The 113,133-nt window shown below is 70.4% G+C and carries 97 protein-coding genes, 1 tRNA gene and 2 pseudogenes (2 of these 100 cut by a window edge); 49 read left to right on the top strand and 51 right to left on the bottom strand.

Features of this window, described 5'->3' with window-relative positions:
- On the bottom strand, positions 1-1,064 hold the 5' portion of the coding sequence (locus ACSNOA_RS15085; RefSeq protein WP_436658885.1) for a Re/Si-specific NAD(P)(+) transhydrogenase subunit alpha. Its footprint begins 112 nt before the window's first position; only the first 1,064 of its 1,176 coding nucleotides appear in the window; its start codon is at positions 1,062-1,064; its stop codon lies beyond the left edge, outside the window.
- A 149-nt stretch (positions 1,065-1,213) separates the two neighbouring features.
- On the bottom strand, positions 1,214-2,029 hold the full coding sequence (locus ACSNOA_RS15080; protein ID WP_436658883.1) for an SDR family NAD(P)-dependent oxidoreductase: 816 nt from the start codon (positions 2,027-2,029) through the stop codon (positions 1,214-1,216).
- Between the two features lie 470 nt (positions 2,030-2,499).
- Here ACSNOA_RS15080 and ACSNOA_RS15075 point away from each other — a divergent pair, with 470 nt between their 5' ends.
- The 5 genes from ACSNOA_RS15075 (at position 2,500) to ACSNOA_RS15055 (ending at position 8,372) form a co-directional block, all read left to right on the top strand.
- Positions 2,500-3,546 (top strand): LacI family DNA-binding transcriptional regulator, encoded by a 1,047-nt coding sequence (locus ACSNOA_RS15075; protein WP_436658881.1) that lies wholly within the window; start codon positions 2,500-2,502, stop codon positions 3,544-3,546.
- Positions 3,547-3,626: 80 nt separating this feature from the next.
- On the top strand, positions 3,627-4,934 hold the full coding sequence (locus ACSNOA_RS15070) for an ABC transporter substrate-binding protein (RefSeq protein WP_436658879.1): 1,308 nt from the start codon (positions 3,627-3,629) through the stop codon (positions 4,932-4,934).
- A gap of 157 nt (positions 4,935-5,091) precedes the next feature.
- The gene (locus ACSNOA_RS15065) at positions 5,092-5,919 is read left to right on the top strand and encodes a carbohydrate ABC transporter permease (protein WP_436658877.1); all 828 of its coding nucleotides are present in this window, start codon (positions 5,092-5,094) and stop codon (positions 5,917-5,919) included.
- Positions 5,912-6,775: a carbohydrate ABC transporter permease gene (locus ACSNOA_RS15060; RefSeq protein WP_436658875.1), complete on the top strand. Its 864-nt coding sequence runs from the start codon at positions 5,912-5,914 to the stop codon at positions 6,773-6,775. The genes ACSNOA_RS15065 and ACSNOA_RS15060 overlap by 8 nt, the downstream gene beginning before the upstream one ends.
- A 22-nt stretch (positions 6,776-6,797) precedes the next feature.
- Positions 6,798-8,372 (top strand): FAD-dependent oxidoreductase, encoded by a 1,575-nt coding sequence (locus ACSNOA_RS15055; protein ID WP_436658873.1) that lies wholly within the window; start codon positions 6,798-6,800, stop codon positions 8,370-8,372.
- Positions 8,373-8,620: 248 nt separating this feature from the next.
- Here the strand turns inward: ACSNOA_RS15055 and ACSNOA_RS15050 are convergent, their stop codons facing one another.
- From ACSNOA_RS15050 to ACSNOA_RS15020, 7 genes are all read right to left on the bottom strand, one after another.
- The gene (locus ACSNOA_RS15050; protein ID WP_436658871.1) at positions 8,621-9,340 is read right to left on the bottom strand and encodes a GntR family transcriptional regulator; all 720 of its coding nucleotides are present in this window, start codon (positions 9,338-9,340) and stop codon (positions 8,621-8,623) included.
- Entirely contained in the window at positions 9,337-10,347 is a 1,011-nt protein-coding gene (locus tag ACSNOA_RS15045) for a proline racemase family protein (RefSeq protein ID WP_436658869.1), read from the bottom strand. The genes ACSNOA_RS15050 and ACSNOA_RS15045 overlap by 4 nt, the downstream gene beginning before the upstream one ends.
- Positions 10,348-10,351: 4 nt before the next feature.
- Positions 10,352-11,080, bottom strand: coding sequence for an ABC transporter ATP-binding protein (locus tag ACSNOA_RS15040; protein ID WP_436658867.1), 729 nt, complete (start codon positions 11,078-11,080; stop codon positions 10,352-10,354).
- The gene (locus tag ACSNOA_RS15035; protein ID WP_436658865.1) at positions 11,073-11,891 is read right to left on the bottom strand and encodes an ABC transporter ATP-binding protein; all 819 of its coding nucleotides are present in this window, start codon (positions 11,889-11,891) and stop codon (positions 11,073-11,075) included. Before ACSNOA_RS15035 ends, ACSNOA_RS15040 begins: the two co-directional genes overlap by 8 nt.
- A complete protein-coding gene (locus ACSNOA_RS15030) occupies positions 11,888-12,925 on the bottom strand; it encodes a branched-chain amino acid ABC transporter permease (RefSeq protein WP_436658863.1) in 1,038 nt (345 codons plus the stop codon). Before ACSNOA_RS15030 ends, ACSNOA_RS15035 begins: the two co-directional genes overlap by 4 nt.
- Positions 12,925-13,818: a branched-chain amino acid ABC transporter permease gene (locus ACSNOA_RS15025; RefSeq protein WP_436658861.1), complete on the bottom strand. Its 894-nt coding sequence runs from the start codon at positions 13,816-13,818 to the stop codon at positions 12,925-12,927. Before ACSNOA_RS15025 ends, ACSNOA_RS15030 begins: the two co-directional genes overlap by 1 nt.
- Positions 13,819-13,882: 64 nt before the next feature.
- Entirely contained in the window at positions 13,883-15,055 is a 1,173-nt protein-coding gene (locus ACSNOA_RS15020; RefSeq protein WP_436658859.1) for a branched-chain amino acid ABC transporter substrate-binding protein, read from the bottom strand.
- A 205-nt stretch (positions 15,056-15,260) separates the two neighbouring features.
- Between ACSNOA_RS15020 and ACSNOA_RS15015 the strand changes: the two genes are divergently transcribed.
- The 4 genes from ACSNOA_RS15015 to ACSNOA_RS15000 are packed head-to-tail and all read left to right on the top strand — an operon-like array spanning position 15,261 to position 18,058.
- Entirely contained in the window at positions 15,261-15,392 is a 132-nt protein-coding gene (locus ACSNOA_RS15015) for a hypothetical protein (RefSeq protein WP_436658857.1), read from the top strand.
- The gene (locus ACSNOA_RS15010; protein ID WP_436658855.1) at positions 15,392-16,678 is read left to right on the top strand and encodes an aconitase X; all 1,287 of its coding nucleotides are present in this window, start codon (positions 15,392-15,394) and stop codon (positions 16,676-16,678) included. Before ACSNOA_RS15015 ends, ACSNOA_RS15010 begins: the two co-directional genes overlap by 1 nt.
- Before the next feature lie 4 nt (positions 16,679-16,682).
- A complete protein-coding gene (locus ACSNOA_RS15005; protein WP_436658852.1) occupies positions 16,683-17,111 on the top strand; it encodes an aconitase X swivel domain-containing protein in 429 nt (142 codons plus the stop codon).
- Positions 17,108-18,058, top strand: coding sequence for an ornithine cyclodeaminase family protein (locus tag ACSNOA_RS15000; protein ID WP_436658850.1), 951 nt, complete (start codon positions 17,108-17,110; stop codon positions 18,056-18,058). The genes ACSNOA_RS15005 and ACSNOA_RS15000 overlap by 4 nt, the downstream gene beginning before the upstream one ends.
- Positions 18,059-18,083: 25 nt before the next feature.
- Here ACSNOA_RS15000 and ACSNOA_RS14995 read toward each other — a convergent pair whose 3' ends face one another.
- On the bottom strand, positions 18,084-18,959 hold the full coding sequence (locus ACSNOA_RS14995) for a S1 family peptidase (protein WP_436658848.1): 876 nt from the start codon (positions 18,957-18,959) through the stop codon (positions 18,084-18,086).
- Between the two features lie 291 nt (positions 18,960-19,250).
- On the opposite strand from ACSNOA_RS14995, the gene ACSNOA_RS14990 reads away from it, so the two are divergent.
- On the top strand, positions 19,251-20,675 hold the full coding sequence (locus tag ACSNOA_RS14990) for a M1 family metallopeptidase (protein WP_436658846.1): 1,425 nt from the start codon (positions 19,251-19,253) through the stop codon (positions 20,673-20,675).
- A 147-nt stretch (positions 20,676-20,822) separates the two neighbouring features.
- Positions 20,823-21,881, top strand: a complete 1,059-nt coding sequence (locus ACSNOA_RS14985) for a hypothetical protein (protein ID WP_436658844.1) — start codon at positions 20,823-20,825, stop codon at positions 21,879-21,881.
- Positions 21,882-21,987: 106 nt separating this feature from the next.
- Here ACSNOA_RS14985 and ACSNOA_RS14980 read toward each other — a convergent pair whose 3' ends face one another.
- A complete protein-coding gene (locus tag ACSNOA_RS14980; protein ID WP_436658842.1) occupies positions 21,988-24,804 on the bottom strand; it encodes a BTAD domain-containing putative transcriptional regulator in 2,817 nt (938 codons plus the stop codon).
- Positions 24,805-25,072: 268 nt separating this feature from the next.
- On the opposite strand from ACSNOA_RS14980, the gene ACSNOA_RS14975 reads away from it, so the two are divergent.
- The 5 genes from ACSNOA_RS14975 to ACSNOA_RS14955 all read left to right on the top strand — a co-directional run bounded on the left by ACSNOA_RS14975 (position 25,073) and on the right by ACSNOA_RS14955 (position 28,793).
- Positions 25,073-25,252, top strand: a complete 180-nt coding sequence (locus ACSNOA_RS14975; protein ID WP_436658840.1) for a hypothetical protein — start codon at positions 25,073-25,075, stop codon at positions 25,250-25,252.
- Positions 25,253-25,338: 86 nt separating this feature from the next.
- Positions 25,339-25,863 (top strand): TlpA family protein disulfide reductase, encoded by a 525-nt coding sequence (locus tag ACSNOA_RS14970; protein WP_436658838.1) that lies wholly within the window; start codon positions 25,339-25,341, stop codon positions 25,861-25,863.
- Positions 25,860-27,698, top strand: coding sequence for an ABC transporter ATP-binding protein (locus ACSNOA_RS14965; RefSeq protein ID WP_436658836.1), 1,839 nt, complete (start codon positions 25,860-25,862; stop codon positions 27,696-27,698). The genes ACSNOA_RS14970 and ACSNOA_RS14965 overlap by 4 nt, the downstream gene beginning before the upstream one ends.
- On the top strand, positions 27,695-28,246 hold the full coding sequence (locus tag ACSNOA_RS14960; RefSeq protein WP_436658834.1) for a S26 family signal peptidase: 552 nt from the start codon (positions 27,695-27,697) through the stop codon (positions 28,244-28,246). The genes ACSNOA_RS14965 and ACSNOA_RS14960 overlap by 4 nt, the downstream gene beginning before the upstream one ends.
- Complete coding sequence (locus tag ACSNOA_RS14955; protein WP_436658832.1) at positions 28,230-28,793, top strand: MauE/DoxX family redox-associated membrane protein; 564 nt, start codon at positions 28,230-28,232, stop codon at positions 28,791-28,793. The genes ACSNOA_RS14960 and ACSNOA_RS14955 overlap by 17 nt, the downstream gene beginning before the upstream one ends.
- Before the next feature lie 1,191 nt (positions 28,794-29,984).
- Here ACSNOA_RS14955 and ACSNOA_RS14950 read toward each other — a convergent pair.
- The gene (locus ACSNOA_RS14950; protein WP_436658830.1) at positions 29,985-30,980 is read right to left on the bottom strand and encodes an aldo/keto reductase; all 996 of its coding nucleotides are present in this window, start codon (positions 30,978-30,980) and stop codon (positions 29,985-29,987) included.
- Complete coding sequence (locus ACSNOA_RS14945; protein ID WP_436658828.1) at positions 30,977-31,408, bottom strand: VOC family protein; 432 nt, start codon at positions 31,406-31,408, stop codon at positions 30,977-30,979. Before ACSNOA_RS14945 ends, ACSNOA_RS14950 begins: the two co-directional genes overlap by 4 nt.
- 66 nt (positions 31,409-31,474) lie before the next feature.
- Here ACSNOA_RS14945 and ACSNOA_RS14940 point away from each other — a divergent pair, with 66 nt between their 5' ends.
- A complete protein-coding gene (locus tag ACSNOA_RS14940) occupies positions 31,475-32,089 on the top strand; it encodes a TetR/AcrR family transcriptional regulator (RefSeq protein WP_436658826.1) in 615 nt (204 codons plus the stop codon).
- A 139-nt stretch (positions 32,090-32,228) separates the two neighbouring features.
- Positions 32,229-32,807, top strand: coding sequence for a DUF3592 domain-containing protein (locus tag ACSNOA_RS14935; protein ID WP_436658824.1), 579 nt, complete (start codon positions 32,229-32,231; stop codon positions 32,805-32,807).
- A 301-nt stretch (positions 32,808-33,108) separates the two neighbouring features.
- Here the strand turns inward: ACSNOA_RS14935 and ACSNOA_RS14930 are convergent.
- The 4 genes from ACSNOA_RS14930 to ACSNOA_RS14915 form a co-directional block, all read right to left on the bottom strand.
- Positions 33,109-33,175 (bottom strand) — tRNA-Ala (locus tag ACSNOA_RS14930).
- A gap of 1,989 nt (positions 33,176-35,164) precedes the next feature.
- Positions 35,165-36,712 carry a PKD domain-containing protein gene (locus ACSNOA_RS14925; protein ID WP_436658822.1) on the bottom strand — a complete coding sequence of 516 codons (1,548 nt, stop codon included), beginning with the start codon at positions 36,710-36,712 and terminating at the stop codon, positions 35,165-35,167.
- Positions 36,713-37,811: 1,099 nt separating this feature from the next.
- On the bottom strand, positions 37,812-38,411 hold the full coding sequence (locus ACSNOA_RS14920; RefSeq protein ID WP_436658820.1) for an SMI1/KNR4 family protein: 600 nt from the start codon (positions 38,409-38,411) through the stop codon (positions 37,812-37,814).
- A gap of 171 nt (positions 38,412-38,582) precedes the next feature.
- Entirely contained in the window at positions 38,583-39,359 is a 777-nt protein-coding gene (locus ACSNOA_RS14915; protein ID WP_436658818.1) for a hypothetical protein, read from the bottom strand.
- Between the two features lie 767 nt (positions 39,360-40,126).
- Between ACSNOA_RS14915 and ACSNOA_RS14910 the strand changes: the two genes are divergently transcribed.
- Positions 40,127-40,285, top strand: coding sequence for a zinc-binding dehydrogenase (locus ACSNOA_RS14910; protein ID WP_436662303.1), 159 nt, complete (start codon positions 40,127-40,129; stop codon positions 40,283-40,285).
- 733 nt (positions 40,286-41,018) lie between these two features.
- On the top strand, positions 41,019-43,124 hold the full coding sequence (locus ACSNOA_RS14905; RefSeq protein WP_436658816.1) for a HelD family protein: 2,106 nt from the start codon (positions 41,019-41,021) through the stop codon (positions 43,122-43,124).
- A 30-nt stretch (positions 43,125-43,154) separates the two neighbouring features.
- Here ACSNOA_RS14905 and ACSNOA_RS14900 read toward each other — a convergent pair whose 3' ends face one another.
- On the bottom strand, positions 43,155-43,760 hold the full coding sequence (locus ACSNOA_RS14900) for a TetR/AcrR family transcriptional regulator (protein WP_436658814.1): 606 nt from the start codon (positions 43,758-43,760) through the stop codon (positions 43,155-43,157).
- Between the two features lie 140 nt (positions 43,761-43,900).
- Here ACSNOA_RS14900 and ACSNOA_RS14895 point away from each other — a divergent pair, with 140 nt between their 5' ends.
- From ACSNOA_RS14895 to ACSNOA_RS14885, 3 genes are all read left to right on the top strand, one after another.
- Entirely contained in the window at positions 43,901-44,683 is a 783-nt protein-coding gene (locus ACSNOA_RS14895; protein ID WP_436658812.1) for an alpha/beta hydrolase family protein, read from the top strand.
- Positions 44,680-45,912 carry a YbfB/YjiJ family MFS transporter gene (locus ACSNOA_RS14890; RefSeq protein ID WP_436658810.1) on the top strand — a complete coding sequence of 411 codons (1,233 nt, stop codon included), beginning with the start codon at positions 44,680-44,682 and terminating at the stop codon, positions 45,910-45,912. The genes ACSNOA_RS14895 and ACSNOA_RS14890 overlap by 4 nt, the downstream gene beginning before the upstream one ends.
- Positions 45,913-46,083: 171 nt before the next feature.
- Positions 46,084-47,049, top strand: a complete 966-nt coding sequence (locus ACSNOA_RS14885) for a helix-turn-helix domain-containing protein (protein WP_436658808.1) — start codon at positions 46,084-46,086, stop codon at positions 47,047-47,049.
- Between the two features lie 99 nt (positions 47,050-47,148).
- On the opposite strand, the gene ACSNOA_RS14880 is transcribed toward ACSNOA_RS14885, so the two are convergent.
- Together ACSNOA_RS14880 and ACSNOA_RS14875 are read right to left on the bottom strand one after the other, a co-directional pair.
- Positions 47,149-51,009, bottom strand: coding sequence for a S8 family serine peptidase (locus ACSNOA_RS14880; RefSeq protein ID WP_436658806.1), 3,861 nt, complete (start codon positions 51,007-51,009; stop codon positions 47,149-47,151).
- 160 nt (positions 51,010-51,169) lie between these two features.
- Positions 51,170-52,213, bottom strand: coding sequence for a CHRD domain-containing protein (locus ACSNOA_RS14875; protein ID WP_436658804.1), 1,044 nt, complete (start codon positions 52,211-52,213; stop codon positions 51,170-51,172).
- Positions 52,214-52,387: 174 nt separating this feature from the next.
- On the opposite strand from ACSNOA_RS14875, the gene ACSNOA_RS14870 reads away from it, so the two are divergent.
- Complete coding sequence (locus tag ACSNOA_RS14870; protein WP_436658802.1) at positions 52,388-52,873, top strand: COG4315 family predicted lipoprotein; 486 nt, start codon at positions 52,388-52,390, stop codon at positions 52,871-52,873.
- A 62-nt stretch (positions 52,874-52,935) separates the two neighbouring features.
- On the opposite strand, the gene ACSNOA_RS14865 is transcribed toward ACSNOA_RS14870, so the two are convergent.
- Both ACSNOA_RS14865 and ACSNOA_RS14860 read right to left on the bottom strand, forming a co-directional pair.
- The gene (locus ACSNOA_RS14865; protein WP_436658800.1) at positions 52,936-54,768 is read right to left on the bottom strand and encodes a CocE/NonD family hydrolase; all 1,833 of its coding nucleotides are present in this window, start codon (positions 54,766-54,768) and stop codon (positions 52,936-52,938) included.
- 114 nt (positions 54,769-54,882) lie between these two features.
- Positions 54,883-55,275 carry a hypothetical protein gene (locus ACSNOA_RS14860; RefSeq protein WP_436658798.1) on the bottom strand — a complete coding sequence of 131 codons (393 nt, stop codon included), beginning with the start codon at positions 55,273-55,275 and terminating at the stop codon, positions 54,883-54,885.
- 87 nt (positions 55,276-55,362) lie between these two features.
- On the opposite strand from ACSNOA_RS14860, the gene sigJ reads away from it, so the two are divergent.
- A complete protein-coding gene (gene sigJ / locus ACSNOA_RS14855; RefSeq protein ID WP_436658796.1) occupies positions 55,363-56,280 on the top strand; it encodes an RNA polymerase sigma factor SigJ in 918 nt (305 codons plus the stop codon).
- 217 nt (positions 56,281-56,497) lie between these two features.
- Here sigJ and ACSNOA_RS14850 read toward each other — a convergent pair whose 3' ends face one another.
- A complete protein-coding gene (locus tag ACSNOA_RS14850; RefSeq protein ID WP_436658794.1) occupies positions 56,498-56,992 on the bottom strand; it encodes an N-acetyltransferase family protein in 495 nt (164 codons plus the stop codon).
- 141 nt (positions 56,993-57,133) lie between these two features.
- Between ACSNOA_RS14850 and ACSNOA_RS14845 the strand changes: the two genes are divergently transcribed.
- Both ACSNOA_RS14845 and ACSNOA_RS14840 read left to right on the top strand, forming a co-directional pair.
- A complete protein-coding gene (locus ACSNOA_RS14845) occupies positions 57,134-57,676 on the top strand; it encodes a GNAT family N-acetyltransferase (protein WP_436658792.1) in 543 nt (180 codons plus the stop codon).
- Positions 57,677-57,782: 106 nt separating this feature from the next.
- On the top strand, positions 57,783-58,676 hold the full coding sequence (locus tag ACSNOA_RS14840; RefSeq protein WP_436658790.1) for an AraC family transcriptional regulator: 894 nt from the start codon (positions 57,783-57,785) through the stop codon (positions 58,674-58,676).
- Positions 58,677-58,793: 117 nt separating this feature from the next.
- Here the strand turns inward: ACSNOA_RS14840 and ACSNOA_RS14835 are convergent, their stop codons facing one another.
- From ACSNOA_RS14835 to ACSNOA_RS14820, 4 genes are read right to left on the bottom strand one after another with little or no spacing between them, the layout of a single operon-like run.
- The gene (locus tag ACSNOA_RS14835) at positions 58,794-59,669 is read right to left on the bottom strand and encodes a carbohydrate ABC transporter permease (protein ID WP_436658788.1); all 876 of its coding nucleotides are present in this window, start codon (positions 59,667-59,669) and stop codon (positions 58,794-58,796) included.
- Positions 59,662-60,594, bottom strand: coding sequence for a carbohydrate ABC transporter permease (locus ACSNOA_RS14830; protein WP_436658786.1), 933 nt, complete (start codon positions 60,592-60,594; stop codon positions 59,662-59,664). The genes ACSNOA_RS14835 and ACSNOA_RS14830 overlap by 8 nt, the downstream gene beginning before the upstream one ends.
- Complete coding sequence (locus ACSNOA_RS14825; protein WP_436658784.1) at positions 60,591-61,844, bottom strand: ABC transporter substrate-binding protein; 1,254 nt, start codon at positions 61,842-61,844, stop codon at positions 60,591-60,593. Before ACSNOA_RS14825 ends, ACSNOA_RS14830 begins: the two co-directional genes overlap by 4 nt.
- 27 nt (positions 61,845-61,871) lie before the next feature.
- Positions 61,872-64,361: a glycoside hydrolase family 97 catalytic domain-containing protein gene (locus tag ACSNOA_RS14820; RefSeq protein ID WP_436658782.1), complete on the bottom strand. Its 2,490-nt coding sequence runs from the start codon at positions 64,359-64,361 to the stop codon at positions 61,872-61,874.
- Between the two features lie 422 nt (positions 64,362-64,783).
- On the opposite strand from ACSNOA_RS14820, the gene ACSNOA_RS14815 reads away from it, so the two are divergent.
- Entirely contained in the window at positions 64,784-66,583 is a 1,800-nt protein-coding gene (locus tag ACSNOA_RS14815; protein ID WP_436658780.1) for a glycoside hydrolase family 15 protein, read from the top strand.
- Positions 66,584-66,608: 25 nt separating this feature from the next.
- Here the strand turns inward: ACSNOA_RS14815 and ACSNOA_RS14810 are convergent, their stop codons facing one another.
- Complete coding sequence (locus ACSNOA_RS14810; RefSeq protein ID WP_436658778.1) at positions 66,609-67,460, bottom strand: alpha/beta fold hydrolase; 852 nt, start codon at positions 67,458-67,460, stop codon at positions 66,609-66,611.
- Between the two features lie 149 nt (positions 67,461-67,609).
- Between ACSNOA_RS14810 and ACSNOA_RS14805 the strand changes: the two genes are divergently transcribed.
- From ACSNOA_RS14805 to ACSNOA_RS14785, 5 genes are all read left to right on the top strand, one after another.
- A complete protein-coding gene (locus tag ACSNOA_RS14805) occupies positions 67,610-68,329 on the top strand; it encodes a GntR family transcriptional regulator (RefSeq protein WP_436658776.1) in 720 nt (239 codons plus the stop codon).
- Positions 68,326-69,345 (top strand): ADP-ribosylglycohydrolase family protein, encoded by a 1,020-nt coding sequence (locus ACSNOA_RS14800; protein ID WP_436658774.1) that lies wholly within the window; start codon positions 68,326-68,328, stop codon positions 69,343-69,345. Before ACSNOA_RS14805 ends, ACSNOA_RS14800 begins: the two co-directional genes overlap by 4 nt.
- A 31-nt stretch (positions 69,346-69,376) precedes the next feature.
- Positions 69,377-70,900 (top strand): purine-cytosine permease family protein, encoded by a 1,524-nt coding sequence (locus ACSNOA_RS14795; RefSeq protein WP_436658772.1) that lies wholly within the window; start codon positions 69,377-69,379, stop codon positions 70,898-70,900.
- The gene (locus ACSNOA_RS14790) at positions 70,897-71,835 is read left to right on the top strand and encodes a PfkB family carbohydrate kinase (RefSeq protein WP_436658770.1); all 939 of its coding nucleotides are present in this window, start codon (positions 70,897-70,899) and stop codon (positions 71,833-71,835) included. The genes ACSNOA_RS14795 and ACSNOA_RS14790 overlap by 4 nt, the downstream gene beginning before the upstream one ends.
- A 244-nt stretch (positions 71,836-72,079) precedes the next feature.
- Positions 72,080-72,880 (top strand): alpha/beta hydrolase, encoded by an 801-nt coding sequence (locus tag ACSNOA_RS14785; protein ID WP_436658768.1) that lies wholly within the window; start codon positions 72,080-72,082, stop codon positions 72,878-72,880.
- A gap of 148 nt (positions 72,881-73,028) precedes the next feature.
- Here the strand turns inward: ACSNOA_RS14785 and rph are convergent, their stop codons facing one another.
- Positions 73,029-75,623: a rifamycin-inactivating phosphotransferase gene (rph, locus tag ACSNOA_RS14780; protein WP_436658766.1), complete on the bottom strand. Its 2,595-nt coding sequence runs from the start codon at positions 75,621-75,623 to the stop codon at positions 73,029-73,031.
- Between the two features lie 532 nt (positions 75,624-76,155).
- Between rph and ACSNOA_RS14775 the strand changes: the two genes are divergently transcribed.
- Both ACSNOA_RS14775 and ACSNOA_RS14770 read left to right on the top strand, forming a co-directional pair.
- Positions 76,156-76,536: a YciI family protein gene (locus ACSNOA_RS14775; RefSeq protein ID WP_436658764.1), complete on the top strand. Its 381-nt coding sequence runs from the start codon at positions 76,156-76,158 to the stop codon at positions 76,534-76,536.
- A 79-nt stretch (positions 76,537-76,615) separates the two neighbouring features.
- The gene (locus tag ACSNOA_RS14770; protein WP_436658762.1) at positions 76,616-77,860 is read left to right on the top strand and encodes an RNA polymerase sigma factor; all 1,245 of its coding nucleotides are present in this window, start codon (positions 76,616-76,618) and stop codon (positions 77,858-77,860) included.
- 39 nt (positions 77,861-77,899) lie between these two features.
- On the opposite strand, the gene ACSNOA_RS14765 is transcribed toward ACSNOA_RS14770, so the two are convergent.
- Positions 77,900-78,397, bottom strand: a complete 498-nt coding sequence (locus tag ACSNOA_RS14765) for a DinB family protein (protein ID WP_436658760.1) — start codon at positions 78,395-78,397, stop codon at positions 77,900-77,902.
- Between the two features lie 70 nt (positions 78,398-78,467).
- Between ACSNOA_RS14765 and ACSNOA_RS14760 the strand changes: the two genes are divergently transcribed.
- Both ACSNOA_RS14760 and ACSNOA_RS14755 read left to right on the top strand, forming a co-directional pair.
- Positions 78,468-79,001 (top strand): PadR family transcriptional regulator, encoded by a 534-nt coding sequence (locus ACSNOA_RS14760; protein WP_436658758.1) that lies wholly within the window; start codon positions 78,468-78,470, stop codon positions 78,999-79,001.
- Positions 78,985-79,620, top strand: coding sequence for a GyrI-like domain-containing protein (locus ACSNOA_RS14755; protein WP_436658756.1), 636 nt, complete (start codon positions 78,985-78,987; stop codon positions 79,618-79,620). The genes ACSNOA_RS14760 and ACSNOA_RS14755 overlap by 17 nt, the downstream gene beginning before the upstream one ends.
- Positions 79,621-79,665: 45 nt before the next feature.
- Here ACSNOA_RS14755 and ACSNOA_RS14750 read toward each other — a convergent pair whose 3' ends face one another.
- Together ACSNOA_RS14750 and ACSNOA_RS14745 are read right to left on the bottom strand one after the other, a co-directional pair.
- A complete protein-coding gene (locus tag ACSNOA_RS14750) occupies positions 79,666-81,054 on the bottom strand; it encodes an alkaline phosphatase PhoX (protein ID WP_436658754.1) in 1,389 nt (462 codons plus the stop codon).
- 126 nt (positions 81,055-81,180) lie between these two features.
- Positions 81,181-82,089, bottom strand: a complete 909-nt coding sequence (locus ACSNOA_RS14745; protein ID WP_436658752.1) for a LysR family transcriptional regulator — start codon at positions 82,087-82,089, stop codon at positions 81,181-81,183.
- A 72-nt stretch (positions 82,090-82,161) separates the two neighbouring features.
- On the opposite strand from ACSNOA_RS14745, the gene ACSNOA_RS14740 reads away from it, so the two are divergent.
- Both ACSNOA_RS14740 and ACSNOA_RS14735 read left to right on the top strand, forming a co-directional pair.
- Positions 82,162-82,551, top strand: coding sequence for a RidA family protein (locus ACSNOA_RS14740; RefSeq protein ID WP_436658750.1), 390 nt, complete (start codon positions 82,162-82,164; stop codon positions 82,549-82,551).
- 61 nt (positions 82,552-82,612) lie between these two features.
- Complete coding sequence (locus ACSNOA_RS14735; protein ID WP_436658748.1) at positions 82,613-83,707, top strand: mandelate racemase/muconate lactonizing enzyme family protein; 1,095 nt, start codon at positions 82,613-82,615, stop codon at positions 83,705-83,707.
- Positions 83,708-83,738: 31 nt separating this feature from the next.
- Here ACSNOA_RS14735 and ACSNOA_RS14730 read toward each other — a convergent pair whose 3' ends face one another.
- Both ACSNOA_RS14730 and ACSNOA_RS14725 read right to left on the bottom strand, forming a co-directional pair.
- Complete coding sequence (locus ACSNOA_RS14730) at positions 83,739-84,776, bottom strand: S66 peptidase family protein (protein ID WP_436658746.1); 1,038 nt, start codon at positions 84,774-84,776, stop codon at positions 83,739-83,741.
- Positions 84,777-84,816: 40 nt separating this feature from the next.
- Positions 84,817-85,437 carry a YdeI/OmpD-associated family protein gene (locus tag ACSNOA_RS14725; protein WP_436658744.1) on the bottom strand — a complete coding sequence of 207 codons (621 nt, stop codon included), beginning with the start codon at positions 85,435-85,437 and terminating at the stop codon, positions 84,817-84,819.
- A gap of 290 nt (positions 85,438-85,727) precedes the next feature.
- Between ACSNOA_RS14725 and ACSNOA_RS14720 the strand changes: the two genes are divergently transcribed.
- Entirely contained in the window at positions 85,728-87,617 is a 1,890-nt protein-coding gene (locus ACSNOA_RS14720; protein WP_436658742.1) for a Na+/H+ antiporter NhaA, read from the top strand.
- Positions 87,618-87,755: 138 nt separating this feature from the next.
- A complete protein-coding gene (locus ACSNOA_RS14715) occupies positions 87,756-87,914 on the top strand; it encodes a hypothetical protein (protein ID WP_436658740.1) in 159 nt (52 codons plus the stop codon).
- 217 nt (positions 87,915-88,131) lie between these two features.
- Here ACSNOA_RS14715 and ACSNOA_RS14710 read toward each other — a convergent pair whose 3' ends face one another.
- The 4 genes from ACSNOA_RS14710 to ACSNOA_RS14695 all read right to left on the bottom strand — a co-directional run bounded on the left by ACSNOA_RS14710 (position 88,132) and on the right by ACSNOA_RS14695 (position 91,918).
- Positions 88,132-89,427: a hypothetical protein gene (locus ACSNOA_RS14710; protein WP_436658738.1), complete on the bottom strand. Its 1,296-nt coding sequence runs from the start codon at positions 89,425-89,427 to the stop codon at positions 88,132-88,134.
- Complete coding sequence (locus tag ACSNOA_RS14705; RefSeq protein WP_436658736.1) at positions 89,424-89,948, bottom strand: SigE family RNA polymerase sigma factor; 525 nt, start codon at positions 89,946-89,948, stop codon at positions 89,424-89,426. The genes ACSNOA_RS14710 and ACSNOA_RS14705 overlap by 4 nt, the downstream gene beginning before the upstream one ends.
- A 181-nt stretch (positions 89,949-90,129) precedes the next feature.
- The gene (locus tag ACSNOA_RS14700) at positions 90,130-91,401 is read right to left on the bottom strand and encodes a WD40/YVTN/BNR-like repeat-containing protein (protein WP_436658734.1); all 1,272 of its coding nucleotides are present in this window, start codon (positions 91,399-91,401) and stop codon (positions 90,130-90,132) included.
- Positions 91,394-91,918 (bottom strand): sigma-70 family RNA polymerase sigma factor, encoded by a 525-nt coding sequence (locus ACSNOA_RS14695; RefSeq protein ID WP_436658732.1) that lies wholly within the window; start codon positions 91,916-91,918, stop codon positions 91,394-91,396. The genes ACSNOA_RS14700 and ACSNOA_RS14695 overlap by 8 nt, the downstream gene beginning before the upstream one ends.
- 234 nt (positions 91,919-92,152) lie before the next feature.
- On the opposite strand from ACSNOA_RS14695, the gene ACSNOA_RS14690 reads away from it, so the two are divergent.
- Both ACSNOA_RS14690 and ACSNOA_RS14685 read left to right on the top strand, forming a co-directional pair.
- Positions 92,153-92,869, top strand: coding sequence for a hypothetical protein (locus ACSNOA_RS14690; protein WP_436658730.1), 717 nt, complete (start codon positions 92,153-92,155; stop codon positions 92,867-92,869).
- Between the two features lie 135 nt (positions 92,870-93,004).
- Positions 93,005-93,475, top strand: a complete 471-nt coding sequence (locus ACSNOA_RS14685) for a GNAT family N-acetyltransferase (protein WP_436658728.1) — start codon at positions 93,005-93,007, stop codon at positions 93,473-93,475.
- Between the two features lie 111 nt (positions 93,476-93,586).
- Here the strand turns inward: ACSNOA_RS14685 and ACSNOA_RS14680 are convergent, their stop codons facing one another.
- Together ACSNOA_RS14680 and ACSNOA_RS14675 are read right to left on the bottom strand one after the other, a co-directional pair.
- Positions 93,587-94,603 (bottom strand): acetamidase/formamidase family protein, encoded by a 1,017-nt coding sequence (locus ACSNOA_RS14680; protein ID WP_436658726.1) that lies wholly within the window; start codon positions 94,601-94,603, stop codon positions 93,587-93,589.
- Complete coding sequence (locus ACSNOA_RS14675; protein ID WP_436658724.1) at positions 94,600-96,039, bottom strand: APC family permease; 1,440 nt, start codon at positions 96,037-96,039, stop codon at positions 94,600-94,602. The genes ACSNOA_RS14680 and ACSNOA_RS14675 overlap by 4 nt, the downstream gene beginning before the upstream one ends.
- A gap of 227 nt (positions 96,040-96,266) precedes the next feature.
- Between ACSNOA_RS14675 and ACSNOA_RS14670 the strand changes: the two genes are divergently transcribed.
- Entirely contained in the window at positions 96,267-96,554 is a 288-nt protein-coding gene (locus ACSNOA_RS14670) for a GNAT family N-acetyltransferase (RefSeq protein ID WP_436662301.1), read from the top strand.
- Between the two features lie 24 nt (positions 96,555-96,578).
- Here the strand turns inward: ACSNOA_RS14670 and ACSNOA_RS14665 are convergent, their stop codons facing one another.
- Positions 96,579-97,508, bottom strand: coding sequence for an SDR family NAD(P)-dependent oxidoreductase (locus ACSNOA_RS14665; protein WP_436658722.1), 930 nt, complete (start codon positions 97,506-97,508; stop codon positions 96,579-96,581).
- 259 nt (positions 97,509-97,767) lie between these two features.
- On the bottom strand, positions 97,768-99,420 hold the full coding sequence (locus ACSNOA_RS14660; RefSeq protein ID WP_436658720.1) for a hypothetical protein: 1,653 nt from the start codon (positions 99,418-99,420) through the stop codon (positions 97,768-97,770).
- Between the two features lie 276 nt (positions 99,421-99,696).
- Here ACSNOA_RS14660 and ACSNOA_RS14655 point away from each other — a divergent pair.
- Positions 99,697-100,859 (top strand): annotated as a pseudogene (locus ACSNOA_RS14655) (low temperature requirement protein A).
- A gap of 18 nt (positions 100,860-100,877) precedes the next feature.
- Here the strand turns inward: ACSNOA_RS14655 and ACSNOA_RS14650 are convergent.
- Genes ACSNOA_RS14650 through ACSNOA_RS14640 form a run of 3 tightly spaced genes read right to left on the bottom strand, consistent with a single transcriptional unit; the run spans position 100,878 to position 103,614 of the window.
- The gene (locus ACSNOA_RS14650; protein WP_436658718.1) at positions 100,878-101,699 is read right to left on the bottom strand and encodes an ABC transporter ATP-binding protein; all 822 of its coding nucleotides are present in this window, start codon (positions 101,697-101,699) and stop codon (positions 100,878-100,880) included.
- A 5-nt stretch (positions 101,700-101,704) separates the two neighbouring features.
- The gene (locus tag ACSNOA_RS14645) at positions 101,705-102,724 is read right to left on the bottom strand and encodes an ABC transporter substrate-binding protein (protein ID WP_436658716.1); all 1,020 of its coding nucleotides are present in this window, start codon (positions 102,722-102,724) and stop codon (positions 101,705-101,707) included.
- Positions 102,725-102,735: 11 nt separating this feature from the next.
- Positions 102,736-103,614: an ABC transporter permease gene (locus ACSNOA_RS14640; protein WP_436658714.1), complete on the bottom strand. Its 879-nt coding sequence runs from the start codon at positions 103,612-103,614 to the stop codon at positions 102,736-102,738.
- Positions 103,615-103,803: 189 nt separating this feature from the next.
- On the opposite strand from ACSNOA_RS14640, the gene ACSNOA_RS14635 reads away from it, so the two are divergent.
- Positions 103,804-104,835, top strand: a complete 1,032-nt coding sequence (locus ACSNOA_RS14635) for a LacI family DNA-binding transcriptional regulator (protein ID WP_436658712.1) — start codon at positions 103,804-103,806, stop codon at positions 104,833-104,835.
- Positions 104,836-104,847: 12 nt separating this feature from the next.
- Entirely contained in the window at positions 104,848-106,014 is a 1,167-nt protein-coding gene (locus ACSNOA_RS14630) for a mandelate racemase/muconate lactonizing enzyme family protein (protein ID WP_436658710.1), read from the top strand.
- An 81-nt stretch (positions 106,015-106,095) separates the two neighbouring features.
- On the opposite strand, the gene ACSNOA_RS14625 is transcribed toward ACSNOA_RS14630, so the two are convergent.
- The 3 genes from ACSNOA_RS14625 to ACSNOA_RS14615 form a co-directional block, all read right to left on the bottom strand.
- Positions 106,096-107,208 carry a ScyD/ScyE family protein gene (locus tag ACSNOA_RS14625; protein ID WP_436658708.1) on the bottom strand — a complete coding sequence of 371 codons (1,113 nt, stop codon included), beginning with the start codon at positions 107,206-107,208 and terminating at the stop codon, positions 106,096-106,098.
- A gap of 420 nt (positions 107,209-107,628) precedes the next feature.
- The gene (locus ACSNOA_RS14620; protein WP_436658706.1) at positions 107,629-107,925 is read right to left on the bottom strand and encodes a MoaD/ThiS family protein; all 297 of its coding nucleotides are present in this window, start codon (positions 107,923-107,925) and stop codon (positions 107,629-107,631) included.
- Positions 107,922-109,037 carry a WD40/YVTN/BNR-like repeat-containing protein gene (locus ACSNOA_RS14615; protein WP_436658703.1) on the bottom strand — a complete coding sequence of 372 codons (1,116 nt, stop codon included), beginning with the start codon at positions 109,035-109,037 and terminating at the stop codon, positions 107,922-107,924. The genes ACSNOA_RS14620 and ACSNOA_RS14615 overlap by 4 nt, the downstream gene beginning before the upstream one ends.
- A gap of 202 nt (positions 109,038-109,239) precedes the next feature.
- Between ACSNOA_RS14615 and ACSNOA_RS14610 the strand changes: the two genes are divergently transcribed.
- Positions 109,240-109,416, top strand: a complete 177-nt coding sequence (locus tag ACSNOA_RS14610; protein ID WP_436658701.1) for a hypothetical protein — start codon at positions 109,240-109,242, stop codon at positions 109,414-109,416.
- Positions 109,417-109,591: 175 nt separating this feature from the next.
- Positions 109,592-110,464, top strand: a pseudogene (locus tag ACSNOA_RS14605) (LysR family transcriptional regulator); the annotation flags it as partial.
- A 23-nt stretch (positions 110,465-110,487) separates the two neighbouring features.
- Here the strand turns inward: ACSNOA_RS14605 and ACSNOA_RS14600 are convergent.
- The 3 genes in view from ACSNOA_RS14600 to ACSNOA_RS14590 are tightly spaced (at most 35 nt apart) and all read right to left on the bottom strand, a layout consistent with a single transcriptional unit that may run on beyond the window.
- The gene (locus ACSNOA_RS14600; protein WP_436658699.1) at positions 110,488-111,249 is read right to left on the bottom strand and encodes a serine hydrolase; all 762 of its coding nucleotides are present in this window, start codon (positions 111,247-111,249) and stop codon (positions 110,488-110,490) included.
- 35 nt (positions 111,250-111,284) lie between these two features.
- Positions 111,285-112,934, bottom strand: a complete 1,650-nt coding sequence (locus ACSNOA_RS14595) for an N-acyl-D-amino-acid deacylase family protein (RefSeq protein ID WP_436658697.1) — start codon at positions 112,932-112,934, stop codon at positions 111,285-111,287.
- Positions 112,934-113,133 carry the 3' end of an amino acid ABC transporter ATP-binding protein gene (locus ACSNOA_RS14590; protein ID WP_436658695.1) on the bottom strand. The gene runs 565 nt beyond the window's last position, so the window shows 200 of its 765 coding nt (coding positions 566-765); its start codon lies off the right edge, out of view — the gene reads right to left on this strand; its stop codon occupies positions 112,934-112,936. Before ACSNOA_RS14590 ends, ACSNOA_RS14595 begins: the two co-directional genes overlap by 1 nt.

Here is a 113,133-nt window from a genome sequence, read left to right as displayed (position 1 = left end):
CGCAGGCCACCGTCACCGATGAGGTGGCGGGTGAAGTTGGCGATGTTCCGCGCGTACAGGCGGCTCGCGTGGGCCGCCGCGCCCGAGGGGAGGTTGGTGGGCGCCAGCACCGTCACCCCCGACACGTCGATGGTCTCGTCGGCAACGGAGACGGCGCAGTTGCCGCCCTGCGCCGCCGCGGCGTCGACGACGACCGAGCCCGGCCGCATCGCGCGAACCATGTCCTCGGTGAGGAGAATCGGGGCGGGCTTGCCCGGTACCTGCGCGGTGGCGATCACGATGTCGCTGCCGGCGACGGCAGCCGCGAGCACCTCGCGCTGGCGCGCGTAGAACTCTTCCGCCTGTGCCTGCGCATAACCGCCGGTCGTCTCGGAGGCCGAGGTGTCGAGCGGAAGGTCGACGAACTGTCCCCCGACACTCTCCACCTGTTCCCTGGCGGCGGGACGGATGTCGTAGGCGTGGACGACGGCACCGAGTCGGCGGGCGGTGGCGATCGCCTGCAGCCCGGCCACGCCCGCGCCGAGCACCAGGACTCGTGCGGGAGGGAGGCTTCCCGCGGCGGTCGTCATCATGGGCAGGATGCGGTTGGCGTGAGCGGCGGCGACGAGCGTCGCACGGTATCCCGCGATCGCGGACTGCGAGGAGAGCACGTCCATGGCCTGCGCGCGGGTGATGCGTGGCAGGAGGTCGAGGGAGAAGGCGGTGACGCCGCGTTCGGCGAGCCGACCGACCGGGTCGGGGTGGCTGAGCGGGTTGGCGAGGCCGATCAGGGTGGTACCCGGCCGCAGCAGCGTCAGGTCCGGCGACTCGCGGACTTCCTCGCCGCCACCGCCGGAACCGACGAGGCGTACCTGGAGGACGATGTCCGCGGCGAAGGCGAGCGGTCTTGCGACGGTACGGGCACCTGCTTTCACGTACTCCTCGTCCGGGTGCCCGGCCGCCACACCGGCACCATGTTCGATCACGATTTCGTGTCCTCGGTCGACGAGCAGCCGAACTTCGTCCGGGGTGAGAGCCACTCGCGTTTCTCCTGCGGTGGCTTCCCGGGGGACGCCGATGCGCATTGGTTCGTCCTTTACGTATGGAACGGGGAATCGTGCCGAGATTCGAGCCGGCCGGGTGTGGCGCAGGCTCGCCTGTCGGCGCTTGGATTCCGCGGCGGTGGCGGTGGCGGTGCGGCGGGGTCCCCCGCCGCACCGCGTTGCGGTCGGGATTATTCGAGGCCGAGAGCCATGAATCCGCCGTCGACGGGGAGTGTGGCGCCGGTGATGTAGCTGGCCTTCGGCGAGGCGAGGAAGACGACGGCTTCGGCGATTTCCTTCGCGGCGGCCAGCCGGCCGAGCGGGACCCGCGCGCCGAGCGCCTCGAAGGTTTCGTCGCCCATCATTTCCACGACGTTGTCGGTCCTCGTGTGGCCGGGCGCCACCGCGTTGACCCGGACGCCGCTGCGACCGAACTCGACCGCCCAGGTACGGGTCAGGGAGTCGACCGCGGCCTTGGTGGCGCCGTAGACGGACGTCCCGGCCATACCGCTGAGGCCAGCGATCGTCGTGATGTTCACGATGCTGCCCGTGCCCTTGGCCGCCATCTTCCGCACGAGGGCGGCCGTCAGGAAGTAGGTCCCGCGCAGGTTGGTGTCGACCAGCGTCGTGAACGTCTCCAGGCCCTGCTCCAGCGTCGGGGCGAACGGGAACGCGCCAGCATTGTTGACCAGGATGTCGACCTCTCCTGCCGCGTCGACGAGATGGCCAACCGACTCCAGGTCGCTCAGGTCGGCGGCCACGAACCTGGCCTCACCGCCCGCAGCTTCGATTGCTGCGACCGTGCTCGCACCCTTGGCTGCATTGCGGCCCGAAACGATGACGAAGGCGCCCTCCGCCGCCAGCAGGAGGGCGGTTTCGCGACCGATGCCGGACGTGCTGCCGGTGACGAGCGCGGTCTTGTTCTGCAGCTGCATGGGAGCCCTTTCTTGGCGCGTCGACAACTCGGCGCGCTGTTGTTCAGCTGTTATCCGGTCCTCGGCAATCACGTGCCGACGGTGTCCGCTCGAAGGCGGCGACAGCAGCAAGTAACTGGGAGAGCGGGAAATTTCCGAGGCGACAGTGGTCGGTCTTATGGCCGCGATAAGAAGCGCTTGGGCCGATTGGGTCACACAATTTGTGGCGTATCCGAATGCGGTTCAGCTATGACCGGCAGCCGGCAGCGCCGGGAGTGCCGCCCTATCCCCTGCCGTGCCCCGAGCACCGCCCGCGGCTCACCTCGGGCTTACTCGCGTCGCCGACGGCCTCCACCACGCGTCCTCTCTGACGCACCGTGGGCTGCACGTCCGGCCCCACTCGGTCCAGCCCGGCCGAGCGGGCAAGGTCCGCGACGCCCGCGGGCGGAGGTCCACGCCCCATGTTGATCTTCAGCCCTGGTGACGCGTGCCACATCCAGCGACGCGAAAAAGTCGATGCGCGTGACTTGACCTCTCGGAGGAGCCGTGCGTAGCGTCCGCTTATGCGCATAAGCAGATCGGGGCGAGGCGCCCGGTCGCGGGTCTCCCAGGCCGACATCGCGCGGCAGGCGGGCGTCACGCAGGCAGCGGTGTCGATGATTCTGCGTGACCGTGCCGACGGCATCCCCGAGGCCACCCGCCAGCGAGTCCTCGCGATCGCACGGGAACTCGGCTACCGCGCAGACCCACTCGCGCGCCGGCTCGCCAACGGCCGTAGTCAGATCATCGGCGTCTTCACCTACGAGAAGGTGTTCCCCGTCGCGCATCGCACCTTCTACCACCGCTTCCTCCTCGGGATCGAGGAGGCGGCGGAGGCACACGACCAGGATCTCCTGCTGTTCACGAGCGCCGCCGGGCGACGCAGCGGCACGAGCGGCGCAGTGCGCACCATCTATGCCTCGGGAGAGAACAAGCTGCGGTTGGCCGACGCGGCTGTGCTGCTCGGCCGAGACGAGATCCCGGCCGAACTGGAGCAGCTGTGCGACGACGAATACCCGTTCGTCTTCATCGGCCGCCGGTTCCTCGCCGACGGCCGTGAGGTCCCGAGCGTCGCCCCCGACTACGCCGCGGCCACGCGCACGCTGACGCAGCGCTTCGCCGCCCTCGGCCACCGGAAGATCGCCTATCTGGGCGCGGACCCGAACCTGCCCGCCTCGGTCGACCGGCTCTCGGCGTTCACCACCAGCAACCTGGACGTACAGCTGCAATTCTCGCCCGTCACCGAGGTCGACGAAGCGCTGCTCCACCACCTGCTCGACACCGGGGTGACCGGACTGATGCTGGAAAGCAGCGAGTACGCCGAACTCGTCGGTGGGCTCGCCGCCAAGGTGGGCGCGGACAGGAACACCCACCTGTCCCTCGCCGTCGCCGGCCTGACGGAGGAGGACAGCAGCACCACCCCCTGGTCCGGCTTCACCGTCCCCGGCTACCGCATCGGCCACCTCGCGGTGGAGGACCTCCTTGCCCAACTGGAGGGCGACCCACCGGGCTGCCGACTCGTGCCCTGCCCCGAGGCGCCCGGCCGAACCCTCACCGCCGTTCCTGAATAGGGGCGGCGATCCCGACACCCACCGCATACCCCGCGTCTTTTGAGTTCCCCCATCCCCTCGGCATCAGGAGGTTGATCAGCATGCCACGACTCCGGGCCTCCCTGCTCGGCGCCGCTGTGGCAACCACCCTCGCCCTCACCGCCTGCGGTGTCGGCGGCGGCGACAGCGGCAGCAGCTCAGAGAACCTGACCATGACCGTCTGGACCACCAACCCCGACCAGCTGAAGCTGCTCAACGACCTCAGCGCCGAGTTCACCAAGACCCACGGCGGTGGCAAGGTCGAGATCCAGTCGATCCCCCAGGCGGACTACCTCACCAAGATCTCCATCAGGCTCTCCGGCGGTACCCCGCCCGACCTCGGTTGGATGGGCGCCCCGGACGCGGTCGGTATGGCGAAGAACGGCCAACTCGTCGACCTCGGGCCGGAGCTCAAGAAGGACGCCTCGTACCAGTTCGACGACTTCGTACCGGCGTCGTTCACCAACTGGCAGAGCGGCGACCAGGTGTGGGGCGTGCCGTTCTCGACCAGCCCGTTCTTCACCATCTACAACAAGGATCTGCTCGCCAAGGCCGGCGCGCCGGATCCCGCGAAGCTCGCTGCCAGCGGCGACTGGACCTGGCAGGCCCTGAGTGACCTCGGGCGCGAGGTGCAGCCCACCCTTCCCACGGGGAGCTACGCCTTCCAGAGCAACGACGGCGGCATCTACGGGAAGCTCGTCTGGACCACCCTGGAACCCTTGATCCGCGCGTACGGTGGCAAGGTCTTCGACCCCGACACGGGGCAGTGCCAGCTCAACTCGGCTCAGTCGGTGGAGGCGATCCAGGCGTACCGGGCGATGGCGTTCACCGACAAGACCGCGGTGCCGCCGGGCAACGAGGCTGACTTCTTCGCCGGCAAGGCCGCCGTCACGTTCACCCAGACCTCGCGGCTCAGCCAGCTCAAGGGCGCGGGCTTCGACTGGGGAGTCGCCCCGCTGCCCGGCGGGCCGGGTGGCCCGGTCAACTTCACCGGGCAGGCCGGCCTGGTCGCCTTCAAGGGTGGCAAGCACGAGAAGCTCGCCACCGACCTGGTGAAGTTCATCAGCAGCAAGGAGGGCGCCCAGAAACTCGCGTCGTTCTTCCCGCCAGCGCGCAAGTCGGTGCTCGACCAGGCAGAGCAGATCTACGCCCAGGGCCCGCTGCCCAAGGACGCCATCGACCCGGTCCTGGTGTCGAGCATCGAGAAGGGTTACCCGTTCCGCTACCCGGCCACGTGGCCGGAGGTCCTGCAGACGTCGGCGCCGGTGTTCGACAAGCTGTGGGTGCAGAACGCGAACGTGCAGGACGTCATGGACAACCTGTGCCAGCAGCTCGATCCGCTGCTGAAGCGCGACGGCACAGGGTCCTGACGCCATGACGGTCAAGTCCGCGACGGCGCCGCCGTCGCCATACGGGGCCGCGTCGGGGCGCACACCAGCAGATGCGGGAGCACGGGCCGGGCTTTCCGCGAGGCGTACGAGGCGTGTCCGTGAAGCGCTCACCGCATACCTGCTGATCACCCCGCAGATGCTCGGCTTCCTCGTCGTCGTCCTGATCCCGCTGGTCGCGGTGCTGCTGCTCAGCTTCACCGACAGCAACCTTCTCGCTCAGGACGTCCAACCCGTCGGTCTGGACAACTACCAGACCATGGCCACCGAGGACCCGGCATTCTGGCGAGCCGTCGTCACCACCGGCATCTTCGCGATCGGTCTGGTGGTGATCAACGTCGCGCTGTCGCTGTTCCTGGCGCTTGTGCTGCACCGCAAGCTCCGCGGCGCGCAACTGTTCCTGGCACTTGCCTTCCTGCCCGTGGTGACGTCCCAGGCGGCGTGGGCCATCGTGTGGCGGTTCCTGCTCCAGGGTGAGGGTGGGACCATCAACAGTCTGCTCAGCGCGGTGTCGATCATCGGGCCGAACTGGCTGTTCGAGGCGAAACCGGCGCTGGCCGCGGTGATCGTCGTCGCCGCCTTGAAGACCGTCGGGCTGAAGGCCGTCATCTTCCTGGCAGCGCTGCGAAACATCCCGAAGGAGGCGATCGAGGCGGCACGCCTCGACGGAGCCGGCGAATGGCAGATGTACCGGCGGGTGATCCTTCCGCTGCTCGCCCCCACCACCCTCGTGGTCGTCATCATCACGTTCATCGGCTCGTTCCAGGTCTTCGACTACATCCTGCTGATGACCAACGGCGGCCCGTCGCACGCCACCACCGTGCTCGCCTTCGCCATCTACCAGCAGGGCTTCGAACTCATGCGGACCGGCTACGCCAGTGCGCTCGCGGTGGTGCTGTTCGCCATCACGCTGGCCCTCGTCGCCGTGCAGTGGTGGGCGCGCAAGAAGTGGGTGCACAGTGAGTGAGCGAACATCCGGTAGGTGGACACGGCTTCGGCCCCTGGCGCTGCGCGCCCTGTTGTACGTCCTGCTCATCGTCGCCGTCGCGCCGCTGGTCTTCCCGTTCCTGTGGATGGTTTCCAGCGCGCTGAAGCCGCCGGCGGAGATCTTCTCGTATCCGCCTCGGCTGATCCCGCAGCATGTGGCGTGGGAGAACCTGAGCGAGGTCTTCCGTCTCCAGCCGTTCGCCCTGCAGATCTGGAACAGCGTCTACATCGCGGCGGCCGTCACCGCACTGACCTGCGCGCTGTCGCTGCTGTCCGGGTACGCGTTCGCGCGGCTGCGCTTCCCCGGTCGTAACCTGCTGTTCTTCCTGCTGCTCAGCGCCTTGATGCTGCCGGCGGAGGTCACCCTCATCCCGCTGTTCAAGATGCTGCGCCTGGTCAATCTCGTCGACACCCACGTGCCGCTGATCATCCTGCCGGTGTTCGGCGCCACCGGTGTGATGGCCACGTTCCTCATCCGCCAGTTCTTCCAGTCGCTGCCACCCGAGGTGGAAGAGGCGGCCCAGCTCGACGGGCTGGGCCGGCTCGGCATCATCTGGCACATCGCGATGCCGCTGGCCCGGCCGATGCTCGGCGCGGTCGCGATCATCGCGTTCCTCGCCAGCTGGAACTCCTTCCTCGAGCCGCTGGTCTTCCTCAACCGGGTGGAGCTGTTCACCGTGCCGGTCGCGATCACCGGATACACCGACGCGACGGGGCATCCCCTGTGGAACGTGCAGATGGCGGCGACCGCCATTTCCACGCTGCCCGTGCTTCTGGCGTACCTGCTGGCGCGGCGCCAGATCACCGAGAGCCTCGCACACGGCAGCTCCCGCTAGTCCCCCCGAGCGAAAGAACCTCATGGAACTCGACTGCGACGTCCTCGTCGTGGGCGCGGGCTGTGGCGGCGTGGCCGCCGCCCAGTCGGCGGCCCGACTTGGGCAAACCGTCATCCTGACCGAATCGACCGACTGGATCGGTGGGCAGCTCACCGCCCAGGCGGTCCCGCCCGACGAGCATCCCTGGGTGGAGCACACCGGTGTCACCGCCACCTACCGCCAGATGCGCGACGCGGTACGCGAGGCGTACCGGCGCACCCGCCCGCTGACCCCCGCCGCCCGGTCCGCAGCACACCTGAACCCGGGCGAGGCGTGGGTCAGCAACCTGGCCGCCGAGCCGACCGTCGTCCACGGTGTCCTGCACGACATGCTGCAACCGATGCTCAGTCTGGGTCAGGTGCGCCTGCTCACCCGGCACGAGCCGATCTCGGCAGACGTCACCTTCGACCGGATCGACGCCGTCACCTTCACCGACACCCGCGACGGCGAGACGGTCCGGATCACCGCCCGCTACGTCCTCGACGCCACCGAAGAGGGCGACCTGCTGCCGCTCACCGGGGCCGAGCACGTCCTCGGAGCGGAGAGCACGGCGGAGACCGGCGAACCGCACGCGCTGGCGGGCCCCGCCGATCCGCACGACCAGCAGGCCATCACCTGGTGCGTCGCGCTCGAACTTCGCCCAGGAGAGGACCACACGATCGACCGGCCGGAGGAGTACTCCTTCTGGAGGGACTACCGCGCCTCCCACTGGCCCGGCCCCCAGCTCGGGTGGGTGACCGAGGAGCCGGAGACCGGCAAGCCGCTGAAGCGTCCCCTCTTCGGCGCCCCCGGTGAACGCGACCTCTGGACGTTCCGCCGTATCCGTTACGGCCAGCACGTCAGCCCTGCAGTTCCCGACATCACGCTCGTGAACTGGCCGCAGATCGACTACTGGCTCTCCCCCATCACCGGAGTTCCCGCGGCGGAGCGCACCGCGGGTCTCGAGCGGGCGCGGCAGCTCACCCTCTCCTTCGTGCACTGGCTGCAGACCGAGGCGCCACGCCCGGACGGCGGCGTCGGGTATCCGATGCTGCGTCCGCGCGGTGATGTGCTGGGCACAGCGGACGGGCTCGCCGCCGCCCCGTACATCCGGGAGGCACGACGTATCCGGGCCGAATTCACGGTCCTCGAACAACACGTGGGCGTCGAGGCCCGGCCGGGAGCCACCAGCGCGGAGACGTTCGGCGACAGCGTCGGCGTGGGCTGCTACCGCATCGACCTGCACCCGAGCACGTCGGGCCGCGGTTACCTCGACATCGCGACCTACCCCTTCCAGATCCCACTCGGCGCCCTGGTGCCGGTTCGGCTCGAGAATCTCGTCGCCGCGGGCAAGAGCCTCGGCGTCACACACATCACCAACGGCTGCTACCGGCTGCACCCCGTGGAGTGGAATGTCGGCGAGGCCGCCGGAGCGCTGGCGGCGTTCAGCATCAAACGAGGCGTACCGCCCCGTGCCGTCCGCTCGAAGCCCGAGCTGTGTGCCGAATTCCAGGCGACACTGACCGACCTGGGCGTCCAACTGCAGTGGCCGGACGACATCCGCGTGCAGACCCGCTGACCGGCACCGCCCTCGGGCGGCCGCCGCGGCACCGTCGGCCGTGAGCCGTCCGGCGGCTCGCCGTCAGCACGTGATGATGCAGGCGGCGAGGGTGCGGAGGCTTCGTGGACGTCGTGGCGGTCGTCGCCCGTCCGGCGACCACCGGCCGATACCGGTCGGTGGTCGCCCGCAAGCCGGGGGCCGGACCGGCGCTGCGACGTTGCCCTCCGTGCGCGCCCGGTAGGCCGGGCTTCGTGTGGTGCCCGCGGTCAGGGTTCGTGGTAGCCGGCCCAGGAGCCGCGGACGTGGCCGATGTGGCGTCGCATCAGAGCCGCCACCCCCGGCGCGTCGCCAGCTATCACCAGGTCGACGATCTGCTCGTGCTCGGCGGCCGAACGTCCCAGCTCGCCGCGCTCGGCGAGCCCTTGCAGGCCGTACAGCCGGCTGCGGGCTCGCAGGTTCCCCACCACGTCGATGAGATGCCGGTTGCCGGCCAGGGCGAGCAACGCGAGATGGAAACGCCGGTCGACCTCGACATAGCCGATGAGGTCCCCGGTTTCGGCGAGCCGCTCCACGTCCCTCGCCAAGGGACGCAACTCCTCGACCGCCGCCCGCGTGGGCTCGTTGATGGTCCGGGCGATCTCGGCCACCGTGGGTACCTCGATCAGTGCGCGTAGCGAGGTGATCTCATCCAGGTCCCGGTCGCTGAGCTCCCTGACTCGGAAGCCCTTGTTCCGGACGATCGTGACCAGTTCCTCGTTGGCGAGGTCGAGCATCGCTTCGCGCACCGGCGTGGCGGAGACACCGAACTGCTCGGCGAGGGTCGGCGCGGAGTAGAGCACGCCGGGTCGCATCTGTCCCGTGATGATCGCACCCCGCAGGGAGTGGGCGATCTCCTGTCGAAGGTTGGGCCGGCCCCCGAACTGCGGCAGAGAGAGCGCGCCCGGGGCCGAGCGCCCGGTCGCGATGTCACCCCTTGTCTCCTTCATCGCAGCGCAAATCCCAGTCCGACGGGGTCGTTGGCTTCAAAAACGAAAAGGTGTTCGCCGGTTCGGTAGGCCATCCCCCGCACCTCCGAAACGTAGGCCGGGTGGCCTTCTGCTTCCAGCTCCTCCACGACGCGGCCCAGGAACCGCGTCCCGACCACCGAGTCATGTGTCAGCACCTGGTCAGGGGCGAGTTGCCCCGACGATGCTAACAGCGCGATCCGCGCGGAGGTGCCGGACCCACACGGCGAGCGGTCGACCTCACCGTCCGCGAAGACGGTGATGTTGCGCTGGTGCGGGCCGTCGGAGCGACGGCCGAGATCCTCGAACAGAATTGTGCCGTAAATGCCGTCGAGCCGCGGCTCGCTCGGATGCCGGGCCCATTCGGTCTCGTTGAGAATCCATTTGATTTCGCGGCCGAGCGCCAGCAGGTCACCGTAGTGCTCGGGCTCGACCGACAGCCCGAACTCCGAGGCGTCGACCGAGGCGTAGATCGCGCCTCCGTAGCTGATGTCCGCGCGCGCCGGGCCCCGGCTCGTGTTCACGGTGATGCCGCGACCCAGCACGTACGCGGGCACGTTGCGGAAGCTGACGTCGCGGACCTCGCCGGCCACGCAGGAGACGGTGGCCGTGACGCGACCTGATGGCACGTCGATGACCACGTCGGTCTCCCCGTCCGGGGCGGCGTCCACGAGCCCGCTCCGGACGGCCCACACGCCCAGCGCGATGGTGCCGTGCCCGCACGCCGTCGAGTAGCCGTCCTTGTGCCAGAACAGCACTCCGAAGTGGGCGCCCTCGTCGTCAGGTGGCACGACGAAACAGCCGTACATGTCGGCGTGGCCACGAGGTTCGTTGACCAGGAGCTGGCGCACCGCGTCGACCTGTTCGTCGCGCTGGGCGTGTTCGCGCCGTTCCAGCACGGTGGTGCCCGGAATCTCCGGGACGCCTTCGGTGACGATGCGGAACGGCTCTCCCGCCGTGTGGTAGTCGGTGGCGCGAACGTCCTGCATCGCGTCAGGCCCCCAGATATGCCTCGACCACGCGGGAGTCGCGCGCGAGCTCGCGAGCCGCTCCCTGCAGGGTGATCACACCGTTCTCCAGGACGTACGCGCGATGAGCGATCTTGAGCGCGGCACGGGCGTTCTGCTCGACGAGCAGCACCGAGGTGCCGTCGGCGTTGATCTGGCGGATCAGGTTCATGATCTGGGCCACCACGAGTGGTGCGAGCCCCATCGAGGGCTCGTCCAGCATCAGCAGTTTGGGCCCCGCGACCAGCGCGCGACCCACCGCGAGCATCTGCTGCTCGCCGCCGGACAGGTTCCCGCCCTGCTGGTTGCGGCGCTCGGCGAGCCGCGGCAGCAGGGCGTAGACCTCGTCGATCCGGCGGCTGACCACGGCCTTGTCGGTCACCAGGTAGCCGCCGAGTTGGAGGTTCTCGTGCACGGTCAGTCGGGGGAAGATGCGGCGTCCCTCCGGCACGTGCACCACCCCGGAGCCGACGATCTCCCAGGGCTTGGCCTTGGTGATGTCCCTGCCGAACGCGCGCACGGTGCCGCCGGTGGACCGCACCACTCCGGAAACGGTGGCGAGGGTGCTTGTCTTGCCCGCGCCGTTGTTGCCGAGCAGGGTGATGATCTCGCCCTCGCCGACGGTCAGGGTCACCCCCCGGAGGGCGTGGATGCGGCCATAGTGGACGTCAAGACCGTCGATCTCCAGTGCACAGCGGCCGGCGGCGTCATTCATGGCTCGTCATCTCCTCGCTCGTGGCCTCCTCGTCGTCGTCCCTGCCGAGGTACGCTTCGACCACGGCCGGATCGCGGCGTACCTCATCGGGAGTGCCGTCGGCGATCTCCCGGCCGAAGTTCAGCACGACGACCCGGCGCGACACCTGCATGACGAGATCCATGTCGTGCTCGATGAGCACGATGGCGACGCCGAGCGCGCTGATGCGGTGCAGCAGATCGAGCAGCTCGCCCTTCTCGCCGTAGTTGAGGCCGGCGGCGGGCTCGTCCAGCAGGAGCACCTTGGGCCCGCAGGCGAGGGCGCGGGCGATCTCGACGCGCCGCTGCTCGCCGTACGGAAGGTTCCGCGCCAGACCACCGCGGTCGCCGCGCAGGCCCACGAAGTCGAGCCACCGGTTCGCCTCATCGGTCGCCTCACGTTCCGAGCGCCGGAACCGCGGCGTGTGCAGCAGCGCGTCGAGGGCGTTCTGCCGCAGCCGGAGGTGCATCCCGGCGCGGACGTTGTCGAGCACCGTCAGCTCACCGAACAGGCGCAGGTTCTGGAAGGTGCGCGACATCCCCCGGGCCGCGATGGCGGACGGCCGCAGGCCGGTGATGTTCGCGCCGTGCAGCGTGATCGAGCCGCCGGTGGGCTTGTAGAAGCCCGTGACGCAGTTGAACGCGCTGGTCTTGCCGGCACCGTTGGGTCCGACGAGGGAGAGGACGTCGCCTTCGTTGACGTGGAAGGTCAGCCCGTCGACGGCCTTCACGCCGCCGAAGTCCAGGTGCAGATCCTGCACCCGCAGGAGCGGTACGGGTTCTGGCGTGCTCACGGCACCACCTCCTCGGCCTCGCGCACGTCATGCTCCTCGGCCTTGCGCTGGTCGCGCCGGGACTGCCGTTCCACGGCCCGCGCCGGCCACAGTCCCTGCCGACGGAAGATCATCACGATGATGAGCAGGATCCCGAACACGAAGTACCGGTAGTCCGCCGCGTCCCGGAGAAGCTCGGGCAGCACGCTGATGACGATGGCGCCGAGCACGACGCCCGGCGTCGAGCCCATGCCACCGAGCACGACGGCCATCAGGATGAGGGCCGACCACAGGAAGGTGAAGCTCGGTGGGGAGATGGCGGACAGCTGGGCGCCGAACAGGATGCCGGCGAGGCCACCCCAGATGGCGCCGCCGATGTAGGCGGCGAGCTTCACCCGGTACGTGTTGATGCCCATCGCCTCGGCCGCGTCCTCGTCCTCGCGGATGAACCGCCAGGCGCGTCCGAGCCGGCTGCGGCCGAGCCGCGCCGCGCCGAGGACGGCCAGGGCGACGACGACCACGCAGGTGTAGTAGAGGCCGACCGGGCCGCTCAGGTCGACCCCGAGCAGCATGATGCCGGGGATCCCGTAGATGCCGGACGGCCCACCGGTGATGGTGAGGTTGTTCGCCGTGACCCGGATGATCTCCCCGAAGCCGAGCGTCACGATCGCCAGGTAGTCGCTGCGCAGCCGCAGGGTGGGCCCACCGATCACGATGCCCGCGACCACCGCCGCGACGATGACGACGGGCACCGTGGCGAGCAGCGGCCAGCCGTACCGGGTGGCGAGGATTCCGCTGACGTAGGCGCCGATCGCGAAGAACGCGGCGTACCCGAGGTCGAGCAGGCCGCAGTAGCCGACGACGATGTTGAGGCCGACCGCGAGCATCACGAAGAGCAGTGCGGAGGTCATGACCGACAGGGCGTAGTTGGTCGCGGTGATGAACGGCGCCAACAACGCGACGGCCAGTCCGATCAGGCCGACGTAGCGGTTCTGCTGGATGCGGTCGAAGAGCGCACGGGCGCGGGCGGGTGACGTGGCGAGGTTGGTGGTCATCAGACACGCTCCGTAACACGCTCGCCGAGGATGCCGGTCGGGCGGAGCGTGAGGAAGACGATGAGGAAGCCGAAGGCGAAGACATCGCGCCACTGCCCGCCCATCCAGGCGGTGCCGATCGACTCGAGCAGGCCGAGCGTCAGGCCGCCCAGCATGGCGCCCTTGATGTTGCCGATGCCGCCGATGACGGCCGCGGTGAACGCCTTGAGCCCGATGATGAACCCCATCAGGAAGTCGATCTTGCCGTAGTAACCGCCGGCCATCACGCCGGCGGCGCCGGCGAGGGCGGAGCCGATGAAGAAGGTACGCGCGATGACGGCGTCGACGTTGATGCCCATGTACAGGGCTGCCGTCGGGTCCTGGGAGATGGCGCGCATGGCCCGCCCTGTCTCGGTGCCCATGACGAGCCACTGGAGGCCGGCCATCAGCAGGATCGCAATCAGGATGAGACCCACCTGCTGGATGGTGATGCGGGCGCCGAACAGGTTGACCGAGTCGCCCGCCAGCCGCACCGGGTAGACCTCCGGGTTGGGCCCGGCCACCAGCCGCATCCCGTACTCGAGCGCGAACGAGGCGCCCACCGCGGTGATCAGTACGGAGAGCCGGGGCGCGCCGCGCAGGGGACGGTAGGCGATCCGCTCGAGCAGCAGGCCGGCCGTTCCGGTCACGAGCATCGCGATGACCAGGACGATGAGCAGTGCCACGAAGCCGAGGCCGGTCGCCAGCCCGCCGGCGACGCTCAGGACGCCGAAACCGACGAACGCGCCGAGCATGTACAGGTCGCCGTGGGCGAAGTTGAGGAGCCTGATGATGCCGTACACCATGGTGTAGCCCAAGGCGACCAGGGCGTAGAACGATCCGACGAAGAGACCGTTCCAGATGAGCTGGGTCATGGGAGTCCTTCGGGGAGCGCCCCGGCGGCGCGCTCCTGGGAGTGCGCCGCCGGGAGCGTGCGACCTACTGCAGGGTGTCCTTGAGGACGATCTTGCCCTTCTCCACCGTGAGGATCTGGAAGCCGCCGCTGGAGAGCGTGTGGTCGGGCGTGAACTTCAGCGGCCCGGAGAACAGCTGAAAACCGTCGATTCCCTCGAGCGCCTTGATGATGGCGTCGCCGTCGGTCGAGCCGGCCTTCGCGACCGCCTCGGCGGCCACCCGGACCGCGTCGTATGCCTGGGTGGAGTACGGACCCGGGGCCGCGCCGAACTTGCCCTTGTAGTCCGCGATCCACTTGTCGGCGCCCTGGATCGTGTCCGGGGTCTGCGTCATGGTGGCGAAGGCGCCTTCGGCAGCCTCGGGGCCGGCGATGTCCACCAGCTTCTGGTCGACCGACCCGTCGGCGACCATGATCTTGCCGTTGTAGCCCGCCTGCCGCAGCTGACGGATGATGAGGCCACCCTCCTGGTAGTAGCCGGTCCAGTAGATGAAGTCCGGCTGGCCCTTCAGGATGGCGTTGACGTTGGCGCTGTAGTCGCTCTCACCCGCGGTGACCGATTCGCGTCCGGCGAGCGCCGGCGAGCCGGTCAGCAGCTTGGCGGTGGTGTCGGCGATGTCCTTGGAGTAGCTGGTGTTGTCGTCCATGAGGGCGACCTTGGTGGCACCCACCTTCTTCATGAACTCCAGCGCGGCGTCGGACTGCTGCGCGCCGGTGCCGTTGATCAGGAAGACGTTCTTCTTGTGCTGCGCGACCAACTCGTTCGAGTTGGCGGCCGGGATGAGCATGGGCACGTCGGCCTTCTCGAAGATCGGCAGCGTGGGAAGCGTCGCACTGGAGCAGTAGCCGCCGACCGAGATCTTCACACCCGCGGTGACCAGCTTGTTGGCGCCCGCCGTGGCGCTCTTGGCGTCGCACGCCTCGTCCTCGACCTTGAGTTCGAGTTTGCGCCCGTTGACGCCGCCCTTGCCGTTGATCTCGTCGACGGCGAGTTGCGCGCCGTTCTTCATGTACGGGCCGATGGCCGAGCTGCTGCCGGACAGCGGAGCCAGCATGCCGAGGACGATCGGCCCGTTGTCCGCCTTCTCGCCCCCTCCCGAGGCGAGCCCGTTACCACAGGCGGAGAGCATCATGGCCGCTACGGCCGCGCCGCCCACGAGGGCGACTCGTGACAGCCGTCGGGTTAGGTATGACGTCATTGTCCACACTCACTTCCCTCGAGGACCGACACACGTGGACGGTCAGGTAGCGATTGGTAGCACTGCTGTGTGACGTAGCACCGCACTATGGCACACGACACAACGTTGCTCCAGAGCTGCTTGTGGGGGTGTTACGGACGTGTGACTTGAGCCCATCGGACCGCTGTGTAATATTTTACTGGCCGTCACGAAAGGGCTTCCCGACATGACTGCCTCCCCCGCTGGCCGCACCCGCACCTGGCACGGCGTGCTCGTCGCAGCCGCACCGTCCTACCGCGACGACCTGTCCGTCGACCTCGACGCCTACGTGACGCCGACCCCCGGCGAAGGAGCCTGATGCCCGGCGACGACGGCCTGGTCCTCACGGCCGAGGAACAGTCGATGCTGGCCGGAGAGCAGGGCCCGGCCACCGCGATGTGCATGCGGCTGATCGTCGGGGTCGCGCGCGCGAACGGCGCCGAACGACTGGTGCCGATCGAGTCGGCGCACGCCGATGGCTGCCTGTACCACGGCGTGGCAGGGCTGGAGTTCACCGAACGGCTGGTCTCCCTCGGCGCCCGGGTGCGGGTGCGCACGACGCTCAACGTCGGCTCGCTCGATCTGCTGCATCCCGAGCTGGTACGCGCCGACCCCGAGGTGGCCGAGAACGGCCGGCGCCTGATGGACGCGCACACGGCCCTCGGCTGCGAGCCGATCTGGTCGTGCGCGCCGTACCAGTCCGGCCACCGGCCGGCGAGAGGCAGCCACGTAGCGTGGGCGGAGTCGAACGCCATCGCCTTCGTCAACTCGGTACTCGGGGCGCGCACGGACCGGTACGGCGACTTCATCGACATCGCCGCCGGCGTTGCCGGCCGGGTCCCCTACTCCGGTCTGCACCTGGAGCGAAACCGCGCCGCCGCGCTGGTGCTCGACTTCTCAGCGGTCCCCGCCGCGATGCTGGACGACGACGTCACCTGGCCCGCGATCGGGGCGCTGCTCGGCGAACTCGCCGGAACCCGGGTCGCGGCGCTCACCGGCCTGCCCGGCGACCTGAACGACGGCGGGGTCACCGAGGACCGGGCCAAGGCGCTCGGCGCGACCGCCGCGTCCGCGGGCGGCGTCGCGCTGTTCCACCTTGTGGGGATAACCCCGGAGGCGCCGACGCTGGACGCGGTGCTCGGGCCTGCGGCCACCACCGTGCCGGTGACGGCACACGACCTCAGGCGAGCGCGCGAGCGGCTGAGCACCGCCGCCACGACGTCACTCGACGCCGTCAGCCTCGGCACACCGCACTTCTCGCTGTCCGAGTTCGCGGCCCTGGCGCGCGAGTTGCGGGGCGGCCCGCCGTTCAGCTCGTCGGTCGACGTGTTCGTGTCGACCAGCCGGACCGTGCTGGCCGAGGCGGAGGCACGCGGGTACGCCGACGCCGTGCGCGACGCGGGTGGCCGCATCCTCACCGACACCTGCACCTACGTGACGCCCGTGCTGCGCGACGGGATCCGCACCGTGATGACGAACTCGGGCAAGTGGGCCTGGTACGCGCCGGCCAACCTCGGAATCGACACCGTACTGGGAAGCCTGGCCGAGTGTGTCGCCTCGGCGAGAGCCGGGAGGGTGGTACGCGATGAGCGGCTGTGGGGATGACCAGGTGACGCTGTCAGGCCGCTCCCTGCATCCGGGACAGGCGAGCGGTGTCGTACTCGCGCTCGACGAACCGCTCTCGTTCTGGGGCGGGGTCGACCCCTGCGGAGTGATCGTCGACGCCCACCATCCGCAATGCGGCGCCACGATCGCCGGGCAGGTCCTCGCGATGCAGGCCGGGCGCGGCTCCAGCTCCTCCACGGCCGTGCTCGCGGAGCTGATCCGGTCGGGGCACGCGCCGGCGGCCCTTCTCCTGGCCGAGCGCGACGCGATCCTGGTGATCGGGGCCCTTGTCGCCGCCGAGATCTACGGCATCACGCTGCCCATCGTGCAGCTCGCCCACAACGATCTGGCACGAATGCACACCGGCACCCAGGCCACCGTCCTTGCCCACACCGCCCCGCTGGCGGCGACCGTGACGGCGGGGAGCCGATGAGCGCGACACTGCCGTACCTCCACGAGGCTGACGTCATCGGCCTGGTGCCGTTCGCCGATGCCGTCACCGCACTGGCGAAGGCACTGTCCCGCGGGCTCGATCCGCAGGCGTCCCTGCAGCGCTCCATTCACGACGTGGCGCACGGTCAGCTGCTGCTGATGCCCGCCGAGACCGCGGCCGCCGTGGGCGTGAAGCTGAGCACGGTGGCTCCGGGCAACCCCGACCGTGGGCTCCCACGCGTCCAGGCGCTGTACGTGCTCTACGACCGGGTCACGCTGACGCCGGTGGCGCTGCTGGACGGCACGGCCCTGACGACGTTGCGAACCCCTGCTGTCTCCGCGGTCGCGGTGGACCACCTCGCCGCGCCCGAGGCGCGACACCTGGTCGTGCTCGGCTCCGGCCCACAGGCGTGGGGGCATGTGGAGGCGCTGCGCGCCATCCGCCCCCTCGGCACCGTCACGGTGGTGGGCCGGGACCCCGACCGCGCGGCGGCCCTGGTGGCCAGGGTCCGGGACAGCGGTCTGGACGCGCGCGTGGGCAGCCGCGACGACATCGCGGATGCGGACGTGGTGGTCTGCGCCACCACGGCCCGCCAGCCGCTCTTCGACGGCCGCCGGTTGCGCCCGGGGACCTGTGTAGTCGCGGTGGGCTCCCACGAGCCGGACGCCCGTGAACTCGACGACGCGACGATCGGCGCCGCCGAACGGGTGGTGGTCGAGGCCCGCGGCGTCGCCCTGCGCGAAGCTGGTGACATCATCCAGGCCGTACGCGCCGGCGTCGTCCGCGAGGACGATCTCATCGAGATTCGCGATGCGGTACGCCTGACGCCCACCACCGGTTCATCGGTCTTCAAGAGCGTCGGCATGGGCTGGCAGGACCTTGTGGTGGCCGAGATGGCCTACCAGCGGTGGACGGAAAACCGGCAGGGCTTACGGCCGCAGCCGTAAGCCCCGCCGATTACAGGGATCGCCGTCAGTAGACGGTCACGCCGTACGCGTTGGCCGCCTCGCGCACGGGCTGGTAGAAGGTGGTGCCACCGGTCGTGCAGTCACCGCTGCCACCCGAGGTCAGGCCGAGCGCCTTCGACCCGTCGTAGAGCGGGCCACCCGAGTCGCCGTGATCGGCGCACACGTTGGTCTGGATCATGCCGCTCACGGTGCCCCCACCCTTCCCCGAGTAGCGAACCGAGACGTTGAGCGCGGTGACGGTTCCGCTGTGGGTGCCGGTGGTCGACCCGGTCCGCTTGACCGATTCCCCGACGTACGCGTCCGCCACGGTGAACCCGCCGGGGTGGCTCTGCGCGGCGTTGTCGTAGCGGACCAGCGCGTAGTCGTTGCCCGGGAAGCTGGAGTTGACGGTCGGCCCGATCAGGGTGCTCTGGGTGGCATTGCTGTACCAGGTGTTGGCCACGTTTCCGCAGTGCCCGGCCGTGAGGAAGTAGTAGGTGGACCCGCTCACGACGTTGAAGCCGAGCGAGCAACGATATCCGCCGCCGTAGATGGCGTCACCGGCGGACAACAGCGGGCTGAAGACCCCGGACGCACGCTCGACGCGGATCGCGCCCGCCTTGGTGCCGGCGGTCTGCTTGATCGTGGCGATCTCGGCGCGGGAGACGGTGTCATCGGCGGTCACGACGACACGACCGGATGCGGGGTCAACGTGCCAGGCGATGCCCTCGACGCCCGAGCGTTGCACCGCGTCGCCGACCTCGGCGAGTTGGCTGGCACTGAAGTCCTGAGGGGACGCCGATGCGGCGGCCGGCAGCGCGAAGGCGGTGGTGGCGACCACACCGACGGCTGCGGCGAGCATCCTGGCGGATCCGGCGAACGGACTGAGCTTGATTCTCACTGGCTCCTCCTTGGGAGTGACCGGGCCCGTTGAGTCGTGGCCCCGTGGGCGCGATCGGGAGCCTGATCGACCAGTGTCTTCCGAGGGCGCTCTCAGCGAGTATCGTCATGCATCAATCAGTTTGCAAGATGCAACTTTCGCTTCGCCGCGTTTGGGGGCGGGACGCGACGCCGCGCAGTCCGGGAGGCGAGATGGCCTGCAGACCTTGACGCCTGAGCGCTCCGTGCGGATGGATAGGGCGTAGACGTCCGCTGGCAGCGCTGCCACGGCGGTCCGATGGAGAGGATTCACATGACAATCCCACGCCTGCAGGGTGCCGCGCTGGCCACGGTCGTCCTGGTGGCTGTCGGCTCGGTGGCGGCGCCGACCGCGGCAGGCGCCGCACCTGGCGCCCCTGGAGCTGCCCGCTACTCGGCCGGTGCGGCGAGCGTCGGCGACCCGTACTTCCCCGACCAGGGCAACGGCGGGTACGACGTCCAGCACTACGACCTCACCTTCTCCTACGACCCGGCGACCCGGTTCATGGACGCCACCGCCACCATCACCGCGGTCGCCACCCAGGACCTCGACCGGTTCAACCTGGACTTCCGCGGTCCGAAGGTCTCCACGGTGACGGTCAACGGGCATGCGCACGGCTTCACCCGACGCGGCCAGGAGCTGATCGTCACCCCGCGTCCGAAGCTCAAGGCCGGACACACGTTCACCGTGGTGGTGAAGTACGCCGGCGTACCGGGCCCGATCACCGACCCCGACGGGTCCATCGAAGGCTGGGTGCCTACCGACGACGGCGCGTTCGTCGCCGGGGAGCCCCAGGGCGCGCCCGCCTGGCTGCCCACCAACGACCACCCGACCGACAAGGCCACCTTCCGGTTCACGGCGAGAGTCCCGGCGGGGCTCACGGCCGTCGGCAACGGCCAGCTCCTGTCTCAGAAGACCCGGGACGGCTGGACCACCTTCACGTGGGACTCGACCGAGCCGATGGCCACCTACCTGGCGACGATCACCATCGGCAACTTCCAGGTCACCGAGTCGACCACGCCCAGCGGGATCCCGGTGTACGTCGCGATCGACCCACGGCTGGTCGCCGGGTCCGCCGCCGCGGTGGCACAGATCCCGCAGATGATCGACTTCTTCTCCGCGACGTTCGGTCCGTACCCCTTCGCCTCTACCGGGGCGATTATCGATCGGGCCCCCGACGTGGGCTACGCCCTGGAGACCCAGACCAAGCCGATCTTCTCCAGCGCCGCGGGCGTCGGCACGATGGCCCACGAGCTGGCCCACCAGTGGTACGGCGACAGCGTCTCCCCCGAACGCTGGTCGGACATCTGGCTCAACGAGGGCTTCGCCACCTACGCCCAGTGGATGTACACCGAGCACACCGGCGGCGCGTCGGTCAGCCAGACCTTCAACAGCAGCAGCAACTACGGTCGGGCCGCGTCCTCGCCGTTCTGGCAGACCGTCCTCGCCGACCCGGGCCCCGAGGAGATGTTCAGCAACATCCCGTACAACCGGGGCGCCATGACACTGCACGCGCTGCGCGAAAAGATCGGCGACGGCGCCTTCTTCCGCATCCTGCGCGCGTGGGCGGCCAACCACCGGTACAACCACGCCGCAACGGCCGACTTCATCGCCCTCTCCGAGCGGGAGTCCGGGCAGAAGCTCACCGCCTTCTTCGACGTGTGGCTGTTCCAGAAGGGCAAGCCCACGACCTGGTGACGTGGGGGGCCGGCGTCCGTCCGGTCGCTGGCCCCACCCGCGCCGCACGGTGTGACCGATCGCCGGTGGTCACGGGTCAGCCGTTCTTCCCCGCCGCTGCTTCACTGTGCTCGGCCACGCACGGTCCGGACATCGACGGGACGCCAGATGGATCTGATCTTCGGCAGCATCGAGCGGGCCTTCGATCTGCTCCGACGACACGTTCCCTGGCTCGCGCTGCTGGTCGCGGCGCTCGGATGGCTGGCGGCGACAGCCGCTTTCATCTGGCTGACCCGGTTGGACTCGGACGGTGTGGCTTCGCAGTCCGTGCAGTGGTCGTCGGTCGCCTTCCTCGTCCTTCCGCCACTCCTGCTGCTGCTGATCGTCGGCATCCGCGGAATCGCCGGGGTGCCCCCGGTGGCCTGGCCGCTCGGCTTCGCGTCCGTGGTGATGGCCAGCGCCTTCATCGGGGTCACCTACGCCGGCAGCCGCCACAGCGAGGGGTACGGCTGGGTGGTCTCGTTGTGGAGCTTCCTGTACGCCCAGATGTTCGTGGTCATCGTGACCAGCGTCGACGAGCTGGCGCGGCGGCGACGCCACGGCCCCGGCGGCTACCGGCACCCCGACGACGAACGCCGCACCCGCCGTCGCCTGCTCCAGGTGAAGACGCTGATCACCGGGGTCAGCCTGGTGACCGTCCTCCTCGGCCTCGGGGCCGACGGCTTTCTGGACAGACTCGGCGAAACTGGCGATCTCCGGTTGGGTGGCCCCGGCACTCGGGTAGCCAGCATCGCCATCCTGCTCGTTCCGCTGCTGATGCTGGCCCTGTTCGTCCGCCACCGATGGACGGCCCGGGTGGCCGCCCTCGCCACCGGCCTCACGGTCGGGCTTGCCCTGTTCGCACTCCCCGCGCAACAGCGTGCCGACACCGCCCTCCAATACGGGTGGCTGGTCATCACGGTCCTCTACCTGCTGCTCAAGGCCGCCAACCGGACGTACTGGCCGGCGTGGCCTCGCCCGGCATCCGCCACTCCCACGCCCGTACACCCAGGACAATGGCGCCCGACGGGAGGCGCACCGCCCCTGCCGCCTTCCGTCCCCCTGCCGAACCCGCGGCCGACCGTCGCCGGCAACCACACCGCCGACATGGGGTGGATCGTGGTCTCCGTCCTGACCTACGTCGTCTCCTGCTGCGGTGGCGGCCTCCTCTACCCCGACCGGGGGTAGCGGAGAGGGTTCGCCCTGGGCGCTGGACCTGCCCGTGACCGGTCCCGGGGCGGTCCCCGCACCGCCCCCAGCCCGGCCGGGCCTGCCATGGCACAGGGCCTGGGCATCACCCGCCGGCTATCGCGGTGGGAGGCGTCGGGGTCGGCTCTGCGAGAGTCGCACGTGCCTGTTCCTCGGTGATGTGCCCGCTGTCCTGCAGGAGCTTGAGCGACTCACGCCAGTGCACTCGGGCTCCCTGAACGTCGTTCAGCTCGTAGAGCGTCTGCCCGAGCCACCACAGGTGATCTGCCTCGCCCAGCCGGCCCCCGCACTGCCGCAGTTCCCGCAGGGCCTCTGCGAAGACGTCGACTGCTGTCTGGTGCCGACCGGTGAGCCGCAGGATGTTGGCGATACGGCCGAGGGTCATGCCGAGCAGATGCTGATCACCCACTTCCCGAAAAATCTCAGCAGCGTTCTGATAGGTGGACGCTGCCCGCTCGTGGTCGCCGGCGACCTGGTAGACGAGTCCGAGGTTTCCCATCGCCTGGCCTTGCCCTCTACGGTCGCCGCCGTCGCGGAACAGCTCCAGGCAACGTTCGTGGTAGTCGATGGCCGCCGCCAACTCGTTCCGCTGACGCGCGAGAATGCCGAAGTTGTTCAGTACACCGCCGATGGTGCGACGGTCTCCCGACTGCTCCGCGTAGCGAAGCGCCGATTGGAACTCGCGGGTGGCGGCGTCGTGGCTGCCGAGAATCCCGTGACCGATACCGAGGATGTTGTGGGCACGTCCCGCCAGAAACGCGTCGCCGAGGTCGCGGGCAATGTGAACGGCGACGGTGTTCAAGCGCACGATCTCCGGAGCGCGATCGCGGATCATCAGCGCGGAATACGCCGCCAGGGCAAGCCGCGCGGCGTCGGAGGCGAGCTCCGGCACGGCGGCGAGTTCGGCGGCGACGGTTGTCAGCTCGGCGGCGTTGGCGTCGATCCACTCTATCGCTGCCTGCCGGTCATCCAGCCGGTGGCCAGCGGGATGGTCGATCGGTGGGCCGCCCAACGGAGGGAGATCGTGCGGGTCCAGCAGCGCGCTCGCCTGCCCGGCAAGGGCCAGATAGTGCGCGAGCGCTCCCCGACGTGCCGCGTGCCGCTCACCTGCGGAGATTTCCGCAGCGCTCCGCTCGCGAGCGTAGAGCCGTACCACGTCATGCATGAGGTAGCGGTCTGGCTGGGGACAGTCGACCATCCGGGCGTCGACCAGTCGGTCCAGCGTTGCCTCGGCGTCATTGAGGGTCGTTCCGGCCAGTGATGCGGCGAGGGGCAGATCGATGGCTGGCACGCGGAGCGTCGCGAGCAACGCGAACATCCGGGTTGCCGCAGGTCCCACATCCCGGAGGCCGACCGACAAGCCCGCTCGGACGCTGAACTCGCCGATCTGCAGCTCGTCGAGTCGGCGGCGTTCGTCCGCCAGGCGGTCTGCGAAGGCGCGGACGGGCCAGTCAGGCCGTGCTGCCATCCGGGCGGCGATGATCCGTATCAACAGCGGCAAGCGTTCACACAGGCCCACGATGCGCCGGGCGGCGGGCAGGTCCGTCTGTATCCGCTGGCGGCCCGCGAGTGTACTGAGCAGCTCCACGCCAGCCGTCGAGTCCAAGGGTTCGATTCTGACGAAGGCCGCGCCGTCGAGGGTGGATAGGACTGACCGGCTGGTGATGATGGTTGCGCAAGCGGGATCGGCGGGCATGAGGGGACGGACCTGGTCCACCGACATCGCGTTGTCGAGGACGACGAGAATTCGTTTCCCGGCTATCGTGTCGCGCCAGGCGGCGGCGGCCCCGCTCAGGTCGGCAGGAACCGCGCCGCCCGAGACGCCGAACAGGCGCAGCCACCGAACCAGCAGCTCGTACGGTTTGACGGGGTCCAAGCCGGCGGCCGAGCCCTGCAGATCTGCGAAGATCTGACCGTCGGGGAATCGTTCGGCCACGAGGTGCGCCAGCCGCATGGCGATGGCCGACTTGCCGACTCCTGGCACGCCGTCCAAGGCGATCAACCGCTTGGTGCACAGCAGGTTCACCAACTGAGCCAGTTCGGTGTCCCGGGCGGTGAAGGTAACCGGCGCCGCCGGCACCTCGTGGACTGGCGGCCGAGGCGAAGCCGGGACATCGGAGCCTGGACCGGGGCTACCGGTGGGCCGGACCTGCTCGGGAGCCGTCAGCCGTGAATCCGCGGCGAGGATCTGTCGGTGCAGCCGCTGCAACGCTGGGCCGGGGTCCGTGCCGAGCTCCTCGGCCAGCTGCGACCGGGCCCGCTCGTAGCGAAGTAGCGCGTCGGCCGCCCGCCCGCACCGGTACAGCGCCAGCATCAGCTGCCCGGTGATCCGCTCGTCGAGCGGGTACGCATCGGCCCGCTCGGACAGCTCGGTGAGCAGCTCAGCGTGATGCCCACAGCGCAGGGCAACATCAGCCCGGTCAAGTTCGGCGCCGAGGCGCTGGTCCTCCAGCCGCCGCCGGAGCCTGTCGAGCCAAGGGCTGTCGAGCCCGGCCAGCGGGATACCGCGCCACAAACCAAGCGCGGCGTCGAACCGCTCCAGTGCTGTGTCGTCATTCCGCGCATCGCGTGCCTGGCGCAGGAGCAGCTCGAACTTGTGAAGGTCGACGACACCGGGATCGGCCGCGAGCAGATATCCGGCCGAGTGCCGGGCGATCCTGACATCAGGGGTGCCAGCAAAAGCCTGGCGTAGCCGGGAAAGGTAGCTGTAGAGGGTTTCGCGTGCCCTGCGCGGTGCTGCGGCACCCCATATCCGCGCGATCAGCTCGTCGATCTGGACGGGCCGTGGCATGTCGACCAGCATCGCCACGAAAACCGCCCGCTGCCGGGCGTGGCCAAGGTCCACCGGCTGATCGTCGATGTGCGCCTCGACGGCGCCGAGGAGCCGGATGCGCACTGCCATCCCACGATCAGCCAATCTATCCAGGGCCTCGCTGATGCCCCACACGTGACAACGAGCAGTTGCGAGGATAGTGCCTTTTCGATGTTGGCCGACGCTGCAACGCTCGCCCGCAGGGAGGGCCCCGCCGCTCCTCGGCTACACGGTTCCTGAGCTGAGGGCCCCGGTGGCGTAGGCCTTCAAGTTTCGCTCAAGGTTCGTCCAATGCGGAACGTCGATGGTGGGGTCTCCACCTCCGGTCCGTCACGGACCGCCGGCTTCGAGGAGAGTCATGAAAACGATCACCCGGATCGGCGACGCGCTGCTGAACCGTCTCGCCCCCCGCATGCAGGCCGACGCCGCATGCATCTTCTCCGGCTGGGCCGGGCCCTGCGTCGTCGGAACCTCCGGCTGCCGGGTCCAGTGCCTGGCCAACTACGACAACTGCCCCAGCAGGTGGGTCTGCCGCTGAACCGACTGGCGGGGTGGCCCGGTCTGCCGACCGGGCCACCCGGCCTCGTCCTGGCCACCCCTGATCGTCGAACGACTGGAGCCGCCATGTCCCTCACCGCAGCCGCCGTGCTCGTCGCGGCCGTCATCGGCCTGCTCAACCTCGTCCTCGCCCTCGGCATGGTCCGGCGGCTGCGGGACCACGAGACGAGGCTGGCCGGCCTCGAGCCGCGCTACTCAGCGTCGCTGGGAAGCCGGATCGGAGCGTTTTCGGCCACCTCCACCCGGGGTGTCCCGCTCAGCGCCGAGTCGCTTCCCGCACGCGCCACGATCGGTGTCTTCGCCCCCGGTTGCGAACCGTGCCACCGCCAACTGCCGGACTTCGTGGCGTACGCCCGGCAGCTCGACGACCCGGTGGCGGTGGTGCTGACCGGCGGCGGGGATCACGCCGAGCTGGTGGCCCGGCTGGAAGAGGCCTGCCACGTCGTCCTCGAGCCGCTCGGCGGGCCGGTCAGCACTGCACTCCAGGTGGTGGCCACCCCGACGCTGATGCGCGTGGAGGACGGCGTGGTCACCGCGGTCGAGTCGGTCGTCACCAAGTTGCGGGCGAGCGAGGCGGTGGCACCAGCATGACTCGTAGGCCCTCGACCCGCCGGTGGCGGAGGCCCGGCGGGGTCCGGGCAGCCCTCACGATGGCGTGGCGGGCGGCTCCCGGACCGTTGGTCCTGCTGGGCCTGGTCACGCTCGTCGCGTCCGTCGTTCCCGTCTGCTCCGCCTGGCTGCTGAAGAGTCTGCTCGACCGGATCGTGACCGGAGCGGCAGGACTGACCACGTTCGGCGTCGGCCTCTGCCTGCTCGGGCTCGTCCTTGGTGTCCTGCCGGAGGCCACCAACTACCTGCGGGCCGAGTTGAGCCGGGCAACCGGCCTGGCGGCGAGCGACCGGCTGTACTCGGCGCTCAACCGCTTGCCGGGCCTCGCCCGGTTCGAGGACCCCACGTTCATGGATCGGCTCCGCATCGCCAGTCAGTCCAGCGCGACCACACCGCCGGCGGTGGTCCAGGGCGCCATCGCACTGGTCGGCAGCGCGGTGACGATTGGCGGCTTCCTCGGCACGTTGATCACCATCAGCCCATGGATGGCCCTGGTCGTTCTGGCCGGCGCGGTCCCGGCGCTCCTGGCCGAAATCGCCCTGGCCCGGCGAACGGCCACCATGTTGTGGAGGATCGGGCCGACCGAACGGCGCGAGTTCTTCTACGCCGATCTGATGGCCAACCTCGACGCGGCGAAGGAGCTGCGGCTGTTCGGCCTCGGCGGCTTCCTGCGCAACCGGATGTTGACCGAGCGCCGGCGGGCCGACGACGAACGCCGCCGGCTCGACCGCCGGGGCCTTCGGGTTCAGGCGGCCCTGGGGCTGCTCTACGCCGTCATCAACGGTGGCGGGATCGTCTGGGCCGTCTCCACCGTGCGCGGCGGAACGATCGGGGTCGGCGACATCGCGATCTTCCTCGCCGCCGTCGCGGGCGTGCAGGCCGGTACCGCCTCGCTGGTCAACCAGGTCGCCTCGACTCACCAGCACCTGCTGCTGTTCCAGCACTTCCGGGACGTCGAACGCACGCCGCCCGACCTTGTCGTCCGACCCCGCCCCACCCCCGTCCCGACCTTGGACACGGGCATCGAGCTGCGGGACGTGTGGTTCCGGTACGGGCCGGACTCGCCCTGGGTGCTCCGCGGGGTCGACCTGTCCATCCCGTGCGGACAATCCCTCGGCCTCGTGGGCCGCAACGGGTCGGGAAAGAGCACGCTGGTGAAGTTGCTCTGCCGTTTCTACGACCCGCAGCGCGGCAGCATCCGCTGGGACGGGGTGGACCTGCGGGACATGGATCCGGCGCAGCTACGGGAGCGGATCGGCGCGTTGTTCCAGGACTACATGGCCTACGACCTGTCCGCCGCGGAAAACATCGGGCTCGGCGATCTGGCCCGGCTCGCGAACCGGCCGGCGATCCGGCAGGCCGCCCAAGGCGCCGGTGTCGACGAGACGCTGGCCGCGCTTCCTCGGGGGTACGACACCCTGTTGAGCCGCAGCTTCTTCGACATGGACGGCGACGAGCCCGCCGACGGCGCCCCGCTCTCGGGCGGCCAGTGGCAACGGGTGGCGCTGGCCCGCGCGGTGTTGCGCGGCGAACGCGACCTGCTGATCATGGACGAGCCCAGCGCCAGCCTCGATCCGGAGGCCGAGTACGACATCCACCGCCGGCTGAAGCGACACCGTGCCGGCCGGACAAGCCTGCTCATCTCCCACCGGCTGGGTGCCCTCTGGGACGCGGACCTGCTGGCGGTGCTGGACGAGGGACGGATCGTCGAGCAAGGTACGCACGACGATCTGATCGATCGGGGCGGCTGTTACGCGCGCCTGTTCAACATCCAGTCGTCGGGCTACCACCGGGGACGGATCGAGGTGGCCACATGAGCCTGTGCCTCATGGTCGTACCTCCGCTGGCGCTGCTGCTCGGCGCAATCGGATGGATCCGTCGGCGGCTCATCGTCACCGAGGTGCACGGACCGAGCATGCTTCCCACCTATCGTGACGGCGACCGGTTGCTCACCCGGCGGCGTGCCGGGAGAGAGCGCCTGTCGACCGGACAGGTCGTGGTGCTGCGCAATCCGCGCCCGCCGGGTCTGCCCGGTTCGTCTACCGGTCCCTGGCTCGTCAAACGCATCGTCGCCGTCGCCGGAGACCGACTGCCCCCCGGAATGCCGGGAGGACACGTGCCGGACGGGTACGTGCTGGTGCTCGGTGACAACCTCGCGCAGAGCCTGGACTCCCGACATCTCGGGCCGATCCCGACCCGCGCCATCCTGGGCACCGTCGTACGCCGAATGGGTGGCCGGCGCCCGGCGGCGGGCCGTGGCACCGCAGACGGTGAGCCGGGTCGGTCGGACGCCGCCACCCCGGAACGTTCCGTCGCCCGGTGGGACCTCGTCGAAGGAGTGGACATCGGTGGACCACCTGTTTGATTTCGGCCGGATCTTCCTTGGTCTGGTGTTCGTCTTCTCGGTCGCGGGAAAGGTGCACCGCCCTGTTGCCTTCCGCGCGTTCCGACAGTCGGTGATCTCGCTGGCGCCACCACTGCGCGGCGCGGCGACGCCCGCGGCGGCACTGGTCGTCGTTGCGGAGACATCGTCAGCGCTCACGTTGGCACTTCCCGCGACCGCTCCGGTGGGCTTCGCGCTCTCCGTCCTGCTGGTGAACGCGTTCACCGCAGCCCTGGTCGTGGCGCTGCGAAGGAAGACCGCAACCACCTGCGGCTGCTTCGGCGACAGCGGCAGTCCGGTCGCGCCTCGGCACGTCGCCCGGAACGCGGTCCTGCTCCTGGTCGCGGGAGGGGGCCTGTTCGGGTGGGCCGCCGGAGGCGGTCAGGGTCGGCCCTCGGCCGGCCTGGTTCTCGTCAGCGGACTCGCTGCCGTCCTCGCCATCGTGACGGCAACGCTCGACGACATCGTCGCCCTGTTCGCCACGGTTCCGGGGGCGGCGACCCACCGTCGCGCGCACGCGCGGCAGTGACCGCCCGGGCCAGGTGGGTAACGGCGGGCAGAGCGGCGCCGTCGACCAGCGGAATCCGACCACTCCGGGACGGACGGGTCTGCTGCACCGATAGGTGTGGTGGGAGCGAGCGCATGAGGTACCGGCTGCGGCTCGATGTAGAGCGGAGGCGGTGGAGCGCCGGATGGCAGGGCGGGACGACTAGCCCGTCAGAAGATTGACGAGGACACCTGCGGGAATGGACGCGGCTACACCAGCGAGGAACCACCACAGTTGGGCACGCTGCCCACGCCGGTCAGCTCTCGCTAGCAGCCGCTCCAGGTCTGTGTAGTAGTCGTCGGGAGCTTCGACGTGCCCAAGGAATCTCAAGGGGGACTCAGGGGACCGTTCGCCTTGTGCCTCTTCCGCGCGTTTCGATGCCGTCAGTTGGGCTCCCCGCTGTCGCCGTACACGACTTGTACGCGACCAGGCGTGCGCAGCCGAGGATCGGCGCCATCCGCGCTTGGGCCAGGGGCCACCTCCCCCATCGCCGTCTTCGCGGGGGGCGGGGAGGGGCCTTTCGAGCTTTTCCCACAAGTCATGGGCGTCGAAGTCGTCTGGCTCCTGGTCTTCGTCCGGCCGACTAGAAGACTCTGCTCCCACGAAGGGCGGGGGCCGGAACTCGTCTGCGAACGGACGGACCGGATAGTCCGAGAGCGTGGGGCGCCCACGGTGGCCGCCGGTTGCCCACCAGTACAGTCCGGAGAAGCCGATCAACACCAGGTCGGCAATCGCTGCGACCGCCGACCAGGGGTGCGGAAGGGCATACGCAACGCCACCTGTCACGGCCGCTGCCACGATGAACGCCTTCGACGCGGTCCTCATGACCACCATTGAAACGTCTCTACGGCCGCCCGTGTGACCCCCAGGAGAGGATTAACGGCGGCGTGCGGCCGCGAGATCCGCGACCACCTGCCGCCAGGGCTCCCGACGGCCAACGAACGGTGCGTCGTGCTGGAAGCACCGCCTACCAGTCCGTGCGGGCGGGACAGACCACCACTGTCGACATCGGCGTCGTGGCCACCGGCACCACGTCGTGACCTGATCGGCGAGACACCGCCCGCGGACACCAGCAGCCGGTGGGTCGTGTGCGACCCGACCGGCGACGCGGTGATCCAGCACAAGGCGGCGTCTCGCCGGTCCGGCACGGTTGGTCAGCTGACCGACCCGGGGTCAGAGCGCGGCGGCGCCGAGCACCCACGGTCTGGTCTGGGCGATGAAGTCGACCGGGAATCCGAGACTGAACCCGGTAGCCGCCTCGAGGCGCACGACCAGGTCCGGCGGCAGCGTGACCCCGGTGCAGCCCAGGTTGTCCCGCAGTTGCTCGACGGTCCGGGCACCGATGATCGGCAGCACGCCACTGCGTTGGCGGGTCCAGGCGAGGGCCACCTGCGCCGGGGTGACACCCAGCTCGCCGGCGGTCTCCTCGACGACCCGGGCCACCCCGAGGTCGCGTTCATCGATGGTGTGCCGGCCGAGCCGCGCCCTCCCATCGGGGCGGCCGGGGTTGTACTTTCCGGACAGCACACCACCGCCGAGCGGGCTCCAGGCCGTCACGGTGAGGCCGGACGCCTCGGCCATCGGCAGCAGCTCCCGCTCGGCGTCGCGGTTGATCAGGCTGTACGGCACCTGAAGACCGGCGAAAGGGGTCCAGCCACGCCAGTCGGCCAGCGTGTTCGCGCGCGAGACCACCCAGGCCGGAGTGTCCGACACGCCGACGTAGAGCACCTTGCCGGCGGTGACCGCGTCGTCGAGTGCGCGCATGGTCTCTTCGATCGGCGTGTGCCGGTCCCAGATGTGCACCCAGTAGACGTCGACGTGGTCGGTGCGCAGCCGGCGCAGACTGGTCTCCAGCGAGAGTCGCAGGTTCTTGCGGTGGTTGCCGCCGCCGTTGGGGTCCGCTGGGTCACGTGTCACCGTGTACTTCGTGGCCACCACGAACCGGTCGCGCCGTCCGGCCAGCAACTCGCCCAGGATCTCCTCGCTGGCACCGCCGCGATAGTTGATCGCGGTATCGACGACGTTTCCGCCGGCCTCGGTGTAGGCGTCGAGGATGCGTCGGCACTCCTCGATCGGCGCGCCGACGCCGCCCTGTTCACCGAACGTCATCGCGCCGAGCACCAGCTCGGACACCCGCAAGCCGGTCCGCCCGAACGTCGTGTACCTCATGCGAACATCGCCGCCACGTGCTCGGCCAGCTCGTCGGCGGGGACGTCGCGCAGGTGCCGGCCGACCGCCCAGCGGTGCCCGGACGGGTCGAGGAACTGCGCGGTCCGCTCGCCCCAGAACGCGTCGTGCGGCGGCTCGAACGCGGTGGCCCCCGCGGCGATCGCGCGATCATAGGCGGCGTCGACGTCGGGCACCGGCAGATGGAACGCGGCCGGGGTGCCGCTCAGCGCCGCCGGAGTGCGCAGGCCGCGGTCCGGCCATTCCCCGGCAACGGCCAGCACGGTGGCGCCCACGCGCAGCTCGACCGTGAGCGGACGGCCGTCAGGCAGCGGAACGCGACGTGTTTCCTGGGCGCCGAGCACCTCGCCGTACCACGCGGCCGCAGCGTCGGGATCCTCCACCACGAGATGGATGGCAATCTGTGTCATGACACGACCATACGGGTTGTCTGGTTACTCTGTCTAGACGACCGGTACGGTAGGCTGTGACTTGTGATGGCCCGACGTGACGAACCCCCACGAAACGACGCCGAGCTGCGCGAACGCATCCTCGACGCACTGCGCGAGCTGCTGCGTGAGCGCACCTTCGACACGCTCAGCGTGGCCGAGATCATTGCCGCCGCAGGGATCTCCCGCGCCAGCTTCTACTTCTATTTCGCGGGCAAGCAGGCGGCGCTGGCCGAGCTGGTGCGTCGCGCGGTCAGCGCCGGCCACGAGGCCGCGCAGCCATGGGTGCAGGCGACGGCGGGCCCGCGCGAAACCCTGCGGGCGGGTGTCGACGCCGGGGCCGGACTGTGGCTCGCCAACGCGCCCGTGCTGCGCGCGATAGTGGAGAGCTGGGCGTCCGACCCGCAGTTGCGCGAGCTGTGGCTGGCCCAGATGGCGACGTTCACCGAAGCCGCGATCACCCGCATCGAAGCGGACCGGCGCGCTGACCCCGCTGTCGCGGCCCGCCTTGAGGGCGTCGACGTGCCGGCGCTCGCCGCATCGCTGACCTGGACCGGCGAACGGCTGTACTACCTCGCCGCGAGCGGAGTGCCGCCGTTCGACGACCGGACGGTGCTGGTCGAGACACTGACCCACCTGTGGGTGTCCGCGCTGTACGACTAGGCACCCTCGTGCTTCCCCCGATTAGGCAGCGACCGCGCGAGATCCGGATCACTTGACGGCGGCCGGTCGAACCGGCCCGGGTTCGCGTCACGTGGGTCCGGTGACGCGCTGTACGCACTGGTGACGGAGGACGGCCAACATGCCCAACCAGATCACGAGGACCCTCGCCGGCATCCTGTCCGGTCGAGGTGCACGCACCGCCGCTGGCGCGGTCCTGGTCGCCGACGGGCTGGTCGGAATCGACGTCCCCGGCGGACGCAAGCGGGCCGGCATCCTCGGATCCCTCGTGGTGCTGGCAGTCGGCCTCTTGTTCGTCGGTCTCGGCTGGTGGTGGCATGGCCAGCACCAGCCCTACGAGGCCGGAACGTCGACGACCGCCACCGTCACCAGGATCACGAGCTCCCGCGACAGCGAGGGCCGCACACTGTACTCGCGGGTCCTGACCTTCACGACGTCGGACAACCGGCCGGTGGAGTTCACCGAGCAGGAGCAGAGCACCAAGCGGGCGGCAATAGGTTCCACCGTCACCGTCTCGTACCTGCCGCAGGACCCTGGGTCCGCGCGCATCATTTCGGAGACGGACTGGGTTCCGTACAGCGTCATCGCCATGGGAGCACTGGCCGTGCTTCTCGGAGCGGTGATCTTCCTCGTACGTCTGGTCAGCCTCATCACGGGTCTCTACCTGCTGGCCAGTGCCGCTCGGCGCCGAGGACGGTAGTCGAGATTGAGGCCGACGTCGCGTTCGGACACCAGCGATGGCGGCACAGGGTCCGCCTGACACGGTCCAGGCCGGACATGTCGGGGTACGACGTACCGCTGTTGCTCGGTGAGGAGGAGGGCTACTACGGCGAGGCGTAGTCAGCCCGTACACGCTCGCCCGGCAGGCCCCTCACAGGCGCAGTCGGGGACCCTCGGTCGCCCGGCCCGGTACGACTTCCTGCCCCTGGCGTATGGATGATCCGGGCATGCTGTCGCCGGGTCGGGTGGTGTCGGCGGACCGCTGGTAGTGCAACCTCGAGTGGAGCCGAGCTGAATCGAACCGCTGACTTTCGCAGTGCGAATGCGACGCTCTGCGCTACGAGCCCCGTTGCCACTCTTCGCTGTCGGCTGACGCCCCGGAGACCCCGGGACGCTCTGATCGCACCCTGATCGTGGTGCCCATGGCTCGGGGCCTCTCTCGGCTTCAGGCGGCGCGCCACCGGAGACGGCTATCGGCGCCTGACGTTTTACAGACCATCAGCTTCCCGGTGCTCGTGAGCCCGAAGGCGCCTGCGGGTTTGCAGTAGGCACCGGGGCGCACACCCGTGCGAATGGCCGGTTCGGTGGGCGCGGTGGTTCGTGGCGCGCTCGTGGTGCGTTGCGGGGTTGGCTTCGGGCTGGTGCGGGTTGGCGTGGGTTTCGGCGCAACGGTCCGCGTGGGCTTCGGCGTCACGGTCCGCGTCGGCCTCCGGGTTACGGTCGGCGTCTGTTCTGTTGAGCTGGCAGCCGGTGTAGTCGGCTCTGCCGGGGCAGAATAATCGGTCACGCTCTGGGCGGGGGTAGCCGCCGCACCAGGTCGCTTGTCGCCGGTATCAGTCAAGAGCGCAGCGCCGATGCCGCTTCCACAACAGCACAGCATGAGTAGCCCGGTCAGACCCACGAGGGCTTTCTTGCCGCCGGTGATTGGCTGCTTCGGGCCCGTCCGTCCGCCGGGTGCGACCCGGGGTCCGACGGGCGGCGGCTGCACCGGGAGCTGCTGCGTCGGGGCGGCGTAGGACGGCGGCGGCGGCCGCATGGGGTATTGCTGGCCCGGCGGGTGAAACGGCTGCTGGCCCTGCTGCCAGGGGTCCTGCGGCGGCGGGTAGGTCACCGGGGTGAGTTTGCCGGCCGCGTCCATACCCGTCAATCGGCTGGTCACGTAGGACCCTTTACGACGAGCGATCACCCTATCGGGTTGCCTGTTGCCAGTGCGGTCGGCCGCACTGCCGGCCGCCCGTCTGTTCGGCGGGTTGCACACCGCAGCACGCCAGGATCCCCTGGCACCGCCTTCCTGCCTATCCCGGGCGGCGCGGCGCAGACCGCTCGGTTGGTCAGGAGCTGCAAGTGTTGAGCATGCTTTGCAGGGCGGTCTTTTCCCACGGTTGCAGGGTGCGGACGGGCGAGGTCGTTGGCGAAGCTCTGCCGACGGTTGGTGGTCCAGGAGTTGGCCCCGGAGCGCCAGGCCCCGGCCAGGGGCACCACGCAGTCGATGTCGACGTTGGAGGCGGCCGTCCATGTTGCTCCGTAGTAGGAGCTGTACCAGCGGCCCGATGTTGCGGCGCACGGGCTGTCGACGACTACGGAGGTGCCGTCACGCTTGAGGACTTGCTCGCGGGTATTGCAGCTACCGCTGATAGTGATCCAGTGCGGGGACAGGTCCCGTGAGTAGCCGGTGCGTTCCTTGGGTCGCGACCCGCAGCGCGTCCGGGTGTGACTGCGCTGTCGCCTTCGACGGGATGCCGGGCGGAGTCGCCGATGCCGGGCTGGCATCGAGACTGACAACGCCTATTGCGGCTGTCATCGCGATCGCGGCGGCCGCTGCGCGGCTGTGTCGCAGCAGGCGGTGATCGATGACTGCCACGCCGGCCAACGAAACCGACGGGACGCTCCCCGTACCACCCGGTGGTTTCTCGGCGGTCCGGTCGACGGCCGCATCACTCACATTGAGGTCGACGAGTTCGGGCTGCTGCTTGAAGAGATTGTGTTACCTCAGACTGGGGTGTACATCGGCTCCGGCGACGATCCAGCCCCGGTAGGCCATTACCGTTACGTCCGCCATGGCGACGACAGCGACCCGCCAACGTTCCGCTAGGCAGGGCGGGTCGGCCACGACGTGTGACCGCGTGGCACCCTCCGGTGTGGCACGGCCTTGCCGAACAGCCAGCGATGGTCCGACGGCGGCATCGGGGCCGACGACTTCGAACTCCTCAATCCGCCGGACGCCGTTGGTGCCGTCCAGCAGTCAGCCGGTGCCCGCCGGCCGGCGCCGGCTCGGCGACGGCGGGTCATCGGCTGCACGGCATCCGGGGTTGACTGCCTGGGGCCTGGTGGTTCTGATCAGCGCACGGTCACCGGAACGGAGGTGAGGTCGTTGTTGGCCGGAACCGCGTCGCGGTGGTTGAGGATCGTGGCGGTGGCCTTCAACGTGATCCGTTCGGCCGCGGCGTCCTGGCTGGTGATGGTGTAGGCGAAGGAGAATCGGGTGCCGGGTCCGCTGGTGGTGACGGTGACGTCCCTGGTCGATGAGCTCACCTGGCGGTAGCCGTCCGGGGTGCTTCGGGACAGGTCGATTTGGACCTGCTCGGGGTAGCGGTAGCTCTTGACGTAGACAGAGACGTCGATCGTCTGCCCCACGCGGGCGCCGCCCGGAACGGTGAGGCGGGTGATCGCCACATCGTGCGTGGACACGTGGAGAGTCTCCGAGGCCGTGCTGACCCGGCCGTCCACGGTCGTCATCGTCAGCCGAACCTGGTAGTCGCCGTCGGTGGCGTACTGATGCCACGGTCGCTGCTCGGTCGAGGTGGTGCCGTCGCCGAACTCCCACAGCCAGGAGGCGAAGCCGATGAAGAGTGGGTCGTAGGACTGGTCCTGGAAGAGGATGTTGTCGGAGGTGTTGAGGTCGGTGCAGCCCCAGCCGCATCCGGAGTAGATGAACGTCGACTCCGGTTGGGGCGCCACGTCCAAGCCGAAGCGGAAGGTCCCGGTGCCGTACACGCCGGAGGCCTGGAAGTAGTACGTTTGTCCGGCCTGGGCGTGGAACGTTGCCGGCCGGTAGTAAGCCTGGATGCTGCATCCGACCTGGGTGAGGTTCGCCGGGCTGTCACCCGTGTACACGGCTATGCCCACGTAGGATTCGTTCGCCGTGGCCATCAGCCACTGGTCGGCCGTGGCCGTGTACGAGTACCAGATCGAGTTGTCCGCGGTGAAGCAGGTGGTCGGCTCGCCCTGTTCGGTGCCGGTGCCGCCGAGGTTCTGGATGTCGGAGTACGGCACGGCGGTGACCGGTGTGGCGGCAGCGAAGGCGTCGTTCGGGGTGGGCGGGGTCAGTGAGACGGAAAACGTCAGGGTGGCGCCCCCGGACAGGTCATAGCCACAGCAGACGGCGACCATGAAGTGGTACGTCGTCCCGGCGGTTGCCGCGACGCTGACCTGTGATTGCCAGGTGCCGGCGGAGTCGTCCCTGCACGCCAGCATCGTGAGCGAACCCTCGGTCCCGGTCCATCCGGACAGCACCGTGTCGTAACTGCTGCCGAATGTGTCGGCGATGATGATGCCGTCCGTGGCGGGCGTGTAGCTGAACCAGACCGACGCGGTGCTGGCGCAGTCGGCCGGGTCGCTGTCGGCGCGGGTGGCGGTCGAAACATCCTGCGTGGTGGTATACGGAACGCTGGCGATCACCGTGGCGCCGGAAAAGTCGTCGTTGGCGGCGGCTGCGTAGGCGGCCGTCGGTCCGACGACGGCCGCAGCGGCGGCCAGCACTATGACGGCCAGCCGTCGGATATGACGTGTCACCCTGCCTCCGCGGAATGTCCACCGTGAGCATCCGGAGATGCAGATCCCCCGATGTGTGGGCCTGACGATATCGCCGATGCTCGAGGCGCGCATAGGAAGCAGCCTCGTAACACGCGCCCCGGTTACCGTCCGGCGCGAATACCGACATCCGCCCGAAAAAACAAAAAACGCCTGCTCCAGGCTGACGAATGGGTCGAGCGGTGTACCGCGACCGGCGCCCTGCGGCCGCACCCTGAGCAGGGCAGAGTCGGGGCTGTGGAGGCTCCCCTGTCACTCCCCCACAATCTTCAGGCACGCACATCTCTGCAGGTCAGGAAGCCGTCGGGGGCCGCCGTGCGATCGGTCATGCGATTAGCTCCGCATCGTGACGTGTCGGGGCAGCCGTGACATCACCGTGCGCGACAAGTTCCGTAAAGCATTGGCGATCTCCGGGTCACGCCCGTCGACAGCGTGCAGATACCGGCGAGCTGCCGTCATGGACGAGTGCCCGAGTCGCCTCATCAGGTCAGCCAGGGTCGTGCCGGTCTGGCGGCGAGGGTCTGTCCGGTGTGCCGCAGGTCGTGGCAGGTGAGTCACCGAGGCCGACTTGCTTCCGCGCCCGGACGAACGCTTGATACAAGGCGTTGCCCCGCACCAGCAGCACCTGGCCGCCATCCTCATCCTCGCAATCAACCCGCAGGCAGGATCAGCCGGACCACTTGCGGGCCTCGATTTAGCCACATGGCTCGGCACGGGTGCCGACAATGAGAAAATGACAGCGCAGAGGTATCTGAAGAGGCAACCAGCCGTTCCTCTTCGTCGTGCTCCTAAGAGGCAACAAGCCGTGAAGCGTCGTCGTATGCCATGGCCACTGATGGCGGGGCTGCTTGCGGCGGGAGGTGCGGCGGGAGCGGCCGGAGCCGAGGCGGTGCGGCGCCTCAGAGGCGCGAGGCGCACCAGACCCGGCGGAGCCGGGGCGACGGGTGACGTCTTCCAGCCCAGTCCGTCCGTCGATGCTGCCCGGACCGTCAACCCCGAAGGAGCTACCCAGCGCTGGCCCCAGGGAAGGTGAAGCAGAGTCTCCCCTCCGGCGTCGAACCGGGAGCCTTCCCGATTTTCAATCGGCGATTTGCGTCCGCCACTTGCACCAGCCGCGCCAGCCCGGCTCATACCGCCGCCCAATGGCCGTGACCAGCAAGCTCTGACAGCCGCCCTAGTTCCACCGCAGCGCGCCGCCTTCGACGATCTCAGTCCGCCTCGGGTCGTCGAGCTGGTCGGCGGTATCGGCGAGCATGGCTGCTGTCCCGGCCCAGTCCGTCTCGACATAGCCTTCCTCCGCCCACCACGCCATGATGCAGCCATGGCGCGCACCATCGCGGAGGTCGACCACGAGCACGTCACCGGCTAGGTCCCGGCAGATCGGGACGGTGGCGGTGCAGAACCCGACCGAGGGCTCGCCGGCCGCTGTGGCATGAGCACCGCCCGGGCCGCAGCAGTCCTGGTCGGCGAACCGTGAGAGGCTGGCGAACCATTCGCGTACCTCGGCTACGGACAGCGGCAGGTGATGCGAGGGGATTGGGAACCCGGCCGCGTAGTTGGCGTCGGCGATGCCGTCCATCAGCCGCCACCAGGCGAGCAGGTCAGCCGGCAGGAAACGACCCACAGCCTCTTGGGTGCGGCGGACCTCCGCAGCGCCCGCGGGTGGGCGGATCGCCGCCGCGGTCACCGGCGCGTGCCGCGACAACCAGGTAATGATCCGCCGCCACGATCTCTCGACCGGTATATGCATTCCGCGCACGATAGTTCCTGCCATGGAGCTACGAAGCCATCGCCAACGTCGCCGGAGCCAGCCGGCAGCCCACGGGGTTCGCGCAGGCGGTAGCGGACCGCCAAGCCCACCTGGCAGCCGCCGATCACCACCACGTCACGGGTCGCCGCCCGCATGTGGTGGCAAGGACGTCTCCTGCCACCACATGCCTACGGTTCAGCGATGATCACCGCTTTCGAGTCGGTGGCTGCGAAGCACGCGCACGGTGGTGCTGAGTATGATCGGCGCGTCGTCGGGGCCTCTGAGAAAGGGGCTGATGTAGACGGGTCGGCGTAGTGATCTGCCCGGCCCGTACGGCTGGTTGCGCCAATGCCCGGAGACCCAGAACCGGCTGCGGTAGCCACTTTCCGGGTCGTCGGCAGTCGGTTCGGTCCGCGGTGGCGTGCGGGTGGCCTGGTGGGCGCGGATGCGGACGATCCGCACCTCTTGCGCAGGCCGGTTGGTGCGGGCGTAGCGCTTGCGGAGGGCTTTGCCGACGTCTGCTTCGGTGATGTCGGCGGCCTTCTGTGCGACGAGCAACCAGGTGGCCACCAGTGCCGCCGCGGGATGGCCACCACTGGGCAGCGTCTGCGTCTCGTGTACGTGGGCAGCGCGTATGGGGGCGAGCCAGCCGACCTGTTCGCGCAGGCGCTGCAGGGGTGTCGCGTCGAGGCCGCCGCCGATCGTGCGGTATTTCACGAGCTGCCAACCGTCGTCGCTGCTGGTCCAGGAGACCGCCGTTATCTGCTGCGGTGTGATCGGCCGGGACCAGACCACCAAGCCGTCCGTCGCCGGTATGAGGTCGCGGCTGATGGTGACGTCGGGGAGGTGCGCTGCGGCGTGTTCGGCAAGGTCGGTGAAGTGGCTCTCGATCCAGAACAGGCAGGCTCGGTCGAGCCCTGCGGCGATCTTCGGCCGGGCGTCGCCGAGAGCGAGGGCCGTGGGGGGAGGCATCCGCGGGCCCTCGACCGCTCCCCCGCCCACCGCGCAGCGCCGTGTAAGGCGACGGCGAGTAGAGCGGGACCACCGTCACATCCTCACGGATTCGTCCGTGCGGCAGCGTCTGCAGTGCCACGAGCTCGTCCAGCGTCGTGTTCGGATGGGCGGGTGGCAACGGCAGGAAGTCCGCCATCCAGGGGGACGAGATCATGCGCGCCACGACGGTCGCAGTCACTCTGTTGAGATAGCGGTGGGCCGACGGACGAGCCGTCGTGCGCCAGGCTCGTGCGTCACGTCGGGGCCTTCCGTGACGGCTGCCGGCGGATCGGCGTACGGCCGGGTCCTCTACCGGCACGAGCTGCCGGACGCCACGTCGGCTCGTCCCTGTCCGACCGACGTGGCGCGTCTACAGGCCACCGGAGACGTCGCGGTGTTCAACTGCGATCGCCGCTGATGGCCAAGGCGCGGTGCAGCGCCACGGCTGCTGCGCGATCACCGCGCAACTCGACCCATGACCCGGCTACGGCCTGTGTCGAAGTCGGTCAGAGCCATCCGTCGATGGCGGCGACGCGCGCAGTCCGGCGAGGATGAGGTCGGCGAGCTTGCCGATCACTTGGGCGCTTGTCGTCGGGGGCAGTCGCCGTAGTGAAGCGATGGCGATGTGCTCGAGCTGACCGGCGGCCCGGCAGCCGTGGTGAGCCTGGCCGATTCCACCGCCCCCGAGCACGGCGTCCGCCTGTCGATGGGACAACTGGCCCGCTGAGCCCGACGGCCGGCACGGCCTGCCTACCGCAGCCGAGCTGTTCACTCAGGGCCGGTTCACGGTGCGGATCGAGGCCGTCTTTCCGGTCCAGAAGGCGACCGACGCGCACGAGACGGCCGAGCACGGATCCCACCGCGGGAAGATCGTCCTGAGCGTCAACGACGCGCAGGACGTCTAGGGGCTGTGCCCGTTTGCGTTTCCCACCAAAACGTCGCCATGATCAAACATCACCGTCGTCATCGTCATCGGGTGCTTCCGGGTGCCCGTGCTGCCGATGTCCTCAGGTAACCCGATGGCTCGAGCAGATCGACCATCAAACGCATCGTCCCGGTGGGCTAACAACTCCTGACCCTTTCACCGTCAAAGTCGGCGTCAAGAGCTGATGGCGCGGGTCATGGCCTTGGTGCGTAACTGCCGGCGATAGCAGTCGGTAAGCCGCCCGGCGGCGCGGAGTTTGCCGAGCAGGACCTCATGCAGTCGTTGCCACACGCCGGCGTCGTTCCTGTCCCGCAGCCTGTGCCCAGCGGGTCATCCCCTGAGCCAGCCGAAGGGCAGGCGCGCGAGCAGTCTCACCATCGGCATTCAGATCAGATAAGGATCGAACTGTCAATGAAGAATCACGATGGGGTGAGGCCACAATCGACCCGGAACGGCAAGGAATTGAGATGCCCATCTCTGCCGACGGAGTTCCTGGGCGACGAGGGGAAATCGCCTCTATGCTTGCCGCCGCTGCGGCTCATCCGGGCCAGCGGAAACACCGATACAGGGGCTTGCGAATGCGCCGGAATTCTGCTCTGAACGACGGCACTGGTGACGTCAGCGACGTAACACCGGGCGGCGAACCGTCGACCTCCACCGCAGAGGACGTCGCGCGCCGATCCGCGGTCGCCGAGGAACAGGAGTTTCTCGACGTGGCCACGGCCCGGCGCGACAGACTGATCGACCACCTAGAGGCCGAGCTTTCGTCGAAGGCCCTGGACTCGTTGGAACGGGCCCGGCAGCGCATGCTCCGCCAGCAGTACGAGGAGCTCCGGCGAGCACGGGAAGGGCTGGTCTTCGGCCGCCTCGACGGCCTCGATGGCACCGTGCGACACGTGGGCCGTGTCGGTCTCCGCGACGACGGCGAGGACAGCGAGCCACTGCTGGTGGACTGGCGCGCGCCCGCAGCGCGACCGTTCTACACCGCGACGGCCGTCGACCCACAAGGTCAGGCACGGAGGCGTCACATACGCACGGCGGGGTCGGTCGTCGTCGGCGTGGACGACGAGCCACTGGACGGGACCATAACGGCGGAACTCGTCGGTGAAGGCGCCCTCCTGGCCGCCCTGGACCAGCGGCGCACCGGCCGCATGTCGACGGCGATCTCCACGCTGCAACGCGAACAGGACGACATCATCCGGGCCGAGGCGACCGGCCCGTTGATCGTTCAGGGCGGTCCCGGCACCGGCAAGACCGTCGTTGCCCTGCACCGCGTCGCCTACCTGCTGTTCGCCCACCCGAAGATGGCCGACCAGGCGGTCCTCGTCCTCGGCCCCTCGCCGCGGTTCCTCCAGTACATCGCCCAGGTGCTGCCCGCGCTCGGTGAGACCGCCGTCGTCTCGGCGACCTGCGACACCCTGCTGCCCGGGATCCGCGTGGGCCGCGACGAGAGCCGGCTCGTCGCCGAGATCAAGGGCCGCGCCCTCTGGCAAACCGCGCTCGAAAACTACGTCACGTCGCTGCTCCCCCGCCCCCGTGAGCTGAAGCTGCGCTGGGAGGGCGAGTTCTACGTCATCGCAGCCGCAACGGTGGCACAGGCACTCGCCTCGGCGGTGCAGGGACGCCCGTACCACCGCGCCCGCGCGGCGTTCGCCGAGCAGCTGCACCACCTCCTTGCCGAAGCCGTCGTCGAGCAGCGCGAGGCCCTCATGAACGAGATGGAGGAGGGGTTCGAGGACATCCTCGCCCGCGTCGACAGGAGCATGCAGCATGACCACCACCTCGACAGGAGGTCCACCGGCAGTGACGTCGACGGGTTGCTCTCCGAGGAGGAGATAGAGAGCCTCCGTTCTCGCATAGCCGGGAACGCCAGCATCGCCCGGTTCGTCGAGGCATGGTGGCCCACCCTCGACGCCGAGACCCTGCTGTGTGATCTCCTGACCGACCGCACCCTGCTGGCCCGGTTCGCCCCGCAGATGTCCCCGGAGGAGATCACCGCCGTCTCGGCCGAGGCCGCCCCGTGGGCATCGAGCGACATCCCCCTGCTCGACGCCCTCGCCGACCTGCTGGGCGAGGTCGAAGCCCCGCAACCACAGGGCGAGTTCGTCGCCGACCACGCCCGCCGGCAGCGCGGCTGGGTGTACGGCCACGTCGTCATCGACGAGGCACAGGAGCTGTCCGAGATGCAGTGGCAGATGGTCCTGCGCCGCTGTCCCAGTCGCTCCATCACGGCGGTCGGCGACATCGACCAGGCGGAGGCAGCGCACCGGCACACCAGCTGGGCACAGGCGGTGCACGCTGCTTTCGGAGACCGCTGGACCGCCGCGGAACTGACCATCTGCTACCGGACCCCGCGTGAGGTCATGGACCTCACCGAATCGGTCTTGCAGAAAGCTGGCAGCCACAACGCGCCGCCGCGGGCGGTACGCTCCTCCGGCATCGCCCCCTGGGCGCTCACGACCACACCCGGCGAGCTCGCCGGCGCCGCCGTCCAAGCCGTGCGACAGCTGCAGCAACGCTGGCAGGGCGGCACGGTCGGCGTCATCGCCCCCGCAGCCCGCATCGCCGAGCTCCGAGCCGCGCTGGACGACGTGTCGGTGCTCACCGCGACCCAGTCCAAGGGACTGGAGTGGGACGCGACGCTGCTCATCGACCCCCACGGCATCGCGGCCGAACCGCGCGGCTGGAACGGCCTCTACGTCGCGCTCACCCGGTGCACCCAGGAACTCAGACAGCTGATACTCGAACAGCAGTCGCCACACGGAAGGACAGGATCTCCGGGCCGCCCGGCGGGAGACGGGGGCTGGATCGCGGTTTAGCGTCTCGACATCGCACGTCCGCAACCCGCATCAGGGGTGGTTGGCACCGCGACGCTTGGTCGCGCTGCTCAGGAGGGCCAGGGCCGCCTCCCGGGCGTCGTCGGCGGCGCCGGCGCCTCCATGGTGGTCGGCGACCACGATCGCGCCTTCCAGGAGCAGGAGGAGCTGCCGCCCCAGAGCGGCGGGGTCCGCGGCTCCGGCTCGGGTGGCGATCCCGGTGAGCATGTCCAGGTGGCGGCCGAGATGGCGGGCCGCGATGGTGCTGGCCGGAGTGGTGTGGTGCTGGGTGGCGGCGTTGACGATCGCGCAGCCACGGAAGCCGGGCTCGTTGAACCAGACAGCGAGGGCGTCGAAGACGGCGGCGAGTTGGGCGGCCGGCTCGTCGCCCGCGTCGGCGGCAGCCCGGGCCAGCCAGCGCGTGACGCGGTCACTGCGGGCTTCCAGGACGGCACGAACGAGCCCGTCCTTCGACCCGAAGTGGCGGTACAGCGTCTCCTTGGAGATGCCCGCCTCGGCGCACAGCTCCGCGATGCCCACGCCGTCGAGACCGCGCGCATAGAGGACGCTCTCCGCGGTGCGCAGGACCGCCGCGCGGGTGCGGTCCGGATCGAGGCTGCTGCCTTTGGGAACGGGCACGGATAAATGGTACCAGTCGGTTCGATGTCCTGCTAACCTCCCGATCGAACCGGTCGGTTCTATCTGAGGAGTAGTCTGTGTCGGATCCCCTCGTCACCGATCCCGTCCCTGCACAGGGACCTGCCGCGCGCACAGTGCCCGTGACCTTTCGGAGCGCGGGCACCACGCTGCTGGGCGTCCTGCACCTGCCGCCGGGCCCCGGCCCGCACCCCGTCGTCGTCCTGCTGCACGGCTTCCCCGGAAACGAGCGGAACTTCGACCTCGCGCAGGCGTTGCGTCGGGCCGGATACGCGACGCTCGTGTTCCACTACCGCGGCTCATGGGGGATGGACGGCTCCTGGTCGTGGGCGCACATGCTGGAGGACTCCGCTCGCGTGGTCGCCCGCCTGCGCGAGCCGGAGGCAGTCACCGCCCACGCTCTCGACCCGCGCCGGCTGGCCGTCATCGGCCACAGCGCGGGCGGCTTCGCCGCGCTGATGACCGCGGCCGCCGATCCGGGCGTGGCCGCGGTCGGTTCGGTGGCCGGCTTCGACTTCGGGACGGCCGCCGCCGCCTGCCGGAGCGACCCGGCCGTGCGGGACGCCTACCTCGAAGACTGGGCGGGCGAACTGCTCCCCCTGCGCGGCACCAGCGCGCCGGCGCTCGTCACCGAGATGGAGGCGGCAGGGGACTCGTGGAGCCTCGCCCGTCTCGCGCCGCGGCTGGCCACCCGCCCCGTGCTGCTGATCGGCACCGACCGCGACACCGTCACCCCCGCCGGCATCCACCACCGGCCACTGGTGGACGCCTACCTCGCCCACCCCGTTGCGGACCTCGAGCACCACGTCTTCCACACCGACCACGCCCTGTCCGACCATCGGGTCGCCCTCGCCCGTACGGTCCTCGCCTTCCTGGACAGGCACCTGAGAGACGCCTCCCGATGAACCGGATCCCGATCCCTGCGGAGGCGGGTTCTGGCGTCCGGCAGGCTCCCGGGTACCGGTGGACCGCCGTACGACTGGCCCTCGGAACCGCGTCGGCCCTGGGGATCTCCCGCTTCGCCTACGGCCTGCTCCTGCCGGCCATGCGAACCGATCTGCACTGGAGCCTTGCGCAAGCCGGTGCGCTCACGACCGCCAACAGCGCCGGATACCTTCTGGGTGCGGCGCTTGCCGGCATCGCGGCGCGGCGATGGAGGCCGACAGTCACCTTCCGCCTGGGCATGGTGATCACCGCCCTGGCCCTGGCCGCCACCGCGGTGAGCAGCGCATACCTGGCGCTGCTCACCGCACGTACGGCGGCAGGCATCGGCGGCGCCCTGGTCTTCGTAGCGGGAGGTGTGATCGCTTCGCGCCGCGCCGCCGCCGTGCGCTCGCCGGCCCCGATCACGATCTACTTCTCCGGCGCCGGGCTGGGCGTCGCCGTCAGTGGCGCATCCCTTCCAGGCCTGATGGCGCACGCCCCGCACGACTGGCCGATGGCCTGGATCGGCCTGGCCGCCTTCGCCGTCCTGGCCACCGCCGCCAGCTGGACCGCCGCAGACGTCGACGGACCCGAGCTCCAGGCGTCCGCGGGCCGACGCAGGGTACGGCGCCTGTGGCGCACCGCCGTCGCCTACCTGCTCTTCGCAGGCGGCTACATCGCCTACGTCACCTTCCTCTCAGCCGCCCTGAGTCAGGAACACACGCCCACCTGGCAGATCAGCATGCTGTGGACCCTGCTGGGGATCAGCGCCATGGCCGCACCGCGCGTGTGGGACCCTCTGATCGGCAGCTGGCCCCCGGCCCGCGTCCTCACCGCGCTGTTGGCTCTCCTCGCCGCCGCGAGCATCCTCCCCCTCGTCAGTTCGTCAAAAGCCGTCCTCGCCGTCTCGGTCCTGACCTACGGCGCCACCTTCATGACCGTTCCGGCCGCCGTCACCACTACCATCCGCGGCGCGACGCGCCCCGAGGACTGGACACCCACCCTCTCCGCATTCACCACGGTCTTCGCCGCCGGCCAGACCGTCGGCCCGTGGGCGGCCGGGGCCATCGCCGACCACACCTCGGCCGGCGCCACGCTTGCCTGGACCGCTGCCCTGTGCGCCTCAGCCGCACTCGTCGCGGCAACCCAGCGGCCGAGAACCCCTGCGCTGGACAACTCCACCACCCGCACGACAGGCGTGGATCAATGACAAGGCCGGACCGGAGTGCGATCCCGGTCCGGAACACCCACGACAACCACCACCGTCCGCACGCGGACAGCGGACTGGTCGGAACCCCTTGACGCTCCTGCTGGGATCGCTTCAAGATCAACCCAGCGGCCCACAGCACCGGTGGGGCAGTCCGAGTCGATGTGGTGGACAGTGCTGAGCGCATTCGGTTTGACCGAGCTGGAAGAGAAGATCTACCTGGCCCTGGTCGGCGGCCGCCCGAGCACCACGACGGAACTCGCGAAACGCTTCGCCACCGATGCCGACGACCCGGTGGCGGCGCTCGACTCGCTCGCTCGCTGCGGCCTCGTACGCGTGGTCGCCGACCAGGCGTGGGCGACGCCGCCCGACCTGGCCATCGACTCCCTGCTGACCCAGCGCATCCGCGAGCTTCAGGAGGCGCGGATCGACCTGCGGGAGTGGCTGCGGCAGCAGCGCGCGGCGGAGCCGACGGACCCGGGCGTCCAGATGGTCGTGGGTGTGACGGCGATACTGCAGACGTTCGACCAGTTCCTGCGCGGCGCTGAGGAGGAGGTGCTCGGTTTCGAGCGTCCGCCGTACGCTGCCGACTTCTCGGACAACCCGGCGGAGCTGGAACTGCTGGGTCGGGGCGTACGCTTCCGCGTGGTCTACGACCGGCGCGGCCTGGAGCGGCCGGGTGCCTCGACCCACATCGGCCGGTTCATCGCCGCGGGCGAGCAGGCCCGCGTCGCGACCGACCTACCCGCGAAGCTGGCGGTGGCCGACCGGCGGATGGCGCTGCTCTCCTTCCCGTCCCGGGACGACACCGTCGAGCCCTGGGCGCTGGTGGTACGCGGCGCTACCTGGGTCGAGGTGCTCGTGGCGCTCTTCACCGAGATCTGGGAGCGGGCCACGCCGCTGCGCCTCGCCCCGGCCACCACGGTGCTCGACGACGCCGGCCGCTGGACGGTGCCGACGCCGACCGACCGGCAGATCCTGTCCCTGCTGATGACGGGGCTGCCGGACAAGGCGGTCGCCTCCCAGTTGGGCATCTCGATGCGTACCGTGCAACGGCGACTGCGGCAGCTCATGGATGTCAGCGGCAGCGCCACCCGCATGCAGCTCGGCTGGTTCGTCGCCCGCAACAACTGGCTCTGACACCGGGCCTCGAACCGTCCCGCCGCGGGTCGGCGGGACGGTTCTCGACGTCCGGGTTCGGGCCCCGCTTCCCGGCGAGCGTCCAGCGGGGCCCGGTGGTCACCCGGTGACCGTTACCGAGACGGTGACCGGCGTGGCCGACTTCTTCGCACCGTTGTTGCTGATCAGCAGCGTGGCAACGTACGTCCCCGGGGCCAGGCCGGTGGTGTCGACCGTGACGGTCACCTCGGCCTTCTCCCCCGGCGCCACCGCACCGGCGGTCCCGGCGGTCAGCCACGGCACGTCGCTGTACGCGGGCAGCGAGCCGTCGACGTGGTAGACCGTGCTGCTGAAGGGCTGGTTCCGGTAGGCCACCGTCCAGAGGTTGCCCTGTTCGTCGATGTCGAGCCCGGCGCCGCTGATTGGGTTCGGGTCGGGGTCGGGCACCGAGGCGAGCGCCCGGCAGGTGTCCGGTTCCATCGCCCAGATCGACTCGTCACGGTCCTGGTTGATGCCCCACAACACGTTGTGTTCCTCGTTGAGCGCCAGCCCGGTCATCCACGGGACGGGTGGGGTGCACTCCCCGAGCACGGCACCGGGCTGCGGGTGCGACAGGCCGGCGATGTGCCGGATGGCCCCGTCGCCGCTGAGGTAGAAGGTGTCGTCCGAGGCGCGGTAGGCCAGCCCGTAGTAGAGCTTGCCGGCCCACGGCCCGGTGATCGTCTCCTTGACCTCCAGCGTGTCCGGGTCGAAGCAGACGATCGGCAGGTCCCCGATGAACGACATCTTCGGCGCGCACATGAGGTCACGCGTGGCCACGTACGCCATGTCCGAGGGCCAGCCACCGATGTCCAGCACACCCTTGCCCTGCGACGTGCCGTCGACGGAGAAGCGCTGCAGCTGCCCGAACAGGTACGAGTTCGACACGATCAGCTCCCCGTTGCGGTAGCCGACGCCGAAGGCGTAGTAGAGGTCCTTGACGGGGAAGGAGCTGAGTACCTTGCCGGGCACGCCGGCCGGCGGTTTCGGCGAGTCGATCTCCCGGGCCAGCCAGGTGGCCGGCAGGTCACCCCTGTTGGTGAGGGTCACCGTCGCGGTCCGGGTCTGTCCCGGGCGGGCGCTCACCGACACCTTGCTCTTGTTGGCGAGCAGCAGCGGCGTACGCAGCGCGGCGTCGTGCGTGACCACCCTGCGCTCGACCACGGTGACGGTGGCCGGCGGCAGGTCGTAATCGGGCTGCAACGCGGTCACGGTGACGGGCCCGGCCGGCGCCTCCAGCTGGTAGAAACCGTTCTCGTCGGTGGTCGAGGTGATCGGCTGCCGCGCGTCCGGCGACTCGACCCGCACGGTCGCGCCCGCCAGGGGCTGGCGGTCGTTGGCGTCGCGTACCGTGCCGCGCAGCAGACCCCGGCCCGGCACCTGGAACACGATCGAGGTGTCCTCGTCGAGCACCGCCTCGTCCCGCGAGTACGTCAACGCGTTGGTGCCGCTGGCGTCCTCGATGCCGACCGTCGCCGAGCCGCCGGCCGCAGCCGAACCGGTGCCGAGCCTGCGGTACCGGATGGCGACGGCGCCGTTCTCGCCGAGCCGCACCTGGAGGTCGACCCGGGCCTTCGGGTCGCTCTTCAGCGCGGCCCGGGTCCAGCTCACCACGAACTGCCGGTTCGTCCCCGACCCGGTGGCCTTCGTCCGCACGGTCGAGGCGTGGTCGAGGACCAGGTCGTCCCAGAACGCGTAGACCGCCGGCGCCGACACGGCCGGAGCGGGCAGCGGGCCGTTGGCGCCGACCGAGGTGCCGGCGTCGGAGCCGAAGGTCAGGTAGCCGTCTGTGTGCACGGTGATCCGGTCGTACGTGGTGCCGTAGAACGTCATCGGGAACGGCAGGTCGAGGCCCTTGCTCGCGGTGTCGCCGGTGAGGGCGAGCACGCTGCCGCCGTTGTCCCACGTGGCGGCGGCGACGCCGGCGGCGTAGCCGTGCCGGTCGGTCTTGGCGGCGAGCGCCACGTCCACCGTCTCCGGACCGTCGACCGTCAGCGCGACCGTCTCCGGGGCCAGCCACCGCCCGTACTCGACCAGCAGGACGTAGTCGGCCTCGGGCAGCATCCCCGAGTAACGCCCCTCGGCGTCGGTGACGAACCCGGGGAAGGACTCGTCGGCGAGCGTCAAGCGGGCGCCGCCGACCGGCTTGCCGGTCGGGTCGGTGACCCTGCCCTGCACCGGCTGCCACGGCGCGGCCTCGGAGAGGTCCAGGGTCAGGTTCACCGTGCCGCTCTGCGACACGGTGATCGTCCGCCGCTGGGTCCGCTGCCCGAAGTAGATCGCCGTCAGCGTGTACTCACCGGCCGGGACCCGGCCGAGCTGTACGGCGCCTCGTGCGTCGGTGCGGGCGGTCCGGGTGACCAGGTCGGACGTCAGGGTGACCCGCGACCCGGCCAGCGGGTGACCGTCGCGCTCGGCGTGCACCACGACGCCGCCGAGCTGCGCCGCCGACGCCTGCGTCACCAGGTCGTACGCGTCCAGCCGACCCTCGCCGTAGACGTTGTTGTCGGCCGCGGTGCCGCCGCACTGTGGGTCGTCGACGTCGTGCGCGGTGCGGTCCAGCAGTTCGCGGGTGGTCACCACGTCGCGGCGCAGGTTCGGCACCGCCGACCAGGCCAGCGCGACCGCGCCCGCGACGTGCGGCGCGGCCATCGACGTGCCGTCCATGTAGCCGTACTCGCCGCCGGGCAGGGTGGAGATGATCTGCTCGCCGGGGGCGGTGATGTCCGGCCGGACCGCGCCGTCCCGTCCCGGCCCGCGGCTGGAGAACTCGGTGATCAGGCCGTCCGGGCCGGTCGCGCCGACCGCGTACGTCTGCGGGTTGGTGGCGGGGTGGCCCGCCGAGCCGCACGGCTCCGGTGCCTGCTCCGCCTCGTTGCCGACCGCGAAGACCGGGAAGATGCCGGCGGCCACCCAGGAGTCGACGATCGTGTCGTACATGTGCGGGTCACCGCCGGTGCCGCCCCAGGAGTTGTTCACGATGTCCGGCGACAGCTCCGGACGCGGGTTCTCGCCGTTGTGGTCGGTCGGCGCGAGCATCCACTGGCCGGCCGCCAGCAGCGACGTGTCGGTGCAGTAGGTGAGTTCGCAGCCCTTCGCCGCGATCCAGCGAGCACCCGGCGCCACGCCGGTGACGTGCCCGGCGCCGTCGTCGCCGACCATCGAGCCGACGGTGTGCGTGCCGTGCCCGGCGTTGTCGCAGGGCTCCTCGGACATGCAGAACCCGGTCGGGTCGTACCAGTTGTAGTCGTGGGTGAAGGTGCCGTCACCGTTGTTGCCCCGGTACTGGCGAACCAGCGACGGGTGGTCGTACTGCACCCCGGAGTCGACGCTGCCCACGACGACGCCCTCGCCGCGGGTGCCGTACTCGCGCCACACCTTGTCGGCACCGACCGCGGCGAGGTTCCACGGCAGCGGCGTCTCGGCGTCCGCGCCGGCCGTCTTGACCGGCTCCTCCAACGTCGTCACACCCACCGCGGTGATCCGGGCGACGTCCGATCGGCCGGCCAGCTCGGTGAGCAGATCCAGATCACCGGTCACCTCGATGACGTTCGCGATCCAGAACGGGGTGAAGTCGGCGTGCCGGTCCCGCAGGAGCGTGCGCAGGCCGCGCTGCGTCTGTTCCGCGTGCGCGACCTTGGTCTGGTAGACCCGGGTGGTCCGCGCCACCCGTCCGGCCCGGCCACCGGCCGCGCGCTCGACACGGTCGAGTTCCGCGGCGTCCAGTTCGGCCTCGTCGGCCAGATCGACGATGAAGCTGGTGGGGGTCCCGGCGCGGACGGTGGCGAGCACCTGCGGGTCCACCTTGCGCAGCGGCTGCACGGTGCCGCCCGTGGGCGTCGGCGCGGCCGCGGCGGCGCCGGGGGGCAGTGCGAACAACGCCACCATCGCCGCGGCAATCGCGGTCGTCGCGCGGCGTGTTCCGTATTTCGATCTGCGCATGTATTCCTCCTCCGGCGGCCACCGGGGAAAGATCGGCAGCGCCGTCGGAGATTCTGGGGCGATCGAAGGTCGGTTGGACGGCATGATCACTGGCGGAGCTCGGACATGGCGGAACCCCGCCATGTCCGGATGGCCCGCGACACCAACGCAGGGGTGACGGTTACCGTCGGTTGAAGAGCTGACCGCGTACGGCGCCGCCGGGCAGGTCGGCGGTGTGCAGGTTGGCGTAGTAGTCGGACGAATGCTTGGCGATGTCCTTGACCAGCGCGGAGTCGAGGCCGGTGGCGGTACCGGAGATGGCCACGATCGTGGCGGGGACCGCGGTGCCGAACAGCGGGACGACCACCGGGCCGTTGGTGCCGAACCGCCCCTTGTGAAGGTGGCCGAGAGTCGGCGTGATGGCCACCCAGGCGAACGAGTAGTCGACCTGGGTGTTGCGGGCCTTCACGAAGGCGACCGCTCGTCCCGTCGCATCGCCGACGGCGGGCCCGTCGGCGACCGGGACCTCCTGGTCACCGGAGAGGAACGCCTTCTCCATCGCCCCGTTCTTCAGCAGACCGAGCAGGTCGGTGGGCCGGGCAAGCCTGCTCAGCTGGCCGCGTACCGCGCCGGCGGGGAACTCCTCGGTGTGCAGGTTGAGGTAGAAGTTGCCGGGATCGGCGCGGATCGCGTCGGCGGTGGCCGGGTCGTCGACGGTCAGGACGCCGGAGGCCGCGGTCGCCGTGTCCGGCATCGGGGTGGCGAACAGCGACACCTTGACCGGGCCGTTGACCTCGGCGCTCCCCTCGTGGATGTGACCCACCGTCGGCGCGCTGATGTCCTTCCAGGAGAGAGCGAACGTGACCCGGTCGCCCTGCACCCGGACGAGGCCGGTGGCGCGGCCGTCGAGGTCGCCGACGATCCGCCCCGCCCCCGCCGGCTGCCCCGGTACCTGCACCGCGTTGCGGCCGTTCATCTCGGCAGCGAAGTAGACCGGCTTGAGCCTGGCTCGTTGGATGGCGGCCGACCTGTCCGGCGCGGCGGCCGGCGCGCCGTGCCCCATGCCGGCCATGTCATGGCCCATCGGTGACGTCGCGGTGCTCGGGTGCGTGCCAGCCGACGGTGTGCCAGCCGACGGTGTGGCCGCCGTCGCCTGGCTGCCCGCCACCGCGGCGAGAGCCACACCGAGCGCCAGGCTCGACACGGCGCGAAGCAGAGCTCGCATGGGCGCGTCCTTTCGACAAGTAGGTGCCGTGCGGGTCTGCGTGGCACGACTCATCGCGGACACGAGCCGACGAGGGATTCGGTTCACGATCAATTTCGACGTGCGAGGTGAACCGCGGGAGGCGATCACTCGTGTAGACGGCGACTCCACGTCGACGGCTCGAAGGAGACTCCCGTGCGTACTCCGATGATCATCTTCGGAGTGGCTCTGATCGCCACCACCGCCGCCTGCGGCAGCACATCCGGACCCGCCGACCAGGGCGCGCCAGCCACCACGGACAGCCGGAGCGCCCAGGCCCAGAACGCGGTACGTGTCCAGGTGGAGAAGTCGAGCCTCGGGCCCATCCTGACCGACCAGAACGGCCGGACCCTGTACGCGTTCCTCAACGACAAGGGCGTCGCCAGCAGCTGCGTCGACGATTGCATCGCCACCTGGCCAGCTCTGGTCAGCCGCGAGCCCGCCACGACGGGGACGGGCGCCAGCCGGGAGCTGCTCTCGCAGACGGATCGGGCGGAGGGAACCGTCCAGGCCACGTACGCCGGCTGGCCCCTCTACTACTACGTCGGGGACGTCGGCCCCGGGGACGTCGACGGGCAGGGCGTCGACGACGTGTGGTTCGCCGTCGGCCCCGACGGGAAGCTCGTCAAGACGACGCCCTGAGGGCGCGACGGCGACGGGCCGCCCGGCACCCGCTCGACGGCGGGCACCGGGCAGCCCCTCGGTCAGCCGTGCCGGGAGAGCCGCAGCGGGAAGGTGCCGCGGCCGACGTCGCTGAGCGTGGTGGTGTTCGCCGCCAGGTACGAGTCCAGGTACGGCGAGCGGTCACCGTGGGTCGGCACGTCGTACCGCGGGTTCTGCACGTCCAGGTTGAGCCGGGCGTCGGAGACCTTGATCGTGTGGCCCGAGGGCACGTCCCGCCACCTGTTGGAGTCGATGGTCCCGATCTGGACCCCGAGCTGGTGCCCACGCTTGAAGGTCCAGTCGGTCGACTTCAGGTCGAAGGAGAGCCGTCCGCCGCGTTCGATCAGCGCGACGTTCTCGTCGAACATGGTCGCCGTGCCGTCCGGAGCGACGTCCCACAGGCGCACCATCACGTTTCCGCTCGTGCTCGCGCGGAGCGTGATGCTCGGCGTACCGGTGATCCGCAGCGTCTGCGAGGCGGGCGTCGACCAGGTCCAGAAGCTGGACGTGGCGGCGGCGCCCTGCGTGGCGGCGTCCTTCTCGGCACGCGAGAGCGCCTCGGTCCGCGGCGCCCGCTCCATGTCCCACCGGCCCTGGTCCACCGCGGTGCGCTCCGCGGTCGCCGCGGCGGCGGCACCGCCGTCGTCGACGTACCGACCGCTGGAGAGCCGAGCGTCGTACGACGTCGCGACCAGCGGCCAGGTCTTCTGCGCGCGCCAGTTGCCGAGGTTGTCCTCGACGACGTACGCCGGATCGGTCACCGACGGGTGGGCGCCGCGGAGGTACGTGTCGTAGAACCGCATCACCTCGTCGAACCAACCCGCGCGACCCATCTGCAACCGGCCGTCGCCGTCGGTGTCGTTGCCCCGCACGTGGTCCCACTGGCCGAGCCAACCGCGCTCCGGGCCACGGTGGTTGGCCAGGTACTCGTCCATGTCCTCGGGCTTGGTGTTGGACTCGATGAAGCCCTGGGTCACGAACAACGGCGTGCGGGTGCCGGCGGCGTCCCGCGCGAGGTTCCTGGCCCTCCAGTACGCGGAACCGGCGTCGGGGTTGGTGTTGTTGGTGATGTTGTCGCTCAAGCACTCCGGGTGGCTCGTCTCGTAGAGCGCGTTCGCCCGGTACCGGTCGCTGTCGTCGGCCATCGGAGGCAGCGTCGCGATCGAGTTGTACGCCGCCGGCGTGCCCGTGACGTTGGGGCGCGGCACCCTGTTGCTGAACAGGTAGTTGTACATGTCCCAGACGGGCTCCTGGGCGACGACGGCCTTCAGGGCGCTCATCCGGAGGTTGTTGCCCACCAGGCCCGTGACGGCGTCGTAGGACTTGCCGTACATGCCGACCCTGCCGTTGGACCACGGCTGGCTGGCCGACCACGCGATCGCCGCTCGGACGTCGGCCTGTTCGCCGGGGCCGACCCAGTCCAGGCACCCGGTGCTGCCGCCGAAGCCGCGCAGGTCGACCATCACGAAGGTGTAGCCCCGCGCCATCAGGTCGGCGCCGTCGACGAAGTCCTGGAAACGCGCCGACGGCCCGACCCGGTCCCACCCCTCCGGACCGGTCTGCCCGGCGTGCGCGAAGTAGGGGCCTATCGAGAGGATCACCGGCGTCCTCACGTTCGCCGGCAGGTGTGCCGGGCGCAGCACGTCGGCGTGCAGCTCGACGCCGCTGCCGTCCGAGGACGGGAAGTACGCCTCCGTCCACGCGGCCCCCTCGGGGACCCGCGGGTTGTCCTCGTGGGTGATCGGATCGCCAGCTGTCGCGGCCACCGTCCCGGCTGCCTGTGCCGCCGCGGGCAGTCCGCCGGCGGTAAGGGTCGTGATGATGGCCAGTGCGCCGGCCGCCGTAACGGCCGACACCTTCCTGCCAAGGTTCATCCCTGCTCCCCTGAGATCAGATCCAGGCGACGCTCCGCCTGGTTGCCTAGCCGAGCGTAATGACGATGGTCGTTCTTGTCTCCCCTCGACACTCGCCCCTCGACCGCCACGCCCTCATCGACCGCGGTGCCCGACCAGCGCCAACACACTCAGACCGAACATCAGGACGCCCAGGGGAAGATGGACCGACGGGACGTGCGCGATGCCGAGCACCACCTGGATCGAGGCGAGGACGAGGAATCCCGACGCATGCCAGACCGGGCGGGCAGAGCCACCGCCCGGCTTCCACGCCAGCACCGCCGCGAGCACGTACAGCATCGACGCCCCGTACATCACGCGGGCTCCGACACTGTGCAGCGTCTCGCCGTAGGACGAGGTCAGCAGCAGTCCGGCGGAGACCGCCTGGAGGAAGATGGTCAGCGTCTGCAGGACGATCGCGATCTGCAGGAACGAGGAGCCGCGCCGTCCGTCCGCCGTCGCCGTCGTCGCCGTCACCTGAGTGGCCATGTCACAGTCCCCTTGCGTAGGTCGTTAAGGTCTCACCAGCCCGACGACGTGGGGTTGCGAAAGGTAAGGCGAGGGGCGGCCGGAGGCATGGGAACTGTCCAGACCAGCCCGGACGAGATCGCCGGCGAGCGACGCCAACTGGTCAACGTCGCCTACCGGTTGCTCGGCTCGGTGACCGAGGCCGAGGACGCCGTACAGGAGGCGTACGCGCGCTGGTACGGACTGCCTCGGTGCCGGCAGGAGGAGATCCGGTCCCCGGGCGCCTGGTTGACGACGGTCACCAGCCGTATCTGCCTGGACCTGCTCACCTCGGCGCGGGTCCGCCGCGAACGCTATGTGGGCGCGTGGCTGCCCGAGCCGCTGCCCGACCGCGGCGAGTGGAACCACGCCGACGGCGTCCGCCCCACCGGCCCTGTGGACCCCGCCGACCAGATCGTCCTGGACGAGTCGGTGGGCATGGCCTTCCTTGTCGTGCTGGAGTCGATGACGCCCGCCGAGCGGGTGGCGTACGTCCTGCACGACGTCTTCCGGTACCCGTTCGCGGAGGTCGCCGACGTCCTCGCCCGGACCCCCGCGGCCTGCAAGCAACTGGCGGCCTCCGCCCGGCGGCGGGTGAGCCTCCCGCGCGGTCCGGTGACGACGACCGGACAGGCCGCCGTGGTGCGGCGCATCAGAGCGGCTTGGGAGAGCAAGGACATCGGGGCCCTCGTCGGGCTCCTCGACCCGGCCGCCGTGATGACCGCCGACGGCGGCGGCATGGCCGGAACCGTCCTGCGCCCGATCGAGGGCGGCGAGCGCATCGCCCAGTACATGGTCGCCATCGCCGACAGGGCCCCGGGGATGGAACTCCTGGAGCGGTCGGTCAACGGTGCGCCGGGCCTGGTGGCCCAGCGCGGCGGCGTCGTCATGACGGTGGCGTCCTTCGACGTCTCGGACGGGCGAGTCGCCCGGATCTGGGTGGTCCGCAACCCGGAGAAGCTGCGGCCGTGGGTGCGGGAGAGCTAGGCGGTCCTCTCGATCTTGGAGTGGTTGATCGTTGGCGATGCGCCGGTGGTGCGTCGTGCTGAGTTGGCCGATGAAGCGTGGGCGGTGATCGCGCTGCTACCAGAGCGGGGCGGTGCGCGGGCTGGCAATCCGTTAGACCAAACGGGCATCCCTCTACCGATCCGGCCTTATCCGCGTCGCCGCCATCATCCGGCTCCGATGACGGCCACCGCGGCCGCTAGTCCACGCTCTTACCGAGGGACAGACCGGCGTGGGTGTAGCCGTACCGGCTATAGAAGCGCACTGCATCGACGTTGCGGTGGTAGATGCCAGCCGACAGGTACGTGATCCCCCGCTCGCCTGCCCACCGTTCGGCCGCCGCCAGCAACGCTGATCCCACCCCGAGCCCTCTGGCACCGGGCAGCACGACCGTGTGGACCTGGGCAGAGGGTTCAGGACGCAGGATCTGATGGTCCGGCGGATCGGAATGCCGCAGCACTTCGACCATCCCGACCACCTGGCCGTCATGCCTCTCAGCGACGAGGACGGCATCCCGCCCGGCCTCGTCGGCCAGCACGGCCGCGAAGTGGCGCACTACCGCGTCACGCTGTGGAACGCGGTAGGTGGCAGCGTCGAGAGCAAGGTGCGCCTCAGCATTGGCCAGGCGCAACTCCACCAACGAACCGACATCCGCCAAGCTCGCTGGCCGAACCGTCAGCCGTGTCTCCTGCATCATCCCGATCCTAGGGTCGAGGCAGCCACTCGAGCACCCCGACCATCATCGACAGGACAGGCCTGGGCACTGTCTCTTCGGCCGGCCGCTGCTGCGTGTTATCGGTTGCCGCCGGCCAGCCGGGTCGGGTAGGAAGCTCGCATGCTACGAGGCAACACGATCGGGCTGCGGGCCCGGCACGCGGACGACATCCCGGTCCTGCTCGCCGAGCTCTACGACGACGTGGTCAACTCGTCGCGGGCCGAGAGCCGGCCGTGGCGGCCGATCACGCCCGGCTCGAAGGACCCGCGGCTCGTGGTGGACGACACGGAGCAGGGGCACGTCCCGTTCTCCGTGGTGGAGTTGGACGGCGGCACGCTGGTCGGCACGGCGACGCTGTGGGGCATCGACAGCCACCACCGGTCCGCGCACATCGGGCTGGGGCTGCGGCCGTCGTTCCGGGGCAAGGGCTACGGGACGGACGTGGTCGCGGTGCTGTGTTACTACGGTTTCGTCGTACGCGGCCTGCAGCGGCTGCAGATCGAGACGCTGGCGGACAACACCGCCATGCTGCGCTCCGCCGAGCGTAACGGCTTCGTCCGCGAGGGTGTGCTGCGCTCCTCGGCCTGGGTCCTGGGCGAGTTCATGGACGAGGTGCTGCTCGGGCTCCTCGTCCAGGACTGGAAGGGGGACCCGAGGAGCTAGCGGTGCGGGCAGCGCGGCTGGGGCCTGGGTGTCCGGGGGCCTCGTCGCGGCGGATCGGATGGCCCACTGCATGGACAATTCGCTGCTGACCGCGCACGATAGGCCGGTGCCGCTCCAGGAGGGATTTCGCGGGCAGCGGATAGCCTCGGTGCCCCGTCCGCTCGTCGCCGAGGCGCTGCGGCGCCCGATCACCGGTCGACTCCTCGTGACCGATGCCGGGTACTACCCGGATGCGGCCGACCACCGGATGCACCGCCCCCGGGGCACGCCCGAGGTGGTCCTCATCGTGTGCGCCTCGGGCCTGGGCTGGGCGCGCGTCGGGTCGGGCATGCATCGGATCGGCGCCTGGCAGGCGCTGGTCATCCCCCGCGGCGTCGCCCACGAGTACGGCGCCGACGAGCGCGATCCCTGGACGATCTGGTGGGCGCATCTCATGGGGTCGGACGTGTCGAAGCTCGCGGAGTGCATGGAGGCCACGACCGAGCGCCCCGTGGTGCCGGTCCGGGGTGTCGGTCGGGCGGTGGCGCTGCTGGACGAGATCGTCACCTGTCTCGAGCGTGACCAGTCGCCCATCCGCCTGCTGGGCGCGGCGGGGACCGCGTGGAAGCTGCTCACGCAGATCGGCGTCGACCGGTTGCTTCCCGAACCGGGGGATCCCCTACAGCGCGCCATGAGCTACCTGGCCGAACGGCTCGACGGGAAGGTGACGGTGCCCGAGCTGGCCCGGCTGGTGGGGGTGTCGCCGTCGCATCTGAGCACCCTCTTCCGCCGGGCGACCGGGGGCGGGGTGTTGGCTCACCACACGGCGCTGCGGATGGCGAGGGCACGGCAGCTGCTCGACACGACGGGCGCGACGGTCACCGAGATCGCGTCCGAGATCGGCTTCGACGACGCCTTCTACTTCTCACGGGTCTTCCGGAAGCACCACGGGATGAGCCCGAGCGGTTTCCGCCGCCGCCATGCCGGCTACCCGGTCGCCGATGCCGCCTTCGAGGCCTGACCGCACGTAGTCGTGGGATTGCGGGCGGAGGCGCCTGCTCGGTTCGCCCGGATACCGGTGTGGTGTCCGGGCGAACCGGCGAGGCCGCGCCGATGTCTGGCACGGCCCGGCGACGATTCAGCCCTTCAGGCCGCTGCTGGCGATGCCGGAGAAGAACTGTCGCTGCAACACCAGGAAGATGAGGATGAGCGGCAGCGACGCCACGAGGGCACCGGCCATGAGGGTCGGGTAGTCGGTCCCGAACTGCCCCTGGAGGCCGGCCAGGCCGACGGTGACGGGCCGCTTGTCACCGCGCGGGGTCACGATGAGCGGCCAGAGCAGGTCGTTCCAGGAGTACAGCGAGGTGAGGACGGCCAGCGCCGCCATGGTGGGGCGGGCCATGGGGAGCATGACGTACCAGAACGTCCGCAGGGGCCCGGCGCCATCGAGGCGGGCGGCCTCCTCGAACCCGACGGGGATCGACATGAACGCCTGCCGCATCAGGAAGATCCCGAACGCCGAGAACATGCCGGGGATCGCCAGGGCGGGAACGGTGTCGAGCATCTGGAAGTCACGGATGATCTCGAACTGCCCGATGAGGAAGAGCTGGCTGGGCACCATGAGCATGGCGATGAACAGCCCGAACAGGATTCTGCGTCCGGGGAAGCGGAGCCGGGCGAACGCGTAGCCCGCGAGCGCGGAGACGGTGAGCTGCCCGATCACGCGGAGCACGAGCGCGGACACCGACACGGTGAGCTGCGCCCAGAACGGCACCGACCCGAAGAACGTGGCGAACGCGCCGGTCGTCGGGTCGTCGGGCAGGAGCGTCGGCGGCACCTGCGACGCTTCACGGTTGGACTTGAAGATGGTGAGCAGCTGCCACACGAACGGCGCCACCATGACCACCGCCGCGGCGGCGAGGGCCAGGTGGATGACCCACTCGCCGTGGCGGGACGCCTTCGACCCGGCTGGCGCTCGCTCGCTGCGCCTGCTTTGCAGGATCTGATCAGTCATAGAACACCCACCGGCGTTGCAGGCGGAACTGGATGATCGTGGCTGCCATGATCACCATGAGCAGCACGATGGCGATGGCCGCCCCGTAGCCCTGGTCGAACTCCACGAACGCCTTCTCGTAGAAGAGGTAGACGATGGTCTTCGAGTCGGCGAGCGCCGTGTTGTTGACGCTGCGGAGCATCACGAAGATCAGGTCGAACATCTGCAGCGCCGAGATCACGGTCAGCACGGTCACGAGGAACACGCTCGGCGACAGCAGCGGCAGGGTGATCCGGAAGAACTGGCGGACCCGTCCCGCCCCGTCGAGCGCGGAGGCCTCGTAGAGGTCGCGCGGGATCGACTGGAGTCCGGCGCCGAGGATGATGAGGTTGATGCCGAGACTCATCCAGATGCCGACGACGCCGACCGCGTAGATCGTGAACGTGGCGTCGGCGACCCAGTACTGCCCTGGGATGCCGACCAGTGACAGGACGTAGTTCAGCAGGCCGAAGTCGCCGTTGTAGATGAAGCGCCAGACCATGCTGACCGCGACCGGCAGGGTCACGACCGGCAGGAAGAACAGGACCCGGTAGAGGGCGCGGCCGCGGCCCACCTGCTCGATGAGCGCCGCGAGCACGATCGCGACGGGTACGCCCAGCAGCAGGATCACCGTGTAGAGCGCGGAGTTGCGCAGCGCCTGCCAGAAGCGTTCGTCGCCGAGCAGCTCGGTGTAGTTGTCGACCCCGGTGAACGTGCCGGGCCCGAAGGCCGGGACGTCCATGAAGCTCTTGCCGAAGGTGGTGAGGAACGGCCAGACGTAGAGGGCCACGAGGCCGATGAGCGCCGGGGCGATCATCAGGTAGCCCCAGCCGGGTGAGGGAAGCAGCCCTCCCCCGCGGCGGCGGGTGCGCTGCCGCGAAGGAGGGCTGCCGACGTCGGTGGTCACTGCGCGAGGACCTCGTTGATCGCTGTGTTGTAGGCGTGGGCGGCGTCGGCGGCGGTCTGCTTGCCCTCCCACGCCGGGCCGAGGTACTGGGTCTCCAGACCGGTCCACTTGGCGGCGTCACCGGCGATCGGCAGCGGCACCGAGTAGGCGACGGCGTCGACGAACACCTTCAGGTTGAACTCGGGCATCGCGTCGAGCCAGCCCTGCTGGGTGTCCTTGTACGCGGGCAGCACGGCGCCGCTCTTCGCCTGGATGACCGCCGCGTCCTTGCCGCTGGCGAAGATGAGGAACTCGGCGAGTTCCTTCGGGTGCTTGGTGCCGGCGTACCCGGCGTTGAGGATGCCGCTGATCATCGTGGCCCGCTGCTTCCCCTTCGGCAGCGGCGCGACGCCGACGTGGGGGCGCAGCGCCTGGTCGCCGTAGAGGCGCTGGGCCCAGAAGGAGCCGGAGAAGTACATGGCCACCTTCTGGTCCATGAACATCTGCACCGCTTCGGTGTCCGAGAGCTGCTTGAGCGTCGGTGAGAGGCCGTCGGCGTGCATCTGGGTCCAGAACTGCAGGCCGGAGATGGCCTCCGGGCTGTCGATGGCGGCCTTGCCGTCGTCGCCGATCACCTTGCCGCCAGCCTGGTAGATGCTGTTGTAGTAGCCGCCCTGGCGGTCGATCGGGGCGGCGATGCCCCACACGCCGGCGGCGGGGTTCGTCAGCTTACGGGCGGCCTCGCGCGCGTCGTCCCAGGTCCAGCTGTCGTCCGGGTAGGCGACGCCGGCCTTGTCGAAGAGGGCCTTGTTGAACCAGATCGCGTTCGTGTCGAAGTCCTTCGGCAGGCCGAAGAGCTTGCCGTCGACGTCGTACAGGTCGAGGACGGCCTTCGGGTACGCGGCCAGGTCGACGCCGGCGGCCTTGACCGCGTCGGTGATGTCGAGCAGCTGGTTGCCCTTGGCGTACGCGGGGAACTGGTCGGCGAGCATCCAGAACGCGTCGGGTGCGGTGCGGCCCGCCGCGCCGACCTGGAGCGTGGACCAGTACTCGGGCCAGGGCAGGACCTGCACCTGGACGTCGATGTCGGGGTGCTTGTCCTCGAAGGCCTTGGCGATCGCCTCCATGGCCGGCTTCTGGTCGTCGCTCCACGTCGCGTAGCTCAGGGCGACCTTGCCGTCTCCCCCGCCGCTGCCGCTGCCGCTGCAGCCGGTCGCGGCGAGGGCGGCCAGCACGGCCGCGGCGGCGATCCATCTCTTGCCGTGTCGCATGGTTTCTCCTTGGTGGGTGGCCGAGCTTCAGTGCTCGGCCGGGGTGGTGGCGGTGTCGTGGTGGCGGTGGAGGCGACCCGATGCCCAGTCGACGTGGGCCGGCTCTGCGTGGTGGGGCAGGGTGTCCGCGTGCAGGCTCAGCGTGGCGACGCCGCGGATGTCGACGTCGATGTCGAGGGGAGGTTCGCCCGAGCGGACGTCGGCGGTGAACAGCTCGGTTCCGTCGCCGTGCACGCTCATCCGGGCGGCGGTGCCGGGGGTCTCGTCGTCGACACCGATGCGGGCGGTGAACCGGTCGGCCGAGCCGCCCGGGTGGAGCGCGATCCGCGACGGCGTGGACGCGCCGAGCCCGTCGTCGAACTCCGTGCCGGCGACACTCATGCGGCGGCCGTCGCCCGGGTTGCCGCCACCGTTGCTCTGGTCGCGTTCGATCGGCCCGCTCTCGTTGTCGAACGCGACCATGGTCAGCGCCGACAGGCGATGGGATCCGGGCGTCAGGGGTCGGAAGAGGCGGGCGTGCGCCACGACCGGGACGCCGTCCTCCCCCGGCGTCTCGACCGTGACCACCCCGGCCCGGCCGGGCGGCAGGGCCGTGGGCGCGGTGACCGTCCAGCGGTCACCGTCGAGGTGTTCCGCCGACCAGCCGGGCGGCAGTCGCAGCCGTCCGTCGGTCCGCAGGACGGCCGTGCCGTCCGGGTCGAGCAGTTGGACGGGCGGGTCCACCCGCGGGGCGGCCTGCTCGGGCCGTTCGACGGCGCGGTGGAGCCGGACACCGCGGGCGGCGACGATGGCGACGAAGCCGCCGTTGTCCGCCACGTCGACGACGAGCTTGTCGTCGACCGTCCGCCGGTGGGAGACCAAGCCGCCCCCGGCGCCGTCGCCGACGATCCACGCGTCGGCCGGCCCGAGCGCCAGCCGGTCGAGCGCGACGGTGAGACGGCGCGCCGGCCCGGTGGCGATGCCGCCGACGAACCAGCGGTCGCCGGATCGGCGAGCGAGAACGGCCTCGTGGTCGGGGTCGCCGGCGAGCAGCACCGTCTCGTCCCACGCGGGCGCCAGTTCGGCGAGGAACCGCGCCGCGTCCGGCCTGGCGAGGTAGGCGTCGACGTCGTCGGCGAAGTGGGTGATGCCGCACTCGAACGCGACGCTGAGCGCCAGCTCGTGGCCGTCGCTCGTGGTCCGCCCCGGCGCGCCGAACGCGACCGGCGTGTAGTCCATGGCGCCCACCACGTTGCGGGTGAACGGCTGGATCACGTTGTGCGCGGCGGTCAGGGGCGTGCCCTGGTAGAAGACGTAGTACTCGCTGCCGCGAACGGCCTCGTAACCGATGACCTGCGGCCAGGTCCGCGCCCACCCGCGCGGGATGACCGAGCCGTGGAAGTTCACGTGCAGACCGAGCCGGGCGGTCTCGGCGAGGACCGTGTCGTACCAGCGGTAGCGTTCCTTCGACTCGGACTCCATGAAGTCGACCTTGATGCCGGCGACCCCCCAGGAGCGCCACAGGGCGAGCTTCGCGAGGTTCTCCGGCCCGTCGAGGTCGTGCCAGACCGCCCACAGGTGCACCTGGATGCCCCGGCGGCTCGCGTAGGCCACGATCTCGGGCACCCACGTCTCGTCCCAGCCGCAGTCGATGAGAAGGTGCTCCCAGCCGAGGCGCGCGGCGACGTCGACGAAGTGCCGCTGCCGGTGCAGCTGGGCGCCGGAGTAGAAGTCCGACCACCACGACCAGGCGGCGCGCCCCGGTCGCACCCAGCGCGCGTCGGTCGACGGGTCGGGCGCGGGCGCCAACTCGTCGACGAAGCGGCTCTCCACGATCGCGGCGAGGTCACCGATCATGAACACCCGCCAGGGAGTCACGGGACCGCGGGTGATCTCGACCGACTCGTCGGCCAGCGCGAACCGCGCCTCGCCCCCGTCGCGGATCTCGACGTGGGCGCCGCTGAAACGGCCGTCGATCGCCGCCTCGGTGAGCAGCAGATACACTCCGGCCCGGGGCGAGCGGACGAGAAGCGGGAGCCCGTAGGCGCCGGGCGGCAGCTCGGCCATGTCGGCGCCGAAGCGGGGCGTCTCGTACCAGGTCTGGTAGTCGAGCGCCCACACCCGGGCGTCGGGTTCGACGGTGAGCCGGGTGCGGTCGGCGTCGAGGCGGCCGTGGCCCTCCAGACGGGCGAGCGCGTAGCGGACGGCCACCCCGTCGACGCTGGCCCTCACGTGGATCTGCCACTCGAGGCCACTCGCGTGGCGCAGCTCGTGGACCGTCTCGCGATGCGCGTACCGGTGGGTTCCCGTCGCCTTGCCGGACCGGGCGGTCCACTCGTCGGTGATCTCGCGGTCGTGGGAGCGCAGGAGGACCGAACCGGCGTCCAGGTCGACGCCGCCGACGCGGATGCCCAGCCGGACCCCGTCGAGGACGGCACGTCCGTCGCGTCGGACACGCAGGACGACGCCGTCGGTTCGCGTCTCCACCTCGGGCTCGACGCGCTCAGGCAGCGCCGTCGGGCCGATTCCGTTGACCACATCTTCTCCGTGCCGTGCGGGGGCCGAGCGGGCGGATCCCTGCACGGCGGGTTCCGACGCTAGGTCCGCGTCAGCCCGCCGGGAATGTTCATTCGGACTCGCGGCCTGGACGATTCGCTTCTTTCTGAGGTGCCCGTGAGGTGGCGAGACGCTGCTACACCGCTTCTTCCACAGGGACGATCAGCGCACGAGGGCCATCCGGCGGCGCTCGCCTGGGCCCCCGTGTCGATGAGGCTGTTCCGACCGACGAGGTCCCCGACGATGTGCCGGTAGCCCGCGTTAGGTGTGCCGGATACGGGGTAGGCAGGCGCGCCACTGTTTCCGTTCCACGAAGATCCGTCAGGGCGTAACCAGGTGAGGTGGTAAGGATGGCCACCACGTGACTCGTCTGCTTCCCACCGACCGGCCCGGGGCGGCGTACGATGCGCGCCAGCCATATTGAGGACTACGGGTACCTGGCCGACGGGCGCTCCGGGGCCCTGGTCGGCCGCGATGGTTCCGTGGACTGGTGGTGCCCGGCTCGGTTCGACGCGCCGTCGGTGTTCGCCCGGCTGCTCGACGACGACGGCGGGCACTGGTCGATTCGGCCCGCCGGGGAGTACGACGTCCAGCGGCACTACCTCGACGACACGTTGGTGCTGCGCACGGTGTTCACCACCGGCGACGGTTCCGTCTCGATCACCGACGCCCTGGCCCTTGACCGCGGCCGAGGACACGACATCGGGCGGAATCCACCCTGTGTTCTCCTACGGCAGGTCGAAGGCCTTTCCGGGCGTGTGCCGATGGTGATGTCCTACGCCCCCCGGTTCGAGTACGGCCGGGTGCGCGCCCACCTCCGCTGGCACGGCGAGACGCTCAGCGCCAGCGCGACGGGCGCCACGCTCGGGATGACCGCGACCGTGCCGGTGGACCGTCACCGGACCGACGCGTCGGCGTCGTTCCTGGTCGAGGCAGGCCAGCGGGAAACCTTCTCGCTGGCCTACTCGTCGACCTACCACCAACCCGAGCCGATGCCGGCCGACGTGCCGGCGGCGCTGAGCGACACGGTCGAGGCGTGGCACTCCTGGGCGGCGACACACAGCTACCCGGGGCTCTACGCGCCGCTGGTGCGCCGGAACGTCCTGATCCTGCAGGGCCTGACCTACCAGCTCGGTGGCCCCGTCGTCGCCGCGGCGACCACCTCCGTACCCGTGCGGCCGGAAGGGAACGACAACTACGACTACCGCTACGTGTGGCTGCGCGATTTCAACCTCACCCTGCGGGCCCTGTCCATCGCGGCCTGCCCGGTCGAGGCCGTCCGGCTCTTCGAGTGGATGGCCGAGGCGATCGGCGACGTCGGGCTGGAACCCGTACCGATCATGGTGGGCGTCGAGGGCGAACGCGACCTGACCGAACGCAGGCTCGACGCCCTGGGCGGACACATCGGATCGGGTCCTGTGCTGCTCGGCAACGACGCCTGGCACCAGCGGCAGCAGGACGTGCTCGGCAAGATCGTGGACGCCGCGTGGCTGCTCCGCAACAATCTCGACCCGCTCTCCGAGGACGTACGGCGGTTGCTGCGGGACCTCGTGGAGCAGGCGATGAACACCTGGCGTCTGCCGGACTCGGGGATCTGGGAGCTGCGGGACGACCTGCGGCACCACCTGACGTCCAAGGTGGGTTGCTGGGTGACGCTGGACCGGGCCGTACGGTTCGGCGAGCGTCTGGGCAGTCCGGCGGAGTTGGAGCGCTGGGCGACGACGCGCGACGAGATCCGCGACGCCATCCTGCGCGACGGGTGGAATCCCCGTGTGGGCGCGTTCACCGGGGCCTTCGGGATCGACCAACTCGACGCCTCGGCACTGGTCCTGCCCCTCGTCGGGTTCCTTCCCGCCACCGATTGGCGGATGCGCGCGACGATCGACCGCGTCGAACGCGACCTCACCACCGACGGGCTGGTCCGGCGCTGGCCCCACGACTCGGCGGGCTTCGTCCTCTGTTCCTTCTGGCTGGTGCAGTGCCTCACGCTCGCGGGCGAGTGGGACCGGGCCGCGACGCTGTTCGAGAGCATCGCGGGTCGGGCCAACGACCTGGGCCTCCTCGCCGAGCAGATCGACCCGCGTACCGGGCGGCAACTGGGGAACTTCCCCCAGGCGTTCTCGCACATCGGGCTGATCTCCGCCGCCTGGCGACTGACCCAGGCGGCGATCGGTCAAAGCGGGTCAACCGGGACCGCCGGCTGATGCGCCAGCCGCACGCTGGTGGTGCTTACCGGGACGCGGTGTCGGCCCGGGCGTTCGCCCGCAGGAAGGGCAGCACCAGCGACACCACCTCGTCGGGGTACTGGACGTGCGGGTAGTGACCCGCGCCCTCGATCACCTCGAGCCGGCCCAGACCGGCGGGCAGCGCGGCCACGATGGCCTCCCCCTCGGCCCGCGGGTCGGCCCAGTCCGGGTCGAGCGAGCCCTCGACGACGAGCACCGGGCAGCGTACGTTCCCCAGTTGTGCCCCGGCGTCGACCGGCGCCGACCCGCCCATCTTCTGCATCGCCCTCATCCGGCCGGGCTCGCGCATCATGGCGTCGATCCGGGCCGTCCGGGCGGTCCAGTCGACCGGCTTCTTTCCCGGGTAGGCGGTGTCGAGATAGCGGAGCCAGAGCGGGACGCTGCCCAGCAGGCCGGCGCCGAGCAGTCGCGCCATGCCCTTGCGGAAGCGGCCGACGCGAAGGTCACTCAGCTTGATCGACTGCTTGCGGGTGAACGGTGACAGTTCGACGATGCCGGTGATCAGGTCGGGCGCCTGGGCGGCCGCCACGGTGGCGGCTCCGCCGGAGATCGAGTGACCGATCAGCACGGCCGGGCCACCGAGGTGCCGGACGAGCGCGAGCAGGTCGCCGGCGATGTCGGTGCGGCTGTAGGAGGGCCAGCCCGTGCTCGACTCGCCGCAGCCCCGCAGGTCGACCGCGGCCACGCGGTAGCCGGCGGCCGCGAGGCGCGGCGCCACGAACCGGTACGCCTCCCGGCTGTCACCCATGCCGTGGGCGAGCACGACGAGTGGTCCGGACGCGCCGGTCACCTCGTACGCGAGGGTGCCGGCGTCGACGGTCAGGTATTCGGTCATGGGCTTCTCCCAAGTTGGCTATCGGTGTTAGCTATAGGCTAATGGCATTAGCCTAAGCGCGCAACACCGGATCGGCAGCGGCGGCGGCGTCGCTCGCCGAAAGATCTTTGGTGTTGTCGAAGGCGCAGGCCAGAGCTACTCTGCTGAACATGTTTGGACAGGTTCTCAAGCTGAAGCACCAGCGGGTCGCCGAGCAGCTCGCCCGGGAGATCCGTGGTGGCCAGCTCGCCCCGGGCACCCAGCTGCCCGGTGAGCACGCTCTCGCGACCCGGTTCGACGTGAGCCGGAACACTGTCCGCCAGGCCCTGACCGACCTCAGCCAGCAGGGGCTTATCGAGACCCGCTCCGGCAAGGGCTCGTTCGTGACCTTCGACGGCCGCGCCATCGACGACCGGCTGGGCTGGTCCCGCGCCCTGGCCGAGCAGGGCGTCCCCACGACGGTACGCATGCTGCGTCTCGAGTTGGTCCAGGAGCCTGAGCTGGCGGAACGGTTCGGTCTGCCCTCGGCCGAGTGTGTGGCGATCGACCGGCTCCGGTCTCTCGACGGAGGCCCGGCGATCTCGATCGAGCGGAGCCGGATTCCCGCTGTCGGCCCGTTGCGCGAGCTGCCCGAACGTGGACTCACCGGGTCCCTGTACGCGGCGCTGCGTTCGGCCGGCCTCGTGCCGGCGCAGGGCGAGGAATGGGTGGAGTTGGCCCGGGTGACGCAGTCGGACGCCCAACTGCTCGGCTGCACCACGGACGACCTCTACCTCCGCACCCGTCGCTTGAGCCGCGACGCGGCCGGCGGATTCGTCGAGCACGTGGAGAGCCTGCTGGACCCGGCCCGGTTCCGGCTGCACCTGCGCTTCGGAGAGGCATCGGAATGAACACTCCCCCGCCCGCCGTCACGATCGGATCGCGAGCGACCGCGGCCCTGACCGGGCTCGCCGTCGGCGACGCGCTCGGCATGCCGACCCAGTCCCTGCCGCGCGAGCGGATCCTCGCCCGCTACGGCCGGTTGTCCGGTTTCGAGCCGGGGCCCGCGGACCAGCCGATCGCGCCCGCGATGCCCGCCGGGTCGGTGACCGACGACACCGAACAGGCGCTGCTGCTCGGACAACTCCTTCTCGACGGCGGCGGCCGCGTCGACGGGCACCGCCTCGCCCGGGCGCTGCTCGCCTGGGAGGACGACATGCGCCGACGCGGCTCGCTCGATCTGCTCGGTCCGTCGACACGAGCCGCGGTCGCCGCCGTGGCCGCCGGCCGCCCGCTCGAGGAGGCCGGCCGGTTCGGGACGACGAACGGCGCCGCCATGCGGATCACCCCGGTCGGGATCGCCGTACCCGCGACCGACCTGGACCTGCTCGTCGACCGGGTCGTCGAGGCGAGCTGGGTCACCCACAACACCGGCGTCGCCCTCGCCGGCGCGGCCGCCGTGGCCGCCGCGGTGAGCGCCGGCCTGGACGGCGCCGACGCCGCGACGGCGACCGCGACCGCCGTACGCGCGGCGCGTCTCGCCTCGGGCCGAGGCAACTGGGTCGCGGCGGCGGACATCGCCACCCGGATCTCCTGGGCCACGGAGCTGGTCGCCGGACGGACGCCGGAGGACGCCGCCGACCTGATCTACCACCTCGTGGGTACGAGCGTGGCGACCCAGGAGTCGGTGCCGGCGGCCTTCGCGGTGCTCGCCGTCCACCCCGACGACCCGTGGCAGGCCTGCCTGCTCGCGGCGAGCCTCGGCGGCGACACCGACACGATCGCCGCCATGGTCGGCGCCATCGCCGGCGCCGGACACGGCGTCGACTCCTTCCCCGGCGCCGCCCGGGAAACGATCGAGAAAGCCAACCATCTCCCACTGACAGACCTGGCGACAGGCCTGCTCGCTCTCCGTCAGCACCGCTGACGGCCGGCACCGCAGGAAAGGCAGGACGACGATGTCCACGACGGACCTGACCGGCACGATCCCGGCCGACGCCAACCGGGTCGGCGCCATCGAGACCAGAGGCATCGAACCGGTGCCTCCCGCCGAGCGCACGGGCGGACCGGGCCAGCTTTTCTGGGTCTGGTTCGCCGCCAACATCTCCATCCTGGGGCTACCGCTCGGCGCCACCCTGGTCGCGCTGCGCGGCATGAACATCTGGCAGGCGCTGCTGGTCGCCGCGGTCGGATCGTTCGGCTCCTTCGCCCTCGTCGGCCTGATCAGCGTGGCCGGCAAGTGGGGCGGCGCGCCCAGCATGACGCTGTCCCGCGCGATCTTCGGACCCCGCGGCAACCACGGGCCGACGGTGATCTCGTGGCTGTCCCGGGTCGGCTGGGAGACGGTCAACACGACGACCGCCGCGTACGCGCTGCTGGCACTGCTGGACATCGCGTTCGGACTCACCGCGAATCCCGTGCTGACGGTGATCTCCCTGCTGGCCTTCGTGGCGCTCACCCTGGTCGTCTCGGGCCTGGGACACGCCACGCTGGTCTGGATCCAGCAGTGGGCGACGTACGTCTTCGGCGGGCTGAACATCCTCGTCGCCGCGTTCCTGATCACCCGGGTCGACTGGCAGGCCGCGCTCGACGCCCCGGCCGCCCCGCTGAGCGTCGTCATCGCCGGAATCGGCGTGATCGCCGCCGGCACCGGGATCGGGTGGGCGAACGCCGGCGCCGACATGGCCCGCTACCAGCACCGGAACGTGCCGGGCGGGCGCATCGTGGCGGCAGCCTCGGCCGGCGCCGGGATCCCGCTGTTCCTGCTCATCGGGTTGGGCGGCCTCCTGTCCGCCGGCGACGGCCGCCTCGCCTCCGCCAGCGACCCCGTCTCGGCGATCCAGGTGATGCTGCCGTCCTGGATGGCGGTGCCGTACCTGCTCGCCGCGTTCGGTGGCCTGCTGCTGTCCAACAACCTCTCGGTCTACTCCGCCGGCCTGACCATGATCACCCTCGGCATCCGGACCCGCCGGGTGATCGCCGTCGGCCTGGACATCGTGCTCACCCTGGCCGGTGGCATCTACTTCATGCTGATCGCCGGCAACTTCTACGGGCCGTTCATCACCTTCATCTCGCTGCTCGCCGTGCCGATCACCGCGTGGGTCGCGGTCTTCCTGGCCGACATGCTCTTCCGGCGGCAGTACGACCCGCGCGGACTGATGGACACCACCCGTACCAGCGTCTACTGGTACCAGGGCGGGTTCCGCTGGAGCGCCGTACTGCCGTGGCTGGCCGGCACGGTCGTCGGTCTGCTGTTCCTCACGGCCTCGACCTCGGCGGACGACGTCTGGTTCAGCGGTCCCCTCGCGGACTCCTGGCTGGGCACGAACGGTCTCGGCTGGGTCGCGGCGTTCGTCGTCGCCGGCGCCCTGTACCTGCTGCTCGGCGCCCGCAGCGCCCGACGCGGTGACACGACGGACCGTTCCGGGCACGTGCTGCCCGAAGGGGACGCGGCCGACGCGACCGCGGGGGCACGGCAGTGACCGCGCGGTCGCCCCGGCTGGTGCACACCGGCAACGTCGTCGTCGACGTGGTGATGTACCTCCCGCACCTGCCGGAGGTGGGCGGTGACGTGCTCGCCTCCGGCAGCCGGATCACCGCCGGGGGCGGGCTCAACGTCATGGTGAGCGCCGCGCGTCAGGGGCTGCCCGTGGCGTACGCCGGGATGCACGGCACCGGACCGTTCGCCGACCTGGCCCGTGAGCACCTGGCCCAGGCCGGCATCGATCTCGTGCAACCGGCGCTACCGGAGATCGACACCGGGTTCAGCGTCGCGTTGGTCGACCCGGAAGGCGAGCGTACGTTCGCCACGAGCGTCGGCGCGGAGGCGCGGCTCGGGCCGGCGGACCTGGCCCGGGTCGACCTGCGCCCCGGCGACGTCGTGTACGTCTCCGGCTACAGCCTCGCCTACCCCTCCAACGGTCCGGCCCTGGCGGCCTGGCTGCCCACGGTCCCGCCGGAGGTCACCGTGGTCGTCGACCCCGGGCCGCTGGTCGCCGAGATACCCGCGTCCGTCCTCACGGCGGCCCGGGAGCGGGCCGACTGGTGGAGTTGCAACGAACGGGAGGCCCGGCTGCTCACCGACCGCAGCGATCCGGAGGCAGCCGCGGTGACCCTGGCGGAGCGCACCGGACGGGTCGGCGTGCTCGTCCGTGTCGGGCCGCAGGGCGCCGTGCTCGCCACGGGCGGGCGGTCCCTGCGCGTGCCGGCCTTCCCGGTGACCGTCGTGGACACCAACGGCGCCGGGGACGCCCACGTAGGGGCGTTCGTCGCGGCTCTCGTGGCCGGTCTCGACCCGGTCCGGGCCGTCCGTCGTGCGAACGCCGCGGCGGCGCTGGCCGTCACGCGGCGCGGGCCCGCCACCGCTCCCACCGCCGCGGAGGTCGACGAGTTGCTGGCCGGCGCCGCGAGCCGGTGACCGCCGGTCCGACCTGCGGGGCACAGTTCGCCCTGCGCCCGGTGCCGGACACACAAGCCCCGACGACGGCGCGGACGGGCCGGCCGCGAGGCATGGCGGGTGTCACATCCGGTAGCTGTCACACCACAGCCGGCCCTCCTGTCGTCAGGGTGTACCTGCCCCGCGGGACTGTCCCAGGAGTGCGACCCGGTGCCGAGGCATCGGCAGCGACCTCCGACGACCTGCGCTTCCTAGGGAGTTCACGATGACCACCCCCGACACCATCGTCCTCGTCCACGGTTTCTGGCTCACTCCGCGCAGCTGGGAGCACTGGGTCACCCACTACGAGCAGCGGGGATTCCGGGTGCTCGCACCCGCGTACCCCGGCCTCGACGTCGAGGTGGAGGCCCTCAACGCCGACCCGACGCCGATCATGGAGCTGACCGTACCCAAGATCGTCGACCACCTCACGGCCGTCATCGACGAGCTGGCCGCGCCGCCGATCATCATGGGCCACTCGGCCGGCGGGACGTTCACCCAACTCCTGCTCGACCGAGGCCTCGGGGCCGCGGGCGTCGCGATGAACTCGGCGCCGACCGAAGGGGTACGGGTCGTACCGCTGTCGCAGGTCAAGTCCACGCTCCCGGTGCTGAGGAGCCCGGCCAACCGGCACAGGGCGGTGGGGCTCTCGTTCGACGAGTGGAAGTACGCGTTCACCAACACGTTCACGGAGGAGGAGTCGCAGGCCCTCTACGAGCGCTATCACGTCCCCGCGAACGGCGGGATCGTGTGGGGCGGCGTGCTGGCCAACTTCCAGCCCGGACACCAGGACACCTGGGTCGACTACCACAACGACGACCGGGCGCCGCTGCTGTTCGTCTCCGGCAGCGAGGACCACGTCATGCCGCCGGCCGTCCAGCAGGCCAACGCCAAGCACTACAGGTCCCACGCCGTCACCGAAGTCAAGGAGTACGACGGCTACGCGCACCTGCTTCCCGCGCAGAAGGGCTGGGAGGAGATCGCCGACTACGCCCTCGACTGGGCCCTGCGGCACGCGCGGGCATGACGGTCCATCATCGCAGCAGCCTCGACGTGCGACGCGAAGGCCTCCTGGCTGCCGGAGCGGTTCCTCGACGGTTCCACTCGACAACCAGGGGCCTTCGTCGTCACGCCTACCTACGCCGTGGCCATTCACCCTCAGGAGCTGGCTAGCCTCACGGCAGGATCTCGACGTACCCGTCGGTGCCGTGCACGCGGATCCGCTGGCCGTCCCGGATGAGCCGGGTGGCATCCACCACGCCGACGACGGCGGGCAGACCGTATTCCCGAGCGATCACCGCGCCGTGGGTCATCAGGCCGCCGACCTCCGTCACCAGGCCGCTGACGGCGACGAACAGGGGCGACCAGCTGGGATCGGTGTAGGCGGTGACCAGGATGTCGCCCGGTTCGAGATCCGCCTGCGCCAGGTCGAGGACGACGCGCGCCCGTCCCTCGACGGTTCCGGCTGAGACCGCCAAGCCGATCAGGGCACCGGCCGGTACGTCGTCGCGCCGGTACGTTCCGGTGACGGCCTCGCCGTCGGACGTGAGCACCCGGGGCGGTGTGAGTGACCGGTACGACCGGAACGCGTCCTTGCGCTGCCGGATGAGTCGGCCGTCCACGCTGTTCGTGCGCACGGCGTCGTGGAGTTCCTGGAAGGTCAGGTAGAAGATGTCCTCCTTCTCGGGGAGCACGCCGGCCTGCACGAGGCGCGCGGCCTCGTCCAGCAGGGCCTGCTTGTAGACGAAGTAGCGGCTGATGATGCTGTACTTCGGGTACTCCCGGTAGCCGATGAAGGTCCGAACCCGGTCGATCATCCGCTTGGTCTCGTCGGCCTTGCGCTCACCGTCCGGCAGGGCCCGCAAGCGTGCGAGCACGTCCTGTTCCTTCTTCTGCGCCTCCTGCCGCCCCTGCTCGAAGCGCCGCCCGGCGGCGCCCGGCTCGAAGTTCCTGACGTTGTCGAGGATCAGGGGCACGAGCGTGCTGGGCCGTTCGCTCCAGCGGGGCCTCGTGATGTCGATCTCGCCGACGCACCGCATCCCGTAACGGTCGAGGTAGGCCTCGATGGCGTCACGCGCCTCCGTCCCGCCCGGGAGTTTCGGCAGCTCGTCGAGGAAGCCCTCGTCCTCGACCTCCTGCAGGAACCGCACCACCTCCGGGTGCGGGCGGATCACGTCGGCGACGTCGAGCAGCGCCAGTCCCATCTCCGAGGTGACGTTGTGGGGAGCGGACAGTGTGAGCGTGTCCGCCGCGTTCTTCTCTCCCAGCCATTCCTGCAACCGGTCGTTGAGCCACCAGGTGGCCTCCATCCCCGCCATGATCGCCTTCATGCTCAGCGGATCACCGAGGACCCGCTTGTGCTCCTGGAAGGCCTCCAGCAGGAAGTCGAACAGCTCCGGGCCGCTCTTCGTCCGGATGTCGCGCCGCAGGGCCGCGATGGACGCCTCACTGCGCTCGATCAGCTCGGTGACGATGGCCGGATCGGTCTCGATCGGGGCGGGCGCGCCGCTGACCGGCGGCCCGGCGGGACCGGCGTCCGGGAGCGCCGGGCCGAAGTCGTGGCGGTCGAGGACGGTCTCCAGGGCGTCCCTGGTCAGCGGATCGGACCTCCCCGCCATCTCCAGGAGGCTCGCGGGCGCCGCCAGGCGCCGGGTGACGTCGACGAACAGCCTTCCGCCCGCCTCCTGCATGGGCGCCATGGCCGTCAGCTGCCACACGGAGATGCCCAGGGGCTTCATGGGGTCGGTCATCATCTGCTGGTGACCGACGGAGAGGTAGACGTGGTACTCCCCGTCGGGGGCCGCGGGAATGGGGAACAGCGTGGTGATCGGCCGGCTCTGCACGATCTGGAAGTCGTCGTCGAGCAGGCACCATTCGATGTCCTGCGGGCGACCGAAGTGCGCCTCGATCCGTCGGCCGAGCTGCACGAGTCGCACGACCTGCGCATCCGTCAGCGCCGGCTGCCCCTGCCGCTGCGGGTCGATCGCCACCTCACGCGTCCCGCCGGCCGGCAGGGGCTGAACGGCACGCTGTTTGGCGGCGACCACCCGGTCGATGATCCTGCCGTCGCGCACCGTGAAGACGTCCGGGTTCACCAGGCCGGAGACCAGGGCCTCGCCGAGTCCGAAGCTGGCGTCCACCGTCGCGACCTTCCGGTTGCCCGTGACGGGATCGGCAGTGAACAGGACGCCGGCCGCATCCGGGAGGACCATCTGCTGCACGACCACCGCCATGTGGACCTTCCGGTGGTCGAAGCCGTTCCGCAGGCGGTAGGTCACGGCGCGCTCGGTGAACAGCGACGCCCAGCACCGGCTCACGTGCTCGAGAATCGCGGCCGGCCCCACGACGTTCAGGTACGTGTCCTGCTGGCCGGCGAAGGACGCGGTCGGCAGGTCCTCCGCCGTCGCGCTCGACCGGACGGCGTAGGCGGCTCGCTCGCCGAACCGGGCGAGCGCGCCGCTGATCGCCGCCGCGAGGTCGTCCGGGACGGCGGTCCCCACGATGCGCCGACGGATCTCCGCGCTGAGCGCGCGGATCGCCTCCCGGTCGTCCGGGCTCAGGCGCGACAGCCGATCGAGCAGGTCGTCGATCGACGGCGCTTCCGCCATGATCCGCCGGAAGGCCGTCGTCGTCACGCAGAACCCGGCCGGTACGCGGACACCGTCGATCCGCGACAGCCCGCCCAGGTGCGCGCCCTTGCCGCCGACGACCGCGACCTGCGTCTCGTCGACATCATGTAGATCCCACACGTACTGCTCGATCACTGCCATACCTCCGAGGCAACCCTGCTCCGTCACACTGCACTGGCCGATCCGGTCACCGGCGCGTCCGCACTGCCGAACCTCGTGCCGGACGCGTCCTCACCCCTGGTTGCCTCCCTCTGCGGAGTCGGCCGGCCGCTCCGCCCGGTCGGACGGCGCGGAACTCCGCTCCGAACCCCTTCGTTTCCGCAGGTTGCGGCCTCGGGCCGACGATTCTGCGGCACCACGGGGGTCTTGCCGCAAGCCCCCCGGTGCGGTATACGTTAGAAGTGGCAGGGAGCGTGTCTTCCTGCCTTTCGCTTTGCCGCCCGCTGGAAATCGACAGGCTTGTCGTGACACCGCGTCCGCGTCGTCGGCTTGGGCAGACTTCTCAGTGGTTCTCCCGGCAGATCGGTCCATCCTCGGCATGTCCTGAAAGCTGTTTCCCGGATGCTGTCGTATCGAGGCGCAGCCGCTCGTGGAACGAGTGTGCGGTGACCGGCCGGGCCGCCGGACGAGGAGTCGGAGAAGCCCTCGTCCGGGGACTGAGAGGAGACGACCAGTGACCGAGTACCGGATCACCTTCAACGACGAGTGGGTGCCCGACCACACGGCGGAGGAGGTACGCGCGAAGGGCGTGGCCGGCCGAGCCGTGATCGAGGAGATGCGGGCCGAGGGTGTCCTGATCTTCAGCAACGGCGGGCTCGACCGGTCCACCGCGGTGTGCAGCGTCGAGGCGGTCGACGGCAAACCCGTCTTCACCGACGGCCCGTACGTCGAGACCAAGGAGCACCTCGGCGGCTTCGCCGTCGTGGACGTGCCCGACGACGCGACGGCCCGATACTGGGCCGGCAGGCTCGCGACCGCACTCGACTGGCCGCAGGAGGTGCACCGGTTCAGAGGGCCCGGAGAGTCCCCGCGTAACGGCTCCGGGGGGAAGTGAACGCGGTGCTGTCCGTCCACGGACCGGCCGCGGTGCGTCCCTTCCGGACCGCGGGACCCGTCCGAACGCTGCTGGCGCCGTGACCGGTCCGACCGTCGAGCAGGCGATCACTCGTGCCCACCAGGAGGAGTGGGCGCGGCTGGTCGCCGGTCTCACGCGCCGCTTCGGCGACCTCGACGTCGCCGAGGAAGCGACGGCCGAGGCGTTCGTAGCGGCCGCGGAGCGGTGGCCACGTGACGGGGTACCGCCCAGCCCCGGCGGTTGGCTCGCCACCACCGCTGCCCGCAAGGCCATCGATCGGCTGCGTCGCGAATCGCAGCGCGACGCCAAGCACCAGGCGGCCTTGATCGTGCGCGACGACACCCCTCCCGACCCGACCGGCCCGGTCGAGGACGACCGGCTCAGACTGATCTTCACCTGCTGCCACCCGGCGCTCGCGTCGGAGGCCCGGGTGGCGCTCACCCTGCGCCTGCTCGGCGGCCTCACGGTCGCCGAGATCGCCCACGCCTTTCTGGTGTCGGAGACCACGATGGCGCGACGGATCACCCGGGCCAAGGCGAAGATCAAGGCCGCACGCATTCCGTACCGGGTGCCCTCGGCCGACGACGTTCGCGAGCGGCTCGCCGGCGTGCTCGCGGTCGTCTACCTCGTCTTCAACGAGGGTTATCTCGCCAGCGAGGGGGACGACGCGGTGCGCGTCGACCTGACCGACGAGGCGATCCGCCTCGGCCGCCTGCTCCGGACTCTCCTGCCGAACCACGGCGAGGTGACCGGCCTGCTTGCCCTCATGCTCCTCACGGACGCCCGGCGGCCGGCGCGCGTGTCCCGCACCGGGGAGTTGGTGACCCTCGACGAGCAGGACCGCGGCGCGTGGGACCGCGCCCTCGTCGCCGAGGGCAGAGCCCTGATCCGCGAACGGGTCGAGGCGGTGGCGGCCGGCGGTGACCCGCCCGGGCGATACCAGATGCAGGCCGCGATCAACGCGGTTCACATGGATGCCCCGTCCGCCCGTGACACCGACTGGTCCACGATCGCCGCGCTCTACGGCCGCCTCGTGCTGCTCGACCCCTCGCCGATCGTGCGGCTCAACCGGGCGGTCGCGGTCGCCGAAGTGGACGGCCCCGGGGTCGGGCTCGCCGAGGTCGACCGGCTCGCCAAGGTCCTCGACGGCTACCACGCCTTCCACGCCGCGCGCGCCGACCTGCTGCGGCGACTCGGGCGCGGCGGCGAGTCGCGGGCGGCGTACGACCGGGCCATCGGTCTCGCCGGTAACCCCGCCGAGCGGGCCTACCTCACCCGCCGCCGCGACCAGCTCGCCGGCTGACCGACGCGGCGAGGCAGCCCGCGCACGGTCGTCCGCGCCCTACTCGTTGACGAGTTGCTCCCGAAGGATGTCCGCGTGCCCGCAGTGCTGGGCGAGCTCCCGCAACACGTGGAGATAAACCCATCGCAGCGGAAGCGGGCCCCGGGGGTGCCCGTGGAGGATGTCGTCCAGACCGAGGGTGGACGTCGCACGGCGTGATGCGTCGCAGGCTTCACGGTGTGCGTGTCGGACGCTGGCGATCGTGTCACCGTCATCGAGGACGAACGACTCCTCCGACGCCGCAGGGATGCCGATCTCCGCGCGCGACCGGCCCGTGACCGCTTGGTCGAACCAGACCTTCTCGACGAACGTCGCGTGCTTCACGAGACCCAGCAGCGTGGTCCGGGACGCCACCAACGACCGGCGCGCCTGTTCCTCTGTGAGCCCGTCCAGGCAGCCGTGGAGCGCGCCGCGGTGCTCGTCGAGGAACGCCTCGAACTGGGCGCGGGCCGGCTGTGCGATGACCCGATCGGCGAAGGTGGGCGGGTAGGAAGGCATGGGCGAAGCATGTCAGACCCCTCGTCGGGCGGGTCGGCACGTAGCCCCTATTCCAGCGCTAGAATAAGGCGTGGAGCTGACGCCCGCCGAGCTGACCGTGTTGGGCTTGATCATCGAACGCCCACAGCACGGCTACGACCTGGAGCAGGTGATTGCGCAACGCGGCATACGGCAGTGGACCGACATCGGCTTCTCCTCGATCTACTACCTGCTCGCCAAGCTGGAGAAGCGCGGCCTGCTGCACGTCGCGCAGGCTCCCACCGCCGCGAAGTCCCGCCGCGTCTTCCACGCCACCACCAGAGGCCGCGAGGTCGCGTCCCGCAACGCGCTGCGCCTCGTCGCCGAGCCACGGCCGATCCCGCAACCGCTGCTGGTCGGCCTCGCCAACCTGTCCCTGCTCTCGGAGCGGGAATACCTGCAGGCGCTGCGTGAGCGACTGGCGCGGATCGAGGCCCGGATCGGCGCGGTCCAGGCGGCGCGAGAGGCGCAGCCGCCTCTCCCGCCGGCGGCGGACGAAGTGTTCTCGTACTCGCTGAGCCTCATGGAGGCGGAGAGGCAGTGGCTCGCCGCCCGAGCCCGGGTGTCCGATGACGAACAAGACTGACTTCAAGAAGACCCTCGACGCCTACCAGGCACAACGGGGCCGCTTCCGGGTCGTTGACGTGCCCGACATGCGATATCTCATGATCGACGGTCACGGCGACCCCAACACCTCGCCCGCCTTCACCGAGGCGGTCGAAGCGCTCTACCCGGTGGCGTACAAGCTGAAGTTCGCCAGCAAGGGCGACCTCGGGCGCGACTACGTGGTCCCGCCCCTGGAGGGCCTGTGGTGGGCCGAGGACATGGCGTCCTTCACGGTGGCGCGGGACAAGTCGCGGTGGGACTGGACGCTGATGCTCATGGTCCCGGACTGGATCGACCGGACCATGGTCCTCACCGCTGTCGAACAGGTCCGGGCGAAGCACCAGCCGGCACGCCTCAAGGACGTCCGTCTGGAGACGCTGTCCGAGGGGCGGTGCGTGCAGACGCTGCACGTCGGCTCCTTCGACGACGAAGCAGACGTGCTCTCGCACTTGCATCACGAGGTCATCCCCGACCACGGCTTCCGCATGGTCGGCACGCACCACGAGATCTACCTCAGTGACTTCCGCAGGGTCGCACCCGACAAGCAGCGGACCATCCTCCGACAGCCGGTCACCACCGACGCCGCAACCGACGTGTAGCAGGCAGCACGCGCAGGTCGGCCACGACGCGCGGTGGTTGCGGCGTCAGCCCTGGCGACGGTTCCAGGGGCCGGTCACGGCGTACGTGATGCCCGGGTTGTAGACGTTGAAGAACATGGTCCGGCCGTCGGCGGAGAACGCCGCGCCGGCCAGCTCCCCGTACGCCGGGTCCTCCGCCGTGCCGACGTTGACCCGGTTACGGGCGAACACGAACACCTCGCCGCCGGCGGTCGTACCCAGGATGTGCTGGTCACCGACCCCGTCCTCGCACATCATCAGGCCACCATACGGAGACATGCAGATGTTGTCCGGGGCGTCGAACGGCGGGTTCTCCGGTGCCGGTGTGGGGCGGGTGAAGATGGTCTCCAGGCGCAGAGTGTTGGCTCGAGGGTCGTACCGCCAGACCTGGCCGTCGTGGTCGCGGGCCGAGCCCAGCTCACGCCGGGCGAACGACGAGACGAAGTAGGCGCAGTGGTCCTTCGCACCCCACCAGGCGCCCTCGAGCTTGTACCCACCCGTGATCGGCTTGGCGTAGTCCTGCGCGCGGACCGACTCCGTCGTCGCCAGCGGGTCCGGCACGTCGAGCCACCGGATGCCGGAGAAGGACGCGCCCGCCTCGGTCACCACGGACAGATCCGGCAGGCCCGGGACATGCAGAGCCTGCAGCACGCCGCCTGCCCGCAGACTGCCGTGACCGCGAAGCGGCCGGTTCGGCAGGAAGCGGTAGAAGCTGCCCAGCGGCGCCACGAACGCGTCCTCGGTCTCGTAGACGATGCCGGTGCGCGGGTCGACCGCGACCGCCTCGTGCTGGAACCGGCCCATCGCGGTCAGCGGTGTCGGACCGGTGTTGCGAGCATCGTCGTACGGGTCGACCTCGAAGATGAAGCCGTGGTCCTTGGTGTACCCGTTGGCGCCCGCCTTGTCCTCGGTCTCCTCACAGGTCAGCCACGTGCCCCAGGGGGTGCGGCCGCCGGAACAGTTGATGGCCGTACCGCCCAGGCTGACGTGCTCCGAGACGGCGCGTCTCGACGCCGTGACGACGATCGTGCTGGTCCCGCCCGCGGCGGCCGGGTCGTACGTGCGGTCCGGCGGAGCCACGACCCTGATCGCCGCGGTCGGCGAGCACTCATGGTTACGGACCAGGCGGGTGCCACGCGCTCTGTCGGCGAAGGCGCCCATACCGTCGAACCGGCTCGGCACGATGCCGCCGTCCGGCCGGACGGCGCCTTCGCGGGACAACACCGTGTAGCGGAAGCCCACCGGCAGGTCGAGCATGCCGGCCGGGTCCGGCACGAGCGGACCGTACCCGGCCTCCGGGCCGGACACCCCCAGCGCGGGCGCCGCGGTGAACAGCGCGTCGACCGAGCCGGCCACGGTCACGGCGAGGCCGGCTCCGGCCGAGCGGGACAGAAACTGGCGGCGAGACAAAGACACGGAGAACCTCCTGGACGTCGCGGCCCGTTGTGGCGGGCCGATATCGACCCGAACCGCTCGATTCACTACGTCACATCCCGCCCCACCCGTCAAGACATCGACCTGTTTTGATCGTCGTGGCTGTCCTCAGGGTCGGTCCGGTGGGTCCTGGCTGACCGTCGCCAGCAAGTGTCTGACCAGGGGATTTCGGTCCGTCCTGCGCCAGGCGACGGCCACTCGCGTGCGGGCGGCGCCGGGCTCGACCCTGCGGAAGGCGACGCCTTCGAGGCGGATACGTCGGATGCTCGCCGGGGCCAGCGAGACGCCCAGACCCGTCCCCACGAGCGCGCACACGGTCTGCCACTCCACCGCGTGCTGGACTATCCGCGGTGTGAAGCCTGCCGCGGTGCACAGGCCGGTGATCTGGTCGTACAGCTGTGGGCCGACCGCACGGGGCAGCAGCACGAACGGCGAGTCCGCCAACCGCGCGAGCGGCACGGCCCGTCGGGCGGCCAGCGGGTGGGTGGCCGGCAGCACCGCCACGAAGGGCTCGCTGAGCACCGTCCGGAATCCGAGTTCCGCCTCGACGGCGGGGGGCTCGCGCAGCAGGCCGACGTCGATGGTCCTGTCGTGCAGGGCGGCGATCTGCGGCGCAGTGGTCATCTCACGGATGTCCAGCTGCACGGCGGGAAACCGCTGCCGGAAGGTGCGCAGCAGGTCGGACAGGACGGTCAGGGCGAGGGAGGCGGCAAAGCCGATCCGGAGGCGGCCGGCCTCGCCGCTGCCGACGGCCCGGGCCGCGGCCAGACCGTCCGCGAGGTCGGCGAGCGCCCGCCGCGCCGCGGGCAGCAGTTCCCGGCCGGCCGGGGTGAGCATGACGCGTCCCGGCTCGCGGCTGAACAACGCGTGGCCGACCTTGTCCTCCAGGCGGCGGATCTGCTGGCTCAGAGGCGGCTGGGCGATGCCCAGGTGGGTGGCCGCGCGGCCGAAGTGGAGTTCCTCGGCGAGCACGACGAACGCGTGCAGCTGCGCGAGGGGAAGTTCGGGGCGCGCCATACGCCTAGAGATATCACGTCATGCCCCAGGCTGTATTGGACGTATCCCCGCTCGTCACTTAGCGTTCCGCTGGTGACAGAGCGACGGATGATCCTCAGCGGCTCCACGTTCGAGGAGCAGATCGGCTATGCCCGGGCCGTGGTGGACGGCGACTGGGTGCACGTGTCCGGCACGACCGGGTTCGACTACACCACCATGACGATTTCCGACGACGTGGTGGAGCAGGCCGAGCAGTGCCTGCGAAACATCGCGGCCGCGCTCGCCGAGGCCGACTGCACCGTCGCCGACGTGGTGCGGGTGCGCTACCTGCTGCCCGACCGCGAGGACTTCGAGCCGTGCTGGCCTGTCCTGCGCCGCTACTTCGGCGACGTCCGGCCGGCCGCCACGATGCTGGTGTGCGGTCTCTCCGACCCGCGGATGAAGATCGAGATAGAGGTGTACGCGCGGCGCCCCACCGCATAGCAACACGAGCTGCTCGCCGCCGCTTCCGGTCGAGGCCTGGCGGTCGTCAGGAAGGAACCCTGTGACAATCCGTGAGATCCGCACCCACCGTCTCGTCGCTCCGCTTCACACGCCGTTCGTGACCGCGCTCGCTCGGCTGACGAGCGTGTCCACCGTCGTGGTCGAGATCGTGGACGATGACGGTCGGTCAGGTTTCGGCGAGGCCCCGGAGGTCTGGACGGTGACCGGGTCCTCGCTGGCCAGCGCCGAGGCGTGCGTGGCCCAGGTCTTCCGACCGCTGCTGGTCGGGCGAGCGGCCGAGGATCTGATCGGGAACTGCCGATCGGTCTCCACGGCGGTGATCGGCAACGAGTCGGCGAAGGCCGCCGTCGACGTCGCCCTGCACGACCTGGCGGCCCGCCGGCTCGGGGTGCCGCTGCCCCACCTGCTCGGTGGTGCCCGCCTCACCGTGCCGACCGACGTGACGGTCTCCGCCGGTGACGCCCGCGGTCTGGCTGATGCCGCCGCGAAGCGGATCCGGGAGGGCTACCGGGTGCTGAAGGTGAAGGTGGGGACCGACGCCGGCGGTGATGTGCCCCGGGTCGCCGCGGTAAGGGCGGCGGTCGGCCCCGATGTCGAGATCCGTCTCGATGCCAACCAGGGGTGGACCCCTCGCGAGGCGGTACGGGTCATCCGCGCGCTGGAGGATTCGGGCACCGGCGTGGCGTTCGTCGAACAGCCCGTGCACCACCGGGACCTCGAGGGGTTGGCGTGGGTCAGCGACCGGGTCGAAACCCCGATCATGGCCGACGAGGCGGTCTTCGGCGTCGCCGATCTGGTCGAGGTGATCCGCCGCCGGGCGGCCGACATGGTGAACGTCAAGCTGGCCAAGTCCGGTGGGCTCCGGCCGGCCCGCACGCTGCTGGAACTCGCCGAAGCCCAGCAGATGGGCACCATGGTCGGCTCCATGCTGGAGACCGAGATCGGCGTCGGCGCGGCCGCCAGTCTCGTTGCGGCGTACGGCACCAGCGTGGTCAGCGACCTGGACGCGGTCTGGTGGCTCGAACGTGGCGCCGTGACCGGGGGCATGCGCTACGAAGGCGCAACGGTCGTGCTGCCTGAGGCTGCGGGCCTGGGGGTGACCAGCCTCGCCCCCGTCGGCGAGCCGGTCCCGTGACGACCGCCGGGCCACGATCCGCAGCGGCCTCTCAACCACTCACCGATCGAGTGCCCGGTCCCGCCGGCGCGCACGCCCGTACCGCCGGTTCGAGCAGCGACAACGTCCGCTGCTGCGCATCGAGGCCGACGCGGATGCCGACCGGCATCGGCAGATTCGGGCCGGCGTGTCCGAACTCGACGTTGCCCAGTACCGGGATGTCGCGGTCACCGAGGACGTCGAGGACTATCTCCGACAGCGTCGGGGACGCGTCGGGCCCTCCGAGCCCGTCGATCGCGTACGGGACGCCCACGACCATGCCGGAGATCCGATCGAGGATGCCGCAGTGCCTCAGCACGTGCAGGTAGCTCCACACGTACGACGCCTGGCCGCCCATCTCCTCCCAGAACAGCACCGCACCGTCGAACCACTCGAGCGGCAGGCCGTAGGGCGTCGCCTGTGCCAGCACGATGCGATTGATCACCCCGCCGAGCAGCCGACCTTCGGCACGACCGGCACGCCAGCACTCCCACGACGGAGTGGCAGGCAGCGCACCGATCGCCTCCGTACCGGTCAGCAACGTTTCGTAGAGCCTTTCGAGTTCCGCTCGGCGCGTCGGCGGCGCAACCTGCCACGCTCCACCGAGCCCGGGCGTGGCCAAGTCGGCATGGAACCCGACGAGACCCGTGCGTGCATGGAGCACCAGATGCAGAAGTGAAATGTCGCTGTAGCCCAGGATCGGCTTGGGATCGGCCACGATCGCGTCCACGTCGATCAGGTCGAGGTAGCCGAGCGCCGTCTGGCCGCCGTCGTGCGCGATGATGGCGCGCACCTCGGGATCACGCAGAAGAGCGTTGAATTCCTCGGCGATCTCCGCCGGCGTGGCCGCGCTCCACCAGCGGTGGCGCCCCGCTTCGAGCAGCGGTGCCCGACGCACACGGAATCCCATCCGCTCGAGCACGGCGATCGCCTGCTCGAGGTCGGGCTCGTACGCCGCGTGGAGCGGCCCGGACAGCGATGCGATCACGACGAGATCGCCGGGCCTCAGGGCGCGAGGTCGAAGCAGCTGCGGCGGTGCAGGATCGGTCACCGACGCAGTGTCCCCACACCATCGACACCGCGCCACACACTTACCGATCGACCGCCTGCGGCGAGTTCGGAGGCTTCGCCTTCTGCGGGTAGATCGTTTCGTGACGGGCCAGCATGGCAACGAACTCGCCGATCTTCCGCTCGCGGGTCTGCGCCCGTTTCACGGCATTGAGGCGATGGATGAGGGCGAACCGGTTGGTCTTGGTGAGGACGTCGAACATGGCCTGGGCGGCGGGGTCGGCGGCGATGGCGGCGAGCAGGTCGGCCGGCACCTCGGCTTCCGACGGCGGGGCGTAGGCCGCCGCCCACCGCCCGTCCGCTTTCGCGGCCTCCACCGCGGCGCGGCCCGGGGGCATCATCCGTCCCTGCGCCTCCAACCGCGCCACGTTGGCGACATTGCGTTGCGACCAGGAACTGCGGGGCCTGCGAGGGGTGAACCGGATCCAGGAGCTTTCCTGATCCCGTTTACGGGTCTGCCCGTCGATCCAGCCGAAACACAGTGCCTCGTCGACCGCCTGCTGCCAGGTCAGGGTGGTGGCGGTGCCGCCTTTCCTGGTCAGAGCGAGCCAGACGCCGGGCGACGTGGCGTGGTTGGCCGACAACCACGCACGCAGCGCCTCGACGTCCGCGACGATCAACTCATCCAGTTCGACGCTCGCCATGACGGCAGGCTAACCCGACTCGCCGGGCGGCCGGCGCGCCGGCTGCCCGGCGGACCGCTGAAGCACGTCAGCCGACTCTCCAAACCCAGGCGCCGACCTTGACGCACCACCCGGACCGCGCTGAGCATCCTCGGGGATTTGCGACCGGCAAGGATGCCACACACCCCGTCTGCGGCTCACCGCATGTCGTCGTATTCCCCAGAACAGCGGTTTCGCCGGGAAGTCCCTACCTGCCGGTTACGGTGGTTGCCGGATCTTGAACTGCTGGTGAGACGGTCGAGGTGACCCCGATGACGACAGGCGGCTCCCGCCGACGCTGGTCCGGTCAGACCGCGTGGGTCGGCCGGGTCGACGCCTCCTTCCGCTCCTTCCTGCGCACCGAGACCGGTAGCGCACGAGTGGTCGTGGTCGGCACGGTGGCCGCGCTCGTCTGGATGAACCTCGTCCCCTCGTCGTACGAGTCGTTCTGGCACACACCGCTCTCGGTACAGCTCGGCGACTGGCAACTTTCCCGTGATCTGCGTAGTTGGGTCAACAGCGGGCTCATGACGTTCTTCTTCCTCGTCGCCGGACTGGAGCTGCGCCGCGACTTCGACATCGGGGAACTGCGGGAGCGTCGCCGGTTGACGTTGCCGCTGCTCGCCGGCCTCAGTGGCATGCTCGTGCCGATCCTGATCTATCTGGGATTCAACGGCGGTACCAGCAACGCAGCCGGTTGGGGCGTGGTGATGGCCACGGACACCGCGCTCGCGCTCGCCGCGATCGCCATCTTCGGACCGCGTTTCTCGGACCGGTTGCGGGGTTTCCTGCTGACAGTCTCCGTCGTCGACGACGTGGTCGCCATCGCGGTGCTGGCGATCGCCTACCCGGAGCATCCGCGGCCCACGGCACTGCTCGTCGCTGCCGGAATCTTCGGGGTCGTCCTGCTCGCCCGGGCTGCCGGCCTACGCTACGGCCCGCTGCACCTGCTGCTGGGCGTGGCCGCCTGGCTCGCGGTCTCGGTCTCCGGCGTCGACCCGGTCGTGGTGGGCCTCGTGATGGGACTGCTCACCTACGCCTACGCCCCCAGTCGCGTCGAACTCCAGCGGACGAGCGACCTGTTCCGCCTCTTCCGCGAGCAGCCCACCCCACAGTTCGCCGACTCGGTACGCGCCGGGCTCGCCGCCGCACTGTCCCCGAACGACCGGTTGCAGCACCTCTACCACCCATGGGCGAGCTACCTGATCGTGCCGCTCTTCGCCCTGGCCAACGCCGGCGTCGTGATCGACGGCGACCTCCTGGCCAGGGCCGTCACCTCCACGGTCACGCTAGGCGTGGTGGTGGCGTACGTCGTCGGCAAGCCAGCCGGGGTCATCCTCACCGCACGCCTGGTGCCCCGCCTCACCCGCAACCGGCTCCGACCGCCCGTCGGCTGGGCCGCCGTGACCGGCGTGGGCACGGTATCCGGGATGGGGTTCACCGTCGCCCTCCTGGTCGCCGCTCACGCGCTCGAGGGTGCCGCCCTGGACGAGGCGAAGCTCGGCATCCTCACCGCGACGGTCGTGTCCGCCGTCGTGACGTGGTCGGTGTTCAAGCTCGCCGCCCGGCTCCCCGAGGCACGGCGCACCCGCGCCCTGTTCGGCACCGTGGAAGAGATCGTCGACCTGCTGGTCCCGGTCGAAGCGGACCGCGATCACATGCGTGGGCCAGCGGACGCGCCGGTAACGGTTGTCGAATACGGTGACTTCGAATGCCCCTACTGCGGGCAGGCCGAACCGGTGGTCCGCGAACTGTTGACCGAATTCGCCAACATCCGGTACGTGTGGCGACACCTGCCTCTCACCGAGGTCCACCCGCACGCCCAACTCGCCGCCGAAGCCGCCGAGGCGGCGGGCGAGCAGGGCGCCTTCTGGCAGATGCACGACCTGCTCTTCAAACACCAGGACGCGCTGGGGAACACCGACGTGCTTCGCTACGCGCAACAGCTCGGCCTGGATCTCGACCGGTTCCGGGAGTACCTCGCCGAGCGGCGGGGCGCCGACCGGATCATGGAGGACATGGACTCCGCCGACCTCAGTGGCGTCTCCGGAACACCAACGTTCTTCATCAACGGCCGGCGCCACCACGGGGCGTACGACATCACCGCGCTCTCCGCGGCCGTGCAGGCAGCGTTCGCCCAGACGAGGCTACGCCGTGACTAGCTCGTGCCGAGAGGTGCAGCAGCAACCCCGACATCGTCCGCGTCGCGACGGTCGAGGCCGCCGGGTAGCACGGCAGATTCGTGGGGTGCGCCGACTGGCGGTACGGGCGGCGTCCGTCGCTGCCCGAATGAAGATCTGTTGCCCGGTCGGTTCGTCCGAGCCGAACAGGAGCAGTACGGCGTCATCGTCGGGGTGGCCGCCGGCCGAATCCTGACCCGCGTGGTCCTGGTACTGGTCGGCGTCACCCTCGTTGCCTCCGGCGCGGCCTTGGTCACGCGGGCCATCGGATCCGCCTGAACCGTGCGACCGGCACCCACCCAGCCGGCCGGAGCCAGTCAACGCCACGGGTTCGGCCTATGCCCGATCACCACGCCGTTGGCAGTGGTCGGGTCCGACCCGGCGGCGGCTGGGGCCTTGGCGGGCGCGACATTGGCCACGACCGGCGGACCCGAGGCGCGACTGCCGAACATGGAGCAATCCAGATGGTGACAAGGTTGGCCGAATTTGTCTCAGGCTAGGGGACGATGCTCATGGTCGTGGCGTTGCCGGTGGCGGGGGTGACGCGGACCTTGGTGGCGTTGGCGGGGAGCAGGGCTGCGTCTCGCCCGGCGTCGTGCCATTTCCCGGCGCCGATCTGATAGCCGAGCGCCGCGCCCTCGGCGGCGACCAGGACGCCCTGCCGGTCCGGCAGCCGCAGCCGCACCGGCAGCGGCGCTGTCCTGTCCGCGAACCCGCTGGCCGCGACCGTGAAGGGGGCGTCGTCGCGGGCGAGCATCACGATCGCACGGGGCGGGTCGTCGTCGTACTGAATGGTCTGGAGCAGTAGGCGTCGGCCGTCCGGGGTGACACCTCGGATGTGCAGAAGGGGGGATCCGTCGTGGGTGTGGACGCCGCCCGCGTCGTAGTAGGCGTCGAGCGCCGGCACCTCAGGGACGTCCTTGTCGCCCCACACCGCCTCCGCACCGGGCAGCGTGTGGTTGAGGGTCGGTTGCGGCGGCCGGTCCTCGCGGTTGGGTTCGAGGATGTCCGTGACGTTGGTGATGTGGACCTGGTTCGCCATGCTCACGGGTGTCCTGGCGAGCGCGACGGTGATCTTGGTGCGCTGCGGTGGCACCGGGAGTACGGCGGCGCCGTCCCGGAAGGCAACCGGCTCGAATGTGCGGTCGATCCTGCCGTCGGCCGTGTACCGCAGTTCCGGTGAGAATTCCACCGGCGCTCCCGCGTCCAGCACGAGCAGCACGTTCCGATCGGGTCCCAGCAGCGCTGCCTGCGAGTTGCCGTGGGTGCCGGCGTCGGTAACCGTCTCCCCCGTCATGACACGTGGCCCGTCGGCGGTGGGCTCGACGAACGCTGCCACCGCGACCATGCGGTCGCCCTGCGGCTCACTTACGACGGGATTGGTGGCGGTGCGTTGGGCAACGTAGGCGGCGGGTCCGACCGGTGTGCTGCCCGCCCAGACCACGTGCGGTTCGCCGCGCAGACCTTCGTCCAGCGCATTCTTTTCGAGGTGGCGCCGCCAGGTCTCCACAACCCGTCGCAGATAGCCCTTGTCGCCAGCCAGGTCTCCACGCGTCGGTTGGTCGAACAGCGGCGAGGCGACCTCGCCCCGATCCCTGGTGCCGGAGAATTCGAGCGCACCCACCACAGGCGCGGCCACGAGAACCGCGACAGCGCTGGCCAGGACGGCCCGGCGGCGCACGACTCGGCGCCGCCCACTCCGGCACACCTCGTCGAGGAGGCCCGGAGGGCCGGCCAGGTGATCCGTCGCGCGGCGCAGGATGGCGCGCACGTCATTGTCTTGCATGGTCATCGCGAACTCCCGAGAGTGTTGGCGAAGGACATGACGAGATCGGATCCGGAGAACGCCTCCCGCAGGCGAGCCAGCCCTCGCGACGCCTGGCTCTTCACGGCACCTTCCGAACACGCGAGCGCGGCGGCGACGTCGGCGACGGACAAATCCTCCAGGTAACGAAGGACGACCGCGGCACGCTGTCGAGGCGGCAGCGTCAGCAACGCCGCAATGACCGCCTCGCGGAGCGCAACATCATCGGCGTGGTCCTGTTCAACGCGGTCCACGTCACGCAGCGCCCGCTCAGGCCGCCGGGAGCGCCGACGCCACCGGTTGGCGGCCCGGTTCACCAACGCGCGCCGGGCATAGCCCTCCGGGGTGGTCCGCACGTGAGGCCAGCGCACGTACAACTGCTCCAGCACCTCCTGAAGCAGGTCTTCCGCCGCGTGCTGATCACCCGTCAGCAGATAGGCAACCCGCAGCAGGGACACCGAACGCGCACGGACGAAATCGTCGAACTCCGTACCACGCGAATCTCGCATCTGCCCTCCCAGCCCCCGTCGGATACCAAGACACCGCACGGGGCTCAACGGTTTACCGATCACCGACAGACTTTCGTCGTGCTGACCGGCCGGCTCGTCCAGCGCCGCGCCTGAGCCCGGACGACCCGCGTGCCGGTCCACCACCCTTTGTGTGGTGGACCGGCCGCGTGTCCACAGCGGGTCAGGAGAGCCAGGTCCAGGAGCGGTCGACGCCGGGACCGGTGCCGAGGACGATCCCCGTCGGGTAGCTCATGACGATCGTGTCGTCCGGGAGCACCCGCGCGATGAAGGCCTCGCCACCATCTCGCCGCCTCCCACCGAGGGCAGGCTCGTCGACGTACCGCCCGTCGACCCAGTAACCGCCGCCGCCGGAGACGCCGGTCACCGCCAACACCCCGTCGTTCGCGGCAACGGCCGCGAAGGTGTCGTCGGGCAGGCCGGGCTGCTCCTGCCAGCGGTCGCCCCTCAACGCCCACACCCGTTTCGGGCCCGCCAATCTGGTCCCGCTCTCCGGATTCATGCTGACCAGCCAGACATCGGTGCCGTCGGGGGAAACCAGCAGGCCCGCAGCGCCCGCCACCGTCGGCAGCTTCCGCCAGGTGACCGCCCCGTCGTCGCTGACCGTGACGGTCATCCGGTTGCCGTTGCGGACCGCCACCCACAGCCGGTCGTCGCCACCCTCGACGAGCGACTTGTCGGCGTTCGCCGCCAGGTCGAGGGGCGGTTGCGCCGGGACCGCCGCCCCGTCGACCCGCATGAGCCGCTGACGGGCGCACGGGATGTGCGACGACAATCGGTCGTCGTCCGGGCAGCGCAACAGGTAACCGCTGCGGCTCGCGGTGGCCAGCCGGGTCACCCGCGGCGGGGCGTCGATCTGGTGTTCGGTGAAGGACGCGCCGCCGTCCGTCGTGACCAGGTACCGGTCGCCGATGGCGACGGTGAGCTGCTGGTCGTCCGTGGGCAGCAGGAGCAGGCTCTCCGGCGTCGTCGTCGGCTCGTTCGCCACCGCCGGAAGCACCATCCGCCGCCACGTGACACCGCCGTCGGTCGTGCGCGCGAGGTCACGCCGGCAGTCAGTCGACCCGACGTCTTCCGGATCGCAGGTGTCGAAGGAGGCCCAGCCGTGCCGAGCATCGACGAACGTAAGCTGCCGCAGTTCGCCGCGGACTCCGGGCACCGTCACCGTCCGCCGCACGGGCCGATCGTCGGGCGGCGACGCGGTGGGGCTCGGTGTCGGGGTCGGCCGGTTGCCGTCACCGCCCCGCCCGGCCAGCGCGTACGCGCCACCGGGGCCGGCCAGCAACAGCGCCACCACGCCGGCCAGCAGGCCGCGGCGGCGGACCCGGCGGTCCCGGACCCGGCGCCCCGCTGCCGCGAGGCCGGGCGGACGGAAGGTTGGCGCGGTCCGTCGCTCGAACTCGGCGAACACGTCGTCCAGGTCGGTCTCACGCACGGTGAACCTCCTGCCGATCGGTGAGGTGGCTGGCCAGCGCCGCCCGGCCGCGGCTGAGCCAGGACCGGACCGTGCCCTCGGGCGCGTCCAGCTGGTCGGCGATCTCGGCGACGCTGAGCTGGGCCAGGTGGTACAGGACGACGGCCTGGCGCTGGTTCGCGGGTAGGGCGGCCAACGCGGCGGTGAGCGCCACCCGGTCAGGTCCCGGGCCGGCCACGTGCTCCTCCCGCTGCCGGGCGAGGTGCCTGACGGCGGTGCGCACCCGGCGCAGCCGGCTGGTGGCCAGGTTCCAGGCGACCCGCCGCACCCAGGCGGCCGGGTCGTCGTACGTGCTGATCCGGTCCCACCGCTCCAGCACCCGGCAGAACGCCTCCTGGGTGAGGTCCTGCGCCTCGGCGTGGTCCCCCAGGTACGCGTAGAGCTGCACCGCGAGGCGGTGGAAGTGCGCTTCGTAGAAGCCGGTGAACTCCAGCGGCGGTGGCGCACCGGGTGCTCCCGGTCGGTGCCCTACGGTCATGTCGGTCCTCGGTGTCGGACGGGTCTCGTCACTGTCACGCGCACGGTGCCCCATCCGCTGCACCCGATCCCGAACCGCCGCAGTGCTCGTAGCGCAGGTCATGGTGGAGGCGGCAGCAAGTTGTGGCTGCCATCGGCGGTGGGGGCTGGACAGTACTGGAACCATGTGGTCATGCAGGGCGGAGTGCATGCTGTGTCCGTTGCGCCGGCCGGGCCGACATGGCGGTGGTGGGGCATGTTGCGGCTCGCCCTGGTCCTGTTGTGGCTCGTTGCGGCAGCCCTCAGCTGGTGGACGGCACCGCGAAAGCAGAGCTACGAGCAGGCGAGGGCGGACATCGCCGCCGGCGACGTGACGGCGTATCAGTGGGGCGGCAGCTGGGGCGACAGCGGTGGCCCGTGGCCGTGGTTCGATGCCTCCGAGTTGCAGACATCCAGCACGCTCGGTCCACTCTTCGCCTGGCGGACGCCCGACGGTCGGGTGCACTGGACCGACACCGACCGATTCGGCCAGGTCACCACCACGGGCGCCGTCGACCCGGCGAGCTACTCCGGGCCCGGTGCCGTCGGTGTAGCGCAGGACCTGCGGGCGGGCGACCTGGAGCGCAGGGCTGGCGTGGTCCGTGCCCCGGGTGTCGCCGTCACCGTGATCGGCCTGGTCCTCGCCGCCGTCTTCCTCGGTGTGGTCGTCGCCGGCCCGGCTCCGGTCCTCGGCACTCGATGGTTCTGGTTCTGGCTGGTCGCCATCGCGCCGTACGGGCTCGGCCTGCTCTTCTGGTTGTCCCGGGAGCGCCCGTGGTCGCGTCCAGCGGCCCCCGCCAGCGATCGGGAGCGTCGCGACCGGGGGCTCTTCGGTATCGGTCTCGGCATCCTCGCGGCGGTCCTGATGAGCCTTCTGCTGCTGGCGCTGAACGCAGCCCTCGGTGACCGGTGGGTGCCTCGGCTCGACGCCTAGAAGATCGAGGAAAACTGCGCGCCAGGACCGCAGCCGTACGTCCTGAAGCGACTGCGGTGTCGCCGGTCGTCACGAGCGGCAGGCGGCGTGACAATCCAGTTTGTCGGTGCGACCGCCGGCTCCTACCATCGCCCGATGGTCGACGTCTCGATCTCGTCCGTACGGCCGGTGGACGTAGGAGAGATCCTCACCCTTCAGCGTGCCGCGTACGTCACCGAGGCCCAGCTCTACGGCGACACCTCGCTGCCCCCTCTGACCCAGACGTACGAAGAGCTGGCCGCCGAACTCGGGTCCGATCTGGCGCTCAAGGCGACGATGGGGCATCGCATCGTCGGCTCGGTCCGCGCTCGCATCAAGGGATCGGCCCTGCACATCGGCCGCCTCATGGTCGCGCCGGATCTCCAGGGCCGCGGCATCGGCACCCGGCTGCTCACCGCCGTCGAGCGCGAGGCAACCGGCAAGGTGGACCGCTACATGCTGTTCACCGGTCATCTGAGCCACGCCAACATCCGACTGTACGAGCGGCACGGCTACACCCCGATCCGTCGCGTACAGGTCACGTCGGACGTGGCACTGGTCCACCTCGAAAAGCGGGCGGACACGTAGCGATCGCAATTCCGCGTAGGGCCGCGCCGTGTCGTACGACCTTGCGGTGTCTTTCATCGGGTCGGGTAGCGGCGGGGCCGACCGGAGTGACCCGGCCGGCCCCTGCCCCGGTCACCGATGGGTCAGGTAGTGACGGGCCGTCTCGCGCAGCCGGACGTGCACCCCGTCGTACCCGGCGACCCCGCCCAGGTAGCGCTTGTCGACCTTCGCCACCATCGTGTAGTTCGTGTCGCACACGTTGCCGACCGGAGCCTCACCGGCCTGGCTCACCAGCTGGTAGGCGTCGAGCTGGTCCAGCCCGACCAGCTCTGCCGTCCAGGTGACCATGTCGTGCTGGCTGATCCGGTAGGCGTCCTCCAGCGGCCGGGCCGAGCCGGTGGACATCAGTGCGTCGTCCGACTCCAGCCGCGGCCACGGGGTGCCGACCCCCTTGACGACGTCCACGACGACCGTGGTGTTCATGGCCGCCTCGATGCCGGTGCCGCAGACCTCGCCATGGCCCTGCCGGCAATGCCCGTCACCGAGGGCGAAGAGCGCTCCCGACACGTTCACCCCGAAGTACGCGGTGACTCCGGCCCGCAGCTCCGGGGTGTCCATGTTGCCGCCGTGCGCGTCCGGTGTGATCGTCATCCGCGCCTCGAAGGCACCCGGCGCCACCCCGGCCGTGCCGTGCATCGGGTCCAGCGGCAGCGCCACGGTGTAGTCGCCCCGGCGAGCCCGGTACGTCGCCGTGCCGGCGGCGACGTCGACGTCGTACCGCCAGACCACCTCCTCCAGCGGGGGTTGCAGGGTCGCCGTGGTGTGGGTGCCGGTGAGCGCGCCGAAGTGCGGGAAGGTGGTGGACACGGCCCAGTCCCGGGCCGGCTCGATGGAGACGAAGTGCACGGCGAGGGTGTCCCCCGGCTCGGCTCCCTCGACGTGGATCGGCCCCGTCACGGGATTGAGGTACGGAAACTGGCAGACCTGCGACGGCAGGTCGTCGGCGCTGCGCACACGCCCGCCGAAGCAGTCCTCGGTGTACAGCTCGAGGATCGTGCCGGGGCGCACCCGGAGCACCGCCTCGCGCCCGCCGAAGGTGTAGGACAGCTCGCCCGGCTCGGGACGGTACTTCACCACGTCGGTCGTCACTGCGGCTCCTTCACCGGCTCGTCGGTGCGGTCGTGGGCGATGTCGACGAGCGCGGCGAGCTCGGGACGCCGACCCGTCAGGTAGAAGGCCAGCAGGACCAGCAGCCCGACGCCCAACCAGACGAAACCGAGCACCTGGGCGGCCACCTTGGCGTTGATCACGACGTAGAGCAGGATCAGGAATCCGACCACCGGCACCACCAGGTGCCGCAACCAGTCCCGGCTGCCGTTGCGGACGACGTAGTGGGTCACGACGGAGACGTGCAGCGCCAGGAACGCCGTCATGGCGCCGAAGTTGACCAGCGTGGACAGCAGCGAGATGCCGTCGTCCCGGCTGGCCATGTAGAGGCCGAGCGCCAGGGAGATGACCGCGACCAGCAGGGTGGCGTTCGCCGGCACCTTGTGTTTCTCGTTGATCCGGGCGAGGAAGCGCGGCATCTGCCGGTCGCGGGCCATCGCGTACAGCAGGCGGGAGGTCGCGGCCTGGGCGACCAGGGAGTTGGCGAAGCCCCAGGCGATCGCGGTGGCCAGGGCGGTCAGCCCGGCCAGCCAGCCCCCGCCGGCCACGCGGGCCGCGTCGTAGAACGCGGTTCCCTCGGGGTCGCCGTTGTCGAGCAGACCGGCCGCGTCCGGCACCAGCAGGGCGGCGACCCACGTCTGTACGACGAACAGGGCGCCGGCCAGCAGCAGTGCCGCGACCATCGCCCGGCCGATCTGCCGCGCCTCCTCGCGGCTCTCCTCGGCCAGCATCGAGATGCCGTCGAAGCCGAGGAAGGAGAGCACGGCGATCGACACCGCGCCGAAGACCAGCGGCCAGGAGAAGGTGCCCGCGTCGAACAGGGGCCGAAGCGAGAAGCCGGCGCCCTTGCCCTGCGCGAGCGCAACCACGCCGACGGCCAGGAAGATCAGAAGGATGACCAGCTCGGCGGCGAGCATCACCCGGTTGACCCGGGCGGTCATCTGGATGCCGAAGTAGTTGACGACGGTGTTGAGCACGACGAAGGCCGCCAGCCACACCCACACCGGCACGCCGGGCACGAGGGAGTGCATGGCCACGCTGGCCACCAGGTAGAGCAGACCGGGCACGAGGACGTAGTCGAGCAGGATCACCCAGCCGGCGAGGAAGCCGACGGGCGGTGCGATGCCGCGACCGGTGTAGCTGTAGACGGAGCCGGCCATGGGGAACGCGCGGACCATCTGCGCGTACGACAGGGCGGTGAACATCATCGCCACCATGCCGATGATGTAGGCCAGCGCCACCATGCCGCCGGAGCCGGCGTACACGCTGCCGAAGATGCCGAACGGGGCGATCGGCACCATGAAGATCAGTCCGTAGATGAGCAGGTCGGTGAAGCTGAGGGTTCGGTTCAGTTCCTGTCGGTAGCCGAACCGTTCGACCTGGGGACCTGTCTCGGGTGGCTCGGGAGGTTGAGTCACGGCACGCCTCCTTGATCTGGTGAGGCCGCACGTTAGTCCAGCCATCGACGGACAGCTAGATCTATGCGCCTGGATTGAGGGCCTCACAAGGTCACGATTCAGATAAGTCACGCTCGACCGTCGGCGACGAGCCCGCGGCCACGACTGTGCGGTCGCGGCGGGGTGGCTCGGATCGCCCGGCACAGTTGATCATTGAGCGGTGACGAACCCTCCCGCCCTGACGGCCGATCCCGGCGCGTTCTCGCTGGCCGTCTCGGCAGCCCCGACGCCGGCGGAACAGGCATGCGTCGCGACCGTGGATCAGCCGGACCCGGGAGTTCTCGACCTGGCAATGTCGCGAGTACGCCCACCTGGACTGCCTCTTCGTGGACGAATCGCATCGGGGCCGCGGGGTCGGCCGGTTGCTGGTGGACGCCGCGGTGCGGCAGGCACGTGCGTGGGGTGTCGGCGAGTTGCAGTCGCCCAAACGCCGCTACGTCCTGGCGAAAGAACCTGCGCCCCACGAACCACGGTGACGCCGTGGGGTGTCGTACCGACCGTCAGCCGGCGGTCGGTCGATTCGCGCGTGCCTGCGCGACACCCAGCCACTCGCCGAGCCGACGACGCACCCGGCCGCGGCGATATCCGCCGTCCGCAGCCCCGCTGGATGGCGGCTCGAACAGCGATCCCGACGAGGGTGCGGCGGCGGTTCGCCTGGTCACGTACGTCGCGCTCCACCGGGCGACCACCGACTCGGTGATACGCGGCGCCACTCGGTGGGCGGTCAGCGCCAGGTGTCCGACCACCCCGGTCGTCACCTGCCGGCGCGGGCGGCGGGCACCGGCGAGGATCCTGGCCGCCAGACGCTCGGGTGCGTACGCGGGCGGGATGGCGCGCAGTTGGCGGCCAGAGTGGTTGGCGGCCCGTTCGAAGAACGGCGTGTCGACCGGCCCCGGTAACACGAGGCAGACCCGTATCCGGCGATGACCGGCGACCGCCTGTTGAAGGTTCAGGGCCAGCCCTCGGATGGCGAACTTGCTCATCGAGTACAGCGGAACCAGCGGGTTCGGGAACACCGACAACAACGATCCGACGAGCACGAGGGTGCCGTCCCCCTGCGCCTGGAAGGTGGTCATCGCGGCGCGGGCGCCCAGCACGCTGCCGAACACGTTGGTGTCCACCAGCCGGCGGATCTCGTCCACCGATTCGGAGCCCAGCGGCCCCGCAATGCCGACGGCCGCCGCTTCGACCCAGACGTCGATCCGCCCGAACCGCTGCACCGCCCGCCGGGCCAGCCGCTCGACGGCCGCCGGATCGGCGATGTCGGTGGGCACCACCAGCGCCTGCCCACCTCGTGCCCGGCACGCGTGCTCCACCTCCGCAAGCGCCTCTTCGCCGCGCGAGGCGAGGACGAGTCTGGCCCCTTCGGCGGCGAACGCCAACGCCGTGGCGCGGCCAATGCCACTCGACGCTCCCGTGACCAGCACCACGGCGTCACGGAACGTTTTGCGCCTGACCATCGCACCTCCCGCAACGCGGCAGAACGGAACCAACCATCTACCCACGGACGTGACAGTCACTCCCACTGGCGGCACGCTGCCTGGCGGGCGGCGGGGCCGCCGGAAGGCTCAGCCGCCGCGGATGATCCAAGCCGTCCGGCCCCGCCGTGGGTCTGACCTGGTTCGGTCAGACCCGGGCGGGGCCGGATGGCCTGCGTACAGCTGTGAGGCTACGGGGGGTGGCCGAAGGTCAGCCGAAGCAGTTGGGGACGGGTTGGACGCTGCCGGCGCAGTTGGTGGGCCGGTTCTTGATGATGCGGGAGTCCTCGTCCACCGTGACCTGGTTGTTGCTGGTGAAGATGCCGCCGGGCGGCAGGGTCGCGACGTTCTGGCTGACCGTGGACCCCGTGAGCTCGACCGTGCCGTTGTTGTAGATTCCACCGGCCTGCGAGTTCGCGCCAACGGCCTTGTTCTGGTCGACGTGGCTCCGCCGCAGCACAACGGTGCCGCTGCCGACGTAGACGCCGCCGCCGTGCTCGTTGCGGACGGCGTTCTCCCTTATCGTGCTGTGCTCGACCACGAACTGGCCGATCTGGTTGAAGATGCCGCCGCCGCGTTGGCCGACCACGTTGCGCTCGACCGTGCTGTGCTCCAGGTGGAAGTCGCCGTCGTTGAAGATTCCGCCGCCTTCGTTGCTGGCCGTGTTGTCGCTGACCTCGGTGTCCTTCACGATGGTGGTCGCGTTGAGTCCGCCCTGGACGCCGCCGCCGCGGAAGTCCGCAGTGTTGTGGTTGACGAGGACACCATCGAGCACGGCAACGCGGCCGTTCGACACCCCGCCACCGTTACCGGTCAGCACAATGCCGCCGGATCCGCGTACGTGGTTGCTGCTCACCCTGGTGTCTTCCACGGTGAGGTAGCCGTTGTTGTGGATGCCCCCGCCGTTGAACACGGCGACGTTGTTGCTGATCTCGCTCTCGTCCCGGTCCTTGCCGTCCCGGTCCCAGCCCGTGCCGGCGTTCTCCGCGGTCGGCGCCGCCACGCCGGCCGAACCTTCCGCCGACCGTGCCGCCGGCTCGTTGTGGTGCGCCTTCTTGCTCGGGTCGGCCGCGTCCTCGGCACGGTTCGCCTTGCCGGTAATCGTGGTGACGCCGAAGTTGGCGATCCCGCCACCGGGGCCGGTGGACTGGTTGTAGACCAGGTTGGTGTGTTCGAGGGTGGCCCTGCCGCCGGCGTCGACGCGGATGCCGCCACCGCCGGTGACGGTCGCCGAACCGCCCTTGATGGTGACGTCGCGGAGCGTCAGGTTTCCGCCGACTCCGACCTCCAGGATCCGGAACGGTTCGGCGTTGGCCGCCCGGACGATGGTGGCGCCATCGCCCTTGATGACGATCGGTCTGGTGATGACCGGCAGGCCGTTGGGGCCGTTGGGCGTGGCCGGTGTGGTGGCCGGCGCGAACGCGGTGAGGGTGTACGTGCACCGCTCGGCGAGCGTGAGCGTTGCCCCGTCGCCCGCGTTGGCGCGCACGAGCGCGGCGATCAACTCGTCGGCGTCACACGGCACGACCCTCCCGTCGTCCTTGCGATCCTTGCGATCCTTGCGATCCTTGCCGTCCTTGCGATCCTCGCCGTCCTTGCCGCCCGGGTCCTGTCCGCCATTGTCGTCGCCGGTTATCCGGCCACCCCCGGCGATCAACTGCTTCGCCGCGTTGCCGAGGCTGCCGCTGATGTCGTCGAGGCCGGAGGCCCCGGTGACTCCCGCGGCGCCGCTCGCGGCGGCCAGGCCGGCCACCCCGGTCACCCCGGCCACGAGCCAGCGTGCCCACCGTCTCCGTCCTGGCGGCCCGGGCTGCGCTGCTGCTGCCTGACCGACAATCTGATTTTCCGGTTGATGCTTGGACATCGACGCCACCTCACCCTTGTCCGTGCACGACAGGTCCGCACCGCCCAATCGGTGCCGATAGCCTCAAATGCGATTTTTAGCTACTAAACGGAACGTAGCAGAGGGTTTCTCACATCGGACGCGAACGCGAAAGGAAGGCATGTTCGGTGCGCACGTCACAGGCGCACCACCGGCAGCAGTCGTTCCGGGAGTTCCCCGTGGGCACGCCTCACGTCGGGGGAACGCCATTGACCTCGGCGCGGAAGGGTCAGCGGGAGCAGCAGATACGGCCGATGGATGACGAGCACGGACCCGACCGGGCCACGGCGTAATCCCAGATCATCGAATCGGGCGACGCTGCTGGAGCTGTTCTTCGACGTCTTCTACGTCGCGATGTTCGCCCAGTTGTCGATGCAGCTCGCCAGGGAACCCAGCTGGGACGGGTTGGGACAGAACGTCCTCCTGCTGCTCGCCACCTGGTGGACGTGGTCGGTCACCGCGACCGAGACCGAGTTCTACGATCCCCGGCTACGGGTGATCCAGGGCGTGATCGCCAGCGCGATGTTCGGCGTGGTCCTGATGGCGGTCGCCGTACCAGGCGCCTACGGTGGGCGCGGTTCCGTCTTCGCCAGCGCGTACGTCGGCCTCCACCTCGTACGGGGGATCATCCTGGTCGTCGCGCTACGCCGGCAACTCGCGCATACCCGGGCCGGGCGTTTCCTGTTCTGGTTCGTCGTCTCCGGAGCCCTGTGGCTCGCGGGCGGATTCGTCGACCCGACCTGGCGCGCCGGGCTGTGGGCCGCCGCGCTCGTGGTCGACTACGTGGCCGCCGCGCTTCGCTATCCGACACCGAGATGGGGTCGGGTGCCACTCGACCAGTACGACCAGTTGAGCGTCCACTTCGGCGAGCGGTACCAGCAGATCGCCATCCTGGTCCTCGGCGAACTGACGCTGACGGCCACGCTGCAGTTCGCCAGCGCGGAGTACAGCCCCGGCCGGCTCGCAGCCTTCCTCGCCGCGGTCACCACCGCGCTGTTGCTCTGGCAGATCTACGTGACCCAGTCCCACCGCTTCGTCGACCGGTCGGCACACCAGCACCACGCGGTGCGGTGCGCCTCGCGCCGTACGTCTACGCCGTCCTGGTGTCCGGGGTGATCGCCACGTCAGCCGGGGTGGACCTCGTCCTCCACCAGCCCGGTGGCACCACCACCCCTGCGACCTGGATCGTCCTCATCGTCGGTGGTCCGGTCCTGTTCGTGGTCGGACGGATGGGCTCGGAGTACGTGCTCCTCGGCCAGATCTCGCGGTCGCGGCTCGGTTGGCTGGCGCTCCTCATCGGCCTGACGCCGACGCTGACCCCGCTGGCCCCGATCCTCGTCCTGATCCTCACCACGGGAGTCGTGCTCGGCATCGCCATCACCGACACCTGGCGCAACCGAGGTAGGCGCGCGACACCGTGACCGCCCTCGTCGGCACACTCAGTCGTTGCTGGTCGTCGCGCCGAGCAGGTCGCGTATGCGGCCCGTGGCGCGCGCGAACGCCGGCTCGGCCATCGTCTCGCCGTAGTCGCGCTCGGTGGGCAGGTCCACCTCGATGAGCTCGGCCACGGTGCCCGGGCGTGGCGTCATCACGACGACCCGGTTGGCGAGGTAGACGGCCTCCGCGATCGAGTGCGTCACGAGCAGCACGGTCGTGCCCGTCTCCCGCCAGATGCGCCGCAGCTCGACGTTCATCTGCTCGCGGGTGAGCGCGTCGAGCGCCCCGAACGGCTCGTCCATGAGCAGGACCGGCGGGCGGTGCAGCAGCGCGCGGCACAGGGCCACGCGCTGCTGCATCCCACCGGAAAGCTCGTTCGGGTACGCGTCCTCGAAGCCGGTGAGGCCGGTCATCGCGATCAGCTCGTCGGCGCGCTCGCGGGCCGCGGCCTTCGGCATGCGCCGCATCTCGGCCTGGAGCAGGATGTTGCGCCGGGCCGAGCGCCAGTCGAGGAGCGCGGCGCGCTGGAAGACGTACCCGATGTCGCGTCGCGGCCCACGGACGTCCTCGCCGTGCAGCCGGACCCGGCCGGACGACGGTGACAGCAGGCCGGACACCAGCTTGAGCAGCGTCGACTTGCCGCAGCCGGAGGCGCCGACGATCGAGACGAACTCGCCGGGCTCGACGCGCAGCGAGACGTCGGTGAGCGCGGTGACGTCCCTCTTCCGGGTCCGGAACCGGACCGTCACGTCCTCGATCTCGACGGCGGCCCCGGTCGCCGTGGCGTCCGCGGACCGCTGGGTGGTGGTGTTGCCGGCCGTCATGGAGGTCATCCCTTCGGGGCGAAGCTCGCGTCCCAGTAGGCCGACGGCGACTCGGCCTTCGTGATCACGCCCGCCTGGGCGAAGACCGCGATCGTCTTGTTCCAGTCGTCCTCGTTGTTCACGCCCGGGGCCTGGCCCTTGGTGGCGTCGGTGTGCAGCAGCTTGAGCGTCTCGCCGAACTGCTCGGCGAGGACCTGCTTGGAGGGCAGCTGCTGGGAGGCGCCCTCCATCGCGTCCACAGCGGCCTGCGGGTTCGCCTCGGCGGCGGTCCACGCCTCGCTGGTGGCCGTGACCATGCGCTGGACGAGGTCCTTCTTCTTGGCGATGGTGTCCTCGGACGCGAGCAGGCCGTTGCTGTAGAAGTTGAGGCCGAGGTCGGCGAACTTCAGGTAGGACACGGGCTTGCCGGCCTTCTCCTGCATCGTCGGGCCCTGGTCGGTGGCGAAGCCGAGCAGCGCGTCGGTCTTGCCGGACATGACGGCGGCCATCTTGCCGGCGGCGTCGGTGTTCTGGAGGGTCACGTCGCTGGCGCTCAGCCCGTTGGCCTTGAGGAACGCCGGGAAGGTCTTGCTGAGCGCGTCGCCGGCGGTGGAGGCGATCGTCTTGCCCTTGAGGTCGGCCGGGGAGGTGATGTTCTTGTCGGTGAAGAACTGCACCGACGACGGGGTCGTCTGCAGGAACACGCCCACGCTCTTGACATTCATGCCCTGACCCACCCCGCTGAGCAGGGCCGGGGTGTCGGCCCAGCCGAAGTCCGTCTGCCCGGCGGCGGTCGCCTGGATCGTCTTCTGGGAGCCCTGGCCCGCCTGGATGGTCAGGTCGATGCCGTGCTTGGTGAAGATGTCCTGCTTCTTGCCGTAGTAGAACGGCGCGTGCTCGCCGTACGGGTACCAGTTGAGCGTGAGGGTGACCTTGTCGTGGCCCTCGGCGTTCTTGCTCTGCTCGCCCGAGTCCGAACCGCAGCCGGTGGCGGCGGTGAGCAGCAGCGCCGGCACGAGCGCGGCGGCGAAGGTGCGCAGCTTCATGGATGACTCCTCTACAGCGACGTCGTGGCGACGTCGGTACGGCGGCTGGCCTGCCAGGGAAGGACGAAGTACTCGATCAGTTCGACGATGACGAACAGGACGACGCCGAGCAGGGACATGATCAGCAGCCCGGCGAACAGCATGGGGGTGTCGAGGTTGCCGTTGGCCTGGAGGATCACGTAGCCGAGACCCTCGTTGGCGCCCACGAACTCGCCGACCACGGCGCCGGTGACGGCCATCGTGGCGGCGACCTTGAGGCCCGCGAACAGGTGCGGCAGGGACGCGGGGAACCGGATCTTCCAGAACGTCTGCCCGGGGCCGGCTCCCATCGTGGCGGACAGTTGCAGCATCTCGGGGTCGATCGACTTCAGGCCGGTGACCGTGGAGATCACGATGGGGAAGAACGCCATGAGGACCGCGACGACGATCTTGGGCGTCAGGCCGAAGCCGAGCCACACGATGAACAGCGGCGCGATCGCGATCTTCGGGATGACCTGCGCGAAGAGCAGGAGCGGGTACAGGCTCTTCTCGACCGTGGGCGAGTAGACCATCACCACCGCGGAGATCACGCCGACGGCGATGGCGATGACGAAGCCGAGGACGGTCTCGTACGTGGTGATCCAGGTGTTGTGGGCGAAGTAGCCGGACTGGGCCGAGATGACGTCCAGCGTCGCGCGCGGCGACGGGACGAGATACGGCTTGATGAGGTTTCCGGCGGTCACCGCCCACCAGGCGACGAAGATCGCGACGAGCACGGCGAACGGCCGCCACGTGCCCCGGAGGAAGCGGACGACGGCGGCCCCGACACCCCCCGGGCGGCGGGCGGCCACCGGTGCGCCGGGAGCGGACCCCGGCCGCTCCAACAGGTCGGTTGGGCTCTGCGCGGCCATGACCCTCCGTTCTCCTGGGCTGTCCTGGTTGCGCAGCCGCTGGACAGGTGGAGGCGACGGGCCGAGGCGGCGCCTTTCGTACCTCGACGCGACGGGCCCCGCGCCTTGAATGCGCTTTCAGTAAGCGCTTTCAAGGTGCTACCGTAACGACGCCGAAATAGACGGTCAAGACTTCCTCGGGGAGACTGGATGCAGCCACGGCCACACGCGACGCTCGAGGACGTGGCCAGGGCTGCCGGCGTCTCGCTCGCGACGGCCTCCCGGGCGCTCAACGGCACCGCACAGGTCCGGCCCCACCTGCGCGACCGGGTGCGCGAGGCCGCCGAACAACTGGCGTACACCCCGAACGCGCACGCCCGCGCCCTGGCCGGCGGCTCCCAGCGCACCGTCGGCGTCATCTGCCACGACGTGAGCGACCCCTACTTCGCGACGGTGGCCGGTGGCGTCATGCGGGTCGCCGACGACAAGGGCCTGCTCGTGATGCTCGCCAGCACGTTCCGCGACCCCGAGCGCGAGCTCGCCTACGTGTCGATTCTGCGCGCCGAACGGGCCGCCGCCATCCTGCTCATCGGCTCCGGGTTCGAGAACCCCGACTGGGAACGCGCACTGCACGCCGAGCTGGAGCCGTACATCAGCGGCGGCGGCCGCGTCGCCGTGGTGAGCCGCCACCGCAGCCTGCGGGTGGACGCCGTCCTGCCGGAGAACCGGGCCGGCGCGGCGGCCATGGCCCGCGCCCTGCTGGACCTGGGCCACCGCCGTTTCGCCGTGCTCTCCGGGCCCCGGACGTTGACCACGGTCGCCGACCGGGTCGGCGGGTTCCGCGACGAGCTGGCGAAGGCGGGGGTGCCCCTGCGCGCCGACGACGTCGTCGAGGGCGCGTTCACCCGCGACGGCGGGTACGCGGCCATGACCGAGGTGCTGTCCCGAGGGCTGTCGGCCACCTGCGTCTTCGCGGTGACCGACGTGATGGCCATCGGCGCGCTCGCCGCGCTGCGCGACCACGGGCTGTCCGTGCCGGCCGACGTGTCGGTCGCCGGCTTCGACGACATCCCGATCGTCCGCGACCTCACTCCCCCGCTCACCACCGTGGCCCTGCCCCTGCAGCAACTCGGCGAGCGGGCCATGGAACTGGCCCTCACCGAGCACCGCGGCCAACGTCGCCGCATCCACCGGATGGCCGGTGAGGTCGTTCTCCGCGCCAGCACCGCGAAGGTCCCGTAGAGAAGGAGGCTCGTGACCCACCCCGCCGCCGCCCTGGCCGGCCTCACGATCGACCGCGTCGAGACGTTCGCCGTCGCGCTACCCACGCTGCGTTCCTTCGGCGTGTCCGGCGGGTCGGTCGCCGTGGCCGGCCAGCCGAGCATCCGGATCCTCGTGAAGGTGAGCGCGGACGGCGTCGCCGGCTGGGGCGAGGCCACACCGATCCCGGCCTGGACCTACGAGACGGCCGAGTCCATCGTCAGCACCATCGACCGCTACCTGGCGCCCGCCGTCCTCGGCCGCCCGTGCTGGGACCTCGACGGCGTGACGACCGCGTTCGACCGGGCCGTCAACCGCGGCTTCACCATCGGCGCGCCTCTGGCGAAGTCCGCTGTGGACGTCGCGCTGCACGACCTGCTCGGCCGGGCGCTCGGCGTGCCCGTCGGGACGCTGTGGGGGCAGCGGCGCCAGGAGACGGTGACGCTGGGCTGGATCGTCTCCGGCCAGACGGCCGGCGAGGTCGCCGACTGCGTGGCCGAGGGGTTCGACCTCGGCTACCACGCCTTCAAGGTCAAGGTCGGGCTGCACAGCGAGGCCGAGGACACGGCCGTGGTGCGCGCGGTCCGGGAAGCGGCGCCGGACGCACCCCTGTGGGTCGACGCCAACCAGGGCTACACCGCGGACGCCGCGTTACGCATGGCGCGCCGCATGGCCGAGCTGGGCGTGAGCGCGTTCGAACAGCCGCTGCCAGCCAACGACGTGGCGGGGCTGCGCCGGCTCCGCGAGGCGTCGCCGGTCCCCGTCGCGCTCGACGAGAGCCTGCGCCACCCGAGCGACCTGGCCACCTTCGTGAAGCTCGGCGCCGTGGACGTGGCGATCGCCAAGGTGCAGCGCAGCGGCGGCCTGACGCTGTCGCGCCGGCTGTGCGCGCTGGCCGAGGACAGCGGCGTACGCCTCATGGGTTCCGGCCTCACCGACTCCGACCTCGGCCTCGCCGCGTCCCTGCACCTGTTCGCGGCGTTCGGCATCGACACGCCCGTCGACCTCAACGGACGCCAGTTCGTGCGGTCGTCGTACGCCACCGGTGCGACCGTCGAGGTGGCCGAGGGCACGGCCCGGGTGCCGACCGGTCCGGGGCTCGGGGTCGACGTCGACGAGGCGGTCGTGCGGGACCTCGCCGTTGACGTGCTCAACCCGTAGGACGGGCACGTCATCGTGCCGTCGCACGTTGAGGACGTCGCGGCCGGCGAGGTCCGCGTCGACCCCGCCGGCCGTGATTGCTCAGTGACCGCGTCGGGGTGTGACCTTGAGAAGCTGACCTGCCCCGCCCGGGAGGATGCCCCGGTTGCTGATGTAGATCGTGCCGTCCTTCGCCACCGCCAAGCCGCCCGGAACCTCGAGACCCGGCACCTGCACCTCGGACTTCTTCCCGTGGCTGACCTTCACCAGCCGGCCGGGGAAGTTGCCACAGACCTCGGCCTCCAGCAGACCGGCGCGCGCGATCTCCAGGACGTACAGGGAGCCGTCCGGCGCGAACGCGATGTCCACGATCGCGCTGAACCCGTCGGCAAACGTCGAGACGTGGCCGGTGCGCGGGTCGACCCGGAACACGCGCGCGGCTCCAGGGGCGAACGGGAAGCCGGTGAGCTGACCGACGTAGAAGGCGCCGTCGGGGCCCACCACGACCGAGGTCGGGACGGCCTGGGACGGTATCGGGGTGCCGACCGGCGGGAAGTCCGGCGGCGCCGGGCAGGACAGAGCGGGCACCGGCCGCACCGCGTCAGGGAATGTCGCAACGGTGTTGATGCGGCCGTTGGCGCCGACCCTCAGTAGGGCGTTGGCTCCGGCGTCGACGACGAGGGTGGCACCCCCGCGCAGCGCTGCCACCGAGTACGGGTTGGAGTCCGGCCCGGCGCCGTCCGGGTCGTTGACGCCCTCGTACGCGGCGAGGTCGGCCATCGTCCGGTCACCGCCGTACGGGCGGACCCGCTTGACCGTGCCGAGTTGCCCCGCGAACGAGATGTCCTGCGCGATCGCGCCGCGGACGTTCGGCGGCGCGCCCAGCCCCATGGCGATGAGCATCGTGTTCGGGTGATCGACCACGACGTCGTGCGGACCGGTGGCCGCGAAGCCGATCGCCGCGGGGTCACAGGTGCCGTTCTCGCTCGCGCCGCTGTAGGACGGAAGCCCTCTGACGACGCGACGCTGGCTTGAGTGCTGGACTCTTGTCACCCCGCCGGTCTTGCCGAAGCACAGAGTCGAGCCGCTCGGCCCGCCGCCCGGCACCTCCGCCGCCGTGGGCCCACCGACGCCGGCCTCGGCGACGTAGACGGCGCCGTCGCGGCTGATCGTCACGCCACGCGGGTTGAGTAGACCGTCGGCGATCACGCGCACCGTCGGAGCGTCGGAATGCGCCAGCGACGGTGTCGCCGGCAGCAGGCTGACGACCACGGCTCCCGCCGTCAGGCCCACCAACGTCGACCGGGCCCTCCTTGATCGAACCATGAGATTTCCCCCCTCGGATCGACGGACGCGGAACACGCCCGTTTACGTCCGATCCTCATGCTGCCGGCCGAGGCAGCCCGGGAGAGCCCTCTGTCCCCGAGACGACAGGACGTGTCCACGTCGGCGACTGCACGTCATCCGCTCCTCGGCTCAAGCGCGTGACCAGCGGAGGAGACGGACCGACGGCCACGCTCGGCGAAGCGGCGGCCCGCGCTGAGGAGCTTCTCGGCCCCGGCGTGGGGCTTGGCGGTCCCGCCGGGACGGCACGAAGCGACCTGTTGTTGACGTGGCCCGGTCGAGCAGACGACGCTATCCACCGGCCATCGCGCCGAGGATGATGAACGGCTCCTTGCCGGCGATCACCTCCTCGGGGAGTGGCGTGTCCGGCGAGTCGTTCGACAGGTCCTGCTCGCAGGCGTAGAACCGGACGAACGCGCGGCGCTTGCCGCTGTGACGGTCGCGGATCGTGCCGAGCAGCATCGGGTATCGCGCCTCGAGAGTGTCCAGGATCAGGCGCTGCGTCGCCGGCCCGGGCACCTCGAGACGTACCTCGCCGCTGACGTGGGCCAGATTCTTCAGGTGGGCCGGGAGGACGACCCGGATCACGGCAGCACCTGGACTTCCACGGAGAGCACGGCCGGCAGGTCCCGTACGATCGACGCCCAACTGTCGCCGCCGTCCGCCGAGTGGTAGACCTGGCCACCCGTGGTGCCGAAGTAGATCCCACACGGGTCGAGGGTGTCGACCGCCATCGCGTCGCGGAGCACGTTGACATAGCAGTCGGACTGCGGCAGGCCCGTCGTCAACGGCTCCCAGTCGTCGCCGCCCGTGCGGCTGCGGTAGACGCGCAGCCTGCCCTCCGGTGGGTAGTGCTCCGAGTCGCTCTTGATCGGGACGACGTAGATCGTCTCCGGCTCGTGCGCGTGCACCGCGATGGGGAACCCGAAGTCCGACGGCAGGTCGCCGCTCACCTCGCGCCAGTTCGCGCCGGCGTCGTCGCTGCGCATGACGTCCCAGTGCTTCTGCATGAACAGCGTGTCGGGACGGGACGGGTGCTGAGTGATGTGGTGGACGCAGTGGCCGACCTCGGAGTCATGGTCGGGGATCTCGCCCGAGCGCAGGCCCTTGTTGATCGGCAGCCATCTCGCTCCGGCGTCATCGCTGCGGAACGCGCCCGCCGCCGAGATGGCGACGTAGATCCGGTCCTTGTGCACCGGGTCCAGGATGATCGTGTGCAGGCACATGCCACCGGCGCCGGGCTGCCACGCCGGCCCGGTCGGGTGGGTGCGAAGCGCGGTGAGCTCCTTCCACTTCAGGCCGCCGTCATTGGACACGTAGAGGGCGGCGTCCTCCGCGCCCGCGTACACCGTGTCGGGGTCGTCGCGTGACGGCTCGAGGTGCCAGATGCGCTTGAACTCCCACGGGCGCGGGGTGCCGTCGTACCACAGGTGCTCGCCGACGTCGCCCGCGTAGGCGAAGTCGTTGCCGACCGTCGTCCAGCTCTTGCCGCCGTCGTCGGACCGTTGGATCAACTGCCCGAACCACCCGCCGGACTGGGATGCGTAGAGCCGGTTCGGGTCGGCCGGCGAACCGGTGAGGTGGTATATCTCCCAGCCGCCGAAATGCGGGCCGTCGACCGTCCAGTCGCCGCGCCTGCCGTCGGACGTCAATGTGAATGCGCCCTTGCGTGTGCCTACCAGCACGCGTACGCCACTCATGCCCTCATCCTCTCGCTTTTCCTCGACGGTACGGCGGGTCAGACCGGCCGTTGCGCCAACACTCATCGGTTTTCGTCAGTCGTACCCTCCGGGTACGACGAATCCGCGGTGCGGCGTCCACCGCCGTAATCGGCGTCCCTTCGGCCGATATGAAGTCCCGGCCCCGCACGGTAGGTTGCCTCGTCGCAAGCTGCTCACCTCAATGGAGCGACTACCCGCCGGATTCTCAGCGGTCGACCAGACGCAGGCCGTCGCCGAGGTGATCGAAGCCCGCATCTGGGGCGGCATCCACACTCGTACAGCCGACACCGAGGGCGCGAAGGTGGGCGCGGCCGTCACCGCGTACATGATCGAAAACTACTTCCGCCCGCGGCCGTAACGCCCCGGCCTGACGTGACGCCCGGCCTGACGTGACGCCCGGCCGGGCGTCACCGGCCGCCGGTACCGGGTGATCAGCGATCCCGAGGGCGCACCGCCTCGGCAGGTGCGAGAGGGTGGTCACGCGGCGGTGGGCCCACCCCGCGCCGCCCGGAAGCGAGGAAGGCGGTTTCCGCATGTTCAACAGCACACGCCTGCAGGTCGTGCTGGAGATCGCCCGGCACGGCACCATCGTCGCCGCCGCGGAGCAGCTGCGGCTGAGCCCCTCCGCCGTCTCGCACCAGCTCGCCACCCTCGAACAGGAGGCCGGGGTGGCGCTGGTGGACCGGGGGCCGCGCAGCCTGCGCCTGACCGTGGCGGGGCAGCGACTCGCCGACTACGCGCAGCAGATCGCCGACCTGATGTCGGCCGCCCGCGACGAGTTGTCCGCCCACGGCGAGGGCCGGCGGGGGCTGCTGCGGATCGGGTTCTTCGCGACGGCCGGCGCCGAGTTGCTGCCGCACGCCCTGTCGCGCTTCACCCGCGACCACCCCCAGGTCGAGCTGGCCCTGATCCTGGGACAGCCACCCGAGCTGCTCACCCGCCTCAACCAGGGCGAGCTGGACCTCGTGGTGGTGTTCGACCACCCGCTGAGTCCCGCGCAGGACGCCGCACCGGCGAAGGTCTCACCGCTGATGGTCGACCCGCAGCTCGTGGTGCTTCCCGCCGGGCATCCGCTCGGCGGCCGGCGGCGGCTGCGGCTCACCGACCTGGCGAACGAACCCTGGATCACCACGCTCGGTGTGCACGGCGAGGTCTCCGTGCTGGAGCTGGCCGCCCGCGCCGAGGGGTTCCAACCACGGATCCGCTGCCGCAGCGACCACTACGAGGTGGTGCTGGGCCTCGTCCGGGCCGGCGTCGGCGTCGCGCTGGTCCCGTCCCTGGGTCTGCGCAACCCCGTCGGCGTGGTGGTCCGGCCTCTCGCGCACGCCCGGCTGCACCGCGACATCGGGGTGGCCCAGCGCCCCGGGAACCCGAACCCGGTCGTCGGCAGCTTCGTCGACCGGTTGACCGACGCCGCGGCGGCACTCAGTCAGGAGCTGGCCGAGCGGTGGCCGGCGACGCCCGCGAGCCGGGCGGCCACCCTCCCCCACCGCCGAAGCTCCACCGTCGCGGCCCGTTCCTCCCCCGGCTCGAACGCGGCGACCACCGCATAGACGACGGTGTGCCGGCCGGCGACGATCCCCGCGTCGGCGCGTACCCCGCTGTCCGTGCCGGTCTTGTTCGCCACCCGGACCCCGTCGGTCGACCACGGGTCGTGCGGGATGGTGTCGGCCACGAGCGCCCGATCGGTGTTGCGGGCCAGCCACCCCGTGAGCAGGCCCGATGCCTGGCTGTCCGGCCACGCGCCGGTCGCCGCACCGGCGAGGAGGGCGCAGAGGTCACGCGCCGTGCCGGTCGCGAACGTCGGCGGTACGCCCGGACCGCGAACCGCCCGGATCCGGTCGTGCAGTCTGGTGTCGCGAAGGCCGCCCCGGCGGGCCAGCTCGTCGACGGCCTCCAGCGTCACCACCCGCAGCAGGGCGTTCGTGGCCGCGTTGTCGCTGACCGCGGCGACCGCGGTGGCGAGGTCGGTGACCGTCCACCGTCGTGGCGAGAGCAGCCCCAGCAGCCCCGTCCCGCCGAGCGTCCGGTCGTCGTCGAGCAGGTCGACCGGCTGGTCGGGTGTGAGACTGCCCTCGGCGAGGCGGCGCGCCACCTCGCCGAGAAGGAGCAGCTTGCCGACGCTGGCGAGCGGCAGGACCTGGTCCGCGGCCCGCGCTGAGACCCGTCCGTCGTCCAGCCGTCGCACCATCGCGCCGATCCGCAACGCGGCGGCCCGACCGCCGGTCACGGCGCCGGCCGCGAGGCGGGCGCGCGGTCCGCCGGCCGCGAGGCGGGCGCGCGGTCCGGTACGGCCAGCACCCGCCCCGGTCGGGCGTCGGTGATCCGATCGCCGTCGACGACCACCCGGCCGCCGACCACCACGGCCCGGACGCCGCGCGGCGGCGCGAGCGGGTCGTCGTAGGTCGCGCCGTCGGCGACCTCGTCGGGATCGAGCACCACCAGGTCGGCGGCGTACCCGTCCGCGAGCCGGCCCCGACCGGTGAGGCCGAACCGGCGCGCGGGCATCCCGGTCATCTTGTGGACGGCCTCGGGGAGGCTCAGCAGGGCCACGTCGCGGACGTAGTGACCGAGCACCCGCGCGAAGCTGCCCGCCCAGCGCGGGTGGGGCCGGCCCGGCTTGGGCACGCCGTCGGAGCAGAGCATCGCGAGCGGGCTGGCGAGCACCCGCCGCACGTCGTCCTCCCGCATCGAGTGGCTGAGGATGGTCACGTTCCCGGCTTCGGCGGCGAGCAGGTCGCAGACATAGTCGACCGGGTCGGCGCCCCGCGCCTCGGCCAGGTCGGCGATCGTGCGTCCCTCGGCGGCCGGGTTGGCCGGCGCGGACGCGACCCGGATCAGGTCCCAGCCGCCGTTGCCGACGGTGTTCTCCCAGCCCGGCAGGCCGGCCGCCAGGTCGGTGCGGATCCGGTCGCGGACCGGAGGCTCGCCGAGCGCGGCGAGCATCGCGGGCACGCCGTCGGCGATGACCCAGGGCGGGAGCATGGCGTGCAGGGCCGTGCTGCCGGCGGTGTACGGGTAGACGTCGCACGAGACGTCGAGGCCTTCCGCCCGCGCCCGCTCCAGGCGGGCCAGGGTGCGGACGGTGGCGCCCCACGACCGCCGCCCGGCCGTCTTGTGGTGCGAGACCTGCAACGCCGCCCCGGCCGCGGCGGCGATCTCGAGGGCCTCCTCGAGCGCCGACTCCACCCGCGACATCTCGTCGCGCAGGTGCGTCACGTACGGCTTGCCGTGCGCCGCCGTCACCCGCGCGAGCGCGATGACCTCGTCGGTGCCGGCGTTGACGCCGGGCGAGTAGATCAGGCCGGTGGAGAGACCGGCCGCGCCGGCGGCGAGCGCCTCGTCGAGCATCCGGCACATTCGCTGGACCTCGTGGCGGGTGGCCCGCCGCTGGGCGAAACCGACCACCGCGGCGCGGAGCGTGCCGTGGCCGACCAGCGCGGCGAGGTGGTTGCGGCGGGCCACGCCCTGGGCCGCCGCGAAATCCCCGAAGGAGGCGAACGTGCGTGCGGGCGGGCCGAACGTGGTGGCGGCCAGGTGCCCGACCGTCTCCTCGCGCCCGGCCGGGACGGGGAAGGGACTGATCCCGCAGTTGCCGCAGATCTCGGTGGTCACTCCCTGCCGCAGCGGGGCGAGCCGTAACGTCTCCCGCTGCTCGTCGGCACCGGCGAGCAGGTCGGAGTGGGTGTGCACGTCGATGAATCCCGGGGTGACGACCAGGCCTGCCGCGTCGATGACCGCCTCGGCGGTGTGGCGGCTGCCGGGCGGCAGCACGAGCAGGCGGCCGTCCCGCACCCCCACGTCCGCGTCACGGGCCGACGAGCCGGTGCCGTCGACGACCGCGCCGCCGGTGACCAGCAGATCCAGCGGGGCCATCACAGCACCCGGGACAGGAACGCGCGGGTCCGCTCGTGCCGCGGCGCGGCGAGAACCTCCCGGGGCGGGCCCTGCTCGACGATCAGGCCGTCGTCCATGAAGACGAGGTGGTCGCCGACCTCGCGGGCGAAGCCCATCTCGTGGGTCACCACGACCATCGTCATGCCGCTGGCGGCGAGGTCCTTCATCACCTCCAGCA

Source organism: Micromonospora sp. URMC 103, assembly GCF_051386435.1.
In the GTDB taxonomy this organism is placed as follows: Bacteria; Actinomycetota; Actinomycetes; order Mycobacteriales; family Micromonosporaceae; genus Micromonospora.
The sequence above is the reverse complement of the archived record's forward strand: the minus strand, read 5'-3'. Positions and strand labels throughout refer to the sequence as shown.

Bases quoted from the DNA above. Each gene is read 5' to 3' on its own strand.
- ACSNOA_RS14935 (WP_436658824.1), top strand. From the start codon at position 32,229: ATGCCCAACCAGATCACGAGGACCCTCGCCGGCATCCTGTCCGGTCGA.
- ACSNOA_RS15045 (WP_436658869.1), bottom strand. From the start codon at position 10,347: ATGCAGGACGTTCGCGCCACCGACTACCACACGGCGGGAGAGCCGTTC.
- ACSNOA_RS14690 (WP_436658730.1), top strand. From the start codon at position 92,153: ATGTTGCGGCTCGCCCTGGTCCTGTTGTGGCTCGTTGCGGCAGCCCTC.
- ACSNOA_RS14990 (WP_436658846.1), top strand. From the start codon at position 19,251: ATGACAATCCCACGCCTGCAGGGTGCCGCGCTGGCCACGGTCGTCCTG.
- ACSNOA_RS14635 (WP_436658712.1), top strand. From the start codon at position 103,804: ATGCAGCCACGGCCACACGCGACGCTCGAGGACGTGGCCAGGGCTGCC.
- ACSNOA_RS14595 (WP_436658697.1), bottom strand. From the start codon at position 112,934: ATGGCCCCGCTGGATCTGCTGGTCACCGGCGGCGCGGTCGTCGACGGC.
- ACSNOA_RS14845 (WP_436658792.1), top strand. From the start codon at position 57,134: ATGCTACGAGGCAACACGATCGGGCTGCGGGCCCGGCACGCGGACGAC.
- ACSNOA_RS14810 (WP_436658778.1), bottom strand. From the start codon at position 67,460: ATGACCGAATACCTGACCGTCGACGCCGGCACCCTCGCGTACGAGGTG.
- ACSNOA_RS14610 (WP_436658701.1), top strand. From the start codon at position 109,240: ATGGAGCGACTACCCGCCGGATTCTCAGCGGTCGACCAGACGCAGGCC.
- ACSNOA_RS14805 (WP_436658776.1), top strand. From the start codon at position 67,610: ATGTTTGGACAGGTTCTCAAGCTGAAGCACCAGCGGGTCGCCGAGCAG.
- ACSNOA_RS15000 (WP_436658850.1), top strand. From the start codon at position 17,108: ATGAGCGCGACACTGCCGTACCTCCACGAGGCTGACGTCATCGGCCTG.
- ACSNOA_RS14660 (WP_436658720.1), bottom strand. From the start codon at position 99,420: ATGTCCAAGCATCAACCGGAAAATCAGATTGTCGGTCAGGCAGCAGCA.
- ACSNOA_RS14710 (WP_436658738.1), bottom strand. From the start codon at position 89,427: ATGACCATGCAAGACAATGACGTGCGCGCCATCCTGCGCCGCGCGACG.
- ACSNOA_RS15010 (WP_436658855.1), top strand. From the start codon at position 15,392: ATGCCCGGCGACGACGGCCTGGTCCTCACGGCCGAGGAACAGTCGATG.
- ACSNOA_RS14940 (WP_436658826.1), top strand. From the start codon at position 31,475: ATGGCCCGACGTGACGAACCCCCACGAAACGACGCCGAGCTGCGCGAA.
- ACSNOA_RS14985 (WP_436658844.1), top strand. From the start codon at position 20,823: ATGGATCTGATCTTCGGCAGCATCGAGCGGGCCTTCGATCTGCTCCGA.
- ACSNOA_RS14950 (WP_436658830.1), bottom strand. From the start codon at position 30,980: ATGAGGTACACGACGTTCGGGCGGACCGGCTTGCGGGTGTCCGAGCTG.
- ACSNOA_RS14875 (WP_436658804.1), bottom strand. From the start codon at position 52,213: ATGCGAGCTCTGCTTCGCGCCGTGTCGAGCCTGGCGCTCGGTGTGGCT.
- ACSNOA_RS14755 (WP_436658756.1), top strand. From the start codon at position 78,985: ATGACGAACAAGACTGACTTCAAGAAGACCCTCGACGCCTACCAGGCA.
- ACSNOA_RS14850 (WP_436658794.1), bottom strand. From the start codon at position 56,992: ATGCAGGAGACACGGCTGACGGTTCGGCCAGCGAGCTTGGCGGATGTC.
- sigJ (WP_436658796.1), top strand. From the start codon at position 55,363: ATGGGAACTGTCCAGACCAGCCCGGACGAGATCGCCGGCGAGCGACGC.
- ACSNOA_RS14640 (WP_436658714.1), bottom strand. From the start codon at position 103,614: ATGGCCGCGCAGAGCCCAACCGACCTGTTGGAGCGGCCGGGGTCCGCT.
- ACSNOA_RS14650 (WP_436658718.1), bottom strand. From the start codon at position 101,699: ATGACGGCCGGCAACACCACCACCCAGCGGTCCGCGGACGCCACGGCG.
- ACSNOA_RS14920 (WP_436658820.1), bottom strand. From the start codon at position 38,411: ATGGCAGGAACTATCGTGCGCGGAATGCATATACCGGTCGAGAGATCG.
- ACSNOA_RS15070 (WP_436658879.1), top strand. From the start codon at position 3,627: ATGCCACGACTCCGGGCCTCCCTGCTCGGCGCCGCTGTGGCAACCACC.
- ACSNOA_RS14720 (WP_436658742.1), top strand. From the start codon at position 85,728: ATGACGACAGGCGGCTCCCGCCGACGCTGGTCCGGTCAGACCGCGTGG.
- ACSNOA_RS14925 (WP_436658822.1), bottom strand. From the start codon at position 36,712: ATGCGCGCCTCGAGCATCGGCGATATCGTCAGGCCCACACATCGGGGG.
- ACSNOA_RS14825 (WP_436658784.1), bottom strand. From the start codon at position 61,844: ATGCGACACGGCAAGAGATGGATCGCCGCCGCGGCCGTGCTGGCCGCC.
- ACSNOA_RS15055 (WP_436658873.1), top strand. From the start codon at position 6,798: ATGGAACTCGACTGCGACGTCCTCGTCGTGGGCGCGGGCTGTGGCGGC.
- ACSNOA_RS15075 (WP_436658881.1), top strand. From the start codon at position 2,500: ATGCGCATAAGCAGATCGGGGCGAGGCGCCCGGTCGCGGGTCTCCCAG.
- ACSNOA_RS14785 (WP_436658768.1), top strand. From the start codon at position 72,080: ATGACCACCCCCGACACCATCGTCCTCGTCCACGGTTTCTGGCTCACT.
- ACSNOA_RS14815 (WP_436658780.1), top strand. From the start codon at position 64,784: ATGCGCGCCAGCCATATTGAGGACTACGGGTACCTGGCCGACGGGCGC.
- ACSNOA_RS14795 (WP_436658772.1), top strand. From the start codon at position 69,377: ATGTCCACGACGGACCTGACCGGCACGATCCCGGCCGACGCCAACCGG.
- ACSNOA_RS14960 (WP_436658834.1), top strand. From the start codon at position 27,695: ATGAGCCTGTGCCTCATGGTCGTACCTCCGCTGGCGCTGCTGCTCGGC.
- rph (WP_436658766.1), bottom strand. From the start codon at position 75,623: ATGGCAGTGATCGAGCAGTACGTGTGGGATCTACATGATGTCGACGAG.
- ACSNOA_RS14980 (WP_436658842.1), bottom strand. From the start codon at position 24,804: ATGGCAGTGCGCATCCGGCTCCTCGGCGCCGTCGAGGCGCACATCGAC.
- ACSNOA_RS14725 (WP_436658744.1), bottom strand. From the start codon at position 85,437: ATGGCGAGCGTCGAACTGGATGAGTTGATCGTCGCGGACGTCGAGGCG.
- ACSNOA_RS15030 (WP_436658863.1), bottom strand. From the start codon at position 12,925: ATGACCACCAACCTCGCCACGTCACCCGCCCGCGCCCGTGCGCTCTTC.
- ACSNOA_RS14600 (WP_436658699.1), bottom strand. From the start codon at position 111,249: ATGGTGCGACGGCTGGACGACGGACGGGTCTCAGCGCGGGCCGCGGAC.
- ACSNOA_RS14865 (WP_436658800.1), bottom strand. From the start codon at position 54,768: ATGAACCTTGGCAGGAAGGTGTCGGCCGTTACGGCGGCCGGCGCACTG.
- ACSNOA_RS14745 (WP_436658752.1), bottom strand. From the start codon at position 82,089: ATGGCGCGCCCCGAACTTCCCCTCGCGCAGCTGCACGCGTTCGTCGTG.
- ACSNOA_RS15020 (WP_436658859.1), bottom strand. From the start codon at position 15,055: ATGACGTCATACCTAACCCGACGGCTGTCACGAGTCGCCCTCGTGGGC.
- ACSNOA_RS14880 (WP_436658806.1), bottom strand. From the start codon at position 51,009: ATGCGCAGATCGAAATACGGAACACGCCGCGCGACGACCGCGATTGCC.
- ACSNOA_RS14685 (WP_436658728.1), top strand. From the start codon at position 93,005: ATGGTCGACGTCTCGATCTCGTCCGTACGGCCGGTGGACGTAGGAGAG.
- ACSNOA_RS14860 (WP_436658798.1), bottom strand. From the start codon at position 55,275: ATGGCCACTCAGGTGACGGCGACGACGGCGACGGCGGACGGACGGCGC.
- ACSNOA_RS15050 (WP_436658871.1), bottom strand. From the start codon at position 9,340: ATGAAGGAGACAAGGGGTGACATCGCGACCGGGCGCTCGGCCCCGGGC.
- ACSNOA_RS14970 (WP_436658838.1), top strand. From the start codon at position 25,339: ATGTCCCTCACCGCAGCCGCCGTGCTCGTCGCGGCCGTCATCGGCCTG.
- ACSNOA_RS14800 (WP_436658774.1), top strand. From the start codon at position 68,326: ATGAACACTCCCCCGCCCGCCGTCACGATCGGATCGCGAGCGACCGCG.
- ACSNOA_RS14765 (WP_436658760.1), bottom strand. From the start codon at position 78,397: ATGCCTTCCTACCCGCCCACCTTCGCCGATCGGGTCATCGCACAGCCG.
- ACSNOA_RS14705 (WP_436658736.1), bottom strand. From the start codon at position 89,948: ATGCGAGATTCGCGTGGTACGGAGTTCGACGATTTCGTCCGTGCGCGT.
- ACSNOA_RS14645 (WP_436658716.1), bottom strand. From the start codon at position 102,724: ATGAAGCTGCGCACCTTCGCCGCCGCGCTCGTGCCGGCGCTGCTGCTC.
- ACSNOA_RS15040 (WP_436658867.1), bottom strand. From the start codon at position 11,080: ATGAATGACGCCGCCGGCCGCTGTGCACTGGAGATCGACGGTCTTGAC.
- ACSNOA_RS14835 (WP_436658788.1), bottom strand. From the start codon at position 59,669: ATGACTGATCAGATCCTGCAAAGCAGGCGCAGCGAGCGAGCGCCAGCC.
- ACSNOA_RS14945 (WP_436658828.1), bottom strand. From the start codon at position 31,408: ATGACACAGATTGCCATCCATCTCGTGGTGGAGGATCCCGACGCTGCG.
- ACSNOA_RS14695 (WP_436658732.1), bottom strand. From the start codon at position 91,918: ATGACCGTAGGGCACCGACCGGGAGCACCCGGTGCGCCACCGCCGCTG.
- ACSNOA_RS14915 (WP_436658818.1), bottom strand. From the start codon at position 39,359: ATGCCTCCCCCCACGGCCCTCGCTCTCGGCGACGCCCGGCCGAAGATC.
- ACSNOA_RS15015 (WP_436658857.1), top strand. From the start codon at position 15,261: ATGACTGCCTCCCCCGCTGGCCGCACCCGCACCTGGCACGGCGTGCTC.
- ACSNOA_RS14615 (WP_436658703.1), bottom strand. From the start codon at position 109,037: ATGAGTGGCGTACGCGTGCTGGTAGGCACACGCAAGGGCGCATTCACA.
- ACSNOA_RS15025 (WP_436658861.1), bottom strand. From the start codon at position 13,818: ATGACCCAGCTCATCTGGAACGGTCTCTTCGTCGGATCGTTCTACGCC.
- ACSNOA_RS15065 (WP_436658877.1), top strand. From the start codon at position 5,092: ATGCTCGGCTTCCTCGTCGTCGTCCTGATCCCGCTGGTCGCGGTGCTG.
- ACSNOA_RS14975 (WP_436658840.1), top strand. From the start codon at position 25,073: ATGAAAACGATCACCCGGATCGGCGACGCGCTGCTGAACCGTCTCGCC.
- ACSNOA_RS14965 (WP_436658836.1), top strand. From the start codon at position 25,860: ATGACTCGTAGGCCCTCGACCCGCCGGTGGCGGAGGCCCGGCGGGGTC.
- ACSNOA_RS14890 (WP_436658810.1), top strand. From the start codon at position 44,680: ATGAACCGGATCCCGATCCCTGCGGAGGCGGGTTCTGGCGTCCGGCAG.